This is a genomic window from Mesorhizobium sp. M1312 (assembly GCF_040318115.1).
Taxonomy (GTDB): domain Bacteria; phylum Pseudomonadota; class Alphaproteobacteria; order Rhizobiales; family Rhizobiaceae; genus Mesorhizobium.
In genome coordinates, this window is sequence record NZ_JAMYLQ010000026.1 from 1 (window position 1) to 110,921 (window position 110,921).

Here is a 110,921-nt window from a genome sequence, read left to right on the forward strand (position 1 = left end):
TCGAGAAAACCGCCCGCAATTACCGCGCCGTTGTCACTCTCGCGGCTATTGTCCTATGGTTGCGGTAACTGTCCACATGGCCTAGTGCCGGGTGAGCAGCCCTGCATTCATCCAGCCACCGCGCGGATCGGATTAAAGATCACGTAACGTCGAAGCCATATGGTCAGGATTGGCTAGGGCCGAGTTCATCGCCCATTGCCCATTAACGCCAGGCTGCCGGCGTAGAGGCAAGAGGCGCCAGTTGCCGTCGCCCGCCTGTGTCCAGTTGACAGATGGGCCCCTCCCCGTCCGGAGACGGGGAGGAAATCAGCCTCTCAGCAGGGGCCGTCGTCGACGATGCGATATTCGGCGGCGCGAGCCTCGCAGGCGTTGGGGAAGGTGCGCAATTCGCCACGGCGGCGTGCGCAGACAGGGGCATACTCGCGCGTGCAGAATGTCTGCTCCTCACCACCGCCGCCGTCGCGGCACTGGCCGTCGCGGATGATGCGGTACCCGGCCCGCTCGGCAAGGCAGGCATTGGCGAAGGTCTGGCGGTCGCCACCGCGCCGGGCGCAGACTGGATCATACTCCCTGGTGCAGAATTGCGGCCCGGGCCTCGGCGGGCGGTACCCCGGTCCTTCCTCCACCACCACCGCGGTACAGGCTGCAAGAACTGCCGACAGCAACAGGATGGCAAACCCCTGCCGCGAGAAGATTGCCGCAAGAAATTTCATGACCATACCTCCCGAGCCCCCGCTCCGGCGCAAGATGCGCTCCACTCCAGGCCGATCCTCGCCATTCCACCGCCAAATGCAACCCCTGTTTGCAAGCCCAGCCCGCTGGACCATGCGTGGCCAGGCTCTGGCCGATGACCGGGCGAGCCCCCCGTCCTATCGATGCCATGCGTCGGAATGCGCCCATTGGGCGGCCCGCGGACGCTACCTTGCAACGATCACCTTTCCGTGCGATAAATTTCGTGTTCGGGCATTTGCGACCCGGAGAGCGGAACGTTTTGGACGACCTTTCCCCGATACTGTGAATCTCTGACGGCCCCGTTTTTCGGCGGGGGGTTTTCACCATGCGCCAATGCATGACTGCCGAAGCAACCACCGGGACTTGCCCACGGCGTCAGGCGGCGGGCAAACCACAAAGACTGACACGGGTGAAGGAGTTTCCCCAATGGCCCAGACCGGCACCGTTAAATTCTTCAACGCTACCAAAGGCTTCGGCTTCATCACGCCAGATGACGGCGCCAAGGACGTGTTCGTCCACATCTCCGCGATCGAGGCTTCGGGCCTGCGCACGCTCGTCGATGGCCAGAAGGTCACCTTTGACGTCGAGCCCGACCGCATGGGCAAGGGGCCGAAGGCGGTCAATCTCCGCGCGGACTGAACCGTCCGCGCGCACGTCCGCGCGGACGTGCCAGGAATGTGCCCGAGGCCCCTCCAAAGGCCTTGAACCGGCTTTCAGGGCCGGACCCGAGTTTTCGAAGGCGCGGCGGTTTTCGTCGCGCCTTTTTTGTGGCCGGGCGGCAAGCCAATGCTCGCAAAACTTTCTCTTGCCGATAGCGCTAAAATAAAGGACAAATTTCCACTCGGGCATTTGCCGGCCCGAGACTGGACTTGATGGGATCAAAGGAGCTTCCCATGCCGCAGACCGGCACCGTCAAATTCTTCAATCATGCCAAAGGCTTCGGCTTCATCACGCCGGATGATGGCGCGAAGGATGTCTTCGTCCATATTTCGGCCGTGCAGGCGTCGGGTCTTCCCGGTCTCGAGGATGGGCAGAAGGTAACATTCGACACCGAGCCGGACAAGCGCGGCAAGGGTCCGAAAGCCGTCAACCTGTCGATCGGCTGAGCCGAGTTCGAGACAGCGTCGGACGGTCCCGTGGCGCAGGTCCGCTCCTTGTTGAGCGTACGATATTTGTGCCTTGCGCCATGCCTGATCGAGGAATATCGACTGGTCCCATCCCGTCAATTTCGTTCAGCCCCCGTTCAGCCACGGTCGCCTATTAGCTTCGGCAAAGCCGGACCGCATCCCCAGATTACCCGGGCCGGCACGAAGGAGATCGACATGAACCGAATTTTCAAGACTCCCATTCTGTCCGCCGCGATTGTTGCGACCACGCTCGCGACTTTGCCAGCGGCCAGCGCTGGTGACTGGCGCCACCGGCACCACCATCGTGGCAATGGCGATGCGATCGCGGCGGGCGTCCTTGGCCTCGCGGCCGGCGCCCTGATCGTTGGTGCGCTCAACAACCCGCAGCCCAGCTATTACGATCCCGGCTATGACGATTATGGTCGTTATCCACGGCCCGCCCCGGTGCGCCGCTACTACGCGGAACCGCGGGTCGTCTACAATGACGGCTATGCCGAGCCATGGACCCGTGGCTGGTATGAATATTGTTCGGATCGCTATCGCTCTTTCAACGCCCGCACCGGCACGTTCACCGGCTATGACGGCGAACAGCACTTCTGCACCGCGAACTGAGGCTTCCCTGCCCCCAAACAAAAGCGCTGTCCGCAAGGCCAGCGCTTTTTGGTCGGCATGCATACAGGCGAGATTGATGCGCGTCGCACGCGGCTTCTCAGATAAGACGCGCTTTAAATCAGGAACGGGTTGCTCCGACGCTCCTCGCCAAAGCGGCCGCCCGGACCATGGCCGCAGATGAAACCGATGTCGTCGCCGAGCGGCAAAAGCTTGTCCTTGATCGAGGCGATCAGCGCGGCGTGGTCGCCGCCCGGCAGGTCGGTGCGCCCGACCGAGCCGCGAAACAACACGTCGCCGACATGGGCGAACTTCGCAGCACGATTGTAGTAGACGACATGGCCGGGCGCGTGGCCGGGGCAATGAAAGACTTCGAACGCGTGCTGGCCGAACGAGACGGTATCGCCTTCGCCGAGAAAGCGGTCGGGCACGCAATTGCGCACCGGATCGGTGATGCCGTAGTGTTTCGCCTGTTTCTCGAGATTGGCAAGCAGCCGACGGTCGGCCTCATGCGGGCCGATGATCTCGACGCCGAGCGCCTCCTTCAGCTCCATGGCGCCGCCGGCATGGTCGATATGACCATGCGTGATCCAGATCGCGCCGGGGTTGATCGCATTGTCCTTGAGCACCGCCAGCACCTTGTCGATGTCGCCGCCCGGATCGACGACGACGCCTTGTCTATCGTCCATGTCGAAAAGGATGGTGCAGTTTTGCTGGAAGGCCGTGACCGGCACGACGCCGGCGTTGAGCTGACCCATGATCGTCCTTTCGCTGTGTCGCCCTGATGTAGATACACACGCGAACGTCGTCCACCGCATCCGGCTGTCGCCACAACGCAAAAAAAGAAATGGGCGGCCGAAGCCGCCCATGCAAAAGCCGGAAACCGCTAGGCTGCCTTCTTCGTCGCATTCATGACCGCGCCGATGATGGCCGTCAGAATGGCGCCACCACCGGCACCGCCGAGGATGTTCTGCACATTCAGCGCGCTGCCCAATCCGCTCGTTGCCGCTGCGGCTGCCGCCGGATCGATCGCACCACCGCCGAGCAGGGTGTTGAGGATGAGCGCACCGCCGACGCCGCCAAGGGCACCGCCCAGGATTTTGGTAAGCTGCCCCACTGCCGCTGTCTTGAGCGCCGCGCCCACCGCCTGGCCACCGATGATACCCATAATCACCTGAACAATGATCGGAAGAAGCGTGTTCATGTCCATATTACCAGTCCCTCCATAGCTGCCAGCCTCCCGGGCCGACAGCATCATGAGACGCCGAATTGGACGAAAGTCAAATGCAGAAGTGCTTAAATAAAAGGGGCGGCCCGAAAACCGCCCCTACTTATAAAAAAAGCTGTGACTTTCGTTATTCTGCTGCGATTGCGTGCTTGGGTTGAACGGCTGCAGAATAGTCGTTCATCAGAGTCTTGGCAATTTCACCCACCTCGAATCGGTATGGACCGATCTCTGAAACGGGCGTCACCTCGGCCGCCGTTCCAGTGAGGAAGCACTGCTGGAAGCCTTCGAGCTCTTCCGGCATAATGGTGCGCTCGATCACCTCGAAGCCGCGATCCTTGGCAAGCCCGATCACCGTGCGGCGGGTGATGCCGTCGAGGAAGCAATCGGGGGTGGGCGTATGGATCTTGCCGTCCTTGACGAAGAAGATATTGGCGCCGGTCGCTTCCGCAACCTGGCCGCGCCAGTCGAGCATCATGGCGTCGGCATAGCCCTTGGCTTCGGCGGCATGCTTGGACATGGTGCAGATCATGTAGAGGCCGGCAGCCTTCGATTTCGACGGCGCGGTGCGCGGATCGGGGCGGCGCCATTCTGCCAGATCGAGACGGATGCCCTTCAGCTTCTGTGCCGGATCGAAATAGCTCGGCCACTGCCAGATGGCAATGGCGCAGTTGATCCGGCTGTTTTGCGCCGAAACGCCCATTTGTTCGCTGCCGCGCCAGGCGATCGGCCGGACATAGGCATCCTGGAAACCCTGCTTCTTCAACAGCGTGCGGCAGGCATCGTCGATCTCGGCAACCGAATAGGGAATCTTGAAGCCGAGCAGGCGTGCCGATTCGTGCAGACGCTCGCTGTGGTCGGTCAGTTTGAAAATCTCGCCGCCATAGGCGCGCTCGCCCTCGAACACCGCGCTGGCATAGTGCAGGCCATGGGTCAGCACGTGGATCTTAGCGTCGGCCCATTTGACGAACTCGCCGTTCATCCAGATAAAGCCGTCCATTTGGTCAAAGGGAACGGATGCCATGGTAACCTCCCGCGGGCGGCCGCCCGCCCATTATCGTTGCGCGTTTCTTGTCAGCCGCACCGGGCGGCCGGTATCTCGAAGCGTAGGCGGATATATAAGCTCTGGCAAACACAGGAAGTTCCGGAAAAACGGCTTTCCCTCGCCTTTTCGTTCGCAATCCGCCGGAAAGCTTGTCAAAAATTACCATTGCCGGGAAATTACGTCAATAGTACTGACATAATTTCCCTTTCGCACGGAGAAAAGATGACGGATCGCAGCCACCCAGCCGGAAAACCGATCAGGACGGCGATCACCGACGAGGACGGCATCGACTTTGCCATCATCGAATTGTTCTTCTTCGCCTATCGCGATTTTACCTCCGATCCGGACCAGATCCTGTCCGACTATGGCTTCGGCCGCGCCCATCACCGGGTTCTGCATTTCGTCAATCGCAGGCCGGGCCTGACGGTCGCCGAACTCCTCGACGTGCTGAAGATCACTAAGCAGAGCCTGGCGCGCGTGCTCAAGCAACTGATCGACACCGACCACATCGTCCAGTTGCAGGGTCCGCGCGACCGCCGCCAGCGCGAGCTCTATCCGACAGCTAAGGGCCGCGCCCTGGCACTGGCGCTGGCACGGCCACAGTCACGCCGCATCCATGCTGCATTGGAAGATTCCGGAGCCACCGAACGCGCCTTGATCGAGCGCTTCCTGGAAGCGATGGTCAATCCGGAACTAAGGGCGCAGATCGACATTGTGCCCGCAAAAACGTCAGGGAAAAGCCATGGAGACCATTGAAAGGGTTGATCAACCGGCAGCACCGGACGACGACGCGCCGCATCTGCTGGTGATTGATGACGATACCCGTATCCGCAATCTTCTCAAACAATATCTGACCGAAAACGGCTTTCGCGTCACCGTTGCCGGAAATTCCGGCGAAGCGCGGCGCAAGCTCGCCGGCCTCGATTTCGATCTGCTCGTGCTCGATATCATGATGCCGGGCGAAACCGGCGTCGATCTCGCCAAGGCGCTGCGGGCAAGCAAGAACGTGCCGATCCTGATGCTTACCGCGCTCTCCGAGACCGACAGCCGGATCACCGGGCTCGAGGCCGGCGCCGACGACTATCTGCCCAAGCCTTTCGATCCCCGCGAATTGATCCTGCGCATCAACAACATCCTGCGCCGCGGCGGTCCGGCAACGACGCCCAAGGTCGAGCAACTGGTCTTCGGCCCCTATACGTTCCAGATCGCCAGGCGGGAGCTCAAGCGCGGCGGCGAGGCTCTGAAGCTGACCGACCGCGAGCAGGAGATTCTGGCGATCTTCGCGGCGCGGGCCGGCGAAACGATACCGCGTCATGAGCTTGTCGGCGACGAGTCCGAAGTCGGCGAACGCACTATCGACGTCCAGATCAACAGGCTGCGCCGCAAGATCGAGCGCGATCCGTCCAATCCCGTCTGGCTGCAGACCGTGCGCGGTATTGGGTATCGGCTCAGCGTGGAATAGACTGCCGCCCACAGCCCCTTGTTGAGTGGCTGAAGATGAGCAAAAAGGGCGAATGGCGACCACACAACTGGAACGGCCGGGAGATCGCGGCTTGAGCGCTCGCGCCACGCGCGCGCTCAAGGCGGTGCCGCTCGCCTGGAAACGGTTCTGGCGCCTCGTTTCGCTTTACATGCCGAAGCGGCTCTATGCCCGCTCGCTGATCATCGTCATCGCACCGATGATCCTGCTGCAATCGGTCCTCGCCTTTGTCTTCATGGAACGCCACTGGCAGACCGTGACGCAGCGCCTGTCGCAGGCCACGGTCCGCGACATTGCCGCGATCGTCGACCTGGTAGAAACCTATCCGAACGACGCCGACTACGCCAACATCATCCGCATCGCGCAAGATCGCATGCAGCTGAAGATCGATTTGCTTCCGCCCGATCCGCTGCCGGCGCCCGGTCCAAAGCCGTTCTTCTCGATCCTCGACGAGATTCTCTCGTCCGAGATCACCCATCAGATCAACCGTCCGTTCTGGATCGATACGGTCGGCAATTCCAATATCATTGAGGTCCGTGTCCAGCTCGAGGGCAAGGTGCTGCGCGCCTTCGTGCGCCGCAGTCAGGCCTATGCCTCGAACACGCACATTTTCCTGATCTGGATGGTCGGCACCTCGCTGGTGCTGCTGATGATCGCCATACCTTTCCTGCGCAATCAGATCCGGCCGATCCTGACGCTGGCCGAGGCCGCCGAAAGTTTCGGCAAGGGCCGGCCGATGCCGCTCGATTTTCGTCCGCGCGGCGCCGAGGAGGTTCGCCGCGCCGGCTTTGCCTTCATCCAGATGCGCGAACGCATCGAACGCCAGCTTGAACAGCGCACCGCCATGCTGACCGGCGTCAGTCACGATTTGAGAACCATCCTCACCCGCTTCAAGCTGCAGCTTGCGCTGACCGGGACTAAGGCCGACACCGAGGCGCTCGGCCAGGATATCGATGACATGCAGTCTATGCTGGAAGGCTATCTTGCCTTTGCCCGCGGCGAGGCAGCTGAAGACGCCGGCCGTTTCAATCTTGAAGCCTATTTCGACAAGCTCGGCGAGGAGGCCACGCTGCGCAAGCGCAAACTGTCGACCACGCTCGCCGGCGACCCAAATGTGCATGTGCGGCCCCACGCCTTTGCCCGGCTGTTGTCCAATGTCGTCGGCAACGCCTTCCGTTATGCCAAAACGGTTGAGATCAACGCCAACCACGGCCGCGGCTCGCTGCTCGTCACTATCGACGACGACGGTCCAGGCATCCCGCCCGAAAAGCGCGAGGACGTGTTCAAGCCTTTTGTGCGGCTTGACGAGGCTCGCAATCTCGACGCCAGCGGCACCGGCCTTGGCCTTTCCATCGCACGCGACATTGCCCGCAGCCATGGCGGCGACATCATGCTGGACAAGAGCCCGCTCGGCGGCTTGCGCGCCGTCATCAAGGTTCCGGCCTGATTAGAGCGACGTGCGTCCAATTGAACGCACAAAGTACGCTCTAACGCTTTGAACCTACGCATCTTGCTTTCCGAAAATCGAATTCGATTTTCGGGCCGATGCGCTGCTTTCCGGTGGTTGTAAACGACCATCGGCTATGCCTTCATCGGCGCGTCATGAAACCATGCTGAAGAGCGCGTATGAAGCGCGTGATCCTGATTGATTCGGCCTTGCGGCCTCGCATCAAGGAAACCGACGACCTTTCAAGCAAAGGGCTGCTATGCGCATCCTGATGGTCACCGAAGCCTGGCGCCCGCAAGTCAACGGCGTCGTCCACACGCTGGAACGGCTTTCGGAAACCCTCAAATCCTTCGACGTCGAGACGGACTTCCTGACCCCGAACGTCTTTCGCACCTTGCCCCTGCCGACCTACCCGGACATCCGGCTGGCGCTGACGACGCCAGGCCACGTCGCGCGCCTGATCGACGCGCGCAAAGCCGATCATATCCATATCGTCACCGAAGGCCCGCTCGGCATCATGGCGCGGCGCTACTGCCGCAAGGCCGGCCGGCCGTTCACCACAAGCTATCACACGCGCTTTCCGGAATATCTGAGCGCGCGGCTGCCAATACCGGAAGCCTGGGCCTATCGCTGGCTTCGCGATTTCCACAATTCCGGACAGGGCACGCTGGTCGCCACCCAGTCGTTGGCGGACGACCTGGCGGCGCGCGGTTTCACCAAGCTGAGGCCATGGACGCGCGGGGTCGATACCGACCATTTCCGGCCGGACAAGAAGAAGGATCTGGGGCTCGAGCGACCGATCTTCCTCTGCGTCGGCCGTGTTGCGATCGAAAAGAACCTGGCCGCCTTTCTCGACCTCGACCTACCCGGCAGCAAGGTGATCGTCGGCGAGGGACCGGAGTTGGCCAGGCTCAAGGCCAGATACCCCGATGCCCACTTCCTTGGCCACCGCCCGAACGACGAACTGGCCGAAATCTACGCCTCGGCCGATGTCTTCGTCTTCCCCAGCCGTACCGACACGTTCGGCAATGTCATCATCGAGGCGCTGGCCAGCGGCACGCCGGTCGCAGCCTATCCGGTGACGGGACCAATCGACATTGTCGGCGACGGCGTTGGCGGAGCGGTGTCGAACGATTTGCGGGAAGCCGCGCTCGCAGCGCTTCATGTCGATCGTGCCGAGGCGCGCAAACGCGCGATGCGCTATAGCTGGAAAGCCTGCGCGGAGATGTTCCTGGAAACAATTGAGGAAGCGCTGGGAAAGACGCGCAAATTGGCCGCCTGAGGCCTTGCTAGTCTAGAACAGTCGGCCGCCGTTAGGCACCTTGCGTTCGATTGCGCCGAGGACGACGGCGCCCTCTTCGTCGGGAAAGCCAAGCGTCAGCACTTCCGACATGAAGGGGCCGATCTGCCGCGGCGGAAAATTGACCACCGCGAACACCTGCCGGCCGATCAGCGTCTCGGGTGCATAGTATTTAGTGATCTGCGCCGACGATTTCTTCACCCCGATCGCCGGGCCGAAATCGATCTTCAGCTTGATCGCCGGCTTTCGCGCCTCCGGAAAAGGCTCGGCCTCGACGATCGTGCCGGCACGGATATCGACCCGGTCGAAATCGGCGAAGCTGATCTCGGGCTTACGCTGGCTGCTCGAACTCATTGAGGGTCAGTATCTGGCTCAGGCGTTTCCGTAGGTCTCGAACAGGACGCCGGCCAGCGCATCCTTGGCCGAGGTTCCAGACCAGACGACGAACTGAAAAGCCTGGAAATAGCATTCGCAGGCTTCCAGCGCCGACGACAACAGCACCTCGACCTGCTGGCTCGACGGCTCGACCCCACCGGCGAGCAGCAGCGACTGGCGGAACATGATCGCGCCCTCCTGCTCCCAGAGGTCGAAATGGCCGAACAGCATCTGCTCGTTGATCAGCGAAAGCAGCCGCATCACTTCGAGCGCGCGCGCCTCCGGCACCTTGATGTCGAAAGCGCAGGCCAGATGCAGCGCCTCGAAATCCTCCATCCAGGAAAATGAGACGTGGTAGTCGGTCCAGCTTCCGGCAACCGAAATCGAAATCTCGTCGTCGCCGGCCCGTTCGAAGGACCAGTCGTTGTTGTGGGCCACCTGCTCGATAACATCCACCGGATGAATTTCGCGCGAGAATTCGAGTTCGAGAAGTTCCATGGAATGCTTCCTGTCGTTCTGGGAGCGCCACCACACGCTCCGCGGGAGAGGCACACACAACGAACAATCTTGTCTAGAACTCGGACGGCCGGGACTTCGTCAACGCAAAGACCCCAGACCGGACCCCACCGCCCGGCGCATGACCCTGCTCCGAATCATGCAACAAATTCAGTCTATTGATCGGGAGTCGCGTGACCAGCCCAATTTTTCGCACTGCGTCATTCGCATGTGGAAAGCCACTGTCACAAAGATTCACGCAATGCCGGTAAGCGATTCACGACAAAGCGCTTTTTGCGATTGTGCTTTGTGGAAAAGTTTAACGATTATTTTTTTGACCTGGGCTTTGCCGCAGCCGCAGGTGCGGGCTGTCCGGTCAATTCGGCGAGCTTTGCCTCAAGCGCTTCGATGCGCGCAGCGAGGCGGGTGTTTTCTTCCCTGGCCTTGACAGCCATGTCGCGGGCCGCCTCGAATTCTTCGCGCTGCACGAGGTCCATTGAGTTGAGAACGCGCTCGGCCTGCCCCTTGAAGGCGGTTTCCACTTCGCGGCGCACGCCTTGCGCGGCACCCGCGGCGTCGGTCATCAGCTTGGCGAATTCATCGAGAATGCGGTTCGGTCCGGTCGACATGGCAAATCCTCGCTTGCTCGATTTGACGTAGTGGCGCGCGACGCGGAATGCAAGAACGTTTGAGACCGATGGGCATCGCTGCCGGTGCACTTTGGTCAACTGAACACTGGCTGAGCGGATCAATAACTATTATTATTACCCGAAAGGCATCTCCGAGGAGCACTCCATGGTGGCCATCAGCGCAGATTTGGGCAATCGTCTGGAGGACGTTGTAAACCAGCTTGTCAGCACGGTCCGCTACAATTCGAAGAGCGAAGTGCTGCGCGAAGGCGTTCGCCTCGTCGAAGAGCGGGAGAAGCGCCTGGCTGCACTCGACGCCGCGCTCGCCAAAGGCATCGGCGATGCCGACGCAGGGCGACTGAAGCCCGCGGAAGACGTGCTCGACCGCCTGGAGGGCAAATACAAGGCGATGGCCGGGAAGGCCCGGTGAAGCGGCTGATCTTCACCCATCAGGCTGAGGCAGATATTGAAGCCATTGGCGATCACATCGCCTAGGACAGCCCGCTTCGAGCTGTGACATTCATCCGGGAATTGCGTGCCGATTGCCTGGAACTACAGACCATGCCGGAGCGATATCCGCTCTTGCAGCGTTATCGATCTTCCGGCGTCCGCCGTCGCGTTCATGGCAGCTATCTGATTTTCTACCGCGTTAACACCGACGCAGTGGAGATACTGCACGTCCTGCACGGCGCGATGGATTTTGATGCCATCCTGCTCCCTGGGAAATGACAGCATCCCCGTCGCCTTGACCCCGCCAAAACCCTGCCGCATGGTCCGCGCCCGAACGCGATCGCAACCGGGAGATCCTGTTGAGCGAATATCTTATGCTGCCGTTGGCCGCCCTGCCCTTCCCCAACATCGACCCGGTCATCGTCCAGATCGGGCCGCTGGCGGTGCATTGGTATGGCGTCGGCTACATCGTCGGCATTCTCTTCGCCTGGTGGTATGCCAAGCGGCTCGTCACCAATGCAAGGCTCTGGCCCGACGGCACCGTGCCAATGAAGCCCGAGGATCTCGACGACTTCATCGTCTGGGCGGCTATCGGCGTGGTGCTTGGCGGGCGCACCGGCTACGTGCTGTTTTACGACCTGCCGCGCTACATCGCTCATCCGTTCGATATCCTTGCCGTCTGGCAGGGCGGCATGTCTTTCCATGGCGGGCTGCTCGGCGTCGTCCTCGCCATGACGCTGTTTTCCTGGTCGCGCGGCATCCGCACATGGTCGCTGTTCGACGTGGTGGCGGCCGGCGTGCCGGTCGGCCTTGGCCTCGTCCGCATGGCGAATTTCATCAACTCCGAACTCTGGGGCCGGCCGACCGACGTGCCATGGGCGGTCGAATTCCCCAATGGCGGCCCATTTGCGCGCCATCCAAGCCAGATCTACGAGGCGCTGCTCGAAGGCCTGGTGCTGTTCCTGGTCCTGCGCTTCCTCACCCATTCCAGGCTCAAGCTGAAGACGCCGCGCTTCGTCGGCGGCGCTTTCATTTGCGGCTACGGTCTCTCGCGCATCTTCGTCGAATTCTTCCGCGAGCCCGATCAGCAGCTCGGCTACCTCCTCGGCACCGGCTGGCTGACCATGGGCATGGTGCTGTCGCTACCAATGGTGCTTGCCGGCGTCTGGGCGATGGCGACTGCAAAGCCGGTAACACAGCCCCAGCCGGCATGACCCGGCTGAAAACCCGCATCGTCGAGTTGATCAGTGCGGCGGGGCCGATCCCCGTCAACCAATACATGGCGCTTTGCCTCTTCGATCCGCAGGACGGCTACTATACGACGCGCGAGCCGTTCGGAGCCGCCGGCGATTTCGTCACCGCGCCGGAGATCAGCCAGATGTTCGGCGAGCTCGTCGCCGTCTGGCTCTACGAAGCCTGGCTGGCGACCGGCCGGCCGATGCCGGTCACCATCGCCGAGATCGGCCCCGGCCGCGGCACGCTGATGAAGGACATGCTGCGCACGCTTTCGCGGCTCGATCCGGCGCTGACCGCCGGCGCATCGTTCGCCCTGATCGAGACCAGCCCACGGCTGGCAGATGTCCAAAGGCAAGCGCTTGCCGCCACGCCAGCGACGATCGGCTGGCACGAAAGCATCGACACACTGCCGCAGACCCCGCTTTTCATCGTCGGCAACGAATTGTTCGACGCGGTGCCCATCCGCCAGTTCGTCCGCGCCGGAACAGGCTGGCGCGAACGGATGATCGGCCTCGACAGCGCGGACGAATTGCACTTCTTCGCCGGCGCCGGCTCGGTCGATCCGACGCTGTTGCCGAACGATGCCGAAAACGCGCCACAGGGCGCGATTGTCGAGGTCGCGCCGGCCCGAGCCGCGCTGATGGCGACCATCGCCGAGCGATTGGCCCGGCTCGGTGGCGCCGGCCTATTCCTCGACTATGGTTATCTCCGGCCAGGGATCGGCGACACGTTGCAGGCCTTGCGCAAGCACGATCACGAAGATGTGCTAGCCAATCCGGGCGAAGCCGATCTCACCGCCCATGTCGATTTCGCCGCCCTTGCCGCGATTGTGCGGGCGCACGGCCTTGATGCCCATCTCTCCACGCAAGGCGAATTCATGGTGGAAATGGGCCTTCTCGAACGCGCCGGCCAACTCGGCGCCAATGCTGATGAGGCGGCTCGCGAAAAGATTGCAGGCGAGGTCGAGCGCCTCGCCGGCCCGCAAGCCATGGGTGACCTGTTCAAGGTGCTTGCCGTCCTGCCTGCCGGCATCGCCGTTCCGCCCTTTGCAACGGCGGATTGACTTTTCGCCGCCGCCTCTCCCACTCTCCCAACTTCCGACTGTCGCCGATCCTTGGAGTGTAGCCATCTTTGGACTGTCGCGATCTTTGCACTGTCGCTTGACGAAATCGCTCTCACGGACAACAACGCAGCCATGCTGAATCAGACCAAACCGGATCCCGTTCGGTCGCCCTTGCTGGAGAAAGCGCGGGCGCAGGGCATTCGCCACGGCTATTTCACCCGCATTGGCGGCGTCTCCAGCGGCATCTATCAGGGCCTCAACATCGGCACCGGCTCAAGCGACGACCAGACGCAGGTAGCCGAGAACCGCCGTCGCGTCGCCGATTGGATGGGCGTGCCATCAAGCCATCTCTTGACCGCCCACCAAATCCATTCGCCCGACGTTGTCATCGCCAGGGATCCCTTTCCCGGCGAGCGGCCGAAGGCCGACGCCGTCGTCACCGACCGGCCGGGCATCGCCGTCGGTGCCTCGACCGCCGATTGCGGACCGGTGCTGTTTGCCGATGCCGAGGCGCGTATCATCGGCGCGGCCCATGCCGGCTGGAAGGGCGCGTTGTCAGGCGTGCTGGAAAACACCATCGCGGCGATGGAAAACCTCGGTGCCCGGCGCGAGCGCATCCTTGCCGTACTCGGTCCGTCCATCGGCCCGGAAAACTATGAGGTCGGCCCGGAATTCATCGCCCGCTTCGTCGAGGACGACGCCAGCAATATCCGCTATTTCGCGCCCTCCGCGAAGTCCGGACATGCAATGTTTGACCTCAACCTCTACACGGTCGATCGGCTGACCCGGGCCGGCGTCATCGCCGACGGACTGGGCCGCTGCACCTACGCCGAGGAAGATCTGTTCTATTCCTACCGGCGCAGCACGCATCGCAAGGAGCCGGATTACGGACGGCAGATTTCGGCAATCGTTTTGGAGACAGAATAATGGCGCTGCATTTCGAACGGTCGGAATTTGACGCGCGGCGCGATCGGCTGATGATCGAGATCGCCGAGAAGAAGCTCGATGCCGTGCTGCTGTTTGCGCAGGAGAGCATGTACTGGCTGACCGGCTACGATACGTTCGGCTTCTGCTTCTTCCAGTGCCTGGTGGTGAAAGCAGACGGTTCGATGATCCTGCTCACGCGCTCGGCCGATCTGCGCCAGGCGCGCCACACCTCGATCATCGACAACATCGTGCTGTGGACCGATCGCGACGGCGCCAATCCGGCGATCGACCTGCGCAATTTGCTCAACGACCTCGACCTGCTCGGCGCCCGCATCGGCGTCGAATACGACACCCACGGCCTGACCGCCTACAATGGCCGGCGCCTGGACGAGCAATTGCAGACCTTTGGCCAGATCGCTGATGCTTCCGGGATCGTCAGCCGGCTGCGCCTGTTCAAGAGCCCGGCCGAAATCGCCAAGGCGGAAAAGGCCGCGAGTCTCGCCGACGACGCGCTGGACGCGGCCCTGCCGCTGATCAAGCAGGGTGGCGACGAAGCCTTGATCCTTGCCGCCATGCAGGGCGCGATCTTTGCCGGCGGCGGCGACTATCCGGCCAACGAGTTCATCATCGGCTCTGGCTTGGACGCGCTGCTTTGCCGTTACAAGGCCGGCCGCCGCAAGCTGAGCAAGAACGACCAGCTGACGCTCGAATGGGCCGGCGTCTTCCACCATTACCATGCGGCGATGATGCGCACGGTGCTGACCGGCAAGGTGTCGAAACGTCACCAGGAACTGTTCGACGCCGCGCGCGCTGCACTTCTGGCGGTCGAAAAGGCGATGACGCCCGGAAATACCTTCGGCGATGTGTTCGACGCGCATGCCCGCACGCTCGAAGCGCACAACTTGACCAAACACCGGCTCAACGCCTGCGGCTATTCGCTCGGCGCCCGCTTCACCCCATCATGGATGGACATGCCGATGTTCTATCAGGGCAATCCCGAACCCATCGCGCCAAACATGACGCTGTTCGCCCACATGATCATCATGGACTCCGAAACCGAGACGGCAATGACGCTCGGCCGCACCTATCTGACGACTGAATCGCAGCCGAAACCGCTGTCCCGCCATGATCTCGACTTGATTGTGCAATGAATCCATAATGGTACGGCTGCAAAGGGCGTTCATCGCCAGGGAGTTTTGAGGGAATGAGGCGATCGCACGTGACGACCGTGTCATTGCTCGCGGCGCTGACGCTGGCCGCCTGCACCAACGCGAAGGACGTTCTCGAACCCTCGGCCATCGCCCCGCAGTCGCCAACGGCCGGAACCGGCACGGCTGCAACGCCCACCACACCTGCAACGACGGCACAGTCTTCCGCAGCAACACAGCCTTCCGCCCCTGCGCAGCCTGCAACCACGACCGTGCCGCCCGCAAAGAGCGCCGCCGTCATCGCACGAACCCGCCTGCAGGTAGCGCCGATCGTCGGCGCCTCGGTGGAAGCCGCGACACCGCTGACCGCGGAGCTTCAAACGCGAGCCAAGCAGCGCGGCATCACCCTGGCCGGCAGCGCCGGCCAGACCCCTACGCACGTGCTGAAGGGCTATTTCTCGACGATGTCGGAAGGCAAGGACACCACCGTCATCTATGTCTGGGACATCTATGACCCGGCAGGCAACCGGCTGCATCGCATCAATGGCCAGCAGAAGGCGCCCTCGGCCAATGGTGGCGAAGGCTGGGCTGCGGTCGCGCCGGAGACCATGCAGGCGATCGCCGACCAGACGATCGACCAGTTTGCCACATGGCTTGGCGGCCAAGCGGGGTGACTGGCGGGCTGACATGTTGCCGGCTTCCCTCGTAGACGTTTATTGAGATTAGCCGGCGGATTCCGATCACGACGCTTGCAATACCGGCACGGGCCGCTAAAAGCCCCGACTAAGGGGCTCAAGAGAGTCTGCCAGAGTCTCCATCCTTCACCAGGAACGGTGCATGAAGCTTTTTGCGGGCAATTCCAACAGGGTGCTGGCCGAAGCGGTCGCCCGCTATCTCAACATCCCGCTGGGCAAAGCCAGCGTCAGGCGCTTCGCCGATCAGGAAATCTTCGTCGAGATCCAGGAGAATGTGCGCGGCGAGGATGTCTTCATCCTGCAGTCCACCTCGTTCCCGACCAACGATCACCTGATGGAACTGCTCATCATGATCGATGCCTTCATGCGCTCGTCGGCCAAGCGCATCACGGCGGTCATTCCCTATTTCGGCTATGCAAGGCAAGATCGCCGCGCCTCGGGCCGCACGCCGATCTCGGCCAAGCTGGTCGCCAACATGATCACGCGGGCGGGCGTCGATCGCGTCTTGACGCTGGATCTCCATGCCGGCCAGATCCAGGGCTTTTTCGACATCCCGACCGACAATCTCTTCTCGGTGCCGGTCATGGCCCGTGACGTGAAGGCGAAATACAAGCAGCTTGCCAATATCATGGTCGTATCGCCGGATGTCGGTGGCGTGGTCCGCGCCCGCGCGCTGGCCAAGCGCATCGATGCCCAGCTCGCCATCGTCGACAAGCGTCGCGAGCGCCCCGGTGAATCAGAAGTCATGAACGTGATCGGCGACGTGCGCGGCAAGGATTGCCTGCTGATCGACGACATCATCGATTCGGGCGGCACCTTGTGCAATGCCGCCGATGCGCTGCTTGCCGCCGGCGCCACCAGCGTTACCGCCTACACCACCCATGGCGTTTTGTCGGGCGGCGCCATCGCCCGCATCGGCGCCTCGAAACTGCAGGAATTGGTCATCACCGATTCCATCCAGCCGACCCAGGCGGTGCTCGACGCCCGCAACATCCGCGTCATCTCCATCGCCGACCTGATGGGCGAGGCGATCTCGCGCACGGCGACCGAAGAATCGGTATCGAGCCTGTTCGACTGAAATCTGCCAGCCCACAGCGCCGCGCGTCCAGCGGACGCGCAAAGGACGCTGTAGCACTTTGATTTTGCGCATGATCCTTTCCGAACCGAAGGTTCGGGGTCATGCGCTATCCGTTCGTCGACACCCTGATGTTGTCCCTTGACCCGCGCATATAACCGCGCGGCGATGCCCCCAGCATGCGCTTGAACATGGTGATGAAGGCCGGCACGCTGTCATAGCCGAGGTCGAGCGCCACCCTTGTGATCGGCTCGCCGTCGGCCAGCCTTGGCAAGGCCGCGAACAGGCAGGCCTGCTGGCGCCATGTCGACAACGACAATCCGGTCTGGCGATGAAAGGCGCGGGTGAAGGAACGGCGGCTCATGCCGACGATGTCGGCCCATTCGTCGATCGTCGCGTGCGGCGAGGGTGCAGCGACGAAGCGCCGGCACAGTGCCGAAAGCCTTGGATCCGAAGGAAAAGGCAGGCCGAGCCGCCGTTCCGGCAGGTTCGGGATTTCATGCAGCAGGAGGCTCATGATCAGCCCGCCGCGCCCCTCCAACTCGGAGCCCTGCGGCAGCTTTTCCGATTCCACGATCAGGCTGTGCATCAAATCTGTAATGCCGACGACGCGCAGCCCATGCGGCAGCCCCGCAATGGCGTCCGGCATCACATAGACCGAGCGCATGCTGACGTCGCCAAGCATCTCGACGGAATGCTCGGTACCGGCGGGAATCCACATGGCATGATCGGGAGGCACCATCCAGCGCCCATGCCGCGTCGTCACCAGCACGACGCCGACAAGCGCATGCAGCAACTGACTGCGACTGTGACGGTGCTGCGGCACGTTGTAGCCGTCGGGGTATTCGGTCGGCAGGGCCACCGCCGGCCCGACGGCCTGCTCCAGCCATTGCCAGCGGCGCTGATGCAACTGCCCGAGATCGGTGACCTGGCCGAGATCGGTGTCGCCCGCTTTGAAGGTTTCATTGCTACGTGGCATCGAGTAATGGCCCACTCGCGAAACTATTGGACCAAACCACGAAAGAAGTCGTCCGGCAAGTGACTTATAAGGCAACCCGGCTATGAGGCCGCCTGCGGGAGCGCCCGCCAAAAAGACCACGGAGCATGCCTTGACCGACACGACAGCCGCCAAGCCTGCGACGGCCAGCCACACTTCGGCGCAGGCGACGGCCTTCACCGTCATTCTTGCGGTGAGCTTCTGTCACTGTGTCAACGACATCATGCAGTCGCTCCTGTCGGCGATCTATCCGCTGCTGAAGGACAATTACGGTCTCGATTTCTGGCAGATCGGCCTGTTGACGTTCACCTTCCAGGTGACGGCCTCATTGCTGCAGCCGCTGATCGGCATGGTCACCGACAAGCGGCCGATGCCCTATTCGCTGCCCTACGGAATGGCGTCCTCGCTGATCGGCCTGGTCGTGCTGGCCTATGCCGGACACTATTGGCTGCTGCTGATCGGCGCATCGCTGATCGGCATCGGCTCGGCGATCTTCCACCCGGAATCCTCGCGCATTGCCCGCTTCGCCTCGGGCGGCAGGTTCGGCCTGGCGCAATCGCTGTTCCAGGTCGGCGGCAACTTCGGCCAGGCCATCGGGCCGCTCCTGGCTGCTTTCATCGTCGTGCCTTTCGGCCAGACCAGCATAGCCTGGTTTGCCGCCGGATCGCTGATCGGCATCGTCGTGCTGTGGCGGGTCGGCGGCTGGTACAGCCGCCTGCGCGCCTCGCTCGCCAACCGCAAGGCGGCCGGCTTCGTCTCGCCCTTCCCGCGCCGCAAGGTGATGGGCGCGCTGGCGGTGCTGACCTTGCTGGTGCTGACCAAGAACGCCTACATCGCCAGCCTCGCCAGCTACTACACCTTCTACGCCATCGATAAGTTCGGCGTTTCGGTGCAGATGTCGCAGGTCATGCTGTTCCTGTTCCTCGGCGCCTCGGCGCTTGGCATCCTCCTCGGTGGCCCGTTCGGCGACCGCTACGGACAGAAGCCGATGATCTGGTTCTCGATCGTCGGTGTGCTGCCTTTTACGCTGGCTCTGCCCTACGCCAATTTCGAATGGACCATGACCCTGACCGTGCTGATCGGCCTGATCCTGTCCTCGGCCTTCTCGAACATCGTCGTCTTCGCGCAGGAACTGGTGCCCGGCCGGGTCGGCATGATCGCCGGTATCTTCTTCGGCTTCGCCTTCGGCATGGGCGGCATCGCCGCCGCCGTGCTCGGCGTCGTCGCCGACATGAAAGGCATCGACTTCGTCTTTCAGATTTGCTCGTATTTGCCGCTGCTCGGGCTGCTGACGGTTTTCTTGCCGAACATGAAGCACGCGAGGAAGCCCGAGGGGGAGGCCACGATCGGGTGAAGCTTGAGTTGATTTCGGCCTCGCCCCGTTTAGGGTCGGGAGCGCCCTCTTCCTGCCCACCTCATGCGTGGACCAGATCGATTTTTGCCGTCATGTGCTGCTGCCGCGGGCATTCACTCCGGCAGCGGTTCCAGTTTCCGTCCATATTCGGGCTCGGGCCGGCGACCCCAACCTCGGCTTCTGTCAGCCGCTTTCGTAGTTCATGCCGTCGACATCAAGGCTTGAGGCCAGCCACTCGGGAAAGCCGCCTTCGAACCGGCGTGAAGCCCGGCCTCGCGTCCTCAGGATTGCCAGTGCGTCGGCAGAGAGAACGCACTGGACACCACGGCAATAGGCAACGATGACCTTTTCCCGTGGAAGCTCTGCAAGTCGTTCTTCCAGCTCACCCACGGGAATGTTGATCGCACCCGGCAAATGGCCCGCCGCGTATTCCTCCTGCGGCCGGACGTCGAGCAGCACGATTTCGTCGGCCCGCATGCGGCGCACGAGTTCCTCGCGCGAGATGTTCTCCAGCCTGTCCGGCCGGCTCATAGTGTCATTGATCAGTTCGCGGATTTGCTCACGCCTATGGTTCGCAAGGCTTCGCAGAGCCGCGAGCACGTTTTCGATCGGGCCATCAGCCAAACGATAGAGCACGCGTTTCCCGTCTCGCCGGGTCTGCACCAAGCCGGCCCGCTTGAGGTGTTGAAGATGCTGCGACGTGTTGGCCAACGCGATCCCGGAAAGTTGCGTCAGCTGCTCCACGGCGAGTTCGCCGTCGGCAATGTGGCGGAGAAGAACCAGCCGGTGTCCATGTCCCAGCGTGCGGGCGAGATCCGCTATTTCGTCAAAGATCGGATGATGGACACCTGCGCTTTTCATATCGCAGGCCTACCATGAAACCATCAATCAATCAATACATTGAATGATGAATTTGAGTCAGCTAGTCTCTGACGCCCGAGACAGCAGCATGGACAAGACAGGAGCATAGAAATGAGCGAGCAGTTGGAATTCGTTATCTGCGCAGCCGCGATCGGAGCCGGCGCGAATTCGGGGCGAAACGCCTATTGGATGGTCGCGCATTACGCGATCGGCATCGTCTTTGCTGCATTGCTGATGGGAGTATGGGGCCTCGACTGGGTACGACATCCGACATTGCTTCCCGCCCTTCTTGTCGGCATGTCCAGTATTGTCGCCCCATTCTTCATAATGCAGCCAGCTTTTGGAGCCGGAATTGCAGCCTCGAAACTCCCAATCCGAACACTGCGCGTCTGCGCGGCCTCATGACTCATCTGTCCTTCGGGATCGGGCTGTATGTCGCTGCGTTGCTTTCGGCACTCCTGTTTCCGGTCTAACACTGATCGATTGCGGTCGGCTTTCAGGCCGACTCCCTGGCCACACTTCCTCTTACTGGCTGATCGCAACCAGCACAGAGCCCGCTTCCACCTTGGCCGGATAGGTCCTGAGATTGACGCAGGGCGGCAGGCGCTTCGCCGCGCCGGTGCGATAGTCGAAGGCGCCGGCGTGCTTGGGGCATTCGACCTCGTAGTCCATGACCAGTCCTTCGGCGAGATGGACAGCCTCATGCGTGCACAGGCCATCGGTGCAGAAGACCTCGTCATCCGGCGAGCGGAAGACGGCGTAGGTCCGGCCATCATGATCGAAGCGGCGGGCGCCTTCCTGTTCGATGTCGTCGAGGCTGCAGGCCCTGATCCAGCTGGACATATGCTTTCCTTCGATAATGAACCGCAAGGCACCTCCAGGACGGCCCACGCGTCCGCCTGGAGGTTTTGCTGCGGCCTAGTTCTTGTTGAGGTAGTCGTTCATATTCGCGGGCGTGACCAATTCGAACGGGACATAGACGACGCGGTCGACCTTCTCACCCTTGGCAAGGGCGAGTGCCGCATCGATGCCGCCGCCGCCTTGCGCCTTGGCTTTCTGGAACACCGTCACCGCAAGGTCGCCCGCCTTCATCGACTGCAGGCCGTCCTGGGTGGCATCGATGCCGCCGACGACAACGTCCTTTGTGTCGACGCCGTTCGCCTTGAGGGCGAGGATCACGCCGATGGCGGATTCGTCGTTGTTGGCGATGACCGCGTCCGGCACCTGTCCGGCCGTCAGCCAGTTGGTCATCAGGTTCTGCGCATTGTCGCGCGCCCATTCGGACGATTGCTTGTCGACGATCTCGATGAAGTTGCACATGTCGGTGCGGAAGATCTGTTCGACATCTTTCGTCCGCTGCAGGGCAGCCTGGTGAACGAGGCTGCCCATGACGATGTAGGCCTTGGCGCCCGCCGACTTGCCCTTGGCGCGCAGCAGCTTGCAGACCTCGAACGCCTCCAATGTGCCGGATTCAACCTCGTTGGAACCGACATAGACCTGCTTGTCGGGAAGAGTGGCCATGCCGTTGGGCTCGAGATTGACGAAGACGAGCGGAATACCGGTATTCGCGGCTTCCTCGCTGATGGTCTTGGAAGCGTTGGTGTCGACCAGCGTGACGACGATGGCGTCGACGCCGTTGGCGATGAAATTCTTCACCTGGTCGAGCTGCTTGGCGACATCGTTCTGAGCGTCCTCGACCTGGATGCCGACGCCCTTTTTCTTGGCGCGGTCCTGCATTCCGTGCATCAGCAGCGTCTGGAAATTGTTGTCGAAGTTGACGATGCTGACGCCGATCTTTTCTGCCATCGCAGCGGTCGACATCATCGTCGCCAAAGCTGCCGAACACAGAAGTTTCTTCATGGACTTCCTCCCTCTGGACGCGGAGTGCCGGCTCACTCCTTCCTGGAATACCGGCCCTTTCGGGATGGCTGACTGCTCTATTTGGCCGCGGCGTTCGCGCGCGCCTTCTTCTTCTCGTAACGGGCCTGCATGCGGGCCTCGCCTTCCTTGCTGCCGTCGTGGAAAGTGCCGAACCACCTGTCGAACGGGATGAGACCGTCGCCGTAGTTCACCTCGAAATACTTGTGGTGGAGGTAGTGGATGTAGGCGTGGCTATCGACGGCGGCATCGTCGCCGAGCTCCACCTTGTCGAAGCCGACATGGCCGGGGATGGCGCCAAAGCCGGCGAAGTGGAGTTGATAGAGCGCCAGGATCGGGTTGGACGGGATGACGAGATGCCAGAGTGCTACGCCGAGATAGCCGAACTGCTCGACCGGATGCATCGACAGCGACGACCATGGCGAGGGGTTCACCGAATTGTGGTGGACCGAATGCACCCATCGGTAGAGCGGCCCCCAATGGATGGCCCTGTGCAGCAGGAAGAAATGGGTCTCGTGGATGATCGGCGCCGCCAGTGCCAGGCAGAACAGGTAGACGGGGTGCGCGGCAAAGGTGAGCCACGGCACGTAACCGTTGGCGTAAGCATGGAGGATGGCGACCTCGATCGCCGTCCAGATCGGCAGCCCGGTGCCGAGGGTACGCAGCATGTTGTCGATGTTCTGGCTTCCGAAGAAAAAGGCCTTGCTCTTCTGTTCGGACGGCCATTTCCCGTTGTATTTGAATCTGTTGCCCTGGGCCCGCAGGATGTAGAGCCGGAGCTCGAAGACGCCGAAGAACAACAGAAGGGCTGCGCAGTTGACGATGAAAGCCTGACGATCCAGCCCCAGGAGAGCGTCTTCATCACCTCGACATCGGGCAGCACGAAGTGCCACCAGGCCACCGCGGAGAGTGCGAACAAAAAATTATACGGCAGGAAGTAATGCGGCAGCCATTTCAGTAGCGCGAGTGGACGCGGTGGGAAGACGAAGAGCGGCGCGGTGCCGGCCGGTTCGTCGGGGACCCAGTCGCCGCGCTTGTTGCGCTTGCCGTATTTCAGATCGTCCATGTCGGCCTCACAGCGATTGGGAGAGGGTCAGGAAACGGTCGAAGACGGCATCTTCCATGTCGACCTGGTGCCTGGCTTCGGGATAACGGCCCTCGGCCACCTCGCGGCCGAAGGCGTGGAAGGCGGCGACGCGCTTTTCCTGCAGCTCGGCCTCCAGCGTGACGAAGTCGGCATAACGCTTGGCATGGCGCGGGTAGTGGCCGGTATGGGTGCCGAGCACGTCGCAGGAAAACAGGTACTGCGTGTCACAGGCCGTGCCGCAGCCCATGCCCATGGTGATCAGCGGCGTCGAGCGGGTGATGTGCTCGGCCAGCCGCACCGGCACCACCTCGACCTCGATGCAGGCAGCACCCGCATTCTCCAAATCCTTGGTTGCGCGCAAGACCTTGAGCGCCTCTTCGGCTGTCCTGCCCACGGCGCGAAAATTCGTCCAGGTGGCGCGGTTCGGCACCAGGCCGACATGGCCGGTGACGGGAATGCCCTCCGCCGCCATCGCTTCGATGAAGCGGGGCGAATGCGAGCAGTAGATCGCGTCGGCGCCGCGTCGCATCATCGCAAAGCCGAGACGTACCGCTTCCTCGGGCGAGGCAACCGCGCCATGCGGCATGCCGACCGACAGGAACGCGTGAGGTGCGGCGGCGCGGATGGCTTCGAGATTGTGGTCGGGCTCGCAAGACAGTATGGCGATGTCGCAGGCAACCGCCGCAGCCGCTTCGGCCGGCGTATCGACATGCAGTTGCAGCCATTTGCGGCTGCCCTTGGCGCTTTGCAGATCGTAGGCCGTCAGCCGTCTGGTCACCTGTCATCCTCCCGTTTGCTGAGGGATAACATCGCGGCTAGCGGAAGGCCGCTTGTTCCTTGATCAAATCAGATCAAACGTTCTCGGCGGTGAAAGTGACGAAGCGGATCGGCGGATTGTCGACCGGCAGATCGTGCAAGTTGAGCGTGGCCAGCACCAGGTCCATGGCGCGCCTTGCCTGCGCCTCCGGCGCCTGGTCGAGCACGATGTCCATGGTGCCCTGGCGAAGGGCAGCCGCGCTGCGCTCGGTGAGCTCGTGGCCGACGAAGAACACCTCGCGGCCATGCGGATGGCGTCTTAGCACGTCGTTCAGTGCGGCGTTGGCGCCGCCGGCATTGTAGAGCCCGGCAAGGTCCGGCCAGCGTGTCAGCGCCTCGAGCAGTTGCCCGGCGTTTCGGTCGCCCTCGTCATGGCCGAACAGGGCCGCGACCGGTTCGAAATCGCCGCCGGCCGCCATCAGATAGTCGAAGAAGCCGCGCACGCGGTCGCGGTGCACGCGGTAGATCTGGCTATGGCAGATCGCCACCACCTTGCCCGGCCGCCTTTGCATGCGCGACATCAGCAGCCCGGCCATGCGCCCGGCCGCGTAATTGTCGATGCCGACATAGGCACCGCCGGTGCCGGAAATCTGCGTGACGATCTGCACCGTCGGGATCTTCTCTGCCTCCAGCCGCCTCAGCGCCGCACCGACCAGCGGATGATCGGGAACCGCCAGGATCAGGCCGGCACGGCGCATGTCTGGATCGAGGATCCGCTGCGCGATGGCCGCGGGATCTGCCTCATCGAGAAATGTCCGGTGGACGGCGATCGTCCGATCCAACGTGGCGGCGATGCGCTCGAAGGCCCGGGACAGGCGGGCAAAGAAAGTGGCGTCCGGTCGGACCAGAATGACCTCGATCCTGATCACCCCTCGATGGGCTTCCGGCAAGCGGCGCGGATAGTCGAGTGAGCGCGCGGCGGCTACGACCTTCTCGACGGTTGCGGGCCTGACACCACCCCTGCCGTTCAGAACGCGCTCGACCGTCGCTGTGCCAACCCCGGCGCGACGGGCGATCTCAAGGAAAGTGGGCTTCGGAATCTTGGTTCTCCGCTGTCACGATGCCGAAGCCTGGCCAGCCGCATCCGATTTTCCAAGATCGATCAGCTCCCGACTCCCCCAAAAAGACCCCATCCCAGCGATGTTCGCAATCGAATGCACCGGCTGTCCGGCAGTCGGTTGCTTCAGGGCTTTCGAAGTGACAATGTCGGCTCCTGGGCTCAAGCCGGACATTCATTGCAATGCCCGCCTTTGGCTTGCACCCCGCCCCACCTTCCGCTATAGAGCCGCCACCCGCGTAGACACCCTTGGAGGCAACGCGGCGGAAGGCTGTCCGGCCTCACGTGATCCCAAAAAGATTTTGGACCAGATCATGTAAGGCCATGACGGCTTTCGACGTTTACGGCCCAGGCATCTCGCCGGCCGCGAACGCTCCAGAACAACGCGAAAGGAAATGCCATGAGCCAAGATACTTACGAGCTCAAGGCCGAAGCGCGCGAACAGGTCGGTAAGGGGTCCGCCCGTGCAGTTCGCCGCAACGGTAAAGTGCCTGCAGTAATTTACGGCGACAAGCAGCCTCCCCTGGCAATTGCGCTGACCTACAAGGACATCTACTACAAGATCCATGGCGGCGGGTTCCTGACCACGATCGCCACGATCGATGTCGACGGCAAGAAGATCCAGGTCCTGCCCAAGGACTACCAGCTCGACCCGGTCAAGGATTTCCCGGTCCATGTCGACTTCCTGCGCATCGGCAAGGACACCGAAGTCAATGTCGACGTGCCGGTCCACTTCATCAACGAGGACAAGTCGCCGGGCATCAAGCGCGGCGGCGTGCTCAACATCGTGCGTCACGAGGTCGAGTTCCACTGCCCGGCCAATGCGATCCCGGAATTCATCACCGTCGATCTCACCGGCACCGATATCGGCGATTCGATCCACATCTCGGCGGTCAAGCTGCCGGCCGGCGTCAAGCCGGTGATCTCCGACCGCGACTTCACCGTCGCGACCATTGCCGGCTCCTCGGCGATGAAGCCGGAAGCGGAAGAGACGGTCGAAGCGGCTGAACCCGAAGCAGCGGCTCCTGCCGACGAAGAGAAGTAATCCCTTTCCGCCCGGAGGTGACGATGCTGCTGTTTGCAGGCCTCGGCAATCCGGGCGCGAAATACGCCAACAACCGGCACAATGTCGGCTTCATGGCGGCGGACGCAATCGCCCGCCGCCATTCCTTTTCGCCCTGGTCGAAGAAGTTCCAGGGCCTGATCGCCGAAGGCACGCTTGCCGGCGAAAAGATCATCCTGATCAAGCCGCAGACCTTCATGAACAATTCAGGCCAGTCGATCGGCGAAGCGCTGCGCTTTTACAAGCTCGGCTCTTCGGCGCTGACGGTCTTCTATGACGAGATCGACCTTGCCGCCGGCAAGGTGCGGGTCAAGGTCGGTGGCGGTTCCGGTGGCCACAACGGTATCCGCTCGCTCGACCAGCATATCGGCAAGGATTTCCGCCGCGTGCGCATTGGCGTCGGCCACCCCGGCATCAAGGAAATGGTGCATGGTCATGTGCTTGGCGATTTCGCCAAAAGCGACCGCGAGTGGCTGGACGTGCTGCTTGACACCATCGCCGAGGATGCCGGACTGCTTGCCAAGGGCGACGACAATTCCTTCATGAATCGCGTGGCGCTGGCCTTGCGCGACAAGCTCACGCCGACAGGCGACGACGACCGCCCGCCACCCAAGGCGCCAAAAGCACAAAGCCACGTCCGCCAGGCGCGGTCGCAGCAGCCGGCGGCCAAGCTACCCGAAACCGGCCCGATGGCCGCCATGCTGAAGAAGCTGTTTGGCGGCAAGGATTGAGCCTAGCCACGGATCGGGGGCTGCAGGGCTTGACGTTCGTCACCCCTTTCGCCCATAGCCCTCATCAAATTTCGATTTCCCGATAGGACCGGATAAAAATGGGTTTCAAATGCGGCATCGTTGGCTTGCCCAACGTCGGCAAGTCGACGCTTTTCAACGCGCTGACCAGGACGGCGGCGGCGCAGGCCGCCAACTATCCGTTCTGCACCATCGAACCGAACACCGGCGAGGTGGCGGTGCCCGACCCACGCCTGCAGAAGATCGCCGCGATCGGCAAGTCGAAGGAGATCATCCCGACCCGCATCTCGTTCGTCGACATCGCCGGTCTGGTGCGCGGCGCCTCGAAGGGTGAAGGGCTGGGCAACCAGTTCCTGGCCAATATCCGCGAGGTCGACGCCATCGTCCATGTGCTTCGCTGCTTCGAGGATGACGACATCACCCATGTCGAGGGCCGCATCGATCCCGTCGCCGACGCCGAGACCGTCGAGACCGAGCTGATGCTCGCCGACCTCGACAGCCTCGAGCGCCGCATCGTGCAGTTCCGCAAGCGCGCTTCCGGCAAGGACAAGGAGGCGATGACCGTGCTTCCCATGATGGAAGCCGCCCTTGAACTCCTGCAGGCCGGCAAGCCCGCCCGCATCCTGCTCAAAGGTATCTCCGCGGAGGATCTACGCATCCTGCAGGGGCTGAACCTGCTGACATCGCACCCCGTGCTCTATGTCTGCAATGTCGCCGAGGCCGATGCTGCCACCGGCAACGCGCACACCAAAGCGGTCGAGCAGATGGCTGCCGCGCAGGGCGCCCGCACCGTGGTGATTTCGGCGGCGATCGAAGCCGAGGTCGCGCAGCTCAGCGACGAAGAGGAAATGGAATTCCTCGCAACGCTGGGCCTCGATGAACCCGGCTTGAACAAGGTGATCCGCGCCGGCTACGAGCTGCTGCAGCTCATCACCTATTTCACCGTCGGGCCGAAGGAGACGCGCGCCTGGACCGTGCACAAGGGTGCCAAGGCGCCGCAGGCGGCAGGCGTCATCCACACCGATTTCGAGCGCGGCTTCATCCGCGCCCAGACCATCGCCTACAACGACTTCGTTACGTTGGGCGGCGAAGTGGCGGCCAAGGAAGCCGGCAAGGCGCGCGACGAAGGCAAGGAGTATGTCGTCCAGGACGGCGACATCATGCTGTTCAAGTTCAACACCTGACCTGACCGACGGCCCGCCGGCAGCCATCATGGCCGCCGGCGCGATCGCAGCCTCGTGCAAGGCCGCACAGGCCCCTTTTCGCGCGGCTTGACTGCCCGCAATGCCCGGTCTAAGGGGCGTCTGCACCCGGCCCGTGCTTTCTTCGAGAGCACCTGTCCCGTGCAATCCGAAACGACGCGCCCGTTCGAACCCATCCTTTTGGCCTCAGCAAGGGAGACCCGGTGATGATCAAGGCATTCGTCGTGGAGAATGATCGCCTGCGCCTTGCCGACGATCTCTTGCAAAACAGCGACAAGGTCGTCTGGGCCGATCTTCTGAACCCGACAAAGGAAGAGGAAGCGGCCATCGAGGCCTGGCTCGGTGTTGCCATTCCGACGCGCGAGGAGATGGAGGAGATCGAGATTTCGAGCCGCCTCTATGTCGAGGACGGCGCCTATTTCATGACCGCCATTCTGCCCGCCCAGACCGAGGCCGACGATCCGCTGATGTCGCCGGTCACCTTCGTGCTGGCCGGCAACAGGCTGATCACCGTGCGCTATCACGAACCAAAGGCCTTCAAGACCTTTCCGCTGCGCGCCGAGAAGGTGGCGACCGGCTGCACCAGCGGCGACACCATCCTGATCGGCTTGCTGGAGGCGATCGTCGACCGCCTCGCCGACATTCTGGAGCGCGCCGGCCGCGACATCGAGACGATCTCACGCGACATCTTCCAGGCAAGCTCGACCAAGGCGTCCAAGCGCAACCGCGATTTTCAGGAATTGCTGAAGGCCATCGGCCGCAAGGAGGACATCGCCTCCTCGATCCGCGACAGCCTGATCTCGCTGCAGCGGCTCGCCGGCTTCCTCACCCACGCCTCAACCCAGACCAAGATGAGCAAGGACATCCGAGCGCGCATCAAGACCTTGTCGCGCGATGTGCTGTCGCTCGCCGACCACGCCACCTTCCTGTCGCAGAAGATCAACTTCCTGCTCGACGCGACGCTCGGCATGATCTCGATCGAGCAGAATGCCATCATCAAGATCTTCTCTGTCGCCGCGGTCATCTTCCTGCCGCCGACGCTGGTCGCGTCGATCTACGGCATGAATTTCAATGTCATGCCCGAGCTGAACTGGCATTTCGGTTACCCCTTCGCCATCGGCTTGATGATCCTATCGGCGATCCTGCCCTTCTGGTATTTCCGCCGCCGCGGCTGGTTGTAGGGCCTTCGGAGCTTCTATTCCGTTGGGCGTGATGGCCTGGCGCATGAGAAATTACTTGACCAAATTGCGCCCCACCTGCATCCGGGAACCCCGATCCGTGGCGATCGTACAACCTTGAACCGGATTCCAGACCATGACCGGAAAGAATTCCAGACCATGACCGGAAAGACTTGGGCCTACGAGGATTTCGTCGAGGGCGCCTCGCTCGACCTTGGCACGAAGCTGGTGAGTGCGGCCGAGATCATCGAATTCGCGCAAGAGTTCGATGCGCAGCCGATGCATCTCGACGAGGCGGCGGGTAAGGCCAGCATCCTTGGCGGACTGGCGGCCTCCGGCTGGCACACCTGCGCGATGTTCATGCGCATGCTGTGCGATGCCTTCCTGCTGGACTCGACCTCGCAAGGCGCCCCCGGCGTCGACCAGGTCCGGTGGAAGAAGCCGGTGCTGGCCGGCGACATCTTGAGCGGCAATACCACCGTCCTTGCCAAGCGCCTGTCCAGGTCCAAGCCCCAACTCGGCCTCATCACCATGCGCAGCGAGCTTTTCAACCAGCGTGGCGAAGGCGTCTTCGAACTCGAGAACACTGTCATGTTCCTCGCCCGTGACGCTGCACAGGGCCCCTCATGACATTGGACGAGTTCTTCTGCATCGGCATCACCGTCACCCTCGGTTCGCATACATTCGAGCCCGAGGCGATCAAGGCGTTCGCCAGGAAATACGATCCGCAGATATTCCATCTCGACGAAGAGGCGGCGAAAAAGAGCGTGTTCGGCGGCCTGTGCGCCTCGGGCTGGCACACAGCAGCAACCTGGATGAAATTGAACCTCGAGACCGGCGTGGAGGCCGAGGGCGTCCGCTGGGCCGGCGCTGGGCCGGCGCCCGAATTCGGCCCCTCGCCCGGCTTCAAGAATCTCAAATGGCTGAAGCCCGTCTATGCCGGAGAAACCGTGACCTTCACCCGCACCGCGCTTGCCCACCGCCCCATCATGTCACGGCCGGGCTGGCGGCTGCTGACGCTGCGCTCGGAAGCCTTCGATTCGACCGGCGACAAGGTCATCGAGTTCGAAAGCGCCGTGCTGGTGAAGATGGGGTGAGCAGAATTCTTTCCTTCTCCCCTTGTGGGAGAAGGTGGATCGGCGCAAAGCGCCGAGACGGATGAGGGGTGTTGGAAGAAATGATGCGTCTAAAAATCAAATGAGTTGAAACACTTACGCCTTCAGCGCTGCGATCGGTCCAACACCCTCATCCGACCTCGCTTCGCGAGGCCACCTTCTCCCACAAGGGGAGAAGGAAGAAGCACCTCAATGCCCTTCAAACCCGATCAGCGTCCTGACCGGCACGCCGAGTGCTTCGAGCTTTTCGCGGCCGCCGAGGTCCGGCAGGTCGATGACGAAGCAGGCGGCGAGGATGTCGGCGCCGATCTGGCGCAACAACTGGACCGCCGCCGCCGCCGTGCCCCCGGTGGCGATCAGGTCGTCGACCAGGATCACCCTCTCGCCCGGAGACACGCCGTCCCTGTGCATCTCCATCTCGTCCAGCCCGTATTCGAGGCTGTAGGCGACGCGCACCGTCTCGTAAGGCAGCTTGCCCTTCTTGCGGATCGGCACGAAGCCGGCCGAAAGCTGATGGGCGACGGCGCCGCCAAGGATGAAGCCGCGCGCCTCGATGCCGGCGATCTTGTCGACTTTCTGGCCGGCATAGGGATGCACCAGCTCGTCGATGGCGCGGCGGAAGGCGCGCGCATTGCTTAGCAGGGTGGTGATGTCGCGAAACAGGATGCCCGGCTTAGGATAGTCCGGAATGGTGCGGATCGCGGCAAGCAGCGTGTCTTCGAGCGAAGGTTTCATGGGGCGGCTCTCCGGCATTCGTCCGATTCGACTTGAAGACGTGAAAAGGAACTCCGGCCGATCGTAACCCGGCGCGGCCGGCGACGGCTACCGCGATGTGGCGCCTGGAAGAAAATTGTCCGGCAAAGGACCGAGCCGGCGGTCTTTGGAGGCGGCCTTCGGAAATGCAAAAGGGCGCCTTTCGACGCCCTTTCGATCTCGTGGCTTTGCGTAGCTCAGTGCGCCACGCCGGCCCACACCTTGCGCTTGGTCAGATAGACCAGCGCGCCGAACAGCAACAGGAAGACCAGCACGCGAAAGCCGGTTTTCTTGCGGGCTTCAAGATGCGGCTCGGCCGCCCACATCAGGAACGCCGACACGTCGCGGGAATACTGGTCGACCGTCTGCGGCGAGCCGTCGTCATAGGTCACCTGGTCGTCAGAGAGCGGGTTGGGCATCTTCAGCGACACGCCGGCTATGAAGTAGGGATTGTAGTGGGTGTCTTCCGGAATCTCCATGCCCGCCGGCGGCTGCTCGTCATAGCCGGTCAGCAGCGAGTGGATATAGTCGGGACCGCCCTGGGCGTATTGCGTGAAGATGTCGAAGACGAAACGCGGAAAGCCGCGCTCGACGCCGCGCGCCTTGGCCAGCAGCGACATGTCGGGCGGGGCAGCTCCGCCATTGGCGGCCGCTGCTGCCTGATCGTTGGGGAACGGCGCCGGGAAATAGTCGGACGGTATGCCGGGACGATCGAACATGTCGCCGGCATCGTTGGGACCATCATTGATCGTGTACTCGGCCGCCAGCGCCTTGACCTGCGCTTCCGAATAGCCAAGGTCTTCCAGCGTGCGGAACGCCACCAGCTTCATCGAATGGCAGGCCGCGCAGACTTCCTTGTAGACCTTCAGCCCGCGCTGCAACTGCGCCTTGTCGTAGGTGCCGAACGGCCCGGCGAAGCTCCAGTCCATCTCCTTGGGCTCGTGTATCGGGAAATGCGTCGGCGCGGCTTCGTTGTGCGCCTCCTCCTGGGCGACGGCCCCAGTGGTCGCGACCGCAGTGCCTGCCAACACAAGGCCGAGCAGCGCCAGCGAGGTGAGAATCTTCTTCATGCCAAATCCCCTTGAGATTCTCTGCCGCGCCGTCGTCTCGAGCATGATCTTTTCCGAAAACCGGTCTCCACTTTTCGGGGTCATGCTCAGCCCTTGGTTTCCGGTGCGGCTGTCGCGCGAGCCGGATGCCCGCCATTGCCATGCTTGTTTTTCTCGAGCACCGCCTCGGTGATCGAATTCGGCAACCGCCGCGGAGTCTCGATCAGGCCAAGCACCGGCAGCGCGACCAGGAAAAAGGCGAAATAGAACAATGTCCCCATCTGCGCCATGAAGACATAGCTGCCTTCGGCCGGCTGCGAACCCAGCCAGCCAAGCACGACGGCATCGATCACGAACAGCCAGAAGAACAGCTTGTACCAGGGCCGGTAGACCGCCGAGCGCACCTTCGAGGTGTCGAGCCACGGCACCAGGAACAGCATGGCGATGGAGCCGAACATCGCGAGCACGCCACCGAGCTTGGAGTTGATCGGCCCGATATTGAAGGTGATGGCGCGCAGGATTGCGTAGAACGGCAGGAAGTACCATTCTGGCACGATATGGGCAGGCGTCTTCAGCGGGTCGGCGACTACATAGTTGTCCGGATGGCCGAGAAAGTTCGGCAGGTAGAAGACGAAATAGGCGAAGATGAACAGGAACACGAGCATCCCGAACGCGTCCTTGATGGTCGCGTAAGGGGTGAAAGCGACGGTATCGGTCTTCGACTTGACCTCGATGCCGGTCGGGTTCGACTGGCCGACCACATGCAGCGCCCATATATGCAGCACGACAACGCCGGCGATCATGAACGGCAGCAGATAGTGCAGTGAAAAGAAGCGGTTCAGCGTCGGGTTGTCGACAGCGAAGCCGCCGAGCAGAAGCTGCTGGATCCATTCGCCGACCAACGGAATGGCGCTGAAGAAGCCGGTGATGACGGTCGCGCCCCAAAACGACATCTGGCCCCATGGCAGCACATAGCCCATGAAGCCTGTCGCCATCATCAGGAGGTAGATGATGCAGCCGAGGATCCACAGAAGCTCGCGCGGCGCCTTGTAGGAACCGTAGTAAAGGCCGCGGAAGATGTGGATGTAGACGGCGACGAAGAAGAACGACGCGCCGTTCGAATGCATGTAGCGCAACAGCCAGCCCGAATTGACGTCGCGCATGATCTTCTCGACCGAATCGAAGGCGAGAGTGCTGTCCGCCGCATAGTGCATGGCCAGCACGATGCCGGTCAGCATCTGCGCCGCCAGCATGAGCGCCAGGATGCCGCCGAAGGTCCACGCATAGTTGAGGTTGCGCGGCACCGGATAGGCGACGAAGCTGTCGTAGACCAGCCGCGGCAGCGGCATGCGGGCGTCGAACCAGCGTCCGATACCGGTCTTGGGCGTATAGGTCGAGTGTCCCTCGCTCATCGAAACGTCCCTTAGCCTCAGCCGATACGGATCTTGGTGTCGGAAATAAACTGGAACACCGGCACCGACATGTTCTCCGGCGCCGGCCCGCCGCGGACGCGGCCAGCGGTGTCGTATGTCGAACCGTGGCACGGGCAGAACCAGCCGCCGAACTCGCCTTCCTGGCCGAGCGGAATGCAGCCGAGATGGGTGCAGACCTGAACCATCACTATCCAGGCCTCCTTGCCCGGCATGGTGCGGTTGGCATCCGTCGCCGGCGCATCGGCCGGCAAATTGGCATTGCGGGCGAGCGGATCCTTGAGCTCGGCTAGATTGACCGCCTCGCCGTCCTTCATCTCTTCTTCGGTGCGGTTGCGCACGACCACCGGCTTGCCGCGCCATTTCACGACAAGCGACATTCCCGGCGACAGCGACGAGACGTCGACCTCGACCGAGGCCAGCGCCAGCGTCGAGGCATCCGGGCGCATCTGGTCGATGAACGGCCAGGCGACGGCACCCGCGCCGACCACCGCGGCCATGCCGGTGGCGACATAGAGAAAATCACGACGGTTGGGATCCTGGATGTCGGTTGCGCTCACGGGTGCCTGATCCTTTCGCCTCTTCCGTGCCGGTGGCCGAGGCTTGTTCCCCGCTCTTTCACGCCAACCCGACAGCGCATGGCGAACAGGCTTGCGAATTCCTCCGGCAATTGGCCTTCGGTTTATGCGTGAAGCCCGTTTTTGTCCAGACGGGTGAAGGCACAAGGGCAGATTGTCGCGGGGACGCAATTCGGCGTCGGGCGGCATGGCGACGAAAACGGCGAAACCACAGGAAAACAACGGCAAAACCGGCGCCGGTGTTTGCCTCGACAGGAGCCCCAGCCTCGGTCTATCCTCGGCTCATGGCGCACGTCATCGACCGCGACAAATGGGCCAGGACGCCCGACCGCTGGCCCGACCATTGGCAAGGAGAACTGCAGTGCGGCGCCTACGGCTCCAAAAGCTGCCTGATCTTCAACTATCTGCCGGAGATCGGCGGCGGCCCGCGGCTGCACATGCATCCCTATTGCGAGATTTTCATCATCCGCGCCGGCACCGGGCTGTTCACCGTCGGCGACCGGCAGATCGAGGCGTCGGCTGGCCAGATCCTGATCGCGCCGCCGAACACGCCGCACAAATTCACCAATCTCGGTCCAGGCCCGCTGGAGACCACCGACATCCACGAAAACGGCAGCTTCATCACTGAGTGGCTGGAGTAAACCTTGATCCCGAAAAGTGGAAAGCCTGTTTTGGAAAGGATCATGGTCAAACTAGTGGTGAAAATCTGATGCTTGGTACCCGAGGTTAGACAACTGCTCGGTGGAAAGCGGAAGTACCAGGAATTGTCATCTGCGGCAGGATTGAGGACCAAAACTGACATTCGATGATGCGTGTAAGCGAAGATCCAAATTTCTGGAATTTTGCGGATCTTCGCTTGGGTGCCGCCTCAGCTCGTCCCAAACATTCGCGCCACCCCGGGAAATGTCGCCTCAGTCGAGGCTGGCCGGCGACGAGAACGGCTGATTGGCGTCGACCACGAAGATGGCCAGTTCATCGAGATCGGTTGTGCCGGCGCTGAACACCTCCATCGGCGTGTTGGCCCCGTGTCCGATCATGGCCGTGCCAGCTTCAGCATAGGTCACTCCGTGGGGCGTTCTCTGGCCGACCTTGCCGGCCAGCACATAGAAGGCCTCCGGGCCCGGATGCGTATGAACCTTCGTCTTGACGCCGGGCGCTCCACCGGCGCGGTTGACGCGCAGCAAATACTCGCTTGCGCTGATCGGTGGGATCGGTCCGATCTCGACGACCTTGGTTCCGCCGGTCGTAGAGCCATCCTTCGGTCCAAGCGTGAACAGCCAGACCTTGCCTTCGATCTCCGCCGCAAGCGAGGTCGGGCCCGCAGCGCTTTGGGCCTGCGCCAGCGTTGGCAGATTTTCCAGCCGCCAGTACAACGGTCCGGCGGGCAGTTCCTTCACCTTTTTCTCAACCATCGGCTCGACGGCGAATTTGCTGTCTGCGGATATTGAGGCTGACGTCATCAGCCCGAAAGCACACACTGAGAACATAAGCAGGCCAATACGGCGGGCGCTGAAAGAATGCGGCTTCATGGTTGGTCCTCCTTTGCAAAATATTAGCTGCTGTTAAATATTGCAAAATATTAGCTGCTGTTAAAATAGCATGTGTGTCGCATTACTGCACGGACCAAATTTCGGGTCACCCCGAGAGCACCTGCCGCCAAAGAAGTCGGATCGCACGAATGTCCGCTTGTGGCGCGTCCCGTTGGTTCAAATACCTGACTCGCAGAACGCCAGAATCGAGCATCGAAAGACTGGCTGGGGTGGAAAGCGGAAATTAATGTCTACGGGAGAAGCTCCGTTCAAAACTAGCTGACAACGGGTTCGGGCCAAGATGTTTCTCGCATCGTTAGACCGGTGGCATCCCATTCGGCTTTGTCTGTACGGGTTTCTTGCTGGGGCCTTGCTCGGGGCGCTCTACTGCTTGGCTCCGTTCGGCAATGACCCTCAAGGTCGGAGTTTCAGAGGTCTGCTGGCAGTGTATGCAGCCTACCTCTGCGCTATCGCGATAGTTATTCCGAACTTGCGAAGACAAGGCGTCGAACCCTACAGCCAGTTGCTTTCGCGGGTCGCGCGAATTCGTGGTTTCGATGGGCCGCAGGCGCTTTCCTTCGAAAGACATGGTTTGCAGTAACCGCCTGTTTCACCGGGCTGTCATTCCTTATCCCGCTGTATGCCCTGTTCAAAATCATATTGAGTTGGTCCGAGATCGGCTGGCCCGATGTAGTCGGCTCCACCCTTGGTATGATCGTGGGGCTTGTCTTCGTGGGCGACTTCTACTTTCTGCTGCGGAAACCGCCGGCCCATAGATGAACACCCTTGGAAAGGCACTCTGCTCGTCCGCTTCGGGTCGAAATCGGTATTTCGTCTTCGGTACCAAGCGTCAGATTTTACCACCGGTATCTATTTCGCGCCGAGCCTGGCCAGCACGGCCTTGGGAATGTTGTATTCCCGGATCACCGCGTCGTGCTTGCGCAAACCGCACAATTCGCGCTGGATGAAATAGCCGTGGACGGCCTCCGCCGCGTCCTTGAGCAGCCGGGCACGATGTTCGCCATCCTCGCCGTGTTCACGCAATCTCGCCAGCGTTTCATCCACGCGCCGGCCGGCGCTGCCGAGCGCCGCCGCCTTTTCGCCGAGGATTTCATGGCCGAGCAGGTCGAGCGCGCTCTCCTGCGCTCCCGACCGTCCGAAATTCGATGGCATTCGCACCGACATGGTCCACTCCGGTTTTGCTGAAATCTGGCCCTACTCCGCCGGCCGCGTCTCCTCCAGCACGCTCTCCTCGTTGAACAGGAAGCCGCCGGACTGCCGCTTCCACAGCCGCGCATAGAGCCCGTCGAGCGCGACCAGTTCATCATGCGTGCCTTGTTCGACGATGCGGCCGCCGTCGAGCACCACCAGGCGATCGAGTGCCGCGATGGTCGACAGCCGGTGCGCGATGGCGATGACCGTCTTGTTCTCCATCAGCCGCGCCAGATTTTCCTGGATAGCCGCCTCGATGTCGGAATCGAGCGCCGACGTCGCCTCGTCGAGTATCAGGATCGGCGCGTCCTTGAGGAAGACGCGGGCGATCGCCACGCGCTGGCGCTGGCCGCCCGACAATTTCACGCCGCGCTCGCCGACAAAGGCCTCATAGCCCTGGCGACCGCGATTGTCGCGCAAGTCGAGGATGAAGTCGTGCGCCTCGGCCTTCTTCGCGGCCGCGATCACCTCGGCGTCGGTTGCTTCCGGCATGCCGAGCTTGATGTTGTCGCGCAAGGAACGGTGGAAAAGCGCGGTATCCTGGCTGACGACGCCGATGTTGGCACGCAGCGAATTCTGCGTCACCTTTGAGACGTCCTGGCCGTCGATGGTGATCTTGCCGCCCTCGAGGTCGTAGAGGCGCAGGATCAGATTGGCCAGCGTCGTCTTGCCGGCGCCGGACGGCCCGACCAGTCCGACCTTCTCGCCCGGCCGCACGACAAGGTCGATGCCGTTGAGGACGCCGAACCCCTTGCCGTAGTGGAACTCGACCTTCTTCACGTTGATCCGGCCGCCGGTCACGACAAGCTCCCTGGCGTCAGGCGCATCGGTCAGGCCGAGCGGCTGCGAGATCAGCGCCTTGGAGTTTTCCAGCACGCCGAGATTGCGCAGGATGCCGTTGAGCTGCATCATCAGCCGGCCGAGCAGCATGTTGAGCCGCAGCACCAGGGACAGCGTGAAAGCGACGGCGCCGACTGTGATCGAGCCTTCGATCCAGAGATAGACGGCAAAACAGGCGATCGCGGTGATCATGATCCCCGACAGCGTCGTCAGCGCCATGCGCACGCCGGTCAGCCTGCGGGTGAACGGGCGCAGCGCATCGAGATAGATATCGAAACCGCTCCTGATGTAACGATCGTCGCCATCGGCGGAGAACAGCTTCAGCGTCTGCACGTTCGAGTAGGAATCGACGAAGCGGCCGGTGATCATCGAACCGGCCTCCGCGGTCTGCTCGGCATGCTTGCGGATCGCCGGCAGATAGCGCTTGGCCAGCCAGCCGAAAGCGGTGATCCAGATCACCACCAGCGCCGCCAGCCGCAAGTCGAGGCCGGCGACCAGCACCAGCGTCGTCACCGTATAGACGACCATGAACCAGACGACCTCGATGAAGCTTTGCATCAAATCGCCGGTCGCCTGCCCGGCCTGCCAGACCTTGGTGGCGATGCGGCCGGCGAAATCGTTCTGGAAGAAGTGGTAGGACTGGCGCGAGACATGGCGGTGCGCCTGCCAGCGCACCAGATTGTAGAAGCCGGGGGTGATAGTCTGCTCGTCGACCAGCGCCGCCAGGCCGACGACGATGGTGCGGATGACCAGCACCACGGCGGCCATGAAGACAAGTTCGGGACCGGCGGCAGTCCACAGCGCGTCCCAGCTGCGCTCGCCGGGGAGCTGGTCGAGAATGTCGACCAGTCGCCCGACGAAGTAGAACAGCCCAGCCTCGACCAGCGGCGCAATGCCGCCGATGACAAGCATGGCGAAGAAGGCGACCTTCGCCTGGCCGACATAGTGCCAGAGGAAACCGCTGACGCTGACCGGTGGCCGAAGGCCCGCGGGCTCCCTGAACGGATAGACCCAGTTCTCGAACCAGCGATAGACGGCAATCATCATTCTGGTGCCATCATTCTGCGGCCCATCATTCTGCTGCCCATCATTCTGCTGCTTGGCCCTTGACGATGGCATCGTTGGCGGCCGCACCCTCGTCGAGCAGGAAGCCGCCCGACTGACGCTGCCAAAGCTGCGCATAAAGCCCGCCGATGGCGACGAGTTGCTCATGCGAACCCTCCTCGATGACGCGGCCCTTATCCATGACGACGAGCCGGTCCATCGCCGCGATGGTCGAGAGCCGGTGCGCGATGGCGATGACGGTCTTGCCTTGCATGAGCTTGTAAAGGTTCTCCTGGATCGCCGCCTCGGCCTCCGAATCGAGCGCGGACGTCGCCTCGTCGAGGATGAGGATCGGTGCGTCCTTCAGCATAACACGGGCAATCGCGATGCGTTGCCGCTGGCCGCCGGACAATTTGACGCCGCGATCCCCGACATGCGCATCGAAACCGGTGCGGCCACTGGCGTCCGAAAGCTTTGATATGAAATCAAGCGCCTCGGCGCGGCGTGCTGCCTCGACCAGCATCTCGTTGCTGGCGTCCGGTCGGCCATAAAGGATGTTCTCGCGCACTGAGCGATGCAGCAGCGAGGTATCCTGCGTGACCATGGCGATCTGGGCGCGCAGCGAATCCTGCGTCACCGCCGCGATGTCGTGGCCGTCGATCAGGATCTTGCCGCTTTCAAGGTCGTAGAAGCGCAACAGCAGGTTGACCAGCGTCGACTTGCCGGCGCCCGAGCGGCCGACGATGCCGACCTTTTCGCCAGGCTTCACCGTCAGCGACAGGCTTTCGATCATGCCTTTCTGCTTGCCGTAGTGGAAGCGGATGTCCTCGAAACGGATCTCGCCCTTGGTCACGACAATGTCCTTGGCGCCAGGCCTGTCTTCGACGACGCGCGGCAGCGAGATCGAGCTGATGCCGTCCTGCACCGTGCCGATATTCTCGAACAGCGTGGACATCTCCCACATGATCCATTGCGACATGCCCCAGAGCCGAAGAACGAGCCCTATGACCAGGGCGACGGCGCCGATCGTCACTACCTGCCCGAGCCACAGCCAGAGCGAGATCGCGGTGACCGAAAACAACAGCAGCGAGTTCAGGACGTAGAGCAAGCCGTAGAGCTGCGTCACCAGCCGCATCGACCGGTAGACCGTATCTAGAAAGCCGGCCATGCCTTCCCGGGCGAAGGACGCCTCGCGCCGCGCATGCGAGAACAGCTTGACCGTCTGGATGTTGGAGTAGCTGTCGACGACGCGGCCGGTCATGGTCGAGCGCGCGTTGGCCTGCTCCTCGCCGACCTTGCCCAATCGCGGGATGAAATAGCGCAAGAGCAAGAAATAGCCGGCAAGCCAGACGGCAAGCGGTGCCGCCAGCCGCCAGTCGGCCGAGCCGACAATGAACAGCATGCCGAGGAAATAGACCACGACATAATTGAGCACGTCGATGAGCTTGATGACGCATTCGCGCACGGCGAGCGCGGTCTGCATCAGCTTGGTCGCGATGCGTCCGGCGAACTCGTCCTGATAGAAGGCCATCGACTGCTTGAGCAGGTAGCGATGCACCTGCCAGCGGATACGCATCGGGTAGTTGCCCATCAGCGTCTGCTGGTTGAGGAGCGCATGGAACCAGACCGTCGCCGGCAGCGCGAACACCACGATGAAGCCCATGCCGGCGAGCTTCCAGCCTTCGGTCTGCAGGAACGTCTCGCGATTCTGCGCCGACAGCCAGTCGACGATCCGGCCCATGAAACCGAACATCCACACTTCGGCAAGGGCGATAGCCGTCACCAGCATCGCATCGACAGCGATGTAGGGCCAGGCCCCGCGCGTATAGTGCACGCAGAAGGCGATCAGCGTCTTCGGCGGCTCGACCGGCTCCTCGGCAGGGAACGGATCGAGCCTTGTTTCAAACCAGCGGAACATTGTCTCGGTACTCACATGCTCGTTTTCGCTCACGCGGCGCGGGAGCACTTAGCGTCCTGGGAGCGCGCAGCGTCCGGGGTAGCGTCATGGTATCGCGTGGCGGCAAGAACCGGCGTCCCGGCATCACCCGGGCCGCCGGTCCTGCTTCGCGCAATATAGGATGTCGCGGGCTTTTCGCCGACGGGCTCGTTTGACGATCCTGACAGCGCTGTGTCGACGACCCGGAGTTTCGCGCCTGTTTTTGCGCCGGGCCGGATCAGCTTGATGATCCGGCGCACCAGCGACGGCCGGCTGCGGTCGGGAACCGCGCGCGAGAAATCGACGTCCGGCAGCATGCCGCGATGCGGGCGCCGGCGGGTCTCGGCGTGAGACGCCGACGAGTAGGTTTCGCCGACCAAAAGCGCCCACGTCGCCATCCTGCGCTCATGCAGGTTTCTTGAGCCGGGAATTTTGCAGGGATCGAACATCGGTCCGTCCTCCATGTGAAAATACGGAAAAAAGTCCGGCCTGTTCGCGGGCGAATGGCCGGCGAAAGGCAGGCCAGCGAAGGCCGGGCCAACGAAGGCCGGGATTGACCAGAGGCGTGTTCAGGTGGGGCGTTCAGCCCCTTTGACAGCTTGAAAAACATCGCAGGATTCCTTCGAAGACCGAAAAGAGGTTTCGGCGGGAATCGGTGCGATTGAAGTCTAAAAGATCAGGAGAATCGTCGTACCGAAACCGCCGACAGGCTGGTAAGCCCACAAGAGGGGCGCTGGATGTACATGATCATCATGAATTACCCCTCCATCGGTTCGGGTTGACAATGCCCGGCGTATAACCGACTTCGCAGAAAATGACCACCCGCCAGTCCAGCAATTTCCAAAACCGCGAGACCCCTGTGGCCGATCTGCCACGGATCAAAAGAGCGCGAAAATGAACGATCGTCTCCGCATCGCGCTCTACCAGCCGGATATCGCCGGCAACACGGGGACAATCCTGCGCTTCGCCGCTTGCCTCGGCCTCGGCGTCGATATCATCGAACCGGCCGGCTTCCCGCTCTCCGACCGGGCGCTGAAACGGGCCGGCATGGACTATCTCGAAATGGCGGCGGTGACCCGGCACGTCGACTGGCAAGCCTTCGAGAACTGGCGCAGAGGCGAAGCGCGGCGGCTGGTGCTGCTGTCGACCAGAGCCGCGACCGCCTACACGGATTTCGTCTTCGCCGATGCCGACATTCTTTTGTTCGGCCGTGAATCCGCAGGCGTGCCGGATCCTGTCCACCAGGCGGCCGATGCGCAACTGATCATCCCGATGCAGCCCGGCGCGCGCAGCATCAACGTCGCGCTTTCCGTCGCAATGGTGGCCGGCGAGGCGATCCGGCAGCTCGGATAGGATTCGCAGACTGTCGGCGGGCACCGCGATCATGGCGGCTTTCTGGCCGACGACCGCGCCCTCTCTTGTCATTCTCACCCAGGCGCACATCGCCTTCTCCTGCGGTTTGCATGTCCAGGGTTTCTTCGTTACAAGCTCAACTTAACTTGAGGTCAAGCGGAAAATTCGAATGGCGGTGACGGAACTGACAGTCGGCCAGGTGGCCACGCGAAGCGGGGTGGCGGTATCGGCGCTGCATTTCTACGAGGCGCGCGGACTGGTCCGCAGCCACCGCACATCAGGCAACCAGCGGCGCTACGGCCGCGACGTGCTGCGGCGTGTGGCGATCATCAGGATCGCGCAGGAGGTCGGCATCTCGCTGGCCGAAATCGGTGCCGCACTTGAATCGCTGCCTGAAGGCCGCACGCCGACGCGCGAGGACTGGAATCTGCTTTCAACGGCCTGGCGCGACCAGCTCGATCAAAAGATTGCCCAGCTGAAGAAGCTGCGCGACGGGCTGACCGACTGCATCGGCTGCGGCTGCATGTCGATTGACAAGTGCCCGTTGCGGAACAAGGAAGACCGGCTGAGCGCCCAAGGACCGGGCGCAAGGCGGTTGTTGGTCGCTCGTTAATCCGCCGCGGGCAATCGCCTGATCGTGAATTCGATGACGTCGCCCGGTCGCTCGAACCAGCTTTCGATCTCGGTCCAGTAGGCCTGCTTGGGAAAGCGCTCGAACCACTCCTTCGCCTTGAGCCGCGCATCGGAGCGCGGCAGGACGAAGGTCTCGCGCAGGAACCCGTCGCGCGGCATGCGCTCGCGCTCGGCGCGCGAACGGTCGAGCCTCTTCTTCAGGCCATCCAGCGGCGGTCTTGCCGGGGTGCGCACGAAAGAACTCCATTCACACTTGACCCTTGCACTTAACAGATTAGGGATCCCGGCCGGAAAAGACGAGTCATTTGTCGGGGTACGCCCCGCAACCGGAGACAGCATTTGCAACGACCCGAAGTACCGGCCGGGCTGCCGGCCGACATCGAACAGAAGAAGATGAAGGCGCGCCTGTGGTTCGAGACGTTGCGCGAGCGCATCTGCGCCGCCTTCGAGCAGATCGAGCAGGACCTGCAGGGGCCGCAGGCCTCATGGTCGCCCGGCCGCTTCGAAAAGACGCCGTGGGAGCGCGACGCCGGCAAGGGCGGCGGCGGCATCATGTCGATGATGCGTGGCCGCGTCTTCGAGAAGGTCGGCGTCCATACCTCCACCGTCTATGGCGAGTTCTCGCCGGAGTTCAGAAAGCAGATGCCGGGCGCCGAGGAGGACCCGCGCTTCTGGGCGAGCGGCATTTCGCTGATCGCCCATCCGTGGAACCCCAACGTGCCGGCGGTGCACATGAACACGCGCATGGTCGTCACCTCGCGCCAGTGGTTCGGCGGCGGCGCCGACCTGACGCCGTTGCTCGACCGGCGCCGCACCCAGGACGACCCGGACACGGTCGCCTTCCACCGCGCCATGCAATTCGCCTGCGAGAAGAACGCTGGCGTTGCCAACCACGCGAAATTCAAGGCCTGGTGCGACGAGTATTTCTATCTGCCGCACCGCGACGAACCGCGCGGCACCGGCGGCATCTTCTTCGACTGGCTGCATTCGGATGAAGACAAAGGCGGCTGGGATGCTGATTTCAACTTCGTCCAGGATGTCGGGCGATCTTTTCTCGTCGTCTACGGACATCTGGTGTGGGCCAATTTCAACGACAATTGGACCGACGGCGACCGCGAAGAACAACTCATTCGCCGCGGCCGCTATGTCGAATTCAACTTGCTTCACGATCGCGGCACCATCTTCGGACTGAAGACCGGCGGCAACGTCGCCTCGATCCTGTCCAGCCTGCCGCCAGAGGTGAAATGGCCGTAAAATCTCGGTGAGTTGGACGTGAGCCGCAATCAGGTCCAAATCGTTTGATTTTGGCGGTGAATGTGGCGCGCAGAATATCTTTTTCGTCTAATATCCACTTGAAAAAACAGGACTATTTTTCGTTCCGGGCCGGGAAACGCCGGCGGTTCATCCTCCCTAGAACCGCGACCCGACGCGACCGGACGGCCCATGATTGAGTGGGGCACCCTCCCAAAATGGTGCCCTCATTTTCCAGGAGAGCATGCCATGCGCAAGCTTATTATGTCGGTTGCGGCTGCTGCCGTTCTTGCCTCTGGTGGCGCTGCCTTCGCAGCGGTCAAGCACACCACGGGCACGGTCAAAACCTATGATGGAACGGCCATGAGCCTTGTTCTGGATAACGGATCAACCTTTACGCTGCCCAAGGCCTTCAAGAATCCTGGCCTGAAGGCCGGCGAAAAGGTCCGCGTTTCGTGGGACATGAGCGGCAAGCACAAAATTGCCGAGGCAGTCAGGATCGTGAAGTGATCGCCTGCCCGCTGGAGCAAGACGAGGTCTTGCCCCGAGAGCAAGACACAGTCTTGTCTCTAGGGTAGCGCAAGAGGGCGGAGCAGCGATGCTCCGCCTTTTGGTCTTTGCAGCAACCAAAACCATCCGATCGTGTTATGCTGGTTCGGCCAGCGCATGACCCGAAAACCGAACCGGTTCCCGACAGGGATCATGCGTCGATCAAAGGTGCTGGAGCTTCCGTGTCAGAGCAGATGCGACGCTCCGAGGAGGAAGGGAGAAATCGGATGAAGGAATTCCACTGCGGCTCGCTCGTTCCGGGTTGTGACTGGCATACGCGCGCCGACGAGGAAGCCGAAGTCATGCGGCGTGCGGTCGAGCATATGCGTGAGACGCATGGCGAGACGATCATCCGCGAGACGATGATCGAAGCCATCCGTTCGCGCATCGAAAAGCCCCGCGACGCGGCCTGATTTTGCCTAATTTTCGATTGCTTCTGCGGCGCGCTCGAGGAGCGCGCCGCGATCCAGCACAAAGCCCGACTCGACCCACTCGTTTTCAAGGTTTTTCAAGATTGCGCCAAGTTTCGGTCCGGGCGACGCGCCAAGCGTCGTGAGATCGGCGCCCTTGAGCGGAAAGTCGGGCTTTTTCCATTTTCCGGCGAAGGCCAGCAGGCGCGAGAAGCCGCCGGCTTCGAGCAGCGCGTCATTGTCCTCTACGGCGCGGGCTCGAGCGGAAGCGAGCAACAGCCGCAAGCGGTCGATAAGGCCCTGTCGATCGCCACGATAGAGCCGTTTTGCGAGTTCCGCTTCGGTCGTCTTCGGCTCGACAGGCGCTGTCAGCGCCCACTGCCTCAGACGGCCGGCATCGCTGACGGAGAATCTCAGCCGCTCAGCGAGCATCTTCAGCCGCGCAGCGTCCGGCGGCACGATCGCTTCCAGCCTGAGCAGAGGGTCCGGCGTCCAGCCAAGATCCTTCTCGGCCCTGGTCAGCGCATGGATCGTATCAATGCCCCATTTCTCACTCTCCGGCAGAACGCTGGTGAGCACGCTGGCCTGGCGCATCCACAGCAAGGCGCGCGATGGATCGGGGGCCGACAGCAGCTTCTTCAACTCAGACCAGACGCGCTCGGCCGAGAGTTGGCCAAGCCTCTCCTTGAGCCGGGCGCAAGCCTTCAGCCCTTCCGCATCCGGCCGGCCGTCGCCATACCAGGCGAAGAAGCGGAAAAAGCGCAGGATGCGCAGATAATCCTCGCGGATGCGCGCCTCCGGATCGCCGATGAAACGCAGCCGGCGCGCCTGGATGTCGGCGACGCCGCCGACCAGGTCGACGATCGTCCCGTCGGCCTCGGCGTAGAGCGCGTTGATGGTGAAATCGCGCCGTTCCGCATCGGCCTTCCAATCGCGCCCGAACGACACCCTGGCCCGCCGTCCGTCGGTCTCGATGTCGGCACGCAGCGTGGTCACCTCGAACGGCTTCCCGCCGGCGACGATCGTGATGGTGCCGTGCTCGATGCCGGTCGGCACGGCCTTGAAGCCCGCCGCCTCGGCGCGGCGGATGGTTTCATCAGGCGCGGTCGTGGTGGCGATATCGACGTCGGCGACCGGCTGGCCGATAAGCGCATTGCGCACCGCGCCGCCGGCGACGCGCGCCTCCTCGCCGCCATCCGCCAGAACCGTCAGCAGGCGCTGCAGGTGCCGTTCGCCGAGCCAGTCGGCTTTGCCCGCGAGCGACACCCGGCCGCTCACGTATAGAGCCTTTCATAAAGCGTGCGGATGATGCCGGCGGTGACGCCCCAGATGCGTTGCCCGTCATAAGGCATCTCGTAAAAGACCCATTCGAGGTCGTTCCACATGCGGCTTTCGCGGCCGTGGTTGGCCGGGTCCATGAGGAAGCGCAGCGGCACTTCGAAGGCGGCGTCGACCTCCTCGGGATTCAGCGTCAGTGAAAAATCCGGCCGCACTATTCCCAGCACCGGGGCGATGCGGTAGCCGCTGCCGGAGACGTAATCGGGCATGCGGCCGATGATCTCGACCCGGTCCGACCCGAGGCCGATCTCCTCGAATGTCTCACGCAATGCCGCTGCCTCCGGGCTCTGGTCGGTAGGGTCGATCGTGCCACCGGGAAAGGCCACCTGCCCCGAATGGTTGCGCAGGTTTTCCGCCCGCTTGGTCAGCAGAACCGTGGCGTCGTGTCCATGATCGACCACCGGTATCAGCACGGCGGCATCGCGCAGCGCCTTTGCGAGCTTCAAACGCGGATGGCCGGGGTTGAAGCGATGGTCGCCATAATCGTCGGCGGCATGCGCCAGCGGCTGTGCCGCAACGCGGGCGCGAAAATCCGCGGCGGAAAACGGCGCCCGTGTCACCTGGTCCATCGCGTCACCTGGTCCATCATGCCCCCATCATGCGCTCAGCCGCTGCAGTTTTTCCGCCGGCATGATCGGATAGATCGCGCCGTTCGAGCGAACGGCGAACATCCTTCTGCCATCGACCTCGATCTCTTCGCCATGCTCGACCAGTTCGTACATGACCGGCCGCGCCACCAGCGCCTCCAGCCGTCCGCGCACCAGCACATAGGGTTTCAGGCCACCGGTCGCATCCTCGTCGACAAAGCGCAGCGGATGCTCCGGACCGGCCTCGACCACATCGCCGACATTGGTACGGAAGGTGATGACTTGGCCATCGCCGGTGCCGCAAACATCCATCTCGACGGCGATGAAGGGCGCGTCGACGACGCGGATGCCGACCCTTTCCACCGGCGTCACCAGATAGGTCCTGCCGTCCTCGTCCTTGCGCAGCACGGAGGAAAACAGCTGGACCAGCGGCATGCGGCCGATCGGCGTGCCCTGGTAGAACCAGGTGCCGTCCTCTCTGATCTCCATGTCGAGATCGCCGCAAAAGGCCGGATTCCAACGCTCCACCGGCGCCGGCCCCTTGCCCGCGCGGGCGGCACGCGAGATCAGCGCCTCCAGTCCGCGCGCCTCGGTATCGGCCGTCAAACCCTGTTCACGATCGTCGGCGCGTTCTGTCATGGTCACGAAATAGTCACTGTTGTTCCGCTTGTCAGCCTAAGTCTGTGATTTAAGTTCAAAGACAGGCGCCATGCGAGGCCGAATCGCGGCACTCTGCAGCGTCGAAGGTGCAAGCCGGTATTTCCAACGAGAAGGATCGATGCTGCATGAGCGTGATGATCAAGGAAAGCCCGATCAGCGAAAAGGATATGATCGGACAGGCCGAGACGGCGCTGGCCGACATTTCCAGGGTTCGCGATGGCGTCGGCCGCGTCATCTTCGGCCAGGAAAGCGTCGTCGAACGCACCCTGGTGGCGCTGCTGGCCGGCGGCCATGCGCTGCTGGTCGGCGTGCCCGGCCTCGCCAAGACCAAGCTGGTCGAGACACTGGGCATTGTGCTCGGCCTCGATTCCCGCCGCATCCAGTTCACGCCTGACCTGATGCCGTCCGACATTCTCGGCTCCGAGGTGATGGAGCAGGACGAATTCGGCAAGCGTTCGTTCCGCTTCATCTCCGGGCCGATCTTCGCGCAGCTGCTGATGGCCGACGAGATCAACCGCGCTTCGCCGCGCACCCAGTCGGCGCTGCTGCAGTCGATGCAGGAATACCACGTCACCATTGCCGGTGTCCGCCACGACCTGCCGGCACCCTTCCACGTGCTGGCGACGCAGAACCCGCTGGAGCAGGAGGGTACCTATCCGCTGCCCGAGGCGCAGCTCGACCGCTTCCTGATGCAGGTCGACATCCTCTATCCGGAAATCGAGGCGGAGCGTCGCATTCTTCTGGAAACCACCGGCATAGAGGACGCCAAGGCGCAGAACGTGCTGCAGCCGGCGCGGCTGAAGGAGATCCAGACCCTCATTCGCCGCATGCCGGTGCCGGAAAGCGTCGTCGAGGCGATCCTCCAGCTGGTGCGCTCGGCGCGCCCCGGCCAGGGCAATGCCGAGACCGACAAGCACGTCGCCTGGGGCCCTGGCCCGCGCGCCAGCCAGGCGCTGACGCTGTGCGCCCGCGCCCGCGCCCTCTACGACGGACGGCTGGCGCCGTCGATCGACGATATCAGAGCGCTCGCCGAGCCGGTGCTGCAGCACCGCATGGCGCTGACCTTTGCCGCCCGTGCCGAGGGCACGACCGTGCGCGACGTGGTGGCGAAACTGGCAAAAGGCATCTGATGGCGCGTATAGGCGAGGCCCAGGCACCGGCGGCGACGCGTGACGCGCTCGCCCGCGGCCGGTTGCGGGCTTCGCTGGTGCCGGACCTGCTGGTCGAGGCGCGCCGCATCGTCAACACGGTGATCGCTGGCTGGCACGGCCGCCGCAAGCGCGGCATCGGCGAGAATTTCTGGCAGTTCCGGCCCTATGTCGAGGGCGACTCGTCGCGCGTCGACTGGCGCCGCTCGGCCCGCGACGACCATATCTATGTGCGCGATCGCGAATGGGAGGCCGCCCATACGGTGTGGCTGTGGGCAGATCCCTCGCCTTCCATGCTCTACAAATCGACTGGAGCCACCGTCTCGAAGGAGTCCCGCGCGCTGGTACTGGCGCTGGCCATGGCTGAGCTTCTGTCGCGCAGCGGCGAGCGCATCGCCTGGCCCGGACTGACCGATCCGTTCACCGCCCGCAACGGCGCCGAACGCCTCGCAGCGCAGCTCACGCATGCCAGCGAGCTGCCGGCAAAGCCCGACCTGTCCGCCATCCGCCGCTTCTGCGACATCGTCATCGTCAGCGACTTCCTCGATCCGGTCGAGGACACCATCGCCTGGCTCGACGTGCTCGCCCGCCACGGCGTGCGTGCCCATCTGATCGAGGTCGCCGACCCCGCCGAGGAGAGATTCCCCTATGCCGGCCGCACCGAATTCACCGATCCCGAGACCGGCGACAAGCTGACCGCCGGCCGTGCCGAAACGCTGGGCGATGAATACCGACTGCTTTACATCGCCCGCCGTCAGGAACTAACCGACTGGTGCAAGCGGCTCGGCTGGAGCTTCACCGTCAACCACACCGACCGCCTTGCCTCCGACGCGCTGGTGCGTGTCCACATGGCGATGACCGTCGATGGCAGCTCCGGGAGGATCCGCGCATGAGCTGGCTGCCGCTCTCCCTCGGGGCGCCGATGGTGCTGTGGGGCCTTCTGGCACTGCCGGTGATCTGGTGGCTTTTGCGGTTCACCCCGCCCAAGCCGCAGACCGAGGTCTTCCCGCCGCTGAAGATCCTGGCCCGGGTGCTGAAGCGCGAGGAGACGCCGCAGCAGAGCCCGTGGTGGCTGACGCTGCTCAGGCTGCTGATGGCCGCCCTTATCGTTGCGGCGCTGGCCGAACCTGTCTTCAACCCGCGTGAAAGACTGCCGGCCGAGGGGTCTGCCCTTGCGCTGGTCATCGACAATGACTGGGCAAGTGCCGCCGACTGGGGCCAGCGCGTCGCCACTGCCGAACGGCTGATCATCGATGCCAGCTCCAACGGCGTGCCTGTGATCATCGCCTTCACCGCCGAGAAGCCCAATGCCGAGATCGGCCCCTTCGACGCCGCCACCGCGCTCGACCGGCTGCGCGCGGCAAAGCCGCGGCCGATCCCGACCGACCGCCCTGCCGTCTACGCCCGCGTCGCGGCAACCCTGGAGACCTTGCCGGGCGCCAGCGTCGCCGTGCTCGCCGACGGTCTGGCGGCGGAAGGCGACGAGGCCGCCTTCAACACGCTTTTGTCGAAGAACGCCGCCCGCGTCGTCTGGGCCGCCTCCGACCGGCCTGGCCTGGTCGGCCTGACCGGCGCCGACAACCAGGTGGACGGCTTCGAGCTGACCGCCATCCGCGCGCCGGGCGATCCGGCGCCGGCTCAGGTGACCGCCGGCGCCTTCGACGACAAGGGCCGCCGCATCGCCGACGCCACGCTGACCTTCTCGCCGGGCGAATCCACCGCCACCAGCACGATGGCGGTGCCGTTCGAACTGCGCAACGATTTCGCCTCGATCGCGCTCGACGGCCAGCGGCAAGCCGGCGCCGTCCGCGTGCTAGACGAGAATTCCAAGCGCCGCCGCGTCGGGCTGCTGTCGCAGGCCGAAGCCGACCAGGCGCAGCCGCTTTTGTCGCCGCTGTACTACATCCGCCGCGCGCTGCAGCCCTTCGCCGATCTGACCGAGCCGTCGAGCGCCGACCTTGCCGACGCCATCCCGCAACTCCTCGACCAGAAGCCGGCGATGATCGTCATGGCCGATGTCGGCACCATTCCGGAGCAGGTGCGGCAAAGGCTGGTCGACTGGGTCGACAATGGCGGCACGCTGGTGCGGTTCGCCGGCTCGCGGCTGGTCGCCGCCGGCAATGACGACGACCTGCTGCCGGTCAGGCTGCGTACCGGCGAGCGCTCGCTTGGCGGCGCGCTGTCGTGGACGACGCCGCAGCCGGTCACCGATTTTCCGAAGACCGGTCCCTTCGCCGACCTCGCGCCGCCCGCCGAGGTCACCGTCACCAGGCAGGTACTGGCCGAGCCGACGCCTGATATCGTCGAGCGCACCTGGGCCACGCTTGCCGACGGCACGCCGCTGGTGACCGGGATGAAGAAGGGTAAGGGCACGCTCGTCCTGTTCCATGTCACGCCGGAGGCGACCTGGTCGAACCTGCCGATCTCCGGCAGCTTCGTCGAGATGCTGCGTCGCATCGTGCAACTGTCGCGCAACCAGGGTGCAGCGGTCGCCAATGCCGAGGCCGCCGCCGCCTCGCTGGCGCCCTACCGCATGATATCAGCCGACGGCACGCTGGTGCCGCCGACGCCGGATGCACGGCCGCTGGTGCCGAGTGCCGGCCCGCTGCCGGTGACGTTCGAGAACCCGCCTGGCCTGTACGGCTCCGAAACCGGCGTCCTCGCCCACAATCTGCTCAATGCCGAAAGCAGCTTCGCACCGCTGGTCCGTCCTCAGATCACCGTGCCGGTCACCACCATCCAGTACGCTTTCGACGAATCGCACAATTTGAAGGGCCCGCTGGTGGCGGCAGCCCTTTTGCTGATGGTGCTCGACACGCTGGCCGTGTTCTGGATGGGCGGCCTGTTCTCGCGCCGGCCGCGCCGCGCCGGCACGGCTGCTGCAACCACCGCCGCCCTGCTGATTGCGCTCGGCGCCCTGGTCGGCCACACCGACATCGCCCGCGCCGACGATGCCAAACCCGGCGACGCTCGGGCGATCGAGGACATTTCGAAGACCCGGATCGCTTATGTGCAGACCGGCGAACGGAGCGTCGATTCAATCAGCCAAGCCGGGCTGGAGGGTCTGACCCGCTTCCTGATCGAGAAGACCGCGCTCGAGCCGGGAGCGCCGGCCAGCGTCGATATCTCGAAGGACCAGCTGTCCTTCTATCCCCTGATCTACTGGCCGATCGATCCTGCCGCACCGATGCCGAGCCAGGCCGCGATCGCCCGCGTCGACGCCTATATGCAGCAGGGCGGCACGGTGCTGTTCGACACGCGCGACCAGTTCGCCACCGGCATCGGCGCGGATTCGGCCAGCCCGGCGACGGAGCGGCTGCGCGACATCCTCGGCAACCTCAACGTGCCGCCGCTGGAACCGGTGCCGCCGGATCACGTGCTGACCAAATCCTTCTACATCCTGCCTGAGTTTCCCGGCCGTTTCGCCGGCGGCCCGCTCTGGGTCGCGGCGTCGCTCGAAGCCACGAACACCGAGAACCGCCCGGTGCGCACCGGCGACGGCGTCTCGCCGATCATGATCACCGCCAATGATTTCGCCGGCGCCTGGGCGGTCGACGAGAATGGCGACCCGCTTTTGCCGACCGTGCCGTCGGACCCGATGCAGCGCATTTATGCGCTGCGCGCTGGCGTCAACATCATGATGTATATGCTGACCGGCAACTACAAATCCGATCAGGTGCATGTGCCGGTGCTGCTCGAACGGCTGGGGCAGTGAGCCATGAACTGGTCGCTCGCCTTCGAACCGCTCATCTCTTGGCCGCTGCTCGGCTTGGTGCTGGCGCCGCTGTTGCTGCTGGCATTGGTCGGTCTGTGGTTTCGCCAGCGCGGCGCGGTCTTCCGTCTCGCCGGCCTGCTCGCGCTGGGTGCGGCCCTGCTCAACCCGGTGTTCCTCGACGAAGAGCGCGAGGCGCTGAAAAGCGTCGTCACCGTCGTCGTCGACCGCAGCCACAGCCAAGACATTGGCGAGCGCACCAAGCAGACCGACGAGGCGCTAACCGGGCTTCAGCAGCGTCTCGGCCGCTTCAAGCAGTTCGACGTCCGCGTCGTCGAGGCCGGCAAGTCGGAAGCCGCCGAAGAGCGCACCGAAACGCGGCTTTTCGGCGCGCTTGAAAGCGCTTTCCGAGACGTGCCGCCCTCGCGCATCGGCGGCGCCATCATGATCACCGATGGCGAGGTGCATGACGCCCCCGGCGGCACGCCCGACTTCAACGCCCCGCTGCACGCGCTGATCACCGGCAATGACCAGGAAAAGGATCGCCGCATCCGCTTCGAGAATGCGCCGCGCTTCGGTCTGGTCGGCAAGCCACTCGAAATGACCTATCGTGTCATCGGCACCAACAACGAGGCCGGCTCGGTCGATGTGCGCGTGTCGGTCAATGGCGAGCAAGTTTCGGTCGAGCGCGCCACCATCGGCCAGGCCATGCCGCTGCAAGTGACCATTCCCGGCGCCGGCCGCAACATCGTCGAACTCGCGATCGACCCCGAGCCCGATGAACTCACCGACACCAACAACCGCGCCATCGCGCTGATTGACGGCATCCGCGAGAATTTGCGCGTGCTGCTGGTTTCCGGTGAGCCGCATGCCGGCGAGCGTACCTGGCGCAATCTGCTGAAATCCGACGCCTCGGTTGATCTGGTCCACTTCACCATCCTGCGGCCGCCGGAAAAGCAGGACGGCACGCCGATCAACGAACTGTCGCTGATCGCCTTCCCGACGCGCGAACTGTTCGTCGAGAAGATCAAGGATTTCGACCTGATCATCTTCGACCGCTACCAACACCGCGACGTGCTGCCGATCCTCTACTACGACTACATCGCCGAATATGTCGAAAAGGGCGGCGCGCTGCTGATCGCGGCAGGGCCCGAATATGCCGGCGAAAGCTCCATCGCCCGCACGCCTTTGATGTCGGCGCTGCCGGCGATGCCGACCGGCGAAGTCGTCGACAAGGCCTTCTACCCGCGCCTCACCGAACTCGGCCAGCGCCATCCGGTGACGCGCGGGCTCGACGGCTCCGCCACCGAGCCGCCGCACTGGAGCCGCTGGTTCCGCACTATCGGCGTCGAAAACCCCGAGGGTGAGGCGGTGATGAAGGGCGCCGACAACCGTCCGCTGCTGCTGCTCGACCGCAAGGGCGAAGGCCGCGTCGGCATGTTCCTGTCCGACCAGGGCTGGTTATGGGCGCGCGGCTTCGAGGGCGGCGGCCCGCATGTCCAGCTCTATCGCCGCATTGCCCATTGGCTGATGAAGGAGCCCGAACTCGAGGAGGAGCGGCTGACCGCCGACGGCCGCGGCATGATGCTGGAAATCCGCCGCCAGACGATGAGCGACGATCCCGGCCCGGCGCAGATCATCACCCCGTCCGGCAAGGCGATGACCGTCAAGCTAGAGAGAGCCGAACCCGGCGTCTTCCTGGGCAGCATCGAGACCAGCGAGATCGGCCTCTATCAGGTCGGCAATGGCGACCTGAAGGCGCTTGCCCATGTCGGCCCGGTCAATGCGCCGGAATTCACCGACGTCGTCTCCACCGAGAACCGGCTGAAAGCGCCGGCCGAGGCCACCGGCGGCAGCGTGCGCCGGCTGGCGCCATCATCGGCCCTTGGCAACCTCACCGGCGGCGTGACGCTGCCGTCGGTCGTCCCGGTCCGCTCCACGGGCGCGGCGTCCGGCAACGACTGGATCGGCCTGCGCAACACCGACGACAGCGTGCTGAAGGCCGTCTCGCGCGTGCCGCTGTTCGGCGGGTTCCTCGGCCTCGGCCTGCTGCTTCTGGCATTGGGCTCGATGTGGTACCGCGAGGGGCGGTAGCTTCCCTTCTCCCCGTTCACGGGGAGAAGGTGCCGGCAGGCGGATGAGGGGCGGCGCCAGCCTGAAGTGATTAGCAATCTCCACGAGCAACCTAAGTTAAGTATTGGCACCCGGCGCCGCCCCTCATTGTCCTGCCGGACATTTCTCGCCGTATAGTGACGGGAAGAAAGACGCGGTCGCGAATTGGTTTCGCCAATTGTCAACGGCACAGACGGGGAGCCAAGGCCAGGAAGGAGCACTACTCCTCAGGCTCCGTCGTGAACATCAGCGGATAGCCCTTGGCCTTGCCGGCATCGGTCGCCCGCGCCGCCTTGGTCTCGGCGACGTCCCTGGTGAAGACGGCGACGACGCAGACGCCGCGCTGGTGCGCGGTGATCATCACCCGCCGTGCCTGGTCTTCGCTCAGCTTGAATTCGCCTTTGAGCACCGTCACCACGAACTCGCGCGGCGTGAAATCGTCATTGAGGAGGATAACCTTGTAGAGCTTCGGCCGTTCGATTTGCGGCTTCGTTTTGGTGCGGGGTTTGGTGACGATCTCAGGCATCGGAACCGGCAACAGCGCGCAAGAATTTCGCGTTTATTCTGGCATAGGCAAAAGCGGGCGTCCATTTTGAGCCGCTTACAAACCGCCTTCCCGGCGGGCGCGACCGTTCACGAGTCCGTGCCTATATGAGACCGCCGCCAAGCGGCGCAGAAACGATACGGGACGTTTCGTTTAGAATAGCTACCGCCGCAGCACCGCACTCAACACGTCCCTGATGCCGATGGCGCCGACGAAGCGCGACTGGTCGTCGAACAGCGCCACCGGTGCGGTCTGCGAGCGGTGCATGGCCAGCATCACCGTCTTCAGCGAGGTGCCGGGATTGGCCCAGAATACCTGCGTCGTCTCCTCCGGCTGCGCCTCGACATCGGCGCACGACACCCAGAACGCCGGCTTGCCGTCGCGCTCGGCCGCCGCCACCAGCCCGTGCTCGTCGATCTTGAAACGCGTCGTCTTGCGGCGGTCGAGCCACACCCAGCCGTCCTCGCCGTGCTCGAGGTCACGGCGGTCGCGCATCACGTTCCAGGCGGTCAGCACCGAGAGCGGATTCACATTGGCGATGAAGTCGCGGACATAGTCGTTGGCGGGGCGCAGCACGATGTCTTCCGGCGCGCCGGTCTGCACGATGCGCCCGCCTTCCATGATGGTGATGTGGCTGCCGATCTTCAGCGCCTCCTCGAGGTCGTGGCTGACGAAGATGATGGTCTTCTTCAGTTCGGCCTGAAGCTGCAGCAACTCGTCCTGCAGCTTGGTCCGGATCAGTGGGTCGAGCGCCGAGAACGGCTCGTCCATCAGCAGGATCGGCGCTTCGGTGGCAAACGCACGCGCCAGCCCGACGCGCTGCTGCATGCCGCCGGAAAGCTCATGGGCGTATTTCGACGCCCACTGGTCGAGGCCGACGAGCTTCAACTGGCGTGCCACGCGCGCCTTACGCTCGGCTTCGGGCACGCCGGAAAGCTCCAAGCCGAATCCGACATTTTCCGCGACGGTGCGCCAGGGCAGAAGACCGAACTGCTGGAACACCATGGCGACCCGCGTCTGTCGGATGTGGCGCAGCGTGGCGGCGTCGCAGGCCGCGACATCGATCATGCGGTCGCCGTCCTTGACCATGACGTTGCCGCGCGCCGGCACGTTGAGCAGGTTAACGGCGCGGAGCAACGTCGATTTGCCGGAGCCGGAGAGGCCCATCAGGACGGAAATCTCGCCCTCGTTGACGGTCAAATTGGCGCCGGCGCAGCCGAGCACGGCGCCGGTCTTTTCCAGGATTTCCTGACGCGTCGCGCCCCTGTCTACGAGCGCCAGCGCTTCCTTGCGCGCCGCGCCGAAGACGATGTCTACATTTCTGAAATCGACCGCAGCGCTCATTTGGCGGCTCCCGTGCCGATGCGGCTGATGCGGTCGAGGATGATGGCGAGCACGACGATGGCGAGGCCAGCTTCGAGCCCGAGCGGGATGTTGACCGAGTTCAGCGCGCGCACCACCGGCTTACCAAGGCCGTTGGCGCCGATGAGCGCAGCGATCACGACCATGGAGAGGCAGAGCATGATGCACTGCGTCAGCCCCGCCATGATGGTCGGCAGCGCCGCCGGCAGCTCTACTTTCCACAGGAGCTGGCGTTTTGTCGCGCCGAAGGCTTCGCCGGCCTCGATCATCGGCTTCGGCACCGAGGTGATGCCGAGATGCGTCAGGCGGATCGGTGCGGGAGCGGCGAAGATGACGGTAACGATGAGGCCGGGAGCGATGCCCAGGCCGAAGAGAATGAGCACCGGGATTAGGTAGACGAATGTCGGCATAGTCTGCATCAGGTCGAGGATTGGCTGGAGATAGCGGTAGCCACGCTCGTTATGCGCCGCCCAGATCCCGATCGGCACGCCGATGGCCATGGAGGCCGCAGCGGCGCCCACGACCAGCACCAGCGTCTCGACGGTTTCTTGCCAGAGATCCTGGTTGACGATGAACAGGAGGCCGAGCGCGACGGCAAGCGCCAGCTTCCATGATTTCTGAAGGTACCAGGCTAGCCCAGCTATGGCAGCTACCAGGAGAACCGGCGGGACGAGCAGCAAAAGATCGACCAGCCCGTCGAGAACGACGGTGAGCCCGTCGGCGATACTGTCGAAAAACCACTCGAAATTGGTGGTCAGAAAGTCGAAGAAGGTCTTGCCCCACCGCCCGATCGGGATCTTGAAGCTCGAAATCAGTTGCGAAACTGGATCCATGGCAAATGTCCCCTCATTCTTCTTCACCCTCCCCTGGCGGGGTGGGTCGAACCGCTCAGCGGAGCGGGGTGGGGTGGTCACGGTTATGCTCCGTTCTGCACCACCCCCACCGTGGCGCGCGCCGCACCGACCCTTCCCGCAAGGGGGAGGGTGTAAGTCTCCTACGAACCCAGCGCGGTTTTCACGGCGGCCGCGGCGTCACCGCCGTCGAAGGTCGTCACACCGGCGAGCCATGGCGTAATCGCGTCCGGATTGGCCTTGAGCCATTCGGTAGCCGCGGCCTTCGGATCGGCGCCTTCATTGAGGATCGCACCCATGATCTCGTTTTCCATCTTGAGCGAGAACACCATGTTTTTGAGCAGCGCGCCGACGTTCGGACATTCGGTGGTGTAGCCGGCCCGGACATTGGTGGCGACGGTCGCGCCGCCGAAATTCGGGCCGAACACCTCGTCGCCGCCCGACAGATAGGCCATCTTGATGTTGGCGTTCATCGGATGCGGCTCCCAGCCGAGGAAGACCACGTCTTCGCCCGATGCGGCCGCTTTCTGCACCGCCGACAGCATGCCAGCCTCCGAGCTTTCGACGAGCTCGAAGTCCTTCAGGCCGAACTTGTCGGCGGCGATCATGTCGAGGATCAGGCGGTTGCCGTCATTGCCGGCTTCGATGCCGTAAATCTTGTTGTCGAGCTTGTCCTTGAACTTGGCGATATCCGCGAAATCCTTGAGACCGGCGTCATAGGTGTGCTGCGGCACGGCGAGCGTATACTTCGCGCCTTCGAGGTTGGTCACGACCGTCTCGACCGACTTGTCTTCGAGATAGGGCTTTATGTCGGCTTCCATGGTCGGCATCCAATTGCCGAGGAAGACGTCGACGTCCTTGTTCTTCAGCGAGGTGTAGGTGACCGGAACCGACAGCACCTGCACGTCGGGTTCGTAGCCGAGCGCTTCGAGGATGACGCTGGCGGTAGCGGTGGTGGCGGTGATGTCGGTCCAGCCGACATCGGCAAAACGCACCGGCTTGCAGCTTTCCGGCTCGGCGGCGAGTGCGCCGCTCGCGGAAAGAAATGCCGCCAGACCGAAGCCGGCGGCGAATAGTTGCATACGCGACATCATGTATTCTCCCATTGTGATCTATCGGCGAAGCGAAGTTGCGGTTTTGTCTCCGCCTTGTTTCGTCAGCCAAACACCATTCTGGTGCGGTTTCAAGCGGTAAGACAATCGCGATCAACGGCGCGGGCTGGCCGATCAGCGACACGTTCGCCGCTTTTCCGGTGGAATGTAGGGACGCCCCCTCCCCGCGCCGGGACAACTCGGCTTAAAAGGCGGCATGGCCAAACTGTACTTCCACTATGCGACGATGAATGCCGGCAAGACGACGATGCTGCTGCAGGCCTCGTACAATTACCGCGAGCGCGGCATGGCGACGATGCTGTTCGTCGCCGGCCATTACCGCAAGGGCGATACCGGGCTGATCTCGTCGCGCATCGGCCTGGAGACGGAGGCCGAGATGTTCCGCGACGGCGACGATCTGTTCGCCCGGGTCGCCGAGCATCACGACCACACCACCGTGCATTGCGTCTTCGTCGACGAGGCGCAGTTCCTCGAGGAGGAGCAGGCGTGGCAGCTCGCCCGCATCGCGGACCGGCTTGATATCCCGGTGATGTGCTACGGCCTGCGCACCGATTTCCAAGGCAAGCTGTTTTCCGGCTCGCGCGCGCTTCTGGCGATATCAGACGATCTGCGCGAGGTGCGCACCATCTGCCGCTGTGGCCGCAAGGCGACGATGGTCGTGCGCCTCGGCGCGGATGGCAAGGTGGCGAGACAGGGCGAACAGGTGGCGATCGGCAAGGATGTCTATGTCTCGCTCTGCCGCCGCCACTGGGAAGAAGAAATGGGCCGCGCCGCGCCCGACGATTTCATCGGCTTCACCTAAGGCGCGTCGCGTCTTAGCGCGACGCGCTTCAGTTCTCGTTGTTATGCGTGTCGTTGTCCCAAAACCGCTGCGCACTTTTGGGCGACATGCATCAAGCCTGACCAGCGCTATTCCGCGTTGCGTGCGCATGGATCGAACGGTGCGAGGACGGAGGGGGGAGAACTGCGGCAAGAAGAACCGCGATCGGTGAGCTATTCGTTGCTTTGTGACGGCAGTTATGCTATTGGTTTGAGTATGGTGCTGATTGCGCCAACGACCCGCCGCCGAGGCGGGTTTTTTGTGTCGGGTTTCGGCGCTATCCTTCGCAAACTCCTAATCTTCCGCCTTCCCTTCCCCCAATGCCGCACATATATTCGCGGCGGTTCGCAACACGAACAAATGCCGAAGTGGGAGGCCCCAATGGCGACATTGCAGAATTTCGATGCCGAAATTGCCAAGACCAAGCAGGTCGTGCAGGACATGCGCACCAAAATCGAGCAGTCCGGCACGGTGCTCGACACGCTCGCCAAGACCGACAAGAAGATCGGCGACGCCAATTTCGACCTCGAGAACGCCCGCATCGAGGATGTGCTGAAGCAGCAGAAGGTGATGGAAGGCAACATCGCCGACCTGATCATCGGGCTGGAGGACGCCACCAACGTCTTCGGCGCCGAATTCGAGAGCATGAAGAACTACACCGGCTGGGAAAGCTTCGTCGGCATATTTTCCGACCAGAGCAAGCAACGCATGCGCACCGACCGCGTCCGTAACATGTCGCTGGCCGGCAATCTGCAGGAGCTTCTGGCGAAATCCGACACCATCGTCGGCATCCTCAAGGCGCAGAAGCAGATCCTCGACCAGCGTTACAAGACCTCCGAGGCGAGCCTGTCGCAGGTGATCGAGCGCCGCAAGGCGACGATGTCCAGTCTCGAGACCGTGCAGAAGCGCATCGAGGAGCTCAATCCGATGCTGCTCGACATTGAGAACAAGATCGCCGCCTCGACCAGCCAGAAGGAGCGCACGCAGCTTGAGGGCGAGCGTTCGAAACTGGCCACGGAATACAACGAAAAGCAGGCCAAGGAGCAGGAGCTGCTGGCCGAAAGCCAGACGCTGGAGCGCTACACCTCGATGTTCCAGACCTTTGTCGATTCGCTGAACAACCAGATCGCGGCGCAGTCGACGCTGATCAACAAGCTGACCATCGATACCGAGCAGCGCATCGTGCTCTACAAGGCGCTGGAAGATTCACTGAAGACGGCCGCCCAGCAGGACGTCGCCCACAAGATCAACACGCTGGGCAGCCAGGTCGACAACACCGCCGAGGAGACCATGGCCGGCATCGGCGCGGCCTCGCAGAAGCACATCGGCGATCTTCTCGAAATGCACGAGAAGAACATGGTGGCGACTGCCGACATCCAGCGCCGCAAGAAGCTGGCCGACGATGCCTTTGCCCGCCGCTTCGACGATGTGATGAAGAAGCACAATTCGGCGAACTACGTGCAGTCGTAATTGCTGCACTCGCATCGCTCCCAAGGGCTGGCTGCATGACCCCCGAAAACGAAGCGGCAACGCGTTATTTCTCGGCGATCACGGCGGCACTCAGCGGCCTCGAAGTGTTCATGCGCGACGATCGCTCGCCGCTCTACCGGCACGGCATCGTCGCCAAGATCGTCGCCGAGTACATTGCGCGGCTCGACAATTCGTTTTCCTGCTGGCGCAACCGGCTGGGTTTCATGGAGACGTTCCGCATTTCGCGCGCCGAAAGCGGCTTTCCGGTCTTCCAGAACGTGCTCGAGCTGGAGAATGACCGCCGCCAGGCCGATACGCGTCTCGCCAACATACCGCTGGCCGACGAGCTGCGCGAGGAAATGGCCGACTTCGTCCTCCGCCACAAGGAATTCCCCGAGGCGCTGCAGAAGTCGATGGCCGAGCGGCTCTATCTGGAGGGCGTCAGGAGCGAGACGACCTTCGGGCCGTTCACCTTGGCGCAGACGGCAAAAGTCTCGGTCAATCCGAAGACCGGGCGGCCCTACTACCTCGTCCATTGGGCCGCCTTCGACGGCAGCGCCAACCTGCCGCTGGTCTACACGGTGACGGTCGAGGATTCCTCCGAAGAGATGATCGGGCAGCTTGTCGACCGCAATGGCAAGCTCAACGACAAGGTCGACATCCCGCTGCCCGTCGAAGGGCTGCTCAATCCCGAGCTAGCCCGCCGCTTCGACGATTTCACCGAGAAGAATTCCGCCTACACGCTGTCGCCGGCGACGATCGCCGTCAACCTCGACAAGGATTTCGAGCAACTCCACCCCAAGCAGCTGCGCCGCGTCGTGCTCGGCCCGTTCTATTCGGCCGGGATTACCGACAACAATTCGACGGTGAGCGACGTTCTGGATAAGGTGCGCAAGCCGGAAAACGCCTGGCTGCTGACCTGGACCATCCAGGAGGTCTACTCCAAGGCCGAAAAGCCCGGCCGCAAGGGGCTGTTTTCGAACGAGAAGACAACGCAGGAATTTTTCATCGACACCGACGATCTCGAGGCCGCGCGCCAAGGCGTGTCGAGCTACGAGAAGCATGCGCTGATCCCGCATGAGGCCTATCAGGCGCTCTACGCCGCCGGCGAGGCGCAGAAGATCTTTTCCGGCTACAAGGTCCACATCTTGTCCAAAGGACAGGTCATCAGTGACGTCTGACCGTCAAACCGCGGAGCATCCTTCATGGACACCGGCCTGACCACGATTTCGGAAGCGGCAATCGAAAAGCACCGCGCCACCGCGCAGAGCTTCATCACCCGCATCGTCGTGCTGGAGGACCCGTCGCGGGAATCCGGGACAGCGCTGGCCGGCACCAACCGCCGCTTCGTCTCGACCGTCTCGGTCGGCTCGGTGCGCCGCACGCGCGAGGTCGAGCTTTCCAAGACCGTCGCCGCCGTGCATCCCGGCGACCAGCTGCTGAGCATTGCGCAGCACATGCTGCTGTTTCGCACCCGGCGCGGGCTGGCGATCGCGCTGGCCATCGCTGATGTCTTCGCCGAAGGTTCAGACCTCGAAAGCCTGAAGGCGAAAAACGCCCGCGCCCCGCTCGAAGGCGACGAGGCTGCTACCTTCAAGAAGCTGCTGTCGGCCTCGGCCTATATTTCGGCCTTCAGCCTCGCCTCCTATCTGTTCCAGCTGATCGACAGCGACGGCGAGGCACCGAACGACACGCCCGAGCCGGACTTCTTGTTCGATACGCCGCAGGATGCGGTGAAGTCGATCCTCGCCGGCCTCGACAGGGCGATATCAGGCGCGAAGGACGACGCCGATCTGATGACCCGGGCGCGCGCCTTCGCCCGTGTCGCCATCGACGGGCTTTTGGCGCGAAAGGGCCGCTTCGACGGCATCGGTCCGTTCGAGAACGCGCATATCCGCATCGACGTCGACGACTTCACTCTCGACGGCTTCGACGTCGCGCCGGGCAAGCGGTCGAAGCCGCTGGTGATGACCTTCAAGAAGCCGGAAGAGGTCGTCGGCAACCATATCGCCAAGTACCAGTCGGTGAAGCTGGCCAAGATGCTGATGGCTTACGACTTCGAGCGCGAGCTGAATCCCTTCGTCGAGCTCGGCGGCTTCCTGTTCACCTTCATCGGCGACGGCGCGCCGGGCACCGGCAAGACGACGCTGATCCAGATGATCGCCGGTCTCGTCAACGGCTACTGCCAGGTCGCCGGCTATTCCTTCGCCTATGAGAATTTCGGCGTCGACCAGATTTCCTCCTATCAGGGCAAATCGGGCCAGAACTGCCGCCAGTTCATCAACAATGTGCTGAACCCGCGCGTCATCGGCTTCGGCACCATCGATGATATCGACCAGGTGGCGGCACGCCGCTCCGACGATCGCGCCTCGGCAGGCCAGCAGGAAATCACCGGTGTCCTGATGGACGCGTTCGGGGGCGCCGGCACGGTGGTGCGCGGCAACTGCTCCTTCGGCATGTTCTCCAACTATCCCGAAAACGTCGACGACGCGCTGCGCCAGCGCGCCGGCGCCCGCTGGCTGGTCGATGGGCCACAAACGCGCGACGACTACATCGACATCTTCGTGCTGCTCGCCGGCAAGAACCACAAGATCCCGCTTGGCGACCACAAGCTCTACGCCGCCCAGGAGATCCAGCGCGCAGTGATGGAAGCCTATGAAGAGCATGAAAAGCCCAAGGAAGACGGGCTGATGAAGGTCTATGAGCGCTACATGAAGGAGAACGGTGCACCGAAATCGATGGCCGACATCGGCACCTATCTGCACATGATCAAGGAGGCCGAGCCGCGCTTCACCGGCCGCGCCATCAAGAACGTCACCGACGCAATCAAGATGCGCGCCATGGACATCGAGCTGCCGGATGAATGGTTCGAGAAGCCGGAGGTCTTCATGCACAAGAGCTACGACGACAAGAAGGCGATGATCGAGGAACTGCGCGGGCCGTTCTCGATGGACATGGTGATGCAGGAGGTCAACCGCTACGCCGACTCGGAGTTCCGCTACTCCGACAAGTCCGACGACGCGGCGGTGACCAAGCTGATCCGCGACACCCGCCTGCGCGACCGCGCGGTGCGCGAGATCGAGGAATTGAAGAAGAAGGGCCTGTGGAATGCTTGAGCCCGGCGCTTCTCCCTTCTCCCCGTTCACGGGGAGAAGGTGCCCGAAGGGCGGATGAGGGGCAGCGCTATGCGTGGTGGAAACGAGCCGAAGGTGGCGAGGGCCAGGCAGCTTCGAAAAGTCGAGAATGATGCGGAGGAATGGCTATGGCACGAACTGCGCGGGCGACGATTGAACGGCCACAAATTTGTTCGCCAACTGCCGATCGGTCCCTATTTCGCCGACTTCGCCTGCCGCGAAGTCAATCTGGTTGTGGAGGTCGATGGAAGTCAGCACGTAAATCGATCTCAGGATCGATACAGGGATGATACCATGAACAGGAACGGTTGGTCGGTGTTAAGGGTTTGGCACTCGGAGGTTCTGACGGCCCGCAAGAGCGTGCTGGATACGATCGTTGCGGCCCTGGATGGTCGGCTAATCAGAAAATGGTTGCTGTCGACGCGAAATTTCTACCCTCTTCACCGTTGAGTGAAAGATGATGAGCGTCTGCGCCGCCCCTCATCCGCCCTTCGGGCACCTTCTCCCCGTGAACGGGGAGAAGGAAGCATGAGCCCCGCCAGGAAATCCGATCTGCTGCGCGAGAATGAGCTGATCTATGGCCGGCTGCTGACCATTGACGAGCCGCATCTCATCCAGCGCTACAACAAGGCTTTGGTCGCCTTCGGCCTGAAGCCGACGAAGCTGAAGAGCTTCGAGATCGACCGCACCGGCTTCTCGCCGCAGGTGGCCGAAGAATGCGGCGACTACAACTACCTCGACCCTAACGAGATCAACCGCCGCTTCATCATCCTGACGCCGTCGCAGATCGACCTGCCGGTGGTGCACACCGCCTTTTCCAACACCTCGCAACTAATGTTCGAGTTCATGTCGAAGAATCAGCGCGCCATCGACGCGCTGACCATCAAGGATGTCATCTATGGCGAGATCGAGGATTCGGTCCCCAAGGTCGCCGACATCGAGGATCTGCTGTCGATCAATCAGGTCGAGTTCAAGGTGCTGTCGGCGGAGGACGTGCTGGGCAAGGCCGCCGAACTCGGCAAGCTCGTCGACCAGCTGAAGCAGGAGCCCGACGCCTGGCGCGACAGCGCCATGCTCACCCGCATGGTCGAGCTTGCCAAGATCTGCGGCGACATCCGCGAGAACGCGCTTGTGCCAGATCAGGTGATCTTTCGCCACAGCGCCTATTGGACCAGCCATTTCGGCGGCCTCTATGTGTTCATCGACCCTGATATGACGACGGTGATCAGCGACCCGGCAGCACCCGGCTTCCGCCGCTCGCGGCCGTGGCAAGTGAGCTACCTCTCGATCAACGATGCCGACAGGGTGTTCAAGTTCCTCGCCGCGACCGGCCGCATCGAACTGCCGCGTGCCTCGTGGATCGAAACATCCGGCTATCTCGAACACCGCGCCGAGATGGTGGTACGCGCGCTGATCCGCGACGCCGAGCCCGACCGCAACTTGACCGACGTCGACAAGGTCTGGCTGCAGACCTGGATTCACGGCCATGCAGACCTGATCACCAGGGACGGTAATTTTCCCTTTCTCAACGCCGCCAAGCGCGAGATCGCTCACCTCGGCTATCTCAAGATCGAGGACGTGTTCCCGCAGCAGCGTTTCCTGGCGATCCGGGCCAAGCCCGGCCATCCCGACGCCTGGCTGACCAACCAGCTGATCTCGGATTTCGTGCCGCAGGACTTCGTCTCGCGCTACGTCTTCAACAAACCGGGCTTCTACAGGGACTATGACGGCTTCAGCGATGCCTGGCGATCACATGTTGTGGACGTTCTGAAAACCACATATCTGAAAGACAAGGTGGCGTTTCGCACACGCCTCTACGGCCTTACCGATTGAATGCCTAACCTTATCGAATTCTTGGCTGACTGACGAGGGGGTGACATCGCCATGCTTGATCCGATCGTGAACTTCTTCACACGGATGTTCCAGTGGGTCGGCCGCGGCATCGGCTTAGCCGTCGGCGTGATCCTATGGCCTTTCATGTGGGCCGGGCACTGGTACACACAGCGCGGCTGGATCCTGAAGGCGGTGCTCGGCCTCGCCCTGCTCGCGCTGATCGGCCTCTACGGCTACTTCATCTGGAACACGCAGGTCTGGAGCAATTTCAATCCCGCCTATGCGGAGGCATACAATTTCAAGCAGCCGGCCGGAACCGCTCCGGCCCAGCCCGCTCCTTCCGCCACGGGGGAAACCGCTGGCGTCGAGGGAGAGGTCAAGACCTGCACCAACTCGGCCATAGTCCAGGTCGCGGCCGATCTCATCGATTTCAACGTCAACGAGAACGCCTGGATCTCGTCGATGATACTCTACAAGCTCGGGTTCTTCGGCATGGACTGGGACCGCACGCCGTTTCTCGACAACAAGGCCTCGTTCCAGCGCGGGGTCAATCAGGCCATTCGGCGCACCGCGGTCGAGCTTGTCGACACGCTGGGCCGCGTCCGCGGCACCAGCCAGATCGACCAGAACCTGCAGGATGCGCGCGGCGCGATCACCTTCGACGAGGAAACCTGGTATTTCGGCCTCAGGCCCTTTGGTCCGAAAACCCCGACGCCGAGTTTCTATCGCACGGCGGGGAACAGCCTTCGTGCCTTCAACGACCGGCTCATGAAATGCGAGGTTGTCTTCAACGCGCGCGCCGACAACCTGTTGCAGTTCGTCGACCGGATCGCGAGTGACATAGGCTCGACGTCGGACCTGATCCGCGACCGTTCGCAGAACTTCAACAGCGGCTGGTTCGACACGCGCGCTGACGACCGCTTCTGGTTCGCCTACGGCCAGCTCTACGGTTATTACGGCATCCTGACGGCAGCGCACCACGACTTCCAGCAGATCCTCGACAATCGCGGCCTCACGCCACTGTGGAACAGCGTGGAAGGCCAGCTCAAGGCAGCGCTCGCCATCCAGCCTTTGATAATCTCCAACGGCCGCGAGGATGGCTGGATCATGCCCACCCACCTCACCACGATGGGTTTCTATGTGCTTAGGGTGCGATCGAACCTCGTCGAGGTCAGGTCCGTTCTGGATCGGTGAAGGAAGCGAATGGTGAAAGACGTCTGGCTTGAAATCACCGCTGTCCCTGGTCGAATCGGCAACGTGTCGAGGCAATAGTTCGGCCGCATATCGCGGCGAGCGGAACCTGACTGCCTCGTCGTCGTTCAACCGCTGGGCGGCAGCCAGCGAGGACACGCGATGGATATCCGGGAAGTTGCCCGAAACTTTTATGCCACAATCGACACGCAAGACTGGGACAAACTGGCCAGTCTGGTCTCTCCATATCTCGCCGTTCATCTCGGCAGCGCCAACCCGATCGGCTTCGATGACTGGCGCAAATCCCTGACCGAGTTCTTTGTCGGATTCCCGAACGGACATCACGTCATCGACGACTATGTCAGCGATGCCGACAAGGTGGTCACGCGCTGCCGCTTTCAGGGCACGCACACCGGCATCTTCCATGGTGTCGAACCGAGCGGAAATCGCGTGTCGGTTGGTGTGATTAACATTGATCGCGTTGAGAACGGCCTCGTGGTCGAGCATTTCGGCCAGCTTGACGGCCTGGGGCTGATGCACCAGATCGGCGCATTCTGACGCGACCGCTCGAAGCGCCGACCGGCGCTCGAACCCTGTCGCATTCCGTGCATTCCGCGGCTGTTTTGAGACGGCAGGACGGCGCGTGCTCTGGCTTCTATACGGCGCGACAACCGGGCGCGAAGATCCGGGACAGGTCGACCGGGAAACAGAGCCGCCTTTCTCTAGAGGAAACATAGTTGCATACAAGTTGACCCCACGGCAGCGACAGGGTTAGAACGTGCCCTTGCCTGCAGTGCCAGGCTGTTTCGAACAGGCTTGCGACCACACTGATCAAACCCGTCCCCTCCACCGTCCAATCCAGAGGAAAGCCGCCATGGCCGAAGTGAAGTCCGACATCGAGATCGCGCGCGCCGCCGACAAGAAGCAGATCCAGGAGATCGGCCAGAAGATCGGCATTCCGAGCGAGCACCTTTTGCCTTACGGCCACGACAAGGCGAAGATCTCGGCCGAGTTCATCAAGTCGGTGAAGGCAAACAAGGACGGCAAGCTGATCCTCGTCACCGCTATCAACCCGACGCCGGCCGGCGAAGGCAAGACGACGACGACGGTCGGCCTCGGCGACGGTCTCAATCGCATCGGCAAGAAGGCGATCGTCTGCATCCGCGAGGCCTCGCTCGGGCCGAATTTCGGCGTCAAGGGCGGTGCTGCCGGCGGCGGCTATGCGCAGGTCGTGCCGATGGAGGACATGAACCTCCACTTCACCGGCGATTTCCATGCCATTACCACGGCGCATAATCTGCTTTCGGCGCTGATCGACAACCACATCTACTGGGGCAACGAGCTCGGCATCGACATCCGCCGCGTCGTCTGGCGCCGCGTCATGGACATGAACGACCGGGCGCTGCGCGAGATCATCTGCTCGCTCGGCGGCGTCGCCAACGGCTTTCCACGCGAGGGCGGCTTCGACATCACCGTCGCCTCGGAGGTCATGGCGATCCTGTGCCTCGCCACCGACCTGAAGGACCTGGAAAAGCGCCTCGGCGACATCATCGTCGCCTATCGCCGCGATAAGTCGGCCGTCTACGCCCGCGACCTCAAAGCCGACGGCGCCATGGCCGTGCTGCTCAAGGACGCCATGCAGCCCAACCTCGTGCAGACGCTGGAGAACAACCCGGCCTTCGTCCATGGCGGCCCGTTCGCCAACATCGCGCATGGCTGCAACTCGGTCGTCGCCACCACGACGGCGCTGAAGCTTGCCGACTATGTCGTCACCGAAGCCGGTTTCGGCGCCGATCTCGGTGCCGAAAAATTCTTCGACATCAAGTGCCGCAAGGCTGGCCTGAAGCCGGCGGCAGCCGTCATCGTCGCCACCGTGCGCGCCATGAAGATGAATGGCGGCGTCAAGAAGGAAGACCTCGGTAAGGAGAATGTCGAGGCGGTGAAGAAGGGCTGCGCCAATCTCGGCCGTCACGTCGAGAATATCAGGCAGTTCGGCGTGCCGGCGGTGGTCGCCATCAATCATTTCTATTCCGACACCGACGCTGAAATCCAGGCGATGAAGGACTACGTCGCCTCGATGGGCGAAGAGGCGATCCTGTGCAAGCACTGGGCCCACGGCTCGGCCGGCATCGAGGAGCTCGCCGGTAGGGTGGTGGCGCTTGCCGAATCCGGCGCGTCGCAGTTTGCGCCGCTCTATCCCGACGCGATGCCGCTGTTCGAGAAAATCAACACCATCGTCCAGCGCATCTATCGCGGTTCCGAAGCGATCGCCGACAAGTCGGTGCGCGACCAGCTCCACGCCTGGGAGCACGCCGGCTATGGCCACCTGCCGGTCTGCATGGCCAAGACGCAGTATTCGTTCTCGACCGATCCGAACCTGCGCGGCGCGCCGACCGGCCATACCGTGCCGGTGCGCGAGGTCAGGCTGTCTGCCGGCGCCGGCTTCATCGTCGTCATCTGCGGCGAGGTCATGACGATGCCCGGCCTGCCCAAGGCGCCGTCCTCGGAGAAGATCTTCCTGAACGAGATAGGCCAGATCGAAGGCCTGTTCTGAGAGCTATTTGGTCCGGTGACGAGACGAAATCGAAGACGGAATTCGTCCGTCACACGTGCCCATTCCGGGCGTTTGCGCTGCCCCTCACCCTTACCCTCTCCCCGTGAAAAACGGGGAGAGGGGGGAACGCCAACGTTGCGGCCAGTTCCCTTCTCCCCGTTGTTCACGGGGAGAAGTGCCCGGCAGGGCGATGAGAGGCAGCGCCGATTTCAATAATTGGCCTTAAATTAGTACGGAACGCGGGAGACCGCCGTTTGCGGGCGGGCTGAACATCTGACTTAGCCTAAGCCGCGTTGCGTGCCAGCGCGCGCTGGTTGGAGGCGTAGGGCGTATCGCGCTCGGGCAGCACGCCGGTCTTCAGGCAGTCAATCCATTCGGCGGTTTTGAGAACGGCCGCAAAGCGCGACTGCAGGATAACAGTCACCACGCGATGGATGTCCTCGGCCGAGGCGTAGCCGGCGCTGTTGGCATAGGGCAACGATCCCGTTGCATCCGACAGGAACTCGACCGCAAAGCCCATATGGACGGCGTGGATGACCGTCGACAGATCGCAATTATGCGTCATGTAGCCGACGACCGTAATCGTATCGATAGCGTTGGCGCGCAGCCACTCCTCAAGGTCGGTGCCGGTGAAGGCGCTTGGCAAGGCCTTTTCGATGTAGTGATCGCGGCTTCGCCTTGATATCTCGGGATGCAATTCTGCGCCATGGCTGCCCTTGGCGAAGACCGGTGACGTTTCCGGCGCCAACTGCTTGATAACCACGACCTTGACGCCCGACTCGGTGGCCGCGTCCATCGCCCGCGCCACGTTCACGACGCTCTCGCGAAACGGCGGGTGCTTGATGGCGAGGTTGCCGCCGTCATAGTCGTTCTGAACGTCGACGACGATGAGGGCACGGCGTGGCGCTTTTTCCGACATGGGTTTTCCTTTCCCGTTTGATATTGGTGGGTCGAGGATAGGCTCGGCATCGGTCCGTAAAAAGTGTCCCGATTGACATTGTTCGAAAGAATTGGGACAATTCGGATTTAACCCTCATTGGTGCTCATCATGGCCGATCCGATCGTTGCCGCCATCGCCTTCGACGGCATCAGCCCGTTCCACCTCTCCGTCCCGTGCCTTGTATTCGCAGAGGATCGCACGGCGCTCGGCCTGCCGCGCTTCGATTTCCGGGTCTGCGCGATTGAGAATGGGCCGATCCGCACCGATGCGGGGCTGACCATCAGCGTCCCGCACGGGCTTTCCGCGCTTGATAGCGCCGACATCGTCATCATGCCTAGCTGGAAGAACCTCGAAGTCTCACCGCCAGCGGCACTGATCGAAGCGCTGCGTCGCGCCCACCGACGCGGCGCGCTGATTGTCGGACTGTGCTTGGGAACATTCGCTGTTGCGGCGACCGGACTGCTTTCGGGGCGGCGAGCCGCGACGCACTGGGCCTACACAGATCAGCTGCAGGCACTCTATCCCGACATTCTCGTCGAGCCGGAGGTGCTCTACATCGACAATGGCGATGTCGTGACTTCGGCCGGTGTCGCCGCCGGGCTCGACTGCTGTCTGCATATCGTGCGGGCCCGGTACGGCGTGGAAGCGGCTCTTCGGCTTGCCCGGCAGATCGTGCTTTCTCCGCATCGGCAGGGCGGGCAGGCGCAGTTCATAGAACGTCCCATCGCCAGGACCGGCAATGCGGACCGCTTTACACAGGCCCTCGATGCGGTGCGCAAGACGCTGGGCGAGACGCACAGCCTGGACAGTGTCGCCGACGCCGCCGGCCTCACCCGTCGGACGTTCACGCGCCGCTTTCAAAAATCGATCGGCACCAGCTTCGGCGACTGGCTGACCGATCAGCGTGTCGCGCTGGCGCAGCGGCTGCTGGAAGCGACGGAAAAATCGATGGATATGGTTGCCTTCGAGTCAGGGTTCGGCAGCGCCACATCGCTGCGCCAGCACTTCGCGGCGCGGCTCAGAACCACGCCCGCGCAGTACCGGCGCGAATTCTCGAAGAACGCTCAGGACGCATACGCCGCCTCGCGCTGATCGGGACGCTCAGCCGCGCCTGACCGGCCGCGCCGGTTGCCGACGACCGTGGTGTTTGCCGCCACGTCGCGCGTCACCACAGCACCCGCTCCGACAATGGCGCCGGCGCCGATGCTGATGCCGCCGAGGATGATGGCACTGCCGCCGATCCAGGCATGGTCGCCGATCTCGACCGGCTTGGCGATCTCCAGACCCGCCTGTCGACCGGCAGCCTCCTTGTGGTGCTCGGCACAATAGATCTGCACATTGGGGCCGAGCAGCGTTCCCTTGCCAATGCGGACTGGCGCCGTATCGAGAATGACGCAGGCGGCATTGAGGAAGACGCCGTCGCCGAGAAAGACATTGAAGCCATAGGCGCAATGGAACGGCGCTTCGATCCGGGCGCGCTCGCCCACAACGCCGAGCAGCGACTTCAAGGCAGGTCCGATGTTCCCACGTTGCCGGGGCGGCAGCGAATTGTGCTCGAACACCGCGTCGCGGGCCATGACCCGCATCGCCTCCAGCTCTGCGTCGAGGCAAGTGTACCACTCGCCTGCCGCCATTTTTACGCGCTCGCTTCTGTTCAAGGCGATGCCCTCCTGTCTTACCCTGCTGTTTCAACGTGGGGCCAAGGCACGGTCCATAAAAATCGGGTAACGCCAGAGATCGCAGGCCTCTGGTCAAATGCCGATCCTATGCTAGCCTGCCTCGGCTGGGCTATCCCAGGCCGTGTGATCGAGGGGGATCAATCCTGCTGTACATCCTTGCATTTCTGATCGGCGTCGTTGCCGGCCTTCGCGCCATGACCGCGCCTACCGCCGTCGCCTGGGGCGCTTATCTCGGCTGGCTGCCGGTCGCTGGAACCTGGGCCAGCTTCCTGGGGCACTGGATGACCGTAGGCATCTTCACTATCCTGGCCATCGTCGAGCTGGTCACCGACCAGTTGCCATCGACGCCGAGCCGCAAGGTACCGCAGCAGTTCGGCGCACGCATCGTCATGGGCGCCTTCACCGGCGCGGTGATCGGCGCGACCGGCGGCGCCACCATCGGCGGCCTGATCGCCGGAGCCATCGGCGCGGTGATCGGCACGCTGGGCGGCGCCGAGCTGCGCAAACGCCTGGCGATCGCTTTTGGCAAGGACCCGCCGGCCGCCTTCATCGAGGACACGGTGGCGATCGTCGGCGGCCTGCTGGTCGTGGCGGCCGTGGCATGACGGCAAAGACATTCGACGCGATCATCATCGGCGCCGGACAGGCCGGCCCGCCGCTCGCCGGCCAACTGACGGCGGCCGGCATGAGCGTGGCGCTGATCGAGCGAAAACTGGTCGGCGGCACCTGCGTCAACACGGGCTGCATGCCGACCAAGGCCATGGTGGCCAGCGCCTATGCCGCGCATCTCGCTCGCCGCGCCGCCGACTACGGCGTGACGCTCTCCGGTCCGGTCGGCGTCGACTACAGAGCGATCAAGGCGCGCAAGGACAAGGTGTCGAACGACGCCCGTGGCAATCTCGAAAGCTGGATTGCCGGCATGGACAAATGCACGCTTTATCGCGACCATGCGCGCTTCGAATCCGCCAACACCGTGCGCGTCGGCGATGATCTTCTGACCGCCGAAAAAATATTCCTCAACACCGGCGGCCGTGCCTCGGTGCCTGACCTGCCGGGCGTCAACGACATTTCGTACCTGACCAACTCATCGATGATGGACCTCGACGTGCTGCCGCGCCATCTCGTCGTCGTCGGCGGCAGCTACGTCTCGCTCGAATTCGCGCAGATGTTCCGCCGTTTCGGTTCAGAGGTCACAGTGATCGAAAAGAGCCCGCGGCTGATCGCCCGCGAGGACGAGGATGCCTCGGCTGCCATCCTGTCCATCCTCGAAAACGAAGCCATCACGGTCCATCTCGGCGCCGATGACATCAGCTTCGCCAGGCAGGGCAATGAGATTGCCGTGACCTTCACCGCCGGCAAGGCGCCGGCGGTCGGCTCGCATGTATTGCTGGCGCTGGGCCGGACGCCCAACACCGACGATCTCAACCTCGACAAGGCCGGCGTCGAGATCGACAAACGCGGCTTTATCGTCGTCGACGACCAGCTGCGCACCAGCGTGCCCGGTATCTGGGCGATGGGTGACTGCAACGGCAAGGGTGCCTTCACCCATACCTCATACAATGATTACGAGATCGTCGCCGCCAATCTGCTCGACGATGATCCGCGCAAGGTCAGCGACCGTATCGAGGCCTACGCGCTCTATATCGATCCGCCGCTCGGCCGCTGCGGCATGACCGAGACAGCGGTGAGAAAATCCGGCCGTCGCGCGCTGGTCGGCAAGCGGCCAATGACCCGCGTCGGCCGCGCCATCGAGAAAGGCGAGACGCAAGGTTTTATGAAGATCCTGGTCGACGCCGACACCAAGGAAATCCTCGGCTGTTCGGTGCTCGGTCCCGGTGGCGACGAGGCGATCCATTGCGTTCTTGATCTGATGTACGCCAAGGCGCCGGTCAGCACGCTCGCGCGGGCAACCCATATTCACCCCAATGTCTCGGAACTTCTGCCCACCATCGCCCAGGAGCTGAAGCCGCTGGCATAGGCTTCGGCCTCCGCTCTGCATCCACCGCAGGCGGCAAGGCGCAATGGCAACCTCGATCTGCTGTCCGTTTTCTGCAATGCAGCATTGCAGCAATCGCGGTTGTGCGCCACGTGAATCCGCGGACAGTCTGCGTTGAACCGATTCAGTGTGGACGCACCATGCCCCTGCCGATCCTAGCGCTCGCCATCGCGTCCTTCTGTATCGGCACCACCGAATTCGTCATCATGGGCCTGCTGCCCGAAGTCGCCGCCGACCTCGGCGTTTCGATCCCGTCGGCGGGCCTGCTGGTCACCGGCTATGCGCTCGGCGTCGTCTTCGGCGCGCCGGTGATCGCGGTGGCTACGACACGAATGCCGCGCAAGCCGGTGCTGGTCGGTCTGGCAATGTTGTTCGTCGTCGGCAATCTCTTGTGCGCGATCGCACCCAATTATTGGATGCTGATGGCGGCGCGCGTCTTCACCGCTTTCGGTCACGGCGCCTTCTTCGGCATCGGCTCGGTCGTCGCCGCCAGCCTGGTGCCGCGCAACAAGCGGGCCAGCGCCATCGCACTGATGTTCGCCGGCCTGACGCTGTCAAACATCCTCGGCGTCCCCGGCGGCACCGCGCTCGGCGAAGCCTATGGCTGGCGCGCCACCTTCCTGGCCGTGGTCGGGATCGGCCTTATCTCGGTCGCAGCCATCGCCTGGCTGGTGCCCGCCGGCATCACCCAACCGAGCGGCGGCGGCCTGCTCGGCGAGGTGCGCGTGCTCGGCAAGCTGCAAGTGTGGCTGGCCATGCTGATTTCGGCGCTGGCATCGGCCAGCCTGTTTGCCGTCTTCACCTATATAAAGCCCTACCTCACCGACGTATCCGGCCTGTCGACCGCGACCGTAATATGGGTGCTGCTGCTGTTCGGCGGCGGCATGACCATCGGCAACATCATCGGCGGCAGGCTCGCCGACTGGAAGTTGATGCCGACGGTAATCGGTACGCTTTTGATGCTGGCGCTGCTGCTCGTCGGCTTTGCCGAATTCGGCGCCATCGCAGCCGTGGCCATCTTCATCGTTTTCCTGTGGGGCCTGCTCGTCTTCGTCATTGTACCGCCATTACAGATCCGTGTCGTCGAAGCGGCCTTCGAAGCGCCGAACCTCGCCGCCACGCTGAACCAGGGCGCCTTCAACATCGGCAATGCCGCCGGCGCCTGGGTGGGCGGCGTGGCACTTTCGCTGGGCGTGTCCTATGCCAATCTGCCGCTGGTTGGCGCAGCGCTCGCCCTGGTGGCGGTCGCCGTGGCAGTGATGTCGCAGACGTTGGACCGCCAGCTGCTGGTGACGCACCCCGCGCAATAGTTGCGCCCATAGCGCGGCAGACTGGACCAATCGACAGCGTATCGGCGAAAGGGCATGTGTTCGGCCTCTTTCCTGGAGGAGTATCATGCAGAAATCGATCGAGCGCATCGCCGGCGACAGCGAGGGCGTTTCCTACGAATTCCCAGTGTTTCGCTTCGAAGGAGCGGACAAGTCGGCACCTTCGGCCTATCTGCAGGCCGCGCTGCATGCCGGCGAACTGCCGGGCGTCGTCGCCATCGACGCGCTGATGCCGATGCTTGAAAGGGCCGAAGCCGAAGGCCGCATCAAGGGCAATATCACCATCGTACCCCAGGCCAATCCGATCGGCCGCGCCCAGTATCATTTCGGCGAGCATCAGGGCCGTTTCCACCTGGGCACGCGCACCAACTTCAACCGCGGCTTTCCGCTGCTGGCCGCGCCGGACACGACGCGCTTGCCGGACACCACGCTTGGCACTGCCGACCAGCGGCTGAAGACGCGGCTGCTGCAGCTGTCGATCGGCCACGACATCGTGCTCGACCTGCACTGCGACGACGAGGGCCTCGCCTACCTCTATGTCCAGGCCAACCTGTGGCCCGCCATGGCGGATTGTGCGGCGGCCATGGGCGTTGATGCGGTAATCCTGTGGGATGAGGACACCGACGGCACCTTCGAAGGCGCCTCGATCACGCCGTATCTGAACGTCCCTGCCGATGTGGCGCGGTTCGACCGGCGCGTCGCCACCACGGTCGAGTATCGCGGCATACTCGATGTCGACGGCGCTTTGGCCGGCGCCGATGCCGAAGGGCTTTATCGGCTGCTGGTGGGGCGCGGCGTGATCCTAGATCAGACGCTGCGCACGCCCGGCAGCTTTGCCGGGCCCAATTCTTTCAGCGGTATCGTCGCACCGCTCGAAAACATCGACATGATGCCGGCGCCCCGGGCTGGCGCGGTCCTTTACGAGGTGAAGCCGGGCGACAGCGTAGCCAAGGGCGCGCGGCTTGCCACCATCGTCCATGCGCCAGGTGAGTCCGACGGCCGCACCCAGGTGTTCGCGCCGCAGGCGGGCATCATCCTGACACGGCGTTCCCGGCGCATCATCCGCGCCGGCGAAGATCTGCTGAAGCTGGTCGGCGACAGGAAGAGCGCAGATGCAAGGTCGGGAACACTGGAGGACTGAGGCCTATGCCCTTCGCCAAGCGCTTCATTGAATCCAGTTGCGTGGCCGTTCAATCGCCGCTATTGGAATCGCCATGAACATGCGCTCGATCAAGACCGTTTGGTGGTGGGCTCGCTGACAGCGGCCTGTTCGAACGCGTGCGCGTGAAAATAGAAGGTGGCCGCAACGGAATGTCCGGGCGGCCATTTGTTTTTTCAAGCCATGCCCCGGGTCCGTTGCCCCAAGACGCTGATATAGCCAAGACGCTGATGGAGACGGCAATGACGACGAAAATTCTGGACAACGGGGCGGAGCGCTTCGTCACGGCGGGTGGCGTGACGATTACCCGCGAGCGCCATGACCGGCCCTATGAAGGCGCGATCGACGCCTATATCGACGGGCTGAATGCGCGCCGCGGCGCCGTGTTTTCCTCGAATTACGAATATCCCGGCCGCTATACGCGTTGGGACACCGCCATCATCGACCCGCCGCTGGTGATCTCGGCGCGTGGCCGCGCCATGCGCATCGAGGCGCTGAACAGCCGTGGCGAGGTGCTTCTGCCGGTGATCGGCAAGGCGCTTGGCGGCCTTGACGACGTGACGGTCGCCGAGACGTCGAAGAGACTGATCCGCCTCGACGTGGCCAAGCCCGGCCGTGTTTTCACCGAAGAGGAACGCAGCCGCGTTCCCTCCGTCTTCACCGTGCTGCGCGCCATCACCGCTTTGTTCAAAACGGAGGAAGACGCCAATCTCGGCCTCTACGGCGCCTTCGGCTATGATCTCGCCTTCCAGTTCGATCCAGTCGACTACAAGCTCGAGCGCCAGCAAAGCCAGCGCGACCTTGTGCTGTTCCTGCCCGACGAGATCCTGGTCGTCGACCACTATTCGACCAAGGCCTGGACCGACCGCTACGACTATTCTGGCGACGGGTTTTCGACGGAGGGCCTGCCGCGCGACGAAATCGTCGAGCCGTTCAAGACCGCCGACCGCATCCCGCCACGCGGCGACCATGAGCCGGGCGAATATGCCAATCTGGTGCGCAAGGCCATGGAAAGCTTTAAACGCGGCGATCTGTTCGAGGTGGTGCCCGGCCAGATGTTCTACGAGCGCTGCGAGACGCCGCCCTCCGACATTTCCCGCAAGCTGAAGACCATCAACCCCTCGCCCTATTCCTTCTTTATCAATCTCGGCGAGGGCGAATATCTGATCGGCGCCTCGCCCGAAATGTTCGTGCGCGTCAACGGCCGCCGCGTCGAGACCTGCCCGATCTCAGGCACGATCAAGCGCGGCGACGACGCCATTTCCGACTCGGAGCAGATCCTGAAGCTGCTCAATTCGAAGAAGGATGAATCCGAGCTGACCATGTGCTCGGACGTCGATCGCAACGACAAGTCGAGGGTCTGCGACCCAGGCTCGGTGCGCGTCATCGGCCGCCGCCAGATCGAGATGTATTCGCGGCTGATTCATACCGTCGACCACATCGAGGGGCGGCTGCGCGAAGGCATGGACGCCTTCGACGCGTTCTTGTCGCATGCCTGGGCGGTCACGGTCACCGGCGCGCCGAAATTATGGGCTATGCGCTTCATCGAGCAGAACGAGAAGAGCCCGCGCGCCTGGTATGGCGGGGCGATCGGCATGGTCAATTTCAACGGTGACATGAACACCGGCATGACGCTTCGCACCATCCGCATCAAGGACGGCATCGCCGAGGTGCGCGCCGGCGCCACGCTGCTCTTCGACAGCATCCCCGAGGAAGAAGAAGCCGAAACCGAACTGAAGGCATCCGCCATGATCTCCGCCATCCGCGACGCCAAGTCTGGCAATGCCGCCGATACCGAACGCGCCACCGCACGCGTCGGCGACGGCGTCAACATCCTGCTGGTCGACCACGAGGACTCCTTCGTCCACACGCTGGCCAACTATTTCCGCCAGACCGGCGCCAACGTCTCGACCGTGCGCACGCCTGTGCCGGACGAGGTCTTCGACCGGCTAAAGCCAAATCTGGTCGTGCTCTCGCCCGGCCCCGGCACGCCGAAGGACTTCGACTGCGCCGCCACCATCAAACGGGCCCGCGCGCGCGACCTGCCGATCTTCGGCGTCTGCCTCGGCCTGCAGGCGCTGGCCGAGGCCTATGGCGGAGAGCTGCGGCAGCTGCACGTGCCGATGCATGGCAAACCGTCGCGTATCCGCGTGTCGAAGCCGGGCATCATCTTTTCCGGCCTGCCCAAGGAGGTGACGGTCGGCCGCTATCACTCGATCTTCGCCGATCCGGTCCGCCTGCCCGATGGCTTCGTCGTCACGGCCGAGACGGAAGAAGGCGTTATCATGGCCTTCGAGCACAGCAAGGAGCCGATCGCTGCGGTGCAGTTCCACCCGGAATCGATCATGACCCTCGGCCACAATGCCGGCATGCGCATCATCGAGAACATCGTTGCACATCTACCGCGCAAGGCTAGGGAAAAGGCGGCTTAGCTCCGGCTTCCGCGGCTGGAACCAATTAATGACCGCAATTGATCCGAAAACCGCCGGCAAGCGCAAGGTCGCCAGCCTCGCCTTCTGGTCGATCATCGTGGCTTTCGTCGTGCTCGGCCTGAAGCTGGCGGCCTGGTATCTCACCGGTTCCGTGGCGCTGTATTCGGACGCGCTGGAATCGATCGTCAACGTCATTGCCTCGGCCGCCGCCTACTGGGCGATCCAGGTCAGCTACAAGCCGGCCGACCAGGATCATCCCTTCGGCCATCACAAGGCCGAATATTTCTCGGCTGTTCTGGAGGGCGTTCTGATCGTGCTGGCAGCCCTTCTGATCCTCAACGAAGTGTGGTGGTCCCTGCGACATCCCGCCCCGCTCGAACAGCCCTGGACCGGCCTCGCCATCAACGGCGTCGCGACAGCGATCAACGCCTTCTGGGCCTTGACGCTGATCCGTACCGGCCGTGCCGAGAAGTCGCCGGCGCTGGTCGCCGACGGCAGACACATCATGACCGACGTGGCGACCTCGGTCGGCGTGTTCATTGGTCTGGTCGGCGCCGTGCTCACCGGCTGGCAAGTCCTCGATCCCGCTCTCGCCGTCATCGTCGCGCTGAACATCCTGTGGCAGGGCTGGCACGTCATCGGCTCGTCGATGAACGGACTGATGGACCGCGCCGTCGACACGCAGGAGCACCTGCAAATCCGCGACATCATCTCGGCCAATTGCAAAGGCGCGCTGGAAGTCCACGATCTGAAGACGCGGATTGCCGGCCGCGCCACCTTCATCGAGTTCCACCTGGTCGTCGATGCCGACATGTCGGTGGGCGACAGCCACGTCATTTGCGACCGCATCGAGGACGCGCTGAAGGCAGAAATCCCCTCGGTGCGCGTAACCATCCATGTCGAGCCCGACGACGAGGCAAAACTGCCCAAGGGCACGACGGCAGTGCCGTTCGCGTGAAGCGGCGATCACCAGGTCTATGTCGGCCGTTCTAAAGCTGCCTCGACAAAGTCGTCGTCAAGCGGCCCGGTCACCTGGTCGAGCCAGGCCCAATCCTGCGCGAGCGGCTCGAGGATGACCGCCCGGCCTTGGCGGCGGATCGAAACCTCCTCGGTTTCGAAACAAAATTCCTTGGGCAGACGCACCGTCTGCGAGCGGCCTGACCAGAACACCTTTGCCTTGTCCATATGCCGTCCCTTTCTGACCACAAAATCTCAAGGTGCGCAGGCAGATTGCGGCATCGGCTCCAGCCGATAGACCTTGTCGTCGGACATCGTCTTACCCTCCGCCGCCTTCGAGCACAGGTCGATGATTGGCAGGCTGCTGTTGGGGTTGGCCAGCATCATCGTGCCATTGGCGCCGCGACGCAGATAAATCTCCCTGGCTGCGATGTCGCAGGAAAAATCGCTCGTCCTCGCGCTCGCCACACAGCGCCACTGGTCCGCTTCGCCTTCACAACTGTAGCTCTGCGTAACCTCGGCGGCCTTATGACGCGTCGTGACGGAGACGGCAATCTCGGCACCGCTTGGCCAGTTTGCCGGATCGCCTTCCTGAGCAAAGGAGGCCAGCTCGATCGGGCCCCGGAAAACCCGGATGGTGTGGGTAGACTGATCGGGATGCGAGCCGAGATGCGCGGCATCGTAGTCGCGCCCGTAGCAGAACGGCTGGTCCGGTTTCAGCCGCTCACGCAGCGGGGCTCCCAGCGCCGGGTCGATCGGATCGATGCGCGCGAATTCGGCCTTGCAGCCCTGCGCCGGCATGCGGTCGAGCCGAAAGCCGTCGTCTTCTGTGCCGAGTGCCTGCTTGGCGTATTCCTTCTCGCCCAGTTCATCCTCGGCGCCGGCATCGAGATAAAGGTTGCGATGCACGCCGGAGACGATCAGCCGGCCTTTTTCATCGACCTTCAGTAAGGCCATGGTGCGGTCGCATTCCATGCCGCAATGGATCGCGTCCGAGTGCGAATCATCCTTGCCGCACCAACCGCCGACCCATTCGGGCTTTTTGGCGCTGCGTACCGTCGTCGCCATGAAGCCGTTGTAACCGGACGGGGCGCTGCTCGGCTCCTCGTTCGGGTGGCTGACCGGATCGCTGCCATAGTAGAAGAAAATCCGTCCCACTTTCTGGTTCGGATGCGCCTTGAGATGCGCGGCATCGTAGACACGCCCGAAACAGGCATCCTTGCCGTCCGGGCTGAGTTCGGTGAGCTTAGGCGTATCGTCGGCAAGGGCGGTGCCGGCAACAGCGGCAAGTAAGGCGACAGCAAGTCCGGCGCCCACAATGGTCTTCGATGTCATGTGCCCCTCCTCGCCTGACAGGACGTGATTTCAATTTATGCTAGGATCGAGGCCGAAGCCACGCAATTTGCGAGGACTGCATACTGGAGAACGACATGATGCGACGCCGCGATATTTTCCGCGTGGGACTTGCCGGAGCCGCTGGCCTTTTCGGGCTGCGCCAGGTCAAGGCGGCGGCCGTGGAAGAGGAAAGGCAGAAGGTCGCCTATCACCTCAGCGACCTCGACAAGGTCGGGTTCGTGCTCGGCAATATCAAGAACCACTATGAGGGCACCCGCGGCAAGGTCGACATCGTGCTGGTCGTGCATGGACCGGCACTCGCCGCTTTCAGGTCGAAGAGCGCCTCGGCTGCCATCTCGGGGCGTTTCGCCGGGCTAGTTCGCGATGGGCTGACCCCGCATGCTTGCGCCAACACCATGCACGGCATGGATGTTGCGCTCACCGATCTCCTCGATGGCTTCCATGCCGCCGAGACCGGCGGCGTCGTCAAGCTCGCCGAATTGCAGCGCCAGGGCTACGCCTATTTGCGTCCCTGAGCCGCTACGGACTTGAACATTGGAGCGGCGAGGCCCTACGAGGAGTAGGTAGAGTTCGGAGGAATAACGTGCCAGCCACCACAACCACCCTTGTCACCCCCACCCTGGTCATTCCCGACCTCGCCGGCAAGGCGGTCTTGATCACCGGCGCTTCGACTGGTATCGGGGCGGCACTTGCACTGGCTTACGCCGGGCAGAAATGCCGCGTCGCGCTGCATTACAGTTCAAGTCGGGCAGCTGCCGAAAACCTGGCCGGGACCATCCGCAACGGCGGCGGCGAGGTATTCCCAGTCCAGGGCGATTTCTCGATCCCCGCCGATGTCGAGCGCGTCGTCGAGGACAGTGCGCAACATTTCGGCCGGCTCGATGGGCTGGTCAACAATGCCGGCGGCATGCTCGGCCGCGTGCCTTATGCCGAACTGACCGAGGCGCATTACGACGCGGTGATGGACCTCAACGCCCGCTCCGTGCTGACCGCATCGCGCAAGGCGATGCCATGGCTGAAGCGCCAGGGCGGCTTCATCGTCAACACCTCGTCGATCGCCGCACGCAATGGCGCCGGCGGCGGCGCCGGCCTTTATGGCTCGGCCAAGGCCTTCGTTTCCAATGTGACCCGCGGCATGGCCAAGGAACTGATCGGCTTCAACATCCGCGTCAACGCGGTGGCGCCGGGCACCATCGCGACGCCTTTCCACGAGCGCTATTCGACCGAGGAGCAGATGAAAGGCATGGTGGCCACCATTCCGCAGGGCCGCGCCGGCACGCCCGAGGACTGCGTCGGGGCCTATCTGTTCCTCTCGTCCGCTCTGTTGAGCGGTTACATCACCGGCCAGGTGATCGAGGTGAATGGTGGCCAGTTGATGCCCTGAGCGGCGACCTGCATACTTGTCGCGGAAGCCAACGGAGAAATCGGTAATGTACGGTCTGATCGGCAAGATGCGGGCGACGCGCGGCCAGCGCGACGCAATGATGGATGTTCTGCTCGCCAGCACCGGCGCCATGCCTGGCTGCCTGAGCTACATCATCGCCACCGATCCGGCCGATGCCGACGCGATCTGGGTGACCGAGGTGTGGACCGACCAGGCAAGCCACAAGGCTTCGCTGCAACTGCCGGACGTCCAGGCGGCGATAATCAAGGCGCGGCCGATCATCGCGGGCTTCGAATTCCAGGTCGAGACGCAGCCGGTAGGCGGCTTCGGCCTGCCCGCCGTTAAAACCGGCTGACGCCTGGGCTGACGCATTTTTCACCGCCGCGGGGTTCGCATCTCGCCTCTTCAGCTTTAAGACCGAAAAATGGATTCCCTGCCAGACCAGCCGACCGTCGAACGTATGGCGCGGATGCCCAAAGTCTCGCAGTGGCTGGCCCTGCTGATCTTCTCTATCCTGTTTGCCGGCGCACTGGAATTCGGCGCCTTGCCGGCAGCGCTGCTGATAGGACCGATGCTGGCGGCGATCCTGGCCGGCACCAACGGCGCCACGGTGCGCGTGCCGCGCCCTTTGTTCGGCGCCGCCCAGGCGATCGTCGGCTGCCTCGTCGCCGCTTCGATCTCCCCTGACATCTTTCCGGTCTTCTACAAGGAATGGCCGCTGTTCCTCGGCACCGTGGTGGTGACCGTTGCGGCGTCCAGCCTGCTCGGCTGGCTGATCAGCCGCTGGCGTATCCTGCCCGGCACCACCGCCGTCTGGGGCTCATCGCCGGGCGCGGCCACCGCCATGGTGCTGATGGCAGGCGCCTTCGGCGCCGACCAGCGTCTCGTCGCCTTCATGCAATATCTGCGCGTCATCTTCGTCTCCATGACTGCCGCGCTTATCGCAAAGATGTGGGTCGACACTTCAGGCATTGAGGTTCCGGCCATCGTCTGGTTCCCGCCGATCGATCCAACAGCCTTTGCCGGGACACTTGGCGTGGCGCTCGTCGGCAGCCTCATCGGAAAGCTACTCAGGCTGCCTTCACCCTTCTTCCTCGGCACCTTCATTTTCGGCACTGCTGTGCATCTCGGACTAGGCGTGCCGATGCAGTTGCCACCCTGGCTGCTCGCCCTCGGCTACACGATGATCGGCTGGACCATCGGCCTGAATTTCACCAGGGCAATTCTTCGGCACGCGACGCGGGCGCTGCCGCAGATCGTCGGCTCGATCATCATCCTCATCGCCTTCTGCGGCGGTCTCGGCTTCATGATCAGCCATGTGCTCGGCATCGATCCGCTGACCGCCTATCTGGCAACCAGCCCCGGCGGCATGGACAGCGTCGCCATCATCGCCGCCGCCGCACAGCACGTCGATATCTCCTTCGTCATGGCGCTGCAATCGGCCCGCTTCCTCATCGTGCTGCTGGTCGGACCGAGTGTGGCGCGGCTGGTGGCGCGAACTCTGAGGGAATAGAGGGTAATCTGCGGCTGCAGAAAGACCTGCGGCGCTATCACCTAAATGGATCAGGCGCCACGCAATCTGCTCGCGGCCGCCGAGGGACCAGCCCAGTCGCTCAGGAATGCGTCGGGTAGCCTAGAAAACGCCAGTCGTTCGGCCCCACTTGCCTCTCTTTGGCTGCTCCTGTATGAAAACCGCCATGATCAACCGCGCCACCTCCGTCGCTTCCCGTCAGACCGGCTTTGCTGGCGAGACCGTGCGCGCGCTTGCTTCCGCTCTGCTGCTTCTCGGCCTTATCGGCGATCGCCGGGTTCGCTAAAGGAGCGCCCGGCGGTCGAACCGCCGCTCACGCGCATGCTCCTTGGCCAGTCTCAAAATTTGGCAAGTCACATCTAGCGAATGAACATCTGGTAAAGGCGCCGCTCGGCACCAAATCCGCCTGAAGCGGATCCCGCGAGCCGCCGGGAGAGACGACAATGAACGCACGAGAAGAAATCCGCGCAGACAGCGGGAAGATGGGCAAGGATGCCGCAAAGGCCATGCCAGACGCTGCCCGGGGCATGCCGGAGGCAGCCCGGGGCATGCCGGAGGCAGCCCGGAAATACCAACCCTACCCGACGGTCGGTCTCACCGACCGCGTTTGGCCTTCGAAGGTCATCGACAAGGCGCCGATCTGGTGCTCGGTCGACCTGCGCGACGGCAACCAGGCGCTGATCGACCCGATGGGCCACGAGCGCAAGGCGCGCATGTTCGCCCTGCTCCTCGACATGGGCTTCAAGGAGATCGAGATCGGCTTCCCGTCGGCCTCGCAGACCGATTTCGATTTCGCCCGCTGGTGCATCGAAGAGGGCAATGTCTCAGCCGATGTCTCGCTGCAGGTGCTGGTGCAGTGCCGGCCGGAACTGATCACCCGCACCTTCGAGGCGCTGCAGAGCGCCACCAACCCAATCGTGCATTTCTACAATTCGACCAGCGAATTGCAGCGCCGCGTCGTCTTCGAGAAGGACGTCGCCGGCATCAGGCGGATCGCCACCGATGCGGCCAAGATGATCACCGACATGGCGGCGAAGGCCGGCGGCGGTTATCGTTTCGAATATTCGCCGGAGAGCTTTACCGGCACCGAGCTCGAAGTGGCGCTGGAAATCTGCAACGCCGTCACCGAGATCGTGAAGCCGACGCCTGAAAACAAGCTGATCATCAACCTGCCGTCCACGGTCGAGATGTCGACACCCAACATCTATGCCGATCGCATCGAATGGATGTGCCGCAACCTCGATAACCGCGAAAACCTGCTCATTTCGCTGCACCCGCACAACGACCGCGGCACCGGCGTCGCCACCACCGAACTCGGTCTGATGGCGGGCGCGGACCGCGTCGAAGGCACGCTGTTCGGCAATGGCGAGCGCACCGGCAATGTCGACATCGTCACGCTGGCGCTCAACATGTACACGCAAGGCGTCGATCCCGAGCTCGACTGCTCCGACATCAACCGGATGAAGGACGTCTATGAATATTCGAACCAGTTGAAGATCCCCGAGCGCCATCCCTATGTCGGCGAGCTCGTCTACACCGCCTTTTCCGGCTCGCACCAGGATGCCATCAACAAGGGCATGAAGGCGTTGCGCAAGGCCAATACGCCGTACTGGGAAGTGCCCTATCTGCCGATCGACCCAGCCGATGTCGGACGCAATTACGAGGCGATCATCCGCATCAACTCGCAGTCCGGCAAGGGCGGCATCGCCTATGTGCTGCAGGCAGACTACGGCCTCAACCTGCCGCGCAACCTGCAGATCGAGTTCAGTCAGGCGATCCAGGCGATTACCGACGCCGAAGGCAAGGAGGTGCCGGCCAAGCGCATCTACGAGCGCTTTCTCGAAACCTATGTCGATCAGCCCGGCGCGCGGCTGAAGTTCCTTGACCACCACACCTATCCGGACCTCGAGACCAAGGGCCGGCGTGCGGTGGAGGCGGTCATCCTGGACATGGGCAAGGAGGTGACGATTTCAGGCACCGGAACCGGCCCGATCGACGGCTTTGTCGACGCGCTGTCGCGCCATGTCGGCGTGCCGATGTCGGTGCTCGACTATTCGGAGCACTCCATGCAGCGCGGCTCGAATGCCTCGGCCATTTCCTATGTCGAGATGGAGCATCCCGGCGGCAAGCTGTTCGGCGCCGGCATCAACACCAACATCGTGGCCGCTTCGCTGGAAGCCGTGGTTTCCGCCGCCAACCGTATCGTCGGAAGACAAGCTGTCGAAAGCTAACAGCGCTGGAGCAAGATGAACCCACATGGCATCTTCTTGCTCTGGCCTTTCGCGCCGTTAACCACCGGAAAATTATCCGGTGGGGTACGCGATCGCATAATGGATGCATGCTTGTATGGCAGGGCAGGCTCTATATGATTGCGTCTTAACCTGTGCCGACTTCGAAAGGATCGACACTTGCAGCATGCCACGCCTGCCGCCCCCGCAGTGCGCGAGACGTTGGAGCGATTGCTAGCCAGCGAAACGTTCGGGAGATCCGAACGAGCGCGTAAGCTGCTTCGCTATCTGGTCGAGCGCGAGCAGGCAGGCGAAGCCGACAAGCTCAAGGGCTTTTCCATCGCGATGGATGTTTTCGGCAAGGACGGCGATTTCGATCCGTCGACCGACGCCGTGGTGCGGGTGCAGGCGGGCAGGCTACGCGAGCTGCTGCAGCATTACTTCGCCAATGAAGGTGTTGCCGAGCCGATCCGCATCGCCATTCCGCGTGGCGGCTATGTTCCATCCTATGAACTCAACGCCATCCGCCTGCCGGTCGAGCCGGAGCCGGAGGAACACATTGAAGCGGCGGCCACCTCGTCGGGATCGCTCGAAGAACCCGGCATGGCCGCAGGTGCCGCATCGTTGATGTCCCCTGTCGTTCTCGAGCCGGCGCCGTCGCTGCTTCGCCATCTCCAGTTCTTCTGGTTGGCGATCGCTCTGGTCATCGCCATGCTGGGCGTACTGATCCTTCGTCAGGGAAGCGGCGCATTGCTGGCGGGAAGCGATGCCGCGTCGACGATCGAAAACGCGGTGGCAACCGGCAGTATTGCGCCATGGGCTCCGATTGAAACCCTGCCGCTCGTCTACATTGCGGTGAAAACCAACAGCGCCGAGGCTGCCCGCGTCGCGGCATCGCTGCGCGCCGGCCTCAGCGGCTTCGATACGGTCAACTTCATCGGTCGGGACGCCGACGGCCCGCCCGATCCGGTTACCGATGCAATCAGCTTCGTATTCGATGTCTTGCCGGGACCAACGGCGGGCGATGTTACTCTGGAGCTTCAAAGCGTGGCGACCGGACGGGTCCTGCTGTCACGTAACTTGACTGCCGCCGACAGCACACCCTCCACCGTCGAGGATAGTGTCGCCGGCATTTTGAGTTCGGCCGTTCCAGCCTCTGGCACGATCTACAACTACATCGAACAGAGCGGCCTTCAGACCGGCCTGACGGAATGTCTGTTGCTCAACGACAAGTACTATCTCGACCAGGGCGCCAAAACCCATGAGGCTGCCTATCACTGTCTCGAAAACCTGATCAATCGGGATGCGAAATCGTCACTCGTCTATTCGGAGCTCGCGACCCTCCATCTCGAGGCGGCCACAGATCACTACGCCTATCCAGCCGGCGCAACGATCGAACAAGCGATGTCGCTTGCCCGTCGCGCCGTGCAGATGGGGCCGACCAGTCCCTATGCGCACCGTGCCTATGGCTATCTCAATTCCCGCCTCGGCAATTCGGAGGAATCGATCCGCTGGATGCACAAGGCCTACGAACTCAACCCTTACGACCTCAGCATGGCGGCAGCTTACGCTTATGGGCTGATTTTCGCCGGCAGGTACCGGGAGGGAACACCGATTCTTGCTCACGCCGCCGAAACCTCAAGCGCGCATCCGACCTGGTGGGACTATGGGCTTTTCGTCGGCCAGTTCATGGCGGGCGATATGAATAAGGCCGCGCTTGCCAGTGAGGCGTTGCAAGCGACGCCAACGAAATCACACTATCTGGCTGCGCGGCTGATCGGCGCGAGGGCAACCGGCCGCAAACAACTGGCGCACGAACTTGTGGACGAGATGACTGTCAAATTCCCGAAATTCGCTGCCGATCCGCGCGCAACCTTTGTCGAGCGGAGATACCCCGCCGATCTGACCGACCGGCTGGTCGAGGCCTTGCGTGCCGCCGGGCTCGGCAATGCCAGCTAGCGCTTCTAACCAGCACGGCTGATCGCGAAAACTTTACTGGCCATCGGCTTGGACAAGGCGCAATCCAGCCACAATCTGGAATCTCGTGTCCTGTTTGACTTTGCAATAAAACTATAAAATTTCATGATTTCATCCCTTTACGCTGCCGAACGGGGCGCCGGCCCGAAGACGGTTGTCTTCCTGCATGGCTTCGGCGGCTGCCACGACGACTGGCACGAGGTGATTTCCACACTGGCACTTGGTTCACGGACGCTGGCCTATGATCTTCCGGGCCATGGGCTATCCCTCGATTTCCCGGGTGGCGGCCCGGCCAAGACGGCCGCTCGGGCCGTTTTTGCAGACCTCGCCGCACGCAAAATTAGGAAGGTGCATCTCGTCGGCCATTCGATGGGCGGGGCGGCGGCAGTGCTGATGGCATTGGCCGAGCCCGAAAGCATAGCGTCGCTGACACTTCTGGCGCCGGGCGGTTTCGGGACTGAGATCAATGGGCCGCTGTTGCGCCGTTACGCCGGCGCTGCCGGCAAGAGTGAAATTCGCGCCTGCCTTGCCGCCATGTCCGGTCCGCAAAGCCTGCCCTCGGAGCGCACCGTGGATGTGCTTGGCGACATGCGTGCGCGTCCCGGCCAGTTGCAGAAACTTGTCGAGATCGCAGCCGCCATGACCAGGGACGATCGGCAGGGCGTCATCCCGCGCGAACGACTCGAAACGCTTGTTATGCCGGTTATGGTGGTTTGGGGGGTAGAGGACGCGGTGCTGCCCTTCACACAGGCCGATGGTCTGCCGGCGCATTTCCATCTGCACCACGTGTTGGAGGCCGGCCATATGCTGGCCGAGGAAGCGCCCGGCCTGATCGCCGAGATCGTCCGCCGCAACATGAAACGCCGCAGCAGGCCGTTTCGTCCAAAATCCGCCGCCGCGGCGAATTGAGCCCTCCCTTCCAAAGTCTGATGGCGCGGCTTCGGGCCGGGTTTTGTCTGGTAAGCCGCTTAAAGGCTTGTCGATCTCACAAGTGCATTTTGCCAACGGCTGTGTTAATTCAATGTTAACCAAACCCCGCGAGGCAACGCCGATGAAGGATGCAGGCGAGAACATCACCCAGATCGATCAGTCGCGAAAATTGTCCGACGCCATCCGCGACGTGAAAAACGCCTTCGCCGACCGCGACGACGTCGTGGTCGACATGCGCGAGGCGCATCGCATGCGGCTCGATTTGCTTGCCGCCGAACTCGCGCCTATCTTCGCCGACGTCCCCGCCGACATGGACAATTTCGACTTTGCCGTTTCGTCCGGGCTGCAGCCGCGCCTCTGGATCGACGCCGTCAGCCATGTCGCCATGGGGCGCGACCGCCGCACCTATCGCTTCCTCAAGGACACGCGCATCGGCCGGGTAGTACTCGCCGAATCAACCGAGATGAAACCGGTCGCCGATCAAGTAACGCGCTATGTCGCGGAGCGCGTCGTCGAACGCCAGAGAATGCTGGAAGGCGGGGTCGAGCAGGCTGTCGCCGGCCTGAAGCGCGCCTTGGTCCCGGAAGCCGAGCCGCCACTGCGATCCGTCTCGCGCGGCAAGCGTTGGTCGGCGTTTCTCTCGGGTCTCGGCCTGATCGCCGCAGGCGCCCTGGTCGGGCTGGCTGTATCGATCGTGTTGTTCTGGGACAGCCTTGTTGCGATGGGACTGAGTTTTAGGCCATAGCGTCCGCGCCAAGCTCCAGAATCTCCAGATCGGAAGGCGGGATGGCCGGCCCGGTCAGGCCACGTCGCGTCAGCCTGATCCGCCAATTGTCCTTTTCGCCGTCGATCTCCAACAGATTATATTGCGCCGCCGGACGCCTGCCGCCTGGCGCCTGCCCTGCGGCGGCGACGCCGACCACTGGAATTTTGGCGCCGCGCCCATTGATGGAGAACAGCGTCGGCTCGTGCGAATGGCCGTGCAGCACAAGCTCGGCCCCGTGCCGCTGAACGACCTTGTGGAAGCGGGCAATCCCGAACAGCCGCTTGGGCTGCGACACGGCGCCGCGCACTGGCGGATGGTGGATCATGATCACCCGGAACAGTCCGCGCTTGGCCGTAGCGTCGAGCACTTCGCGCAGCCTTTCCGCCTGGTCTTCCAGAAAGAAGCCGTTGGCCATGAACGGAGCGGTGGCCCGCGCCGTCGTCACACCGATCAGCGCTACGTCGCCACGTACGCGCAGATACGGAAAGGCGTCTCGGTCGATCGGCGTATTGACGCCGTCGCCGGTCATCCATGCCGTCCATGACCGGCAGGCCTTGTCGAAGGCGCCGGGCACATAGGCGTCGTGGTTTCCTGGAACGACCGACACATCATCGGGAGAACCCAGCGTCTCCAGCCAGTGCTTGCCCATCTCGATCTCGCCATCGAGCGCCAGATTGACCAGGTCGCCGGTGACGGCAAGGTGATCCGGTGCGCTCGCCTTGATATCGGCGACGATCGTGTCGATGACCGCGTCGCGCATGTGGCGGCGGCGGTTGCGCTGCCAGTTGACGTAACCGACCACGCGCTTGGAGGCGAGATCGCGATAGGTTACACCGGGAAGCGGTCCCAGATGGATATCGGAAATATGCGCGAGCCTGAACATCCTCTCTTCATAAGCGACGCGCGCGCTGCTTTCCACCCACGGTTTCGTGGGTGATGACGCGGCCCGATCCGGAGCAAGCTTTCCGCCAGACCGGCTGGCCGGGTCTCAGGGCAAGGCTGTTTCATCTGTATTTCGTGCTGCGGCGGCCGATGACGCTCGGGGTGCGCGGCTTGATCCACGACCGCACGTCCAGTTCCGTCTTCCTCATTCGCCACACCTATGTACCGGGCTGGCAGCTTCCAGGCGGTGGCGTCGAGCTGGGCGAGACGATGATCGAAGCGCTGGCGCGCGAGCTCTCCGAGGAGGGCAATATTGCATTGACGGCCCCGCCGGTGCTGAAATCGATGCATTTCAACCGTCGGGCCAGCCGCCGCGACCATGTCGGCCTCTATTTGGTCGAGCAGTTCAATCAGACGGCGCCGAAGCTGCCGGACCGCGAGATCGCCGCAGCCGGTTTCTTTCCGCTCGACCGCCTGCCGGAAGGAACGACGCCGGCCACACTGCGACGGATTGCCGAGATTTTTGGCGGCGCGGCGGCGTCGCCCTACTGGTAGGTCACGCCGCCTTCCTGAACCGATTGCGATCATGCGGCGCCGCGTAGTCCAGTTCCGGCCCGACCGGCACGATGCGCGTCGGGTTGATCGTTTCATGGCTGCCGTAATAGTGCGCCTTGATGTGGTGCAGGCTCACCGTGCCTGCGACGCCCGGGACCTGATAGAGGTCGCGCAAATAGTTCGACAGGTTCGGATAGTCGGCGATGCGGCGCAGGTTGCACTTGAAATGGCCGACATAGACCGGGTCGAAGCGGGCCAGCGTGGTGAACAGCCGCCAATCGGCCTCGGTGATGCGGTCACCGACGAGATAGCGCTGGCGAGATAAGCGATCCTCGAGTTGATCGAGCGCGGAGAACAACTCGCCAAACGCGTTTTCATAGGCCGTTTGCGTAGTGGCGAAGCCGGCGCGATAGACACCGTTGTTGACTGAGGGATAGACCAGCGCATTGACCGCGTCGATTTCGCCGCGCAGTGCTTTCGGATAGAAATCGAGGCTGGCATCGCCCCATTTGTCGAAGGCTGAATTGAGCATCCGGATGATCTCGGAGGACTCATTGGAGACGATCGTTTGTTCTCGCCTGTCCCACAGAACCGGCACCGTCACGCGGCCGGAATAGGCGGGATCGGCCTTGGTGTAGATCTGATGCAGGAAATCGAGGCCGTAGAGCGTCTCGCCGGTGGCGCCGTCCTCAGCCAGGAAGGTCCAGCCGTTGGCGCCCATGAAACGATGGACGATCGAGACGGAAATCACGTCCTCGAGTTTCTTCAGTGCTCGAAAGATCAGCGTCCGGTGCGCCCAGGGACAGGCAAGCGAGACATAGAGATGGTAGCGGCCCGGCTCGGCCTTGAAGCCGCGCTTGCGGCCCTCGGCCGGCGTACCGTCAACGGTGACCCAGTCGCGCCATTGCGACTGCGCCCGCACGAACTCGCCGTCGCTCTGTTTGGTGTCGTACCCGCGGTCCTGCCATTTGCCGTCGACCAGCAATCCCATGCGATGTCCTTTCGTCTTCATAGAGATGTAGGCCGACGATGCGGAAACCGCCAGGCGTTGAACAGTTCGTCAATCGCCAGACCGGCACACGAAGGGCGCCAGGCGAAAACGGCCGATTGCAGTGGCTGAAGATTGGTGCTAGCGGAAAATCCGCATGTTCGACTTTGCCTTGATCCGGTTCGACCGACGACGAAAGGGCGCCCGCGCTTGATGAAGCGCTGACTGGCGAACGCTGCCGTTTGCAGCAAACCTTTCCCGTCTACCGGAACGCAAAGACCATGAGCATTGCCGACGTGAAATACCTGCCGGAGAATCCGGCGCATGACCCCGAAATCGAAGCTATAAACGACGAAGCCTTCGGGCCGGGCCGTTTCGTGCTGGGCGCCTACAAGATCCGTGAGGGCGGCCCGCATGAACGCGCTTTGTCCTTCGTGGCCGTCGATGGCGATATCGTTGTCGCCTCGGTGCGTATGACGCGCATTGCGGCCGGCGCCGGCCGTGCGCTGATGCTCGGACCACTTGCCGTGCGGCCGGCCTTCAAGAATCTCGGCATCGGCCGCCGGCTGGTGGCGATCGCGCTGGAGGCCGCCGCCAAGGCCGGCATACCGGCCGTGATACTTGTCGGCGACGAGCCCTATTACGGCCCGCTCGGCTTCAAGCGAATCCCGCGTGGGCAAATCTCCATGCCGCGCCCGGTCGATCCTGACCGCCTTTTGTCGCATGAGATCGTGCCGGGCGCGATGGCACGGCTGATGGGGGAGGTTTGCCACGCGGATCAGGCAAGGATTGCCGCGCACGTCGCCGCGATGGCGTGACCGTCCGGCTGCTGTTGCGCCGTCCTGTCGGGCTTCGTAGCATGTGGCTGGCAGGATGGAGGACGCCGACATGAACCCGAACGGCCAGATTGCGATCGTCACCGGCGGCGGCTCCGGCCTCGGCGAAGCGACGGCACGTGCACTGGCCGCGAAGGGCGCCGGCGTTGCCATCCTCGACCTCGGCGTCGAGCGTGCGGCGAAGATTGCGGCCGATATCGGCGGCATCGCCATCCAATGCGACGTAAGCAGCGCCGACGGCGGTGCTGCTTCAGTGGCGGAAGTGGTAAAAAAGTTCGGCGAACCCCGTATCCTGGTCAATTGCGCCGGCATCGCCATCGGCATGAAGACGATCGGCAAGGACGGCCCGCACCCGCTCGATCAGTACCGCAAGGTGATCGAGGTCAATTTGATCGGCACCTTCAACATGATCCGCCTCGTCGCCGACGGGGCCGCGAAGCTTGAGCCGCTGGAGGGCGGCGAGCGCGGCGTCATCGTCAACACCGCATCGGTCGCCGCCTATGACGGTCAAATCGGCCAGGCGGCCTACTCAGCCTCCAAGGGCGGCGTCGTCGGCATGACGCTGCCGGTGGCGCGCGACCTTGCCCGGTCGGGCATTCGCGTCTGCACCATCGCGCCCGGCATCTTCAAGACGCCGATGATGGCAGGCATGCCGCAAGAGGTGCAGGATTCGCTTGGCGCTGCAGTACCCTTCCCGTCCCGTCTCGGCGAGCCTTCCGAATATGCAGCCCTTGTGCTGCACATCGTCGAAAACCAGATGCTCAACGGCGAGACCATCCGCCTCGATGGCGCCATCCGCATGGCGCCGAAGTAGCCGACCATGAGTGCCGAAGTGGCCCCGCAGGCGAGGACCGGCCCACTTGTCGGTCTGACGGTGATCGAGATGGCCGGGCTTGGACCGGTGCCGCTGGCCGGCCTGATGTTGTCGGAGATGGGAGCCGAGGTGCTGCGCATCGAGCGGGCTGGATCGACCCAGCCGTTTCTGGCGCTACCGGATGAGTACGACATCGACCGTCACGGCCGCTCCATCCTGCGGATTGACCTGAAGCGCTGGGAAGGCGCCGAACTGGTGCTGCGCCTTGTCGAAAAGGCCGACATTCTGGTCGAAGGGTTTCGTCCTGATGTCATGGAGCGATTTGGTCTCGGGCCGGACGCGGTACTGGCGCGCAACCCGGCGCTGATCTACGGCCGCATGACGGAGTTCGGCCAGGACGGACCGCTATCGGATCGTGCCGGCCACGACATCACCTACCTCGCCTATTCGGGTGTGCTGCACACCATCGGCCAGGAAGGAAGCCGGCCAGTCCCACCGCTCAATCTTGTCGCCGATTATGGCGGCGGCGCCATGATGCTGGTTGCCGGGGCGCTGGCCGCTCTGTTTGAGCGGGCGCGATCCGGCAAGGGCCAGGTGATCGACGCCGCTCTGATCGAGGGCGCTTCGATGTTGGCGACACCTGTGCACGCCTTGATGGCGGCGGGCCTGTGGAGTGATACGCGCGGCGCGAACCTGCTGGATTCCGGCGCGCCGTTTTACGACACCTATGAGACGGCGGACGCACGTCACATCGCCGTCGGCTGCCTTGAACCCCGGTTCTTCGCTGAATTCGCAAGACTGCTGCCGCTCGACGAGCATTTTGTGCACGGCCAATACGACAGGAATTTGTGGCCGCAGATGCGCGCTGCCATTGTCAATCGGGTCGGGCAGAAGACACGGGACTACTGGGACCGTCTGTTTGCTGCGACCGATGCTTGCGTTGCACCGGTTCTGTCGTTGCGGGAAGCCAGGGATCATCCGCACAATCGCGCTCGCAACGCGTTTGTGACGTCGGGTGTGCTTGAGCGCCCCGCCCCAACGCCGCGTTTTTCGCGCTCCCGGCCGACGCTTGCCGCCATGCCGACCGATCACGATTGTCAGGCGGCGACCGTGCTGGCACGCTTCGGCCTTTCGGAAAGCGAAACTGAGGCCCTTGTCAAATCCGGTGTGATAGGGTGATAACCGGAGAATAAAAATCAGCTTAAGACGGTGCGCATTTTGGCCGACCGAAAGAAGGACGTGATCCGCGAGACCGACGCCGAAGCGGTCAGGCTGGCGAAGACGCTGATCCGCAGTGCCCGTTTCGGCGCGCTCGCGGTGATCGAGCCCGGGACCGGTTCGCCGCTGGCCAGCAGGGTTGGTGTCGCCACCGATATCGACGGCACGCCGCTGATACTTGTATCCATGCTATCCGCCCATACCGGCGCGATCCTTGCCGACCCGCGCTGTTCGCTGCTTGTTGGCGAGCCCGGCAAGGGCGATCCGCTGGCGCACCCGCGGTTGACGCTCGTCTGTCGGGCAGCACGGCTTGAGCGTGGATCCGAAGAGCATGCCTGCGCCGAACGGCGCTATCTCAACCGCAATCCGAGGGCGAAGCTCTATGCCGGACTTGGCGACTTCTCGATCTTCCGCCTCGAGCCGGAGCGCGGCAGTCTCAACGGCGGCTTTGGCAAGGCCTACTTGCTCGAACGCGCCGATCTGGTCACGACCGCGCCGATCGTCGAAGAGCTTGGCGCTGGTGAACAATCCGCCCTCGACCACATGAATGCCGATCATCGCGACGCAATTGCCGTCTACGCGCGCCATTTCGCCAAGGCCGCAGGCGACGGCTGGGTCGTCACCGGCTTCGACGCCGACGGCATGGACCTGGCATTGGGCGACGATGTCTGCCGGGTCTTCTTTCCCGAGCCATTGAGGACGGCGCGCGAGCTTAGGCATGTTCTGGTCGACATGGCAAAAACCGGCCGAGTGGCGGATTAAACACAGTCCGACAGTTAATCGCGTCGGGTCGAAAGCAAGTCTTGAGGTTTGAGCGAGATGTTCTACGCTTTCCCGGTAGCGTTGAATCGCCAGCGCACATTCGCGAGTGAGCCTATGGAATCAGACGCTATTGCCCCCATAGCGCCGGATGAGCAGGAAGGTATGGGGGATCGATGGTCTCGAAAAAGCTAATCGCCAATGCCGAATCAGCGGCTGCGTTTCTGACGCTGATGGGCAACGAGAAACGACTGTTGATCATGATCTACCTGGCCGACGGTGAAATGTCGGTGGGCGCTATCGCCGAGAAGGTTCTGCTCAGCCAATCCGCTCTGTCACAGCATCTGGCCAAACTGCGGGCGCTCGATCTCGTCGAAACCCGGCGTGACCGGCAGATGATTTACTATTCCTGTAAATCCGATGCCGTGCGCGAACTTCTCAACACGCTGGACGGGATTTTCGGCGAGGGTGAGCTATCGCAGATGGCATACCGCCCGCGTCGCTCCGGGACGTGACCGGCCAATGCATGTCGCCCAAAAGCCTGCCCTTGGGCTTGACCGAGGGTGCGAAGCGGTTTTGGAATAACGACATGCATAAAAACAAGAACTGGCCCAAGCACCTCCTACCTCGCTGACTGTCCTTAGAGCGACTTGCATCCTATTGGACGCAGAAAGTACTTTGGATCCACGCATCGAGCTGTCCGAAAGCCCACTACGATTTTCGGGACGATGCGTGTCCGCCGAGGCAAGCATGCGCCCCATTCGTATCGAAGACCCGCAAGACCCGCGCGTCGCCGCCTATCTCGACATCCGCGAGCGCGATCTTGCCGGCCGGCAGGGCCGCTTCGTTGCCGAAGGCAAGGTGGTGCTCGAAATGCTGCTCGCGGCCAAACGCTTCGCGGCCGAATCGGTGCTGGTACTCGAAAACCGGCTGGCAGGCCTCGACGGAACCCTGCGCAAGGCACCCGCGGACCTTCCGGTCTACGTGGCGGCCAGCGAGGTCATGGACGGGATTGCCGGCTTTCACATGCATCGCGGCATATTGGCGATTGGCCGCAAGGGCGCGGCGCAGCCTGCAGAGGCCTTGCTGGATAGCCTGCCTGCCCGCGCGTTGATCGTCGTGCTGGTCGGCATCGCTAACCATGACAATATGGGCTCGATCTTTCGCAACGCCGCTGCCTTCGGTGCCGATGCCGTGTTTCTGGACACGACCTGCTGCGATCCGCTGTACCGCAAGGCGATCCGCGTCTCGGTCGGCGCCGCGCTGAAAGTTCCCTTTGCCTCCTTCAATGAGAGCGTCGGCTTCACCGCAGCGCTCGACCGGCTGGGCTTCGGCCAGTTCGCTTTGTCCCCGCGCGGGCGAACCGACATCCGCGATGCGAAAAGGACTGAACGGCTGGCGCTCTATCTCGGCACCGAAGGCGAAGGCCTGCCCGAAAGCCTGCTCGCCCGCCTGCGGACGGTGCGGATCGATATGGCAGAAGGCTTCGACAGCCTGAATGTCGCCGCCGCGTCAGCCATCGCCTTACATCATTTTTCGGCGAGCAGGACCTGAGCCGCAGAAGACAAGCATCACTGCCTGGGCTCAATGCGCCGATTCGGCCTTCTGCAGCGCCCGCACGCGATCGGCAAGGCTGCGTTCGCTGCTTCCCGGTTGGTTGGGTGCCGCAAGAACCTTTGCGATCGGCGACTCCGGCCCGTCGAGCTTCGCCGTCAGGGCGACGACCTGCGCCGCCAGGTCGCTCATCTGCTCGCGCAACGCAGCGCTGGCGCGGCGTGAATCGTTGCCGTCTTCGGATTTGGATGCCTCGTAGGCGGCAAGATCCGCTGTCAGCCTCTTGTTCTCGCGGGCCAGTGCCGTCAGCCTCGCCTGCTCCCGGTCGCTGTCGAGCTTGGCGATAGCTTTTTCGATATCGCCCTTGACGGCCACATCGGCCTGGCTGCCTTGCGCTCCGACGAGAGGCACCGCCGACGCGTTTTCCACGCTTTCGCTTTTCAGCTTTTCGCGAAGCCGCGCGATTTCCTTTTCGCGGCGTTCAAGCTTGCCCTCGCGATCGGCAAGCGTGGCGAGCAGGCGCTCGATCTTCTTGTCCAGTTCGCCGGTCCTTTTCTTCTCGGCCTTCAACGCGTCTCGCGCGGCCTTGCTCTCGGCCGCGATCTCCTGTTGGCGCCTGTCCGTCTCCTTGCGCTGGCTGCGCAGCACCGAAATGTCGTCGGCCAGCTTTTGCAGTTCGGATTCGCGCGCCACAAGTTCGATCTGACGGCTGCTGGAAGAAAAGCTGGCGTCGTCATACATGTGCTCGAGCTTTTTCAGCTCGAGCACACGCTTTTCCAAGGCATGCTCGGTTTGAGCAAGCCGATCCGACAAAAGCTGCAACTGGTCTTCGCGCTGCCGAAGGTCTTCGCCCTTGGCCTCGAGTTCGGAAAGGGCCTGTTCCTTGTCCTTCCGCTCGAGCGCGAGCTCCTTCAGTGCCTCGCGGCCACGGCCGATCTCGACAAGCTGTTCGGCCGATTTCTCGCGCAACGACTTGACGCTCATCTCGAGCCGGCGCGTCGACATGGCGAACTCGGCGCGGATGCGATCCTTCTCCGCCTGGATCTCGGCCAGCGTCAGCGGCATCGAGCCCTCGACGCGTTTACGCGTCAGCATCACGGCCCGCCGCCAGATGGCCGGGGCAATCATCAGCGCCACAAAGCCGGCGCAGAGAAAGCCGAGGACAAAGAACAGGACTGACTGAACCAAGGTGACTATCCGTTATGGACGGCAAACAACCGTAAGGGACTGTGCCACGTTCGCATGACGGAATTCCAGTGCTGCGGCAAGGGTCTGCCGCAGCAATGTTCAGATCGTCGACCTTGGAACCAGTCGAGGTGACGAGCCAACCGCTTGCTCAGAACGGATTCCAGGTGGCACGCTGGGTCAGTTTGAGATAGCCGAGATTGACGCCAAGCCGGGCGCCGACGCCGGTGCGGATCGGCACCAGCAGCACATTGTTGTTCTTCATCACGTTGAAGCCGACGCCAGCCACGAGATAGGCGGAGCCGGCAACGCCGCCGAAACGATTGTAGAGGCTGTTCACGTCGTCGAGATTGTAGACCAGCATCATCACCCGCGAGCCCTCGCCGCCAAAATCCCAGCCGAGCGACGGGCCCTGCCAGAACACTTTGTGATCGCCGGCATTCTTGGTGTAGAGCATGCCTTCGCCATAGGTGAGGCCACCGATCAGCGCGCCCGAGCCCTCCTCGCCAAGCAAATAGCCATTAGGCAGGCCGTAGGAGGCGAAAATCTTCTCGACGACGGTGGCGAGCCCTCCCGACGTCGCGCCGAAGAATTTATGACCAGAATCGACGATCTCCTGGGCGGTGTATTCCTGGGCCCGCGAAGGCGAGGTTGAAAAAACGACGACAACGCCCATGAGAGCGATCGCCATTGAGATGACACGGGAAAAACTCCGGTCAGAGATGACACGGAGAAAACTCCGGTCTGAGATGACACGGAAAAAGCTCCGGTCGCAGTATCGGGAAAACATGCTTCCAATCTCCGTCAGGGAGCACTTTCGCCGACGCCTCGCATCCGTGCGGCTCTTTGGCGGCCGCTAAGGATAACTGTTATGGGCAAACTATGCCGTAATCCTTTTTCAACCATTAAGCTTTCACATGAAGATGGCGGTTAGAAGGCTGGTTCGAGCTGGTTTCGTGTCGCCCCGCAGTATCCGCGCCCTGCGTGAACACACCATTTTCGATAACGACAATTCCGGATTTGTTGCTGCACGCTTAGGCGCTGTGTATCAGTAGGCCTTGGGAGAGAGCGTGATTCGTGTGGACAGGCGTGATCATTGATCGCCCGGCCATTTCTAGTGAAATTTTGCAGGGACTTTCGCCGATGGCCGAGCTTTTCACCCTTTCCGCACCCGATCTCGCAGCGCTTTTGTGCAGCCGGGTCTGCCATGACATCATTTCGCCAGTCGGCGCCATAAACAACGGGCTTGAGCTGCTCGACGAAGGCGGCGCCGACGAAGACGCCATGAAATTGATTCGCCAGAGCGCCAGAAACGCTTCGGCCCGCCTGCAATTCGCCCGCATCGCCTTCGGCGCAGCCGGTTCTGCCGGCATGATGATCGACACGGGGGACGCCGAGGCCGTTGCGATCGCCTTTTTGAAGAACGAAAAGCCGGAACTGGTCTGGAACGGAACCCGTGCGCTGCTGCCCAAGAACAAGGTGAAGCTGCTGCTCAACCTCATTCTCGTCACCAACGCCGCCATTCCGCGTGGCGGTAAGCTTACGGTTACGATCGAAAACCTCGACACAGAACCACGCTTTGCGCTCGCCGCGAGCGGTCCGATGCTGCGCGTGCCGCCCAAATTCCTGGAACTCCATTCCGGCAACAAGCCTGAGGAACCGATCGACGCGCATTCGGTGCAGCCCTACTACACACTGCTTCTGGCGCGCGAGGCGAACATGACGATATCGATACACGCAACCGCGGAAGAAATCGTGATATCGGCTGCTTGAAGTTACTAAGATGATTGAAAAGAATAGATAAGTTTTTTTAGACAATGTTTACTACACCTTCACGGTCGAATGAAATGAACCTCCCAGGCTAGACCGGCCGAAGCATCGTCAAGAAGTTTCCGTAAAAGCTGGTCTTGCAAAAATTTTACCTATTGGCTTTTCAGCTTCTTTACCGGATTGGTCCTACCGTGCCTTTCAGTACCGCGACGCTGCCGGATTGCCGCCGCATGGCACAGAGGGCCCGGAAATGAAACGCTGCATGTTTATCGACGATTCGAGCGTCATCAGGAAGGTCGCAAAGCGCATCCTGGGTGGTTCCGACATGCTGGTCATCGAAGCTGCGCGCGGTTTTGACGCGGTCGAGATGTGCACTGCCGACATGCCGGATATCATTGTCGTCGACGGCGCCTTGCCGGACATGCAGGCGGAGGACGTCATCCGCCGGGTGCGCGCCATCGAAAGTCCGATACGGCCCCGGATCCTGATTTCGCTGGTCGAGGTCGACGTCGCTTCGATCATGCGGGCAAAGCGCGCCGGCGCTCAAGGCTATCTGCTGAAGCCGTTCAATCGGCCGCAACTTCTCGAGTGCTTCCGCACCCTGAGAATTGCAGCCTGATTCGCCGACCCCTGGCGCAGGGCCCCGAAAATCGGCGCTCTAATGTCCGCGCTATAACGCAAAAGTCCGGCCGAAGCCGGATTTTTGTCGGAAAATCGATCGGCGTCGTCAGCTCAGGCGCTGACGCGGATATCTTCCGGCTCGCGCAGCACATAGCCGCGACCCCAAACCGTCTCGATGTAGTTCTGGCCGCCGGAAGCGGCGTCAAGCTTCTTGCGCAGCTTGCAGATGAAGACGTCGATGATCTTCAGCTCCGGTTCGTCCATGCCGCCGTAAAGGTGGTTGAGAAACATTTCCTTCGTGAGCGTAGTGCCCTTGCGCAGCGAGAGCAGCTCCAGCATCTGGTACTCCTTGCCGGTCAGATGCACGCGCTGGCCGCCGACCTCAACGGTCTTGGCATCGAGATTGACCACCAAGTCGCCGGTGGTGATGACCGACTGGGCATGGCCCTTGGAACGCCGCACGATAGCGTGGATGCGGGCGACCAGTTCGTCCTTGTGGAACGGCTTGGTCATATAGTCGTCCGCGCCGAAGCCGAGGCCACGTACCTTGTCCTCGATACCGGCCATGCCGGAGAGGATAAGGATCGGCGTCTTCACTTTGGAAAGGCGAAGTGTTCTCAAGACCTCGTATCCCGACATGTCAGGGAGATTGAGGTCGAGAAGGATGATATCGTAGTCGTAGAGCTTGCCTAAATCGACACCTTCTTCCCCAAGGTCGGTCGTATAGACGTTGAAACTTTCCGATTTCAGCATCAGCTCGATGCTTTGTGCGGTTGCACTGTCATCTTCTATCAGCAGAACACGCATTTCATTCCCCTTTTCTGCTGCCGGACCATTTCACGAGCCGTCCAGGACCGGAGCAGTGATTGCCTGAGCAGAGGCTGCCATCGAATGGTTAACAAAACCTAATTCCGTGCCGTTGACGGTATCAGATTTTTTAACCCCTTTCTACACCTTATTGAATCTAATAGTGAATCACATCACCAAACCGATAATGCAAAACATTAATAAGCCAGACTAAGTGGCTCTTCGGACTCGCTGGCCGTGCTTCCGCATCGAGAGCCGGAATTTTTACCCGGCCTTAAGCCCTGAGCCGTATGATTAACAATGCCCGTAAACGAATGGTTACCGCCGGCAAAAAACTTTAGGAATTTGTTTCCTATAGTTCCGGTAAAGTCGGTGGAGACGGGTGAAGCCTGAGTTTGCCAGGTGGATTGGACGATATGTGCAGGTGTGCGTTTCCAGGAGTACCGAATCATGAAGTCACGTGAAAACCTCGTTCGGCTGAAGCAGTTTCAGGTGAACGAGAAGCGGCGGCAGTTGCTGCAACTCGACATGATGATCGCCGAATTCGAGCGCATGGCCGTCGAACTGGAGCTCCAGATCACTGCCGAAGAAAAGAAAGCCGGCATCACCGACATCAACCATTTTGCCTATCCGACCTTCGCCAAGGCAGCGCGCCTGCGCCGCGACAATCTCAGAAATTCGCAAAGCGACCTCGCCCAGCAACGAAGCGTTGCCGAATCACTGCTCGGCGAAGCCGAAGCGGAGCTTTCCAAAGCAGAAATGCTCGAATCACGCGACACCAAGATCCGAGACGCCGAAACCGGCGGCCGCAGCGCCATGATCGGCTGAAAACAAGGCTTAAAGCCAGTCGACACCCAGCGATCAGGGCGTTGCTCATCTGGAACGTCGCCGGTCATTGGTCGAGCAGCCGTCAATTTCGGGCTTACGCCACCGATCCCCTTCATGTTCCGCGACCGGCCGCATCCGGGCATCCCTAATGTCGGGCGCATGCGGTTCCGACCAGGACCTTATCTGATTGGGCAGCCCACCAGGTTCTGGCCGAGTTCGGCGCGTCGAGCGGATGTCCATCGGGCCCGAATCGCGCAGGCCTTGTGGAACTTGGCAGATCGATGCGAATGAGCTTGCCGCCTAATGTGGCAAAGACCGCTCGAAGACGCAGGCGCTATCCATGCCTTTCTCGCCGCCAGGCCGATCGGCAAGATGCTGACGGTCTGAAGCAGAGAGGACCGTTGCGGCAAAGCAAAAAGGGCGCGGATTGTCGCGCCTTTTGACTTCCTTGAACCAAGCCTTAATGCCGATATTGCTGGATGCGCGTCGTGCGCAGCCCGGCAAGGCCATATTCGTCGATCGACGCCTGCCAGGACAGGAATTCCTCGGTGGTCAGCTTGTAGCGCTGGCACGCCTCTTCGAGGCTCAAAAGCCCACCCCGTACAGCCGCGACCACTTCCGCCTTGCGCCGGATAACCCAGCGACGTGTGTTCGTCGGCGGCAGATCGGCAATCGTAAGGGGGCTGCCGTCAGGCCCGATAACATATTTGACGCGCGGTCTAACAAGATCGGTCATCGTACTCTCTACTAAAAACTCAAAGACCCAATCCCCACCACATTACCGCCACAGCTTTAAAAATTGCCTAAGCGAACCCTAATAGCTAGGTAAGGATCATGAACGCCGCGTTAGTCTTTTCGTCGGCATTTGAGACATCTGCCCGCAAGCGCCGAATCCGTTCAAAAAAATCGGCCGGTTCGCGAAGCTGGCGCACCCGGAAAGCTTGACCTATATTCCTGCCATTGGCATTCAAGCGCCCTCATCCAGGGCGCCGTGCAGAACGAAAGAACCATGAACAGCCTCGACCTTCCCGGACGTCCCGAAGATACCCGCGTCGTTGTCGCCATGTCGGGCGGCGTCGACTCGTCGGTCGTTGCCGGTCTTTTGAAGCGCGAAGGTTATGATGTCGTCGGCGTCACGCTGCAGCTCTACGACCATGGCGCGGCAACGCACCGGGCCGGCTCGTGCTGCGCCGGCCAGGACATCGACGATGCCCGCCGCGTCTCTGAGACGCTCGGCATTCCGCATTATGTGCTCAATTACGAGGAGCGCTTCCGCAAGGCGGTGATCGACCCCTTCGCCGAGAGCTATGTGGCCGGCGAAACGCCGATCCCTTGCGTTTCCTGCAACCAGACGGTGAAGTTCGCCGACCTGCTGGCGACCGCCAAGGAGCTTGGCGCCGACGCGTTGGCCACCGGCCATTACATTCGCTCCGGCGCCAATGGCGCCCATCGCGCACTGTACCGGCCGGTCGACGCGGACCGCGACCAGAGCTATTTCCTGTTCGCCACCACGCAGGCGCAGATTGACTATCTGCGCTTTCCGCTCGGCGGCCTGTCGAAGCCGCAGGTTCGCGCCATCGCCGAGGAAATGGGGTTGACGGTCGCCGCCAAGCAGGACAGCCAGGACATCTGCTTCGTGCCACAGGGCAAATATTCCGACATCATCGCCAAGCTGAAGCCGACTGCTGCCAATCCGGGCGACATCGTCCATATCGACGGCCGCGTGCTCGGCCGCCATGAAGGCATTTTGCGCTACACGATCGGTCAGCGCCGCGGCATCGGCATCGCCTCGGGCGAGCCGCTCTACGTCGTCCATCTCGACGCCGACCGGGCCCGCGTCGTCGTTGGCCCGCGCGAGGCGCTGGAGACGCATAAGATCTATTTGCGCGACATGAACTGGCTGGGCGACGCTGCACTGTCAGATATCCCGGCGGCTGGGCTGGAGCTTTTCGCCAAGGTCCGCTCGACACGCCCACCGCGCCCGGCCGTGCTGCATCACAAAGCCGGCATCACTTCGGTGGAACTGGTCGACGGCGAGTCCGGTATCGCGCCCGGCCAGGCCTGCGTGCTCTATTCCGACGATGGCAACGAGGCCCGTGTTTTCGGCGGCGGCTTCATCGAGCGTTCCGAACGCGGCGCCGAGGCCGAGGCGATGCTGACGCGACTGGCGGCCCGGCCTGCGCAGGTTCCCGCCGAATAGACGATAATCCCGATTCTCTCGGGATGGATCAGGCTCTCATACAGCCGCACTTTTTCAGGAAGGCGATCCGGTGTGGGCAACCGTGCCAGCGGTCAGGATACGCAGCACCCTGATGGCTTCCTCGCCGCTGGTGCGCGGTTCTGCCCGCGTCTCGATGCACTGGATGAAATGCTCGAGCTCTCGCGTCAGCGGCATGCCCTCGCCCACCGCCACGTAGGACGGCTCGTTGGTGGTGAAGGCCCATTGGCCGCTGTCTTGCCATACCGCGTGGCGGTAGACGGCGAGCTTGCGCTCCCACGGCTCGACATCGTCGAACACCGCCATCGCCTTGGTGCCGACCACGGTCAGCCGCCGTTCGCGGTAAGGGTTGAGCCGCGACGCGAAGAGATGACTGCGCAGACCGTTGGGAAAGCGCATGTGCAGATGCGCGAAATCGCTGAGATTGTCGAGGAGCGCTGCCCCCTCGCCGCGCACTTCGATCGGTTCCGTGCCGGTGATGGCCAGGATCATAGATAGATCGTGCGGCGCAAGGTCCCACAGCGCGTCGTTCTCGGTATGGAACTTGCCGAGCCCGAGGCGGTGCGAATGGATATAGCGGACCTCGCCGAGCTCGCCATTGTCGATCAGCGCCTTCAGCGTCTCGAAGGCTGGATGAAAGCGCAGTACATGGCCGACCATGAAGACGCGGCCATTGTCGGCCGCCGCCTTCACCGAGCGCTCGGCATCGGACACTGTCAGCGCGATCGGCTTCTCCACCAGCACGTCCTTGCCGCCCTGGACGGCGCGCACCGCCATATCGGCGTGGAACTGCGGCGGCAGCGCCATGACGATGGCATCGACGTCGCTGCGGACAAACAGCGCCTCCGGCTCGATCGACAGGCAATCCTGCTCACTGGCGAAGCCTTCGGCGCGGGCAGGGTTGACGTCCGAGACCGCGTGCAGCGCGCCGAGCGCCTTGAGGGTGCGGATGTGGTTGCTGCCCCAGTATCCGCAACCGAGGACTGCAATGCGCGGTTTCATCAATTCCAACTCTAGAATTTCGTGGCCGAGACATAGCGGCGCGCCCCGCCGAACTCAACCCCGGCATTTCTGTGCCCAATTATCTGCCCGGCAATGCTTTCCGGCCATTAGAGCGACGTGCGTCCGCTTGGACGCACAAGGTACACGTCTCAAGACGGTGACCTTCGCATGGTTACGGAAGATCGATTCCGATTTCGGAAAAGCACGATGCGATACAAGTGGCGGCATGCCGGCTGCATCGATGCTTGACAGGCTTGGCGTCCCAACCTTATATCCGCCCGACCTTGGCGAACGCTTCGACATGCCTTCTGATTTAAGGCGGATTTCGGACCTTTCGCCGCCCTGGCGGGGTAGCTCAGTTGGTTAGAGCACGGGAATCATAATCCTGGGGTCGGGGGTTCAAGTCCCTCTCCCGCTACCACTCAATTCTCCCAGAACGTTCTCTGCGTAGACTTGGTCGCCCCGAAACCCCGCAGAACAGCAGGCCCTTCGGCCGAAAGCTGGGGACTGCTGCTGGTAGTGAAGGTGCCTTTTTGCTCTCTGTCGGCCCATATTCTCCAAAGCTGGGGAGTGCGCCTTTTTAGTCCCTAGCTTTCCGCCATTGAAATCACAGGGTTTTCCGGCTCGAAAGCTGGGGATTCGTTTGGTGCAATGCCGCTAGGCGGAGAACACACAAAGCAAACCAACCGGTGACCAATTGGTCAGCCGCTTCGACCTAGGAGCCGGGGGTCCGTGCCGAACTTCAAATGTCTGGAATGGGGCCGGGAGCAGTAGGTCCGTTTGTGGTCGGGGAAGAACAATTAGCGGACCTTCAACCTCCAACGTCCGATGTCGTGAATTGACCCGAAGTAGACGCCGGCCGCTAGAATGCGGCCTCTGGCTCTGATGTTGGTTGACCGGCTCTGCTGGAGGCGCCGAACCGTCCTGAGTGTCAGGTGTCGAGCAACCTAACGTGAATGCTGAGTAAACAGCGTGACCTCGTGCGTTTTTGCTACAAGCCGCCGCCACAGGAACGGGCTTTTTACACCGTGCTGACCCATTCTTCTCCGCCGACGACTGAACTCTGAAAGGTCACCACTCTACATGTTCATCTGCAGCAATGACATCAAGCAGGATGTTTCAGGCTCAATCCTGTCTCACTTTGGGGCTGCCAACGTGTAACCTCATCGTTCGACGCCTCCACGCGTGAGCCGCGCCTGGAGAAGCACCACGATAAGAAGGAAGAGCCCGCGCACGACCGATTGCCAGGCGGCGGATAGCGAAATCCATCCCTTGCCGTTCTCGAAGTTCAGAACGTTGAAGAGAATTCCCAACAACAGCACGCCGGCGAGCGTGGTGACGACGGAACCGCTGCCGCCTGAGAGCAGCGTACCGCCGACCACAACCGCGGCAATCGCGAACAGCTCCCAGCCGACCCCTTCTGTCGGCTGGCCCGCGAAGCCCAGAGCCGCGAGCAACACCCCCGCTAACCCCGCGAGGCTCCCGCTGGCGAGATAGACAAGGAAAGTGACGCGCGCGACCGGAAGTCCCATTAGGCGCGAGGCGTCCTCGCCCCCTCCGATGGCGAGCACGGTACGCCCGGTGGCCGTGTAGTTCAGGATAATCGAGCCAAAGAAATAGGCGACGATCGCTATCGCTGTCGGAATCGGCACGATCCACATCGATCCCATGCCGACGTGCATGAAGCCACTGGTGGACGAAATCGGCACGGAGGTCTGGTTGGAGAGCAGCAAGGCAGCGCCGCTTGCCGCCAGAAGCGTGGCCAAGGTCGCGATGAACGGCATGATGTTGGCCCGGGTGATCAGGACGCCATTGACGGCGCCGACCACCAGCCCGACGCCCACTCCCGCCGCGATGCCAGGTACGATGCCATAGTGGCTGGCAAGCGCCGCTGCGACGCTGCCCAGTGCCGCAGTCGAGCCGACGCTTAGATCGATTCCCCCTGTCATGATGACGAAGCACATGCCGAGCGCGATCAATGCGAACATGGCGTTGTAGCGAATGACAGTCGTCACGTTGAAGGCCCCGAGGAAATTGTCGTAGCGCCACCAGCCGAAAAGAATGAGCGCGGCGAGCGCGATCAGCACGCCGTAGGTCCCGACCAGCCGAGCGAGGCGCGCGCGATTCATGCGTCGCGCCTTTGCTGCTGCAGCCAGACCGCAACCACGATGATCGCGGCCTTGACGATGAGTGCCGCGGCGTCGGGGACGCCGTTGGCGAGCAGCGTGTAGCGCACAAGCTGGATGGTCAGGGCTCCCATCAGCGTGCCCAGGATGGTGGCTCGGCCGCCGGTCAGAAGGGTACCGCCGACTGCGACCGCGGCGATGGCGTCGAGCTCCATGCCGAGGCCGACGAGATTGGCGTCGCTCGCCGAGTTGATGGCGATAATAACCAGTCCCGCGACGCCGGCGCAGAAACCGGAGATCGCATAAACGGCGAGCTTTGTCCGCTTGACCCCAATCCCCGCGAGCTCCGCAGCACGCTCGTTTCCTCCGGTGGCGAGGATCGAGCGGCCGAACCGGGTCCGCCGCAGCATCCACGCCGCGAGGGCTACCAGCACGATCATGACGATGACCTGGACCGGAATCCCAAGCGGACGGCCCAGGCCGATCCACTGGAACTCCGGCACCTTGAAGACCTGGAGATTCGAGTTGGTCAGTGCCTGAGCGATGCCACGGCCAGCGATGAAAAGGACAAGTGTAGCCACGATCGGTTGTATTCGAAACTGCGCTATTAGCCAGCCATTGAACAGGCCGCACAACGTCGCGGCCAGCACAGCCGCCACCATCGCTACCGCGACGGCAAGCGCGACATGACCGCCGAAGAGGGGGCTCAGGAAGATCAGCGGTGCCAGCGCGCCGGCAATGGCCATCATCGACCCGACCGACAGATCGATCCCGCCTGTGGCAATGACCAGCGTCATGCCGGTGGCTACGATGACGATGGTGCAGACCTGCGTCAGGTTGACGTTGAGCGTCTGCAGGGTTGCGAAATTGCGGGTGAAGGCGAGGTTGAAGAGGATGAGCAGGACGAGCGCGATCAGCGTGCCGTAGCGGGCACCGAAGGCGATCAGCGAGAAGCCCCCGCTCGCGTTCAGACCGGACCGGCGTCGAGCGACCTCGGTCACGGCCGCGTCTCCTCGTGGTTGATGTGCCCCTGCGCCATCGCTGCAAGGATGTTGTCGTCGGTGATCGCATCGTCCGTCAACTCAGCGACAGTGCGGCCATCGCGCAGCACGAAAACCCGATCTGCGCCTTCCGTCACCTCCTCCAGTTCGGAGGAAATCATGAGGACGGCGATTCCACTGTCGGCAAGCGAACGGATGAGGCGCTGGATCTCGCCCTTTGCGCCAACATCGATGCCGCGAGTCGGCTCGTCGAGAATGAGGATATCCGGGTTCATCGCCAGCCAACGGGCCAGCAGAACCTTCTGCTGGTTGCCACCGGAGAGCTCGCGGATCTTCTGGTCCGGACTGGAGCACTTGATGGCCAGGTCCTTGATGAAGCGTTCCACGATTTCGCGCTGCCGCTCTTCTTTGACAATCCCATACGGGCTGATGCGCGGGAGCAGCGCCAGGGTGAGGTTCTCGGCGACGCTCATCTCTGGGACAATGCCTTCGAGTTTGCGATCCTCCGTGACGAAGCCCAGCCCCGCGTCGATGGCGTCGCGCGGATGGGTCGGTGAATATGGCTCGCCGCTTAGCGACATGCTGCCGGCGCGCGGGCGGTCCGCCCCAAAGACCACGCGTGCGGTTTCGGTGCGGCCGGCGCCCAGCAGACCCGCGAAGCTTGCGATCTCACCGCGCTGAAGCGCGAAGCTGACGTCGTGCACCGCCTGGCGGGTGGCGAGCGACGTCGCAGTCAACACCGTCTCACCGCCGGCGTCGCGCGCGGGCTTCCGGAATGCGGTCGCATGGCCCTGCGCCTTGCTGACGTCACGGCCGAGCATTGCCGAGACCAGTTCGAGCTTTTCGATTTCCGCCATCGCGGCCGTTCGCACCGTGCGTCCATCGCGCATGATCGTAACCCGGTCGCAGACCTCGTAGAGTTCGTCGAGCTTGTGCGAGACGTAGACGACTGAAACGCCTTCCGCCTTCAGCTGGCGGATGACCTTGAACAGCACCTGGACCTCCTGCTCGTCGAGCGAGGAGGTGGGTTCGTCCATGATCACCAAGCGTGCCGAAAAGCCGATTGCGCGCGCGATGGCGACCATCTGCTGCGTCGCCGTGGAAAACTCCATCAACGGGCGCCGCACGTCGAGCTTGATGCCGAACCGACTGAGCAGACGCTCGGCGTCGTCATGCATGGCGCTCCAGTCGAGTAGGCCGAAGCGGCGCTTTTCGCGTCCCAGGCAGATGTTTTCCGTGAGGCTCCGCATCGGCACCAGGTTGATCTCCTGGTAGATGGTGCTGATGCCGCTTGCCTGCGCACGCTGAGGCGACGTTACCTCAAACGGCGTATCCTGAAACAGGACTTCGCCCCCGTCGCGACGGTAGTAGCCGGTCAGCACCTTGATGAGGGTGGACTTGCCGGCCCCGTTCTGTCCGATCAACGCATGGACCTCGCCAGCCGCAACCTCGAGCGAAGCCTGCGTCAGCGCCGGGATACCGGTGAACCGTTTGTCGATGCCCCGCATGGAGAGCAAAAGGCCGTCAGGCATCGGCGATTCCCCCAGTCAGAGCCAGTCAGAGCGAGATTCAGCAAGGATAGAACAGGCCACTCGCCGGAGCCAGCGGGCGGCCTGCTTCATCTCAATACGCGGAGCCGATCAGCTTGGCAGCGTTCTCGGGCGTGTAGAGCTCGTCGGGGTTT

At 62.7% G+C, this 110,921-nt stretch carries 112 protein-coding genes, 1 tRNA gene and 2 pseudogenes (1 of these 115 running past the window's edge); 69 read left to right on the forward strand and 46 right to left on the reverse strand.

Annotated features, from left to right (window positions below):
* Window positions 1-314: 314 nt before the first annotated feature.
* Complete coding sequence (locus NKH36_RS25105) at window positions 315-713, reverse strand: Kazal-type serine protease inhibitor domain-containing protein (protein ID WP_352964991.1); 399 nt, start codon at window positions 711-713, stop codon at window positions 315-317.
* A 445-nt stretch (window positions 714-1,158) separates the two neighbouring features.
* On the opposite strand from NKH36_RS25105, the gene NKH36_RS25110 reads away from it, so the two are divergent.
* The 3 genes from NKH36_RS25110 (at window position 1,159) to NKH36_RS25120 (ending at window position 2,471) form a co-directional block, all read left to right on the forward strand.
* On the forward strand, window positions 1,159-1,371 hold the full coding sequence (locus NKH36_RS25110) for a cold-shock protein (RefSeq protein ID WP_023799871.1): 213 nt from the start codon (window positions 1,159-1,161) through the stop codon (window positions 1,369-1,371).
* A gap of 254 nt (window positions 1,372-1,625) precedes the next feature.
* Window positions 1,626-1,838 carry a cold-shock protein gene (locus NKH36_RS25115; RefSeq protein WP_006202521.1) on the forward strand — a complete coding sequence of 71 codons (213 nt, stop codon included), beginning with the start codon at window positions 1,626-1,628 and terminating at the stop codon, window positions 1,836-1,838.
* Between the two features lie 216 nt (window positions 1,839-2,054).
* Window positions 2,055-2,471 carry a BA14K family protein gene (locus NKH36_RS25120; protein ID WP_352963963.1) on the forward strand — a complete coding sequence of 139 codons (417 nt, stop codon included), beginning with the start codon at window positions 2,055-2,057 and terminating at the stop codon, window positions 2,469-2,471.
* A 113-nt stretch (window positions 2,472-2,584) separates the two neighbouring features.
* Here the strand turns inward: NKH36_RS25120 and NKH36_RS25125 are convergent, their stop codons facing one another.
* The 3 genes from NKH36_RS25125 to NKH36_RS25135 form a co-directional block, all read right to left on the reverse strand.
* On the reverse strand, window positions 2,585-3,226 hold the full coding sequence (locus NKH36_RS25125; protein ID WP_352963964.1) for an MBL fold metallo-hydrolase: 642 nt from the start codon (window positions 3,224-3,226) through the stop codon (window positions 2,585-2,587).
* A gap of 128 nt (window positions 3,227-3,354) precedes the next feature.
* Window positions 3,355-3,678, reverse strand: coding sequence for a hypothetical protein (locus tag NKH36_RS25130; protein WP_352963966.1), 324 nt, complete (start codon window positions 3,676-3,678; stop codon window positions 3,355-3,357).
* A 145-nt stretch (window positions 3,679-3,823) separates the two neighbouring features.
* Window positions 3,824-4,717: a branched-chain amino acid aminotransferase gene (locus NKH36_RS25135; RefSeq protein WP_029349987.1), complete on the reverse strand. Its 894-nt coding sequence runs from the start codon at window positions 4,715-4,717 to the stop codon at window positions 3,824-3,826.
* Window positions 4,718-4,960: 243 nt separating this feature from the next.
* On the opposite strand from NKH36_RS25135, the gene NKH36_RS25140 reads away from it, so the two are divergent.
* The 4 genes from NKH36_RS25140 to NKH36_RS25155 all read left to right on the forward strand — a co-directional run bounded on the left by NKH36_RS25140 (window position 4,961) and on the right by NKH36_RS25155 (window position 8,947).
* A complete protein-coding gene (locus tag NKH36_RS25140; protein WP_031255243.1) occupies window positions 4,961-5,494 on the forward strand; it encodes a MarR family winged helix-turn-helix transcriptional regulator in 534 nt (177 codons plus the stop codon).
* Window positions 5,481-6,200, forward strand: a complete 720-nt coding sequence (locus tag NKH36_RS25145; protein WP_036267167.1) for a response regulator — start codon at window positions 5,481-5,483, stop codon at window positions 6,198-6,200. The genes NKH36_RS25140 and NKH36_RS25145 overlap by 14 nt, the downstream gene beginning before the upstream one ends.
* A 52-nt stretch (window positions 6,201-6,252) precedes the next feature.
* Entirely contained in the window at window positions 6,253-7,665 is a 1,413-nt protein-coding gene (locus NKH36_RS25150; protein ID WP_352963968.1) for an ATP-binding protein, read from the forward strand.
* A 259-nt stretch (window positions 7,666-7,924) separates the two neighbouring features.
* Complete coding sequence (locus tag NKH36_RS25155) at window positions 7,925-8,947, forward strand: glycosyltransferase family 4 protein (protein ID WP_352963970.1); 1,023 nt, start codon at window positions 7,925-7,927, stop codon at window positions 8,945-8,947.
* A gap of 12 nt (window positions 8,948-8,959) precedes the next feature.
* Here the strand turns inward: NKH36_RS25155 and NKH36_RS25160 are convergent, their stop codons facing one another.
* The 3 genes from NKH36_RS25160 to NKH36_RS25170 form a co-directional block, all read right to left on the reverse strand.
* A complete protein-coding gene (locus NKH36_RS25160; RefSeq protein WP_352963972.1) occupies window positions 8,960-9,319 on the reverse strand; it encodes a tRNA-binding protein in 360 nt (119 codons plus the stop codon).
* Window positions 9,320-9,337: 18 nt separating this feature from the next.
* Window positions 9,338-9,838, reverse strand: a complete 501-nt coding sequence (locus NKH36_RS25165; RefSeq protein WP_006202532.1) for a type III secretion system chaperone family protein — start codon at window positions 9,836-9,838, stop codon at window positions 9,338-9,340.
* Between the two features lie 323 nt (window positions 9,839-10,161).
* A complete protein-coding gene (locus tag NKH36_RS25170) occupies window positions 10,162-10,464 on the reverse strand; it encodes an accessory factor UbiK family protein (protein ID WP_352963974.1) in 303 nt (100 codons plus the stop codon).
* A gap of 166 nt (window positions 10,465-10,630) precedes the next feature.
* Between NKH36_RS25170 and NKH36_RS25175 the strand changes: the two genes are divergently transcribed.
* The 8 genes and pseudogenes from NKH36_RS25175 (at window position 10,631) to NKH36_RS25210 (ending at window position 17,061) form a co-directional block, all read left to right on the forward strand.
* The gene (locus NKH36_RS25175; RefSeq protein ID WP_352963976.1) at window positions 10,631-10,894 is read left to right on the forward strand and encodes a type II toxin-antitoxin system ParD family antitoxin; all 264 of its coding nucleotides are present in this window, start codon (window positions 10,631-10,633) and stop codon (window positions 10,892-10,894) included.
* Between the two features lie 80 nt (window positions 10,895-10,974).
* Window positions 10,975-11,193: pseudogene (locus tag NKH36_RS25180) on the forward strand (type II toxin-antitoxin system RelE/ParE family toxin); the annotation flags it as partial.
* An 80-nt stretch (window positions 11,194-11,273) separates the two neighbouring features.
* The gene (gene lgt, locus NKH36_RS25185; protein ID WP_352964998.1) at window positions 11,274-12,128 is read left to right on the forward strand and encodes a prolipoprotein diacylglyceryl transferase; all 855 of its coding nucleotides are present in this window, start codon (window positions 11,274-11,276) and stop codon (window positions 12,126-12,128) included.
* Window positions 12,125-13,213 (forward strand): class I SAM-dependent methyltransferase, encoded by a 1,089-nt coding sequence (locus tag NKH36_RS25190; protein ID WP_352963979.1) that lies wholly within the window; start codon window positions 12,125-12,127, stop codon window positions 13,211-13,213. Before lgt ends, NKH36_RS25190 begins: the two co-directional genes overlap by 4 nt.
* A 132-nt stretch (window positions 13,214-13,345) precedes the next feature.
* A complete protein-coding gene (pgeF, locus tag NKH36_RS25195; RefSeq protein WP_352963981.1) occupies window positions 13,346-14,140 on the forward strand; it encodes a peptidoglycan editing factor PgeF in 795 nt (264 codons plus the stop codon).
* Window positions 14,140-15,291: a M24 family metallopeptidase gene (locus tag NKH36_RS25200; RefSeq protein WP_352963984.1), complete on the forward strand. Its 1,152-nt coding sequence runs from the start codon at window positions 14,140-14,142 to the stop codon at window positions 15,289-15,291. Before pgeF ends, NKH36_RS25200 begins: the two co-directional genes overlap by 1 nt.
* A gap of 53 nt (window positions 15,292-15,344) precedes the next feature.
* Window positions 15,345-15,962 carry a hypothetical protein gene (locus NKH36_RS25205; protein ID WP_352963985.1) on the forward strand — a complete coding sequence of 206 codons (618 nt, stop codon included), beginning with the start codon at window positions 15,345-15,347 and terminating at the stop codon, window positions 15,960-15,962.
* A 163-nt stretch (window positions 15,963-16,125) separates the two neighbouring features.
* The gene (locus NKH36_RS25210) at window positions 16,126-17,061 is read left to right on the forward strand and encodes a ribose-phosphate pyrophosphokinase (protein ID WP_352963987.1); all 936 of its coding nucleotides are present in this window, start codon (window positions 16,126-16,128) and stop codon (window positions 17,059-17,061) included.
* 106 nt (window positions 17,062-17,167) lie between these two features.
* Here the strand turns inward: NKH36_RS25210 and NKH36_RS25215 are convergent, their stop codons facing one another.
* On the reverse strand, window positions 17,168-18,037 hold the full coding sequence (locus tag NKH36_RS25215; RefSeq protein ID WP_352963988.1) for an AraC family transcriptional regulator: 870 nt from the start codon (window positions 18,035-18,037) through the stop codon (window positions 17,168-17,170).
* 82 nt (window positions 18,038-18,119) lie between these two features.
* On the opposite strand from NKH36_RS25215, the gene NKH36_RS25220 reads away from it, so the two are divergent.
* Window positions 18,120-19,409 (forward strand): MFS transporter, encoded by a 1,290-nt coding sequence (locus NKH36_RS25220; RefSeq protein ID WP_502912111.1) that lies wholly within the window; start codon window positions 18,120-18,122, stop codon window positions 19,407-19,409.
* A 183-nt stretch (window positions 19,410-19,592) separates the two neighbouring features.
* Here the strand turns inward: NKH36_RS25220 and NKH36_RS25225 are convergent, their stop codons facing one another.
* Entirely contained in the window at window positions 19,593-20,270 is a 678-nt protein-coding gene (locus NKH36_RS25225) for an ArsR/SmtB family transcription factor (protein WP_352963992.1), read from the reverse strand.
* A 111-nt stretch (window positions 20,271-20,381) separates the two neighbouring features.
* Here NKH36_RS25225 and NKH36_RS25230 point away from each other — a divergent pair, with 111 nt between their 5' ends.
* Entirely contained in the window at window positions 20,382-20,675 is a 294-nt protein-coding gene (locus NKH36_RS25230; protein ID WP_352963995.1) for a DUF2938 family protein, read from the forward strand.
* A 120-nt stretch (window positions 20,676-20,795) separates the two neighbouring features.
* Here the strand turns inward: NKH36_RS25230 and NKH36_RS25235 are convergent, their stop codons facing one another.
* The 5 genes and pseudogenes from NKH36_RS25235 to NKH36_RS25255 form a co-directional block, all read right to left on the reverse strand.
* Complete coding sequence (locus tag NKH36_RS25235) at window positions 20,796-21,113, reverse strand: MocE family 2Fe-2S type ferredoxin (protein WP_352963998.1); 318 nt, start codon at window positions 21,111-21,113, stop codon at window positions 20,796-20,798.
* Between the two features lie 75 nt (window positions 21,114-21,188).
* Complete coding sequence (locus tag NKH36_RS25240; protein ID WP_352964001.1) at window positions 21,189-22,130, reverse strand: substrate-binding domain-containing protein; 942 nt, start codon at window positions 22,128-22,130, stop codon at window positions 21,189-21,191.
* Window positions 22,131-22,207: 77 nt separating this feature from the next.
* Window positions 22,208-23,214, reverse strand: a pseudogene (locus tag NKH36_RS25245) (sterol desaturase family protein).
* A gap of 7 nt (window positions 23,215-23,221) precedes the next feature.
* A complete protein-coding gene (locus NKH36_RS25250; RefSeq protein ID WP_352964004.1) occupies window positions 23,222-24,013 on the reverse strand; it encodes a 3-methyl-2-oxobutanoate hydroxymethyltransferase in 792 nt (263 codons plus the stop codon).
* Window positions 24,014-24,086: 73 nt separating this feature from the next.
* The gene (locus NKH36_RS25255) at window positions 24,087-25,091 is read right to left on the reverse strand and encodes a LacI family DNA-binding transcriptional regulator (RefSeq protein WP_352964054.1); all 1,005 of its coding nucleotides are present in this window, start codon (window positions 25,089-25,091) and stop codon (window positions 24,087-24,089) included.
* A gap of 417 nt (window positions 25,092-25,508) precedes the next feature.
* Here NKH36_RS25255 and NKH36_RS25260 point away from each other — a divergent pair, with 417 nt between their 5' ends.
* The 6 genes from NKH36_RS25260 (at window position 25,509) to NKH36_RS25285 (ending at window position 30,397) form a co-directional block, all read left to right on the forward strand.
* Window positions 25,509-26,153, forward strand: coding sequence for a 50S ribosomal protein L25/general stress protein Ctc (locus tag NKH36_RS25260; RefSeq protein WP_352964007.1), 645 nt, complete (start codon window positions 25,509-25,511; stop codon window positions 26,151-26,153).
* Window positions 26,154-26,176: 23 nt separating this feature from the next.
* On the forward strand, window positions 26,177-26,902 hold the full coding sequence (pth, locus tag NKH36_RS25265; protein ID WP_352964010.1) for an aminoacyl-tRNA hydrolase: 726 nt from the start codon (window positions 26,177-26,179) through the stop codon (window positions 26,900-26,902).
* A 98-nt stretch (window positions 26,903-27,000) separates the two neighbouring features.
* A complete protein-coding gene (ychF, locus tag NKH36_RS25270) occupies window positions 27,001-28,104 on the forward strand; it encodes a redox-regulated ATPase YchF (RefSeq protein WP_352964013.1) in 1,104 nt (367 codons plus the stop codon).
* 224 nt (window positions 28,105-28,328) lie between these two features.
* Entirely contained in the window at window positions 28,329-29,303 is a 975-nt protein-coding gene (corA, locus tag NKH36_RS25275; protein ID WP_352964016.1) for a magnesium/cobalt transporter CorA, read from the forward strand.
* Between the two features lie 156 nt (window positions 29,304-29,459).
* Complete coding sequence (locus tag NKH36_RS25280) at window positions 29,460-29,930, forward strand: MaoC family dehydratase (protein ID WP_352964019.1); 471 nt, start codon at window positions 29,460-29,462, stop codon at window positions 29,928-29,930.
* On the forward strand, window positions 29,927-30,397 hold the full coding sequence (locus NKH36_RS25285; RefSeq protein ID WP_352964022.1) for a MaoC family dehydratase: 471 nt from the start codon (window positions 29,927-29,929) through the stop codon (window positions 30,395-30,397). Before NKH36_RS25280 ends, NKH36_RS25285 begins: the two co-directional genes overlap by 4 nt.
* 207 nt (window positions 30,398-30,604) lie before the next feature.
* Here the strand turns inward: NKH36_RS25285 and NKH36_RS25290 are convergent, their stop codons facing one another.
* The 4 genes from NKH36_RS25290 to petA form a co-directional block, all read right to left on the reverse strand.
* Entirely contained in the window at window positions 30,605-31,150 is a 546-nt protein-coding gene (locus NKH36_RS25290; protein ID WP_352964025.1) for an adenine phosphoribosyltransferase, read from the reverse strand.
* Between the two features lie 215 nt (window positions 31,151-31,365).
* Window positions 31,366-32,238: a cytochrome c1 gene (locus NKH36_RS25295; RefSeq protein ID WP_352964028.1), complete on the reverse strand. Its 873-nt coding sequence runs from the start codon at window positions 32,236-32,238 to the stop codon at window positions 31,366-31,368.
* An 86-nt stretch (window positions 32,239-32,324) separates the two neighbouring features.
* Complete coding sequence (locus NKH36_RS25300) at window positions 32,325-33,629, reverse strand: cytochrome b (RefSeq protein WP_352964031.1); 1,305 nt, start codon at window positions 33,627-33,629, stop codon at window positions 32,325-32,327.
* A 17-nt stretch (window positions 33,630-33,646) separates the two neighbouring features.
* Entirely contained in the window at window positions 33,647-34,207 is a 561-nt protein-coding gene (gene petA, locus NKH36_RS25305; protein WP_352964034.1) for a ubiquinol-cytochrome c reductase iron-sulfur subunit, read from the reverse strand.
* Between the two features lie 302 nt (window positions 34,208-34,509).
* On the opposite strand from petA, the gene NKH36_RS25310 reads away from it, so the two are divergent.
* Entirely contained in the window at window positions 34,510-34,866 is a 357-nt protein-coding gene (locus NKH36_RS25310; protein WP_352964037.1) for a cupin domain-containing protein, read from the forward strand.
* 270 nt (window positions 34,867-35,136) lie between these two features.
* Here the strand turns inward: NKH36_RS25310 and NKH36_RS25315 are convergent, their stop codons facing one another.
* From NKH36_RS25315 to NKH36_RS25335, 5 genes are all read right to left on the reverse strand, one after another.
* Window positions 35,137-35,754: a cupin domain-containing protein gene (locus NKH36_RS25315; RefSeq protein WP_352964040.1), complete on the reverse strand. Its 618-nt coding sequence runs from the start codon at window positions 35,752-35,754 to the stop codon at window positions 35,137-35,139.
* Between the two features lie 870 nt (window positions 35,755-36,624).
* The gene (locus NKH36_RS25320; RefSeq protein WP_352964043.1) at window positions 36,625-36,939 is read right to left on the reverse strand and encodes a DUF6665 family protein; all 315 of its coding nucleotides are present in this window, start codon (window positions 36,937-36,939) and stop codon (window positions 36,625-36,627) included.
* Between the two features lie 30 nt (window positions 36,940-36,969).
* Window positions 36,970-38,853, reverse strand: coding sequence for an ABC transporter ATP-binding protein (locus tag NKH36_RS25325; RefSeq protein ID WP_352964046.1), 1,884 nt, complete (start codon window positions 38,851-38,853; stop codon window positions 36,970-36,972).
* Between the two features lie 40 nt (window positions 38,854-38,893).
* Complete coding sequence (locus NKH36_RS25330) at window positions 38,894-40,768, reverse strand: ABC transporter ATP-binding protein (protein WP_352964057.1); 1,875 nt, start codon at window positions 40,766-40,768, stop codon at window positions 38,894-38,896.
* A gap of 29 nt (window positions 40,769-40,797) precedes the next feature.
* On the reverse strand, window positions 40,798-41,235 hold the full coding sequence (locus NKH36_RS25335) for a hypothetical protein (protein WP_352964049.1): 438 nt from the start codon (window positions 41,233-41,235) through the stop codon (window positions 40,798-40,800).
* Between the two features lie 445 nt (window positions 41,236-41,680).
* Here NKH36_RS25335 and NKH36_RS25340 point away from each other — a divergent pair, with 445 nt between their 5' ends.
* Window positions 41,681-42,139, forward strand: a complete 459-nt coding sequence (locus tag NKH36_RS25340; protein WP_352964051.1) for a tRNA (cytidine(34)-2'-O)-methyltransferase — start codon at window positions 41,681-41,683, stop codon at window positions 42,137-42,139.
* Window positions 42,140-42,308: 169 nt separating this feature from the next.
* Window positions 42,309-42,752, forward strand: coding sequence for a redox-sensitive transcriptional activator SoxR (gene soxR / locus NKH36_RS25345; protein WP_127210969.1), 444 nt, complete (start codon window positions 42,309-42,311; stop codon window positions 42,750-42,752).
* Here the strand turns inward: soxR and NKH36_RS25350 are convergent.
* Window positions 42,749-43,006: a hypothetical protein gene (locus NKH36_RS25350; RefSeq protein ID WP_006202578.1), complete on the reverse strand. Its 258-nt coding sequence runs from the start codon at window positions 43,004-43,006 to the stop codon at window positions 42,749-42,751. The genes soxR and NKH36_RS25350 overlap by 4 nt on opposite strands.
* A gap of 105 nt (window positions 43,007-43,111) precedes the next feature.
* Here NKH36_RS25350 and hemF point away from each other — a divergent pair, with 105 nt between their 5' ends.
* The 3 genes from hemF (at window position 43,112) to NKH36_RS25365 (ending at window position 44,985) form a co-directional block, all read left to right on the forward strand.
* Complete coding sequence (hemF, locus tag NKH36_RS25355; RefSeq protein WP_352965014.1) at window positions 43,112-44,026, forward strand: oxygen-dependent coproporphyrinogen oxidase; 915 nt, start codon at window positions 43,112-43,114, stop codon at window positions 44,024-44,026.
* A 246-nt stretch (window positions 44,027-44,272) separates the two neighbouring features.
* The gene (locus NKH36_RS25360) at window positions 44,273-44,533 is read left to right on the forward strand and encodes a DUF1344 domain-containing protein (protein ID WP_027151030.1); all 261 of its coding nucleotides are present in this window, start codon (window positions 44,273-44,275) and stop codon (window positions 44,531-44,533) included.
* 266 nt (window positions 44,534-44,799) lie between these two features.
* Window positions 44,800-44,985, forward strand: coding sequence for a DUF1059 domain-containing protein (locus tag NKH36_RS25365; protein WP_292510260.1), 186 nt, complete (start codon window positions 44,800-44,802; stop codon window positions 44,983-44,985).
* Window positions 44,986-44,991: 6 nt separating this feature from the next.
* On the opposite strand, the gene NKH36_RS25370 is transcribed toward NKH36_RS25365, so the two are convergent.
* The 3 genes from NKH36_RS25370 to NKH36_RS25380 are packed head-to-tail and all read right to left on the reverse strand — an operon-like array spanning window position 44,992 to window position 47,546.
* The gene (locus tag NKH36_RS25370) at window positions 44,992-46,260 is read right to left on the reverse strand and encodes a CCA tRNA nucleotidyltransferase (RefSeq protein WP_352965018.1); all 1,269 of its coding nucleotides are present in this window, start codon (window positions 46,258-46,260) and stop codon (window positions 44,992-44,994) included.
* The gene (locus NKH36_RS25375; protein WP_352965021.1) at window positions 46,257-46,889 is read right to left on the reverse strand and encodes a CoA pyrophosphatase; all 633 of its coding nucleotides are present in this window, start codon (window positions 46,887-46,889) and stop codon (window positions 46,257-46,259) included. The genes NKH36_RS25370 and NKH36_RS25375 overlap by 4 nt, the downstream gene beginning before the upstream one ends.
* 27 nt (window positions 46,890-46,916) lie before the next feature.
* Window positions 46,917-47,546 (reverse strand): DUF1285 domain-containing protein, encoded by a 630-nt coding sequence (locus NKH36_RS25380; protein WP_352965056.1) that lies wholly within the window; start codon window positions 47,544-47,546, stop codon window positions 46,917-46,919.
* A gap of 146 nt (window positions 47,547-47,692) precedes the next feature.
* Between NKH36_RS25380 and NKH36_RS25385 the strand changes: the two genes are divergently transcribed.
* From NKH36_RS25385 to NKH36_RS25400, 4 genes are read left to right on the forward strand one after another with little or no spacing between them, the layout of a single operon-like run.
* Window positions 47,693-48,697 (forward strand): AAA family ATPase, encoded by a 1,005-nt coding sequence (locus NKH36_RS25385; protein ID WP_352953013.1) that lies wholly within the window; start codon window positions 47,693-47,695, stop codon window positions 48,695-48,697.
* Window positions 48,697-49,608, forward strand: a complete 912-nt coding sequence (locus NKH36_RS25390) for a DUF58 domain-containing protein (RefSeq protein ID WP_352965023.1) — start codon at window positions 48,697-48,699, stop codon at window positions 49,606-49,608. Before NKH36_RS25385 ends, NKH36_RS25390 begins: the two co-directional genes overlap by 1 nt.
* On the forward strand, window positions 49,605-52,430 hold the full coding sequence (locus tag NKH36_RS25395) for a DUF4159 domain-containing protein (RefSeq protein WP_352965026.1): 2,826 nt from the start codon (window positions 49,605-49,607) through the stop codon (window positions 52,428-52,430). Before NKH36_RS25390 ends, NKH36_RS25395 begins: the two co-directional genes overlap by 4 nt.
* Window positions 52,431-52,433: 3 nt before the next feature.
* Entirely contained in the window at window positions 52,434-54,521 is a 2,088-nt protein-coding gene (locus tag NKH36_RS25400; protein WP_352961501.1) for a hypothetical protein, read from the forward strand.
* A gap of 238 nt (window positions 54,522-54,759) precedes the next feature.
* Here NKH36_RS25400 and clpS read toward each other — a convergent pair whose 3' ends face one another.
* The 4 genes from clpS to NKH36_RS25420 all read right to left on the reverse strand — a co-directional run bounded on the left by clpS (window position 54,760) and on the right by NKH36_RS25420 (window position 58,387).
* Window positions 54,760-55,065 (reverse strand): ATP-dependent Clp protease adapter ClpS, encoded by a 306-nt coding sequence (gene clpS / locus NKH36_RS25405; protein WP_352961498.1) that lies wholly within the window; start codon window positions 55,063-55,065, stop codon window positions 54,760-54,762.
* 180 nt (window positions 55,066-55,245) lie between these two features.
* A complete protein-coding gene (choV, locus tag NKH36_RS25410) occupies window positions 55,246-56,427 on the reverse strand; it encodes a choline ABC transporter ATP-binding protein (RefSeq protein WP_352961495.1) in 1,182 nt (393 codons plus the stop codon).
* Window positions 56,424-57,278: a choline ABC transporter permease subunit gene (choW, locus tag NKH36_RS25415; RefSeq protein WP_095494431.1), complete on the reverse strand. Its 855-nt coding sequence runs from the start codon at window positions 57,276-57,278 to the stop codon at window positions 56,424-56,426. The genes choV and choW overlap by 4 nt, the downstream gene beginning before the upstream one ends.
* A gap of 161 nt (window positions 57,279-57,439) precedes the next feature.
* The gene (locus NKH36_RS25420) at window positions 57,440-58,387 is read right to left on the reverse strand and encodes a choline ABC transporter substrate-binding protein (protein ID WP_352961492.1); all 948 of its coding nucleotides are present in this window, start codon (window positions 58,385-58,387) and stop codon (window positions 57,440-57,442) included.
* A gap of 217 nt (window positions 58,388-58,604) precedes the next feature.
* Here NKH36_RS25420 and NKH36_RS25425 point away from each other — a divergent pair, with 217 nt between their 5' ends.
* The 9 genes from NKH36_RS25425 (at window position 58,605) to NKH36_RS25465 (ending at window position 69,410) form a co-directional block, all read left to right on the forward strand.
* Entirely contained in the window at window positions 58,605-59,210 is a 606-nt protein-coding gene (locus NKH36_RS25425) for a thymidine kinase (protein ID WP_352961489.1), read from the forward strand.
* 399 nt (window positions 59,211-59,609) lie between these two features.
* The gene (locus NKH36_RS25430; RefSeq protein ID WP_352961486.1) at window positions 59,610-60,698 is read left to right on the forward strand and encodes a hypothetical protein; all 1,089 of its coding nucleotides are present in this window, start codon (window positions 59,610-59,612) and stop codon (window positions 60,696-60,698) included.
* A 35-nt stretch (window positions 60,699-60,733) separates the two neighbouring features.
* Entirely contained in the window at window positions 60,734-61,879 is a 1,146-nt protein-coding gene (locus tag NKH36_RS25435) for a hypothetical protein (protein ID WP_352961484.1), read from the forward strand.
* A 24-nt stretch (window positions 61,880-61,903) separates the two neighbouring features.
* A complete protein-coding gene (locus NKH36_RS25440) occupies window positions 61,904-63,814 on the forward strand; it encodes an AAA family ATPase (protein WP_352965033.1) in 1,911 nt (636 codons plus the stop codon).
* 69 nt (window positions 63,815-63,883) lie between these two features.
* Window positions 63,884-64,282 (forward strand): endonuclease domain-containing protein, encoded by a 399-nt coding sequence (locus NKH36_RS25445; protein WP_352961478.1) that lies wholly within the window; start codon window positions 63,884-63,886, stop codon window positions 64,280-64,282.
* Window positions 64,283-64,360: 78 nt separating this feature from the next.
* Entirely contained in the window at window positions 64,361-65,665 is a 1,305-nt protein-coding gene (locus NKH36_RS25450; protein WP_352961475.1) for a DUF6638 family protein, read from the forward strand.
* Between the two features lie 51 nt (window positions 65,666-65,716).
* Window positions 65,717-66,859 carry a DUF2333 family protein gene (locus NKH36_RS25455; protein ID WP_352961472.1) on the forward strand — a complete coding sequence of 381 codons (1,143 nt, stop codon included), beginning with the start codon at window positions 65,717-65,719 and terminating at the stop codon, window positions 66,857-66,859.
* A 159-nt stretch (window positions 66,860-67,018) separates the two neighbouring features.
* Entirely contained in the window at window positions 67,019-67,414 is a 396-nt protein-coding gene (locus NKH36_RS25460) for an ester cyclase (RefSeq protein ID WP_352961469.1), read from the forward strand.
* 316 nt (window positions 67,415-67,730) lie between these two features.
* Window positions 67,731-69,410, forward strand: coding sequence for a formate--tetrahydrofolate ligase (locus NKH36_RS25465; RefSeq protein WP_352956315.1), 1,680 nt, complete (start codon window positions 67,731-67,733; stop codon window positions 69,408-69,410).
* A gap of 283 nt (window positions 69,411-69,693) precedes the next feature.
* Here NKH36_RS25465 and NKH36_RS25470 read toward each other — a convergent pair whose 3' ends face one another.
* Entirely contained in the window at window positions 69,694-70,329 is a 636-nt protein-coding gene (locus tag NKH36_RS25470) for a cysteine hydrolase family protein (RefSeq protein WP_352961467.1), read from the reverse strand.
* Window positions 70,330-70,458: 129 nt separating this feature from the next.
* Between NKH36_RS25470 and NKH36_RS25475 the strand changes: the two genes are divergently transcribed.
* A complete protein-coding gene (locus NKH36_RS25475) occupies window positions 70,459-71,442 on the forward strand; it encodes a helix-turn-helix domain-containing protein (protein WP_352961465.1) in 984 nt (327 codons plus the stop codon).
* Here NKH36_RS25475 and NKH36_RS25480 read toward each other — a convergent pair.
* The gene (locus tag NKH36_RS25480; protein WP_352961462.1) at window positions 71,415-72,008 is read right to left on the reverse strand and encodes a sugar O-acetyltransferase; all 594 of its coding nucleotides are present in this window, start codon (window positions 72,006-72,008) and stop codon (window positions 71,415-71,417) included. The genes NKH36_RS25475 and NKH36_RS25480 overlap by 28 nt on opposite strands.
* Window positions 72,009-72,172: 164 nt before the next feature.
* On the opposite strand from NKH36_RS25480, the gene NKH36_RS25485 reads away from it, so the two are divergent.
* The 6 genes from NKH36_RS25485 to NKH36_RS25510 all read left to right on the forward strand — a co-directional run bounded on the left by NKH36_RS25485 (window position 72,173) and on the right by NKH36_RS25510 (window position 79,902).
* Complete coding sequence (locus tag NKH36_RS25485) at window positions 72,173-72,634, forward strand: DUF4126 domain-containing protein (protein ID WP_352961514.1); 462 nt, start codon at window positions 72,173-72,175, stop codon at window positions 72,632-72,634.
* Entirely contained in the window at window positions 72,631-74,007 is a 1,377-nt protein-coding gene (locus NKH36_RS25490; RefSeq protein ID WP_352961459.1) for an FAD-containing oxidoreductase, read from the forward strand. The genes NKH36_RS25485 and NKH36_RS25490 overlap by 4 nt, the downstream gene beginning before the upstream one ends.
* 158 nt (window positions 74,008-74,165) lie before the next feature.
* On the forward strand, window positions 74,166-75,335 hold the full coding sequence (locus NKH36_RS25495; protein WP_352961457.1) for an MFS transporter: 1,170 nt from the start codon (window positions 74,166-74,168) through the stop codon (window positions 75,333-75,335).
* An 85-nt stretch (window positions 75,336-75,420) separates the two neighbouring features.
* On the forward strand, window positions 75,421-76,494 hold the full coding sequence (locus NKH36_RS25500) for a M14 family metallopeptidase (protein WP_352961454.1): 1,074 nt from the start codon (window positions 75,421-75,423) through the stop codon (window positions 76,492-76,494).
* Window positions 76,495-76,754: 260 nt separating this feature from the next.
* Window positions 76,755-78,944 (forward strand): anthranilate synthase, encoded by a 2,190-nt coding sequence (locus tag NKH36_RS25505; RefSeq protein ID WP_352961452.1) that lies wholly within the window; start codon window positions 76,755-76,757, stop codon window positions 78,942-78,944.
* Window positions 78,945-78,972: 28 nt separating this feature from the next.
* Window positions 78,973-79,902, forward strand: coding sequence for a cation diffusion facilitator family transporter (locus tag NKH36_RS25510; protein WP_352961449.1), 930 nt, complete (start codon window positions 78,973-78,975; stop codon window positions 79,900-79,902).
* A 17-nt stretch (window positions 79,903-79,919) separates the two neighbouring features.
* Here the strand turns inward: NKH36_RS25510 and NKH36_RS25515 are convergent, their stop codons facing one another.
* Together NKH36_RS25515 and NKH36_RS25520 are read right to left on the reverse strand one after the other, a co-directional pair.
* The gene (locus NKH36_RS25515; RefSeq protein WP_352961446.1) at window positions 79,920-80,129 is read right to left on the reverse strand and encodes an antitoxin; all 210 of its coding nucleotides are present in this window, start codon (window positions 80,127-80,129) and stop codon (window positions 79,920-79,922) included.
* Window positions 80,130-80,156: 27 nt separating this feature from the next.
* The gene (locus NKH36_RS25520; RefSeq protein WP_352961444.1) at window positions 80,157-81,236 is read right to left on the reverse strand and encodes a hypothetical protein; all 1,080 of its coding nucleotides are present in this window, start codon (window positions 81,234-81,236) and stop codon (window positions 80,157-80,159) included.
* Between the two features lie 98 nt (window positions 81,237-81,334).
* Here NKH36_RS25520 and NKH36_RS25525 point away from each other — a divergent pair, with 98 nt between their 5' ends.
* From NKH36_RS25525 to NKH36_RS25560, 8 genes are all read left to right on the forward strand, one after another.
* Window positions 81,335-81,772, forward strand: a complete 438-nt coding sequence (locus tag NKH36_RS25525) for a DsrE family protein (RefSeq protein ID WP_352961511.1) — start codon at window positions 81,335-81,337, stop codon at window positions 81,770-81,772.
* A gap of 68 nt (window positions 81,773-81,840) precedes the next feature.
* Entirely contained in the window at window positions 81,841-82,641 is an 801-nt protein-coding gene (locus NKH36_RS25530; RefSeq protein ID WP_352961442.1) for an SDR family NAD(P)-dependent oxidoreductase, read from the forward strand.
* Between the two features lie 46 nt (window positions 82,642-82,687).
* Window positions 82,688-82,996, forward strand: coding sequence for a putative quinol monooxygenase (locus NKH36_RS25535; RefSeq protein WP_352961440.1), 309 nt, complete (start codon window positions 82,688-82,690; stop codon window positions 82,994-82,996).
* 69 nt (window positions 82,997-83,065) lie between these two features.
* The gene (locus NKH36_RS25540; protein ID WP_352961438.1) at window positions 83,066-84,154 is read left to right on the forward strand and encodes an AbrB family transcriptional regulator; all 1,089 of its coding nucleotides are present in this window, start codon (window positions 83,066-83,068) and stop codon (window positions 84,152-84,154) included.
* 566 nt (window positions 84,155-84,720) lie between these two features.
* Window positions 84,721-86,403: a 2-isopropylmalate synthase gene (gene leuA, locus NKH36_RS25545; protein ID WP_352961509.1), complete on the forward strand. Its 1,683-nt coding sequence runs from the start codon at window positions 84,721-84,723 to the stop codon at window positions 86,401-86,403.
* A 177-nt stretch (window positions 86,404-86,580) separates the two neighbouring features.
* On the forward strand, window positions 86,581-88,359 hold the full coding sequence (locus tag NKH36_RS25550) for a tetratricopeptide repeat protein (RefSeq protein WP_352961437.1): 1,779 nt from the start codon (window positions 86,581-86,583) through the stop codon (window positions 88,357-88,359).
* 123 nt (window positions 88,360-88,482) lie between these two features.
* Complete coding sequence (locus NKH36_RS25555) at window positions 88,483-89,286, forward strand: alpha/beta fold hydrolase (RefSeq protein ID WP_352961435.1); 804 nt, start codon at window positions 88,483-88,485, stop codon at window positions 89,284-89,286.
* Between the two features lie 142 nt (window positions 89,287-89,428).
* Window positions 89,429-90,052, forward strand: a complete 624-nt coding sequence (locus NKH36_RS25560) for a hypothetical protein (protein ID WP_352961433.1) — start codon at window positions 89,429-89,431, stop codon at window positions 90,050-90,052.
* Here the strand turns inward: NKH36_RS25560 and NKH36_RS25565 are convergent.
* On the reverse strand, window positions 90,042-90,956 hold the full coding sequence (locus tag NKH36_RS25565) for a metallophosphoesterase family protein (protein WP_352961507.1): 915 nt from the start codon (window positions 90,954-90,956) through the stop codon (window positions 90,042-90,044). The genes NKH36_RS25560 and NKH36_RS25565 overlap by 11 nt on opposite strands.
* A 53-nt stretch (window positions 90,957-91,009) precedes the next feature.
* Between NKH36_RS25565 and NKH36_RS25570 the strand changes: the two genes are divergently transcribed.
* Window positions 91,010-91,510 carry an NUDIX domain-containing protein gene (locus NKH36_RS25570; RefSeq protein WP_352961431.1) on the forward strand — a complete coding sequence of 167 codons (501 nt, stop codon included), beginning with the start codon at window positions 91,010-91,012 and terminating at the stop codon, window positions 91,508-91,510.
* Between the two features lies 1 nt (window position 91,511).
* Here the strand turns inward: NKH36_RS25570 and NKH36_RS25575 are convergent, their stop codons facing one another.
* Window positions 91,512-92,501 carry a glutathione S-transferase family protein gene (locus NKH36_RS25575; protein WP_352961429.1) on the reverse strand — a complete coding sequence of 330 codons (990 nt, stop codon included), beginning with the start codon at window positions 92,499-92,501 and terminating at the stop codon, window positions 91,512-91,514.
* Between the two features lie 278 nt (window positions 92,502-92,779).
* Between NKH36_RS25575 and NKH36_RS25580 the strand changes: the two genes are divergently transcribed.
* The 6 genes from NKH36_RS25580 (at window position 92,780) to NKH36_RS25605 (ending at window position 97,679) form a co-directional block, all read left to right on the forward strand.
* On the forward strand, window positions 92,780-93,316 hold the full coding sequence (locus NKH36_RS25580) for a GNAT family N-acetyltransferase (protein WP_352961427.1): 537 nt from the start codon (window positions 92,780-92,782) through the stop codon (window positions 93,314-93,316).
* Window positions 93,317-93,386: 70 nt separating this feature from the next.
* Window positions 93,387-94,148, forward strand: a complete 762-nt coding sequence (locus NKH36_RS25585; protein ID WP_352961425.1) for a 3-hydroxyacyl-CoA dehydrogenase — start codon at window positions 93,387-93,389, stop codon at window positions 94,146-94,148.
* 6 nt (window positions 94,149-94,154) lie between these two features.
* Window positions 94,155-95,327 (forward strand): CaiB/BaiF CoA transferase family protein, encoded by a 1,173-nt coding sequence (locus tag NKH36_RS25590; RefSeq protein WP_352961423.1) that lies wholly within the window; start codon window positions 94,155-94,157, stop codon window positions 95,325-95,327.
* A 39-nt stretch (window positions 95,328-95,366) separates the two neighbouring features.
* Window positions 95,367-96,128: a HugZ family pyridoxamine 5'-phosphate oxidase gene (locus NKH36_RS25595; RefSeq protein WP_352961421.1), complete on the forward strand. Its 762-nt coding sequence runs from the start codon at window positions 95,367-95,369 to the stop codon at window positions 96,126-96,128.
* A 173-nt stretch (window positions 96,129-96,301) separates the two neighbouring features.
* Window positions 96,302-96,640, forward strand: a complete 339-nt coding sequence (locus tag NKH36_RS25600; protein WP_352954991.1) for an ArsR/SmtB family transcription factor — start codon at window positions 96,302-96,304, stop codon at window positions 96,638-96,640.
* Between the two features lie 235 nt (window positions 96,641-96,875).
* A complete protein-coding gene (locus tag NKH36_RS25605) occupies window positions 96,876-97,679 on the forward strand; it encodes a TrmH family RNA methyltransferase (protein ID WP_352961419.1) in 804 nt (267 codons plus the stop codon).
* Between the two features lie 30 nt (window positions 97,680-97,709).
* Here NKH36_RS25605 and NKH36_RS25610 read toward each other — a convergent pair whose 3' ends face one another.
* Both NKH36_RS25610 and NKH36_RS25615 read right to left on the reverse strand, forming a co-directional pair.
* Window positions 97,710-98,867 (reverse strand): coiled-coil domain-containing protein, encoded by a 1,158-nt coding sequence (locus tag NKH36_RS25610; RefSeq protein ID WP_352961417.1) that lies wholly within the window; start codon window positions 98,865-98,867, stop codon window positions 97,710-97,712.
* Window positions 98,868-99,015: 148 nt separating this feature from the next.
* Window positions 99,016-99,555 carry a DUF1134 domain-containing protein gene (locus NKH36_RS25615; RefSeq protein ID WP_352961415.1) on the reverse strand — a complete coding sequence of 180 codons (540 nt, stop codon included), beginning with the start codon at window positions 99,553-99,555 and terminating at the stop codon, window positions 99,016-99,018.
* 452 nt (window positions 99,556-100,007) lie between these two features.
* Between NKH36_RS25615 and chpT the strand changes: the two genes are divergently transcribed.
* Complete coding sequence (gene chpT, locus NKH36_RS25620) at window positions 100,008-100,637, forward strand: histidine phosphotransferase ChpT (protein WP_352961413.1); 630 nt, start codon at window positions 100,008-100,010, stop codon at window positions 100,635-100,637.
* A gap of 247 nt (window positions 100,638-100,884) precedes the next feature.
* Window positions 100,885-101,253 (forward strand): response regulator, encoded by a 369-nt coding sequence (locus tag NKH36_RS25625; RefSeq protein WP_352961411.1) that lies wholly within the window; start codon window positions 100,885-100,887, stop codon window positions 101,251-101,253.
* Window positions 101,254-101,366: 113 nt separating this feature from the next.
* Here NKH36_RS25625 and ctrA read toward each other — a convergent pair whose 3' ends face one another.
* Window positions 101,367-102,062, reverse strand: a complete 696-nt coding sequence (ctrA, locus tag NKH36_RS25630) for a response regulator transcription factor CtrA (protein WP_006203583.1) — start codon at window positions 102,060-102,062, stop codon at window positions 101,367-101,369.
* Window positions 102,063-102,512: 450 nt separating this feature from the next.
* Between ctrA and NKH36_RS25635 the strand changes: the two genes are divergently transcribed.
* On the forward strand, window positions 102,513-102,890 hold the full coding sequence (locus NKH36_RS25635) for a flagellar export protein FliJ (protein WP_029349790.1): 378 nt from the start codon (window positions 102,513-102,515) through the stop codon (window positions 102,888-102,890).
* Between the two features lie 460 nt (window positions 102,891-103,350).
* On the opposite strand, the gene sciP is transcribed toward NKH36_RS25635, so the two are convergent.
* The gene (gene sciP / locus NKH36_RS25640; protein ID WP_006203587.1) at window positions 103,351-103,626 is read right to left on the reverse strand and encodes a CtrA inhibitor SciP; all 276 of its coding nucleotides are present in this window, start codon (window positions 103,624-103,626) and stop codon (window positions 103,351-103,353) included.
* Between the two features lie 273 nt (window positions 103,627-103,899).
* Between sciP and mnmA the strand changes: the two genes are divergently transcribed.
* A complete protein-coding gene (gene mnmA / locus NKH36_RS25645) occupies window positions 103,900-105,090 on the forward strand; it encodes a tRNA 2-thiouridine(34) synthase MnmA (RefSeq protein ID WP_352961409.1) in 1,191 nt (396 codons plus the stop codon).
* A 54-nt stretch (window positions 105,091-105,144) separates the two neighbouring features.
* Here the strand turns inward: mnmA and NKH36_RS25650 are convergent, their stop codons facing one another.
* A complete protein-coding gene (locus tag NKH36_RS25650) occupies window positions 105,145-106,110 on the reverse strand; it encodes a Gfo/Idh/MocA family protein (RefSeq protein WP_352961407.1) in 966 nt (321 codons plus the stop codon).
* 344 nt (window positions 106,111-106,454) lie between these two features.
* Here NKH36_RS25650 and NKH36_RS25655 point away from each other — a divergent pair.
* Window positions 106,455-106,531: transfer RNA gene (locus NKH36_RS25655), tRNA-Met, on the forward strand.
* Between the two features lie 742 nt (window positions 106,532-107,273).
* Here NKH36_RS25655 and NKH36_RS25660 read toward each other — a convergent pair.
* The 4 genes from NKH36_RS25660 to NKH36_RS25675 form a co-directional block, all read right to left on the reverse strand.
* Window positions 107,274-108,239: an ABC transporter permease gene (locus NKH36_RS25660; protein WP_352955247.1), complete on the reverse strand. Its 966-nt coding sequence runs from the start codon at window positions 108,237-108,239 to the stop codon at window positions 107,274-107,276.
* A complete protein-coding gene (locus NKH36_RS25665) occupies window positions 108,236-109,207 on the reverse strand; it encodes an ABC transporter permease (RefSeq protein WP_352955273.1) in 972 nt (323 codons plus the stop codon). Before NKH36_RS25665 ends, NKH36_RS25660 begins: the two co-directional genes overlap by 4 nt.
* 26 nt (window positions 109,208-109,233) lie before the next feature.
* A complete protein-coding gene (locus tag NKH36_RS25670; RefSeq protein ID WP_352961405.1) occupies window positions 109,234-110,769 on the reverse strand; it encodes a sugar ABC transporter ATP-binding protein in 1,536 nt (511 codons plus the stop codon).
* Window positions 110,770-110,860: 91 nt separating this feature from the next.
* On the reverse strand, window positions 110,861-110,921 hold the 3' portion of the coding sequence (locus NKH36_RS25675) for an ABC transporter substrate-binding protein (RefSeq protein ID WP_352961403.1). It continues 923 nt past the right edge of the window; the window shows 61 of its 984 coding nt (coding positions 924-984); its start codon lies beyond the right edge, outside the window — the gene reads right to left on this strand; its stop codon occupies window positions 110,861-110,863.

Excerpts from the sequence above, each read along its gene's own strand:
- NKH36_RS25555 (WP_352961435.1), top strand. The coding sequence starts at position 88,483 with ATGATTTCATCCCTTTACGCTGCCGAACGGGGCGCCGGCCCGAAGACG.
- NKH36_RS25540 (WP_352961438.1), top strand. The coding sequence starts at position 83,066 with ATGGATTCCCTGCCAGACCAGCCGACCGTCGAACGTATGGCGCGGATG.
- NKH36_RS25560 (WP_352961433.1), top strand. The coding sequence starts at position 89,429 with ATGAAGGATGCAGGCGAGAACATCACCCAGATCGATCAGTCGCGAAAA.
- NKH36_RS25445 (WP_352961478.1), top strand. The coding sequence starts at position 63,884 with ATGCGTGGTGGAAACGAGCCGAAGGTGGCGAGGGCCAGGCAGCTTCGA.
- NKH36_RS25660 (WP_352955247.1), bottom strand. The coding sequence starts at position 108,239 with ATGAATCGCGCGCGCCTCGCTCGGCTGGTCGGGACCTACGGCGTGCTG.
- NKH36_RS25465 (WP_352956315.1), top strand. The coding sequence starts at position 67,731 with ATGGCCGAAGTGAAGTCCGACATCGAGATCGCGCGCGCCGCCGACAAG.
- NKH36_RS25190 (WP_352963979.1), top strand. The coding sequence starts at position 12,125 with ATGACCCGGCTGAAAACCCGCATCGTCGAGTTGATCAGTGCGGCGGGG.
- choV (WP_352961495.1), bottom strand. The coding sequence starts at position 56,427 with ATGAGCGCTGCGGTCGATTTCAGAAATGTAGACATCGTCTTCGGCGCG.
- NKH36_RS25400 (WP_352961501.1), top strand. The coding sequence starts at position 52,434 with ATGAACTGGTCGCTCGCCTTCGAACCGCTCATCTCTTGGCCGCTGCTC.
- NKH36_RS25535 (WP_352961440.1), top strand. The coding sequence starts at position 82,688 with ATGTACGGTCTGATCGGCAAGATGCGGGCGACGCGCGGCCAGCGCGAC.
- NKH36_RS25340 (WP_352964051.1), top strand. The coding sequence starts at position 41,681 with ATGAACGATCGTCTCCGCATCGCGCTCTACCAGCCGGATATCGCCGGC.
- NKH36_RS25375 (WP_352965021.1), bottom strand. The coding sequence starts at position 46,889 with ATGGACCAGGTGACACGGGCGCCGTTTTCCGCCGCGGATTTTCGCGCC.
- sciP (WP_006203587.1), bottom strand. The coding sequence starts at position 103,626 with ATGACCGATCTTGTTAGACCGCGCGTCAAATATGTTATCGGGCCTGAC.
- NKH36_RS25215 (WP_352963988.1), bottom strand. The coding sequence starts at position 18,037 with ATGCCACGTAGCAATGAAACCTTCAAAGCGGGCGACACCGATCTCGGC.
- NKH36_RS25175 (WP_352963976.1), top strand. The coding sequence starts at position 10,631 with ATGGTGGCCATCAGCGCAGATTTGGGCAATCGTCTGGAGGACGTTGTA.
- NKH36_RS25110 (WP_023799871.1), top strand. The coding sequence starts at position 1,159 with ATGGCCCAGACCGGCACCGTTAAATTCTTCAACGCTACCAAAGGCTTC.
- NKH36_RS25615 (WP_352961415.1), bottom strand. The coding sequence starts at position 99,555 with ATGGCGATCGCTCTCATGGGCGTTGTCGTCGTTTTTTCAACCTCGCCT.
- NKH36_RS25385 (WP_352953013.1), top strand. The coding sequence starts at position 47,693 with ATGAGCGTGATGATCAAGGAAAGCCCGATCAGCGAAAAGGATATGATC.
- pth (WP_352964010.1), top strand. The coding sequence starts at position 26,177 with ATGCTGCTGTTTGCAGGCCTCGGCAATCCGGGCGCGAAATACGCCAAC.
- NKH36_RS25470 (WP_352961467.1), bottom strand. The coding sequence starts at position 70,329 with ATGTCGGAAAAAGCGCCACGCCGTGCCCTCATCGTCGTCGACGTTCAG.
- NKH36_RS25310 (WP_352964037.1), top strand. The coding sequence starts at position 34,510 with ATGGCGCACGTCATCGACCGCGACAAATGGGCCAGGACGCCCGACCGC.
- soxR (WP_127210969.1), top strand. The coding sequence starts at position 42,309 with ATGGCGGTGACGGAACTGACAGTCGGCCAGGTGGCCACGCGAAGCGGG.
- NKH36_RS25495 (WP_352961457.1), top strand. The coding sequence starts at position 74,166 with ATGCCCCTGCCGATCCTAGCGCTCGCCATCGCGTCCTTCTGTATCGGC.
- NKH36_RS25460 (WP_352961469.1), top strand. The coding sequence starts at position 67,019 with ATGGATATCCGGGAAGTTGCCCGAAACTTTTATGCCACAATCGACACG.
- choW (WP_095494431.1), bottom strand. The coding sequence starts at position 57,278 with ATGGATCCAGTTTCGCAACTGATTTCGAGCTTCAAGATCCCGATCGGG.
- NKH36_RS25525 (WP_352961511.1), top strand. The coding sequence starts at position 81,335 with ATGCGACGCCGCGATATTTTCCGCGTGGGACTTGCCGGAGCCGCTGGC.
- NKH36_RS25515 (WP_352961446.1), bottom strand. The coding sequence starts at position 80,129 with ATGGACAAGGCAAAGGTGTTCTGGTCAGGCCGCTCGCAGACGGTGCGT.
- NKH36_RS25590 (WP_352961423.1), top strand. The coding sequence starts at position 94,155 with ATGAGTGCCGAAGTGGCCCCGCAGGCGAGGACCGGCCCACTTGTCGGT.
- NKH36_RS25200 (WP_352963984.1), top strand. The coding sequence starts at position 14,140 with ATGGCGCTGCATTTCGAACGGTCGGAATTTGACGCGCGGCGCGATCGG.
- NKH36_RS25360 (WP_027151030.1), top strand. The coding sequence starts at position 44,273 with ATGCGCAAGCTTATTATGTCGGTTGCGGCTGCTGCCGTTCTTGCCTCT.
- corA (WP_352964016.1), top strand. The coding sequence starts at position 28,329 with ATGATCAAGGCATTCGTCGTGGAGAATGATCGCCTGCGCCTTGCCGAC.
- NKH36_RS25210 (WP_352963987.1), top strand. The coding sequence starts at position 16,126 with ATGAAGCTTTTTGCGGGCAATTCCAACAGGGTGCTGGCCGAAGCGGTC.
- NKH36_RS25505 (WP_352961452.1), top strand. The coding sequence starts at position 76,755 with ATGACGACGAAAATTCTGGACAACGGGGCGGAGCGCTTCGTCACGGCG.
- NKH36_RS25300 (WP_352964031.1), bottom strand. The coding sequence starts at position 33,629 with ATGAGCGAGGGACACTCGACCTATACGCCCAAGACCGGTATCGGACGC.
- chpT (WP_352961413.1), top strand. The coding sequence starts at position 100,008 with ATGGCCGAGCTTTTCACCCTTTCCGCACCCGATCTCGCAGCGCTTTTG.
- NKH36_RS25120 (WP_352963963.1), top strand. The coding sequence starts at position 2,055 with ATGAACCGAATTTTCAAGACTCCCATTCTGTCCGCCGCGATTGTTGCG.
- NKH36_RS25135 (WP_029349987.1), bottom strand. The coding sequence starts at position 4,717 with ATGGCATCCGTTCCCTTTGACCAAATGGACGGCTTTATCTGGATGAAC.
- NKH36_RS25455 (WP_352961472.1), top strand. The coding sequence starts at position 65,717 with ATGCTTGATCCGATCGTGAACTTCTTCACACGGATGTTCCAGTGGGTC.
- NKH36_RS25115 (WP_006202521.1), top strand. The coding sequence starts at position 1,626 with ATGCCGCAGACCGGCACCGTCAAATTCTTCAATCATGCCAAAGGCTTC.
- NKH36_RS25395 (WP_352965026.1), top strand. The coding sequence starts at position 49,605 with ATGAGCTGGCTGCCGCTCTCCCTCGGGGCGCCGATGGTGCTGTGGGGC.
- NKH36_RS25170 (WP_352963974.1), bottom strand. The coding sequence starts at position 10,464 with ATGTCGACCGGACCGAACCGCATTCTCGATGAATTCGCCAAGCTGATG.
- NKH36_RS25160 (WP_352963972.1), bottom strand. The coding sequence starts at position 9,319 with ATGAGTTCGAGCAGCCAGCGTAAGCCCGAGATCAGCTTCGCCGATTTC.
- NKH36_RS25150 (WP_352963968.1), top strand. The coding sequence starts at position 6,253 with ATGGCGACCACACAACTGGAACGGCCGGGAGATCGCGGCTTGAGCGCT.
- NKH36_RS25105 (WP_352964991.1), bottom strand. The coding sequence starts at position 713 with ATGAAATTTCTTGCGGCAATCTTCTCGCGGCAGGGGTTTGCCATCCTG.
- NKH36_RS25430 (WP_352961486.1), top strand. The coding sequence starts at position 59,610 with ATGGCGACATTGCAGAATTTCGATGCCGAAATTGCCAAGACCAAGCAG.
- NKH36_RS25235 (WP_352963998.1), bottom strand. The coding sequence starts at position 21,113 with ATGTCCAGCTGGATCAGGGCCTGCAGCCTCGACGACATCGAACAGGAA.
- NKH36_RS25130 (WP_352963966.1), bottom strand. The coding sequence starts at position 3,678 with ATGGACATGAACACGCTTCTTCCGATCATTGTTCAGGTGATTATGGGT.
- NKH36_RS25315 (WP_352964040.1), bottom strand. The coding sequence starts at position 35,754 with ATGAAGCCGCATTCTTTCAGCGCCCGCCGTATTGGCCTGCTTATGTTC.
- NKH36_RS25670 (WP_352961405.1), bottom strand. The coding sequence starts at position 110,769 with ATGCCTGACGGCCTTTTGCTCTCCATGCGGGGCATCGACAAACGGTTC.
- mnmA (WP_352961409.1), top strand. The coding sequence starts at position 103,900 with ATGAACAGCCTCGACCTTCCCGGACGTCCCGAAGATACCCGCGTCGTT.
- NKH36_RS25570 (WP_352961431.1), top strand. The coding sequence starts at position 91,010 with ATGACGCGGCCCGATCCGGAGCAAGCTTTCCGCCAGACCGGCTGGCCG.
- NKH36_RS25145 (WP_036267167.1), top strand. The coding sequence starts at position 5,481 with ATGGAGACCATTGAAAGGGTTGATCAACCGGCAGCACCGGACGACGAC.
- NKH36_RS25240 (WP_352964001.1), bottom strand. The coding sequence starts at position 22,130 with ATGAAGAAACTTCTGTGTTCGGCAGCTTTGGCGACGATGATGTCGACC.
- leuA (WP_352961509.1), top strand. The coding sequence starts at position 84,721 with ATGCCGGAGGCAGCCCGGAAATACCAACCCTACCCGACGGTCGGTCTC.
- NKH36_RS25290 (WP_352964025.1), bottom strand. The coding sequence starts at position 31,150 with ATGAAACCTTCGCTCGAAGACACGCTGCTTGCCGCGATCCGCACCATT.
- pgeF (WP_352963981.1), top strand. The coding sequence starts at position 13,346 with ATGCTGAATCAGACCAAACCGGATCCCGTTCGGTCGCCCTTGCTGGAG.
- NKH36_RS25325 (WP_352964046.1), bottom strand. The coding sequence starts at position 38,853 with ATGATGATTGCCGTCTATCGCTGGTTCGAGAACTGGGTCTATCCGTTC.
- clpS (WP_352961498.1), bottom strand. The coding sequence starts at position 55,065 with ATGCCTGAGATCGTCACCAAACCCCGCACCAAAACGAAGCCGCAAATC.
- NKH36_RS25280 (WP_352964019.1), top strand. The coding sequence starts at position 29,460 with ATGACCGGAAAGACTTGGGCCTACGAGGATTTCGTCGAGGGCGCCTCG.
- NKH36_RS25295 (WP_352964028.1), bottom strand. The coding sequence starts at position 32,238 with ATGAAGAAGATTCTCACCTCGCTGGCGCTGCTCGGCCTTGTGTTGGCA.
- NKH36_RS25520 (WP_352961444.1), bottom strand. The coding sequence starts at position 81,236 with ATGACATCGAAGACCATTGTGGGCGCCGGACTTGCTGTCGCCTTACTT.
- NKH36_RS25450 (WP_352961475.1), top strand. The coding sequence starts at position 64,361 with ATGAGCCCCGCCAGGAAATCCGATCTGCTGCGCGAGAATGAGCTGATC.
- NKH36_RS25220 (WP_502912111.1), top strand. The coding sequence starts at position 18,120 with ATGAGGCCGCCTGCGGGAGCGCCCGCCAAAAAGACCACGGAGCATGCC.
- NKH36_RS25585 (WP_352961425.1), top strand. The coding sequence starts at position 93,387 with ATGAACCCGAACGGCCAGATTGCGATCGTCACCGGCGGCGGCTCCGGC.
- NKH36_RS25285 (WP_352964022.1), top strand. The coding sequence starts at position 29,927 with ATGACATTGGACGAGTTCTTCTGCATCGGCATCACCGTCACCCTCGGT.
- NKH36_RS25510 (WP_352961449.1), top strand. The coding sequence starts at position 78,973 with ATGACCGCAATTGATCCGAAAACCGCCGGCAAGCGCAAGGTCGCCAGC.
- NKH36_RS25440 (WP_352965033.1), top strand. The coding sequence starts at position 61,904 with ATGGACACCGGCCTGACCACGATTTCGGAAGCGGCAATCGAAAAGCAC.
- NKH36_RS25635 (WP_029349790.1), top strand. The coding sequence starts at position 102,513 with ATGAAGTCACGTGAAAACCTCGTTCGGCTGAAGCAGTTTCAGGTGAAC.
- ychF (WP_352964013.1), top strand. The coding sequence starts at position 27,001 with ATGGGTTTCAAATGCGGCATCGTTGGCTTGCCCAACGTCGGCAAGTCG.
- NKH36_RS25205 (WP_352963985.1), top strand. The coding sequence starts at position 15,345 with ATGAGGCGATCGCACGTGACGACCGTGTCATTGCTCGCGGCGCTGACG.
- NKH36_RS25230 (WP_352963995.1), top strand. The coding sequence starts at position 20,382 with ATGAGCGAGCAGTTGGAATTCGTTATCTGCGCAGCCGCGATCGGAGCC.
- NKH36_RS25335 (WP_352964049.1), bottom strand. The coding sequence starts at position 41,235 with ATGTTCGATCCCTGCAAAATTCCCGGCTCAAGAAACCTGCATGAGCGC.
- NKH36_RS25165 (WP_006202532.1), bottom strand. The coding sequence starts at position 9,838 with ATGGAACTTCTCGAACTCGAATTCTCGCGCGAAATTCATCCGGTGGAT.
- NKH36_RS25330 (WP_352964057.1), bottom strand. The coding sequence starts at position 40,768 with ATGTTCCGCTGGTTTGAAACAAGGCTCGATCCGTTCCCTGCCGAGGAG.
- NKH36_RS25320 (WP_352964043.1), bottom strand. The coding sequence starts at position 36,939 with ATGTCGGTGCGAATGCCATCGAATTTCGGACGGTCGGGAGCGCAGGAG.
- NKH36_RS25500 (WP_352961454.1), top strand. The coding sequence starts at position 75,421 with ATGCAGAAATCGATCGAGCGCATCGCCGGCGACAGCGAGGGCGTTTCC.
- NKH36_RS25140 (WP_031255243.1), top strand. The coding sequence starts at position 4,961 with ATGACGGATCGCAGCCACCCAGCCGGAAAACCGATCAGGACGGCGATC.
- NKH36_RS25580 (WP_352961427.1), top strand. The coding sequence starts at position 92,780 with ATGAGCATTGCCGACGTGAAATACCTGCCGGAGAATCCGGCGCATGAC.
- NKH36_RS25380 (WP_352965056.1), bottom strand. The coding sequence starts at position 47,546 with ATGACAGAACGCGCCGACGATCGTGAACAGGGTTTGACGGCCGATACC.
- NKH36_RS25365 (WP_292510260.1), top strand. The coding sequence starts at position 44,800 with ATGAAGGAATTCCACTGCGGCTCGCTCGTTCCGGGTTGTGACTGGCAT.
- NKH36_RS25225 (WP_352963992.1), bottom strand. The coding sequence starts at position 20,270 with ATGAAAAGCGCAGGTGTCCATCATCCGATCTTTGACGAAATAGCGGAT.
- NKH36_RS25260 (WP_352964007.1), top strand. The coding sequence starts at position 25,509 with ATGAGCCAAGATACTTACGAGCTCAAGGCCGAAGCGCGCGAACAGGTC.
- NKH36_RS25605 (WP_352961419.1), top strand. The coding sequence starts at position 96,876 with ATGCGCCCCATTCGTATCGAAGACCCGCAAGACCCGCGCGTCGCCGCC.
- NKH36_RS25435 (WP_352961484.1), top strand. The coding sequence starts at position 60,734 with ATGACCCCCGAAAACGAAGCGGCAACGCGTTATTTCTCGGCGATCACG.
- NKH36_RS25575 (WP_352961429.1), bottom strand. The coding sequence starts at position 92,501 with ATGGGATTGCTGGTCGACGGCAAATGGCAGGACCGCGGGTACGACACC.
- NKH36_RS25650 (WP_352961407.1), bottom strand. The coding sequence starts at position 106,110 with ATGAAACCGCGCATTGCAGTCCTCGGTTGCGGATACTGGGGCAGCAAC.
- NKH36_RS25565 (WP_352961507.1), bottom strand. The coding sequence starts at position 90,956 with ATGTTCAGGCTCGCGCATATTTCCGATATCCATCTGGGACCGCTTCCC.
- NKH36_RS25475 (WP_352961465.1), top strand. The coding sequence starts at position 70,459 with ATGGCCGATCCGATCGTTGCCGCCATCGCCTTCGACGGCATCAGCCCG.
- NKH36_RS25490 (WP_352961459.1), top strand. The coding sequence starts at position 72,631 with ATGACGGCAAAGACATTCGACGCGATCATCATCGGCGCCGGACAGGCC.
- NKH36_RS25390 (WP_352965023.1), top strand. The coding sequence starts at position 48,697 with ATGGCGCGTATAGGCGAGGCCCAGGCACCGGCGGCGACGCGTGACGCG.
- NKH36_RS25155 (WP_352963970.1), top strand. The coding sequence starts at position 7,925 with ATGCGCATCCTGATGGTCACCGAAGCCTGGCGCCCGCAAGTCAACGGC.
- NKH36_RS25125 (WP_352963964.1), bottom strand. The coding sequence starts at position 3,226 with ATGGGTCAGCTCAACGCCGGCGTCGTGCCGGTCACGGCCTTCCAGCAA.
- NKH36_RS25420 (WP_352961492.1), bottom strand. The coding sequence starts at position 58,387 with ATGTCGCGTATGCAACTATTCGCCGCCGGCTTCGGTCTGGCGGCATTT.
- NKH36_RS25425 (WP_352961489.1), top strand. The coding sequence starts at position 58,605 with ATGGCCAAACTGTACTTCCACTATGCGACGATGAATGCCGGCAAGACG.
- NKH36_RS25600 (WP_352954991.1), top strand. The coding sequence starts at position 96,302 with ATGGTCTCGAAAAAGCTAATCGCCAATGCCGAATCAGCGGCTGCGTTT.
- NKH36_RS25625 (WP_352961411.1), top strand. The coding sequence starts at position 100,885 with ATGAAACGCTGCATGTTTATCGACGATTCGAGCGTCATCAGGAAGGTC.
- ctrA (WP_006203583.1), bottom strand. The coding sequence starts at position 102,062 with ATGCGTGTTCTGCTGATAGAAGATGACAGTGCAACCGCACAAAGCATC.